This window comes from Streptomyces sp. NPDC050636, from assembly GCF_040654775.1.
Classification (GTDB): Bacteria; Actinomycetota; Actinomycetes; order Streptomycetales; family Streptomycetaceae; genus Streptomyces.
Genome location: NZ_JBFAIP010000001.1, coordinates 393298 through 507268 on the forward strand (window position 1 = coordinate 393298; position 113971 = coordinate 507268).

The 113971-nt window shown below is 70.2% G+C and carries 104 protein-coding genes and 1 pseudogene (2 of these 105 running past the window's edge); 37 read left to right on the plus strand and 68 right to left on the minus strand.

Features of this window, described 5'->3' with window-relative positions:
* The 7 genes from AB0I10_RS01935 to AB0I10_RS01965 form a co-directional block, all read right to left on the minus strand.
* Positions 1-289: the beginning of a complex I subunit 1 family protein gene (locus AB0I10_RS01935; RefSeq protein ID WP_363150286.1), read on the minus strand. 677 nt of this gene lie to the left of the window's left edge; 289 of the gene's 966 nt are visible here — the first part of the coding sequence; the start codon lies at positions 287-289; the stop codon falls past the left edge of the window.
* Positions 286-1500 (minus strand): NADH-quinone oxidoreductase subunit C, encoded by a 1215-nt coding sequence (locus AB0I10_RS01940; RefSeq protein ID WP_363150287.1) that lies wholly within the window; start codon positions 1498-1500, stop codon positions 286-288. The genes AB0I10_RS01935 and AB0I10_RS01940 overlap by 4 nt, the downstream gene beginning before the upstream one ends.
* A complete protein-coding gene (locus AB0I10_RS01945) occupies positions 1497-2150 on the minus strand; it encodes an NADH-quinone oxidoreductase subunit B family protein (protein WP_363150288.1) in 654 nt (217 codons plus the stop codon). Before AB0I10_RS01945 ends, AB0I10_RS01940 begins: the two co-directional genes overlap by 4 nt.
* Positions 2141-2542 carry an NADH-quinone oxidoreductase subunit A gene (locus tag AB0I10_RS01950; RefSeq protein WP_363150289.1) on the minus strand — a complete coding sequence of 134 codons (402 nt, stop codon included), beginning with the start codon at positions 2540-2542 and terminating at the stop codon, positions 2141-2143. Before AB0I10_RS01950 ends, AB0I10_RS01945 begins: the two co-directional genes overlap by 10 nt.
* Before the next feature lie 149 nt (positions 2543-2691).
* The gene (locus AB0I10_RS01955) at positions 2692-4437 is read right to left on the minus strand and encodes a hypothetical protein (protein ID WP_363150290.1); all 1746 of its coding nucleotides are present in this window, start codon (positions 4435-4437) and stop codon (positions 2692-2694) included.
* A gap of 200 nt (positions 4438-4637) precedes the next feature.
* On the minus strand, positions 4638-5999 hold the full coding sequence (locus tag AB0I10_RS01960; RefSeq protein WP_363150291.1) for an EsaB/YukD family protein: 1362 nt from the start codon (positions 5997-5999) through the stop codon (positions 4638-4640).
* A gap of 211 nt (positions 6000-6210) precedes the next feature.
* The gene (locus AB0I10_RS01965; RefSeq protein WP_363150292.1) at positions 6211-6660 is read right to left on the minus strand and encodes an RDD family protein; all 450 of its coding nucleotides are present in this window, start codon (positions 6658-6660) and stop codon (positions 6211-6213) included.
* Between the two features lie 184 nt (positions 6661-6844).
* Between AB0I10_RS01965 and AB0I10_RS01970 the strand changes: the two genes are divergently transcribed.
* The 7 genes from AB0I10_RS01970 to rarD all read left to right on the plus strand — a co-directional run bounded on the left by AB0I10_RS01970 (position 6845) and on the right by rarD (position 15994).
* Complete coding sequence (locus AB0I10_RS01970; protein ID WP_363150293.1) at positions 6845-8050, plus strand: sensor domain-containing protein; 1206 nt, start codon at positions 6845-6847, stop codon at positions 8048-8050.
* A gap of 244 nt (positions 8051-8294) precedes the next feature.
* Entirely contained in the window at positions 8295-9608 is a 1314-nt protein-coding gene (locus AB0I10_RS01975; protein ID WP_363150294.1) for a sensor domain-containing protein, read from the plus strand.
* Between the two features lie 249 nt (positions 9609-9857).
* Positions 9858-10517, plus strand: coding sequence for a response regulator transcription factor (locus AB0I10_RS01980; RefSeq protein WP_363150420.1), 660 nt, complete (start codon positions 9858-9860; stop codon positions 10515-10517).
* A 294-nt stretch (positions 10518-10811) separates the two neighbouring features.
* On the plus strand, positions 10812-12764 hold the full coding sequence (locus tag AB0I10_RS01985; RefSeq protein WP_363150295.1) for a 2-oxoacid:acceptor oxidoreductase subunit alpha: 1953 nt from the start codon (positions 10812-10814) through the stop codon (positions 12762-12764).
* Positions 12757-13851, plus strand: coding sequence for a 2-oxoacid:ferredoxin oxidoreductase subunit beta (locus AB0I10_RS01990; RefSeq protein ID WP_363150296.1), 1095 nt, complete (start codon positions 12757-12759; stop codon positions 13849-13851). The genes AB0I10_RS01985 and AB0I10_RS01990 overlap by 8 nt, the downstream gene beginning before the upstream one ends.
* A gap of 176 nt (positions 13852-14027) precedes the next feature.
* On the plus strand, positions 14028-14888 hold the full coding sequence (locus AB0I10_RS01995; protein WP_363150297.1) for an SDR family oxidoreductase: 861 nt from the start codon (positions 14028-14030) through the stop codon (positions 14886-14888).
* Between the two features lie 107 nt (positions 14889-14995).
* The gene (gene rarD / locus AB0I10_RS02000; RefSeq protein ID WP_363150298.1) at positions 14996-15994 is read left to right on the plus strand and encodes an EamA family transporter RarD; all 999 of its coding nucleotides are present in this window, start codon (positions 14996-14998) and stop codon (positions 15992-15994) included.
* A 52-nt stretch (positions 15995-16046) separates the two neighbouring features.
* Here the strand turns inward: rarD and AB0I10_RS02005 are convergent, their stop codons facing one another.
* From AB0I10_RS02005 to AB0I10_RS02030, 6 genes are all read right to left on the minus strand, one after another.
* Complete coding sequence (locus tag AB0I10_RS02005) at positions 16047-16916, minus strand: ABC transporter permease (RefSeq protein WP_363150299.1); 870 nt, start codon at positions 16914-16916, stop codon at positions 16047-16049.
* Entirely contained in the window at positions 16903-17925 is a 1023-nt protein-coding gene (locus AB0I10_RS02010) for an ABC transporter ATP-binding protein (protein ID WP_363150300.1), read from the minus strand. The genes AB0I10_RS02005 and AB0I10_RS02010 overlap by 14 nt, the downstream gene beginning before the upstream one ends.
* Positions 17926-18074: 149 nt before the next feature.
* Positions 18075-19358, minus strand: coding sequence for a DUF2092 domain-containing protein (locus tag AB0I10_RS02015; protein WP_363150301.1), 1284 nt, complete (start codon positions 19356-19358; stop codon positions 18075-18077).
* A gap of 348 nt (positions 19359-19706) precedes the next feature.
* Complete coding sequence (locus AB0I10_RS02020; RefSeq protein ID WP_363150302.1) at positions 19707-20720, minus strand: polyprenyl synthetase family protein; 1014 nt, start codon at positions 20718-20720, stop codon at positions 19707-19709.
* Between the two features lie 344 nt (positions 20721-21064).
* Positions 21065-22279 (minus strand): FAD-dependent oxidoreductase, encoded by a 1215-nt coding sequence (locus AB0I10_RS02025; protein WP_363150303.1) that lies wholly within the window; start codon positions 22277-22279, stop codon positions 21065-21067.
* A 72-nt stretch (positions 22280-22351) separates the two neighbouring features.
* Positions 22352-23554 carry an ATP-grasp domain-containing protein gene (locus tag AB0I10_RS02030; protein WP_363150304.1) on the minus strand — a complete coding sequence of 401 codons (1203 nt, stop codon included), beginning with the start codon at positions 23552-23554 and terminating at the stop codon, positions 22352-22354.
* 407 nt (positions 23555-23961) lie between these two features.
* Here AB0I10_RS02030 and fahA point away from each other — a divergent pair, with 407 nt between their 5' ends.
* The 3 genes from fahA to AB0I10_RS02045 all read left to right on the plus strand — a co-directional run bounded on the left by fahA (position 23962) and on the right by AB0I10_RS02045 (position 26609).
* Positions 23962-25245: a fumarylacetoacetase gene (fahA, locus tag AB0I10_RS02035; protein WP_363150305.1), complete on the plus strand. Its 1284-nt coding sequence runs from the start codon at positions 23962-23964 to the stop codon at positions 25243-25245.
* A gap of 308 nt (positions 25246-25553) precedes the next feature.
* Positions 25554-26051, plus strand: coding sequence for a hypothetical protein (locus tag AB0I10_RS02040; RefSeq protein WP_363150306.1), 498 nt, complete (start codon positions 25554-25556; stop codon positions 26049-26051).
* Between the two features lie 54 nt (positions 26052-26105).
* On the plus strand, positions 26106-26609 hold the full coding sequence (locus AB0I10_RS02045) for a hypothetical protein (protein WP_363150307.1): 504 nt from the start codon (positions 26106-26108) through the stop codon (positions 26607-26609).
* Between the two features lie 99 nt (positions 26610-26708).
* On the opposite strand, the gene nuoN is transcribed toward AB0I10_RS02045, so the two are convergent.
* From nuoN to AB0I10_RS02115, 14 genes are read right to left on the minus strand one after another with little or no spacing between them, the layout of a single operon-like run.
* Complete coding sequence (gene nuoN, locus AB0I10_RS02050; protein WP_363150308.1) at positions 26709-28361, minus strand: NADH-quinone oxidoreductase subunit NuoN; 1653 nt, start codon at positions 28359-28361, stop codon at positions 26709-26711.
* Entirely contained in the window at positions 28358-30073 is a 1716-nt protein-coding gene (locus AB0I10_RS02055) for an NADH-quinone oxidoreductase subunit M (RefSeq protein WP_363150309.1), read from the minus strand. The genes nuoN and AB0I10_RS02055 overlap by 4 nt, the downstream gene beginning before the upstream one ends.
* Before the next feature lie 3 nt (positions 30074-30076).
* Complete coding sequence (gene nuoL, locus AB0I10_RS02060) at positions 30077-31987, minus strand: NADH-quinone oxidoreductase subunit L (protein ID WP_363150310.1); 1911 nt, start codon at positions 31985-31987, stop codon at positions 30077-30079.
* Between the two features lie 13 nt (positions 31988-32000).
* The gene (gene nuoK, locus AB0I10_RS02065) at positions 32001-32300 is read right to left on the minus strand and encodes an NADH-quinone oxidoreductase subunit NuoK (protein WP_363150311.1); all 300 of its coding nucleotides are present in this window, start codon (positions 32298-32300) and stop codon (positions 32001-32003) included.
* The gene (locus AB0I10_RS02070; protein WP_363150312.1) at positions 32297-33163 is read right to left on the minus strand and encodes an NADH-quinone oxidoreductase subunit J; all 867 of its coding nucleotides are present in this window, start codon (positions 33161-33163) and stop codon (positions 32297-32299) included. Before AB0I10_RS02070 ends, nuoK begins: the two co-directional genes overlap by 4 nt.
* The gene (gene nuoI / locus AB0I10_RS02075; RefSeq protein WP_363150313.1) at positions 33160-33762 is read right to left on the minus strand and encodes an NADH-quinone oxidoreductase subunit NuoI; all 603 of its coding nucleotides are present in this window, start codon (positions 33760-33762) and stop codon (positions 33160-33162) included. The genes AB0I10_RS02070 and nuoI overlap by 4 nt, the downstream gene beginning before the upstream one ends.
* Complete coding sequence (gene nuoH, locus AB0I10_RS02080) at positions 33755-35143, minus strand: NADH-quinone oxidoreductase subunit NuoH (protein WP_363150421.1); 1389 nt, start codon at positions 35141-35143, stop codon at positions 33755-33757. The genes nuoI and nuoH overlap by 8 nt, the downstream gene beginning before the upstream one ends.
* The gene (locus AB0I10_RS02085; RefSeq protein ID WP_363150314.1) at positions 35143-37653 is read right to left on the minus strand and encodes an NADH-quinone oxidoreductase subunit G; all 2511 of its coding nucleotides are present in this window, start codon (positions 37651-37653) and stop codon (positions 35143-35145) included. Before AB0I10_RS02085 ends, nuoH begins: the two co-directional genes overlap by 1 nt.
* Positions 37650-39032: an NADH-quinone oxidoreductase subunit NuoF gene (gene nuoF, locus AB0I10_RS02090; protein ID WP_363150315.1), complete on the minus strand. Its 1383-nt coding sequence runs from the start codon at positions 39030-39032 to the stop codon at positions 37650-37652. Before nuoF ends, AB0I10_RS02085 begins: the two co-directional genes overlap by 4 nt.
* Complete coding sequence (gene nuoE, locus AB0I10_RS02095; RefSeq protein WP_363150316.1) at positions 39032-39811, minus strand: NADH-quinone oxidoreductase subunit NuoE; 780 nt, start codon at positions 39809-39811, stop codon at positions 39032-39034. Before nuoE ends, nuoF begins: the two co-directional genes overlap by 1 nt.
* Positions 39808-41130 (minus strand): NADH-quinone oxidoreductase subunit D, encoded by a 1323-nt coding sequence (locus AB0I10_RS02100; protein WP_363150317.1) that lies wholly within the window; start codon positions 41128-41130, stop codon positions 39808-39810. The genes nuoE and AB0I10_RS02100 overlap by 4 nt, the downstream gene beginning before the upstream one ends.
* The gene (locus AB0I10_RS02105; RefSeq protein ID WP_363150318.1) at positions 41130-41855 is read right to left on the minus strand and encodes an NADH-quinone oxidoreductase subunit C; all 726 of its coding nucleotides are present in this window, start codon (positions 41853-41855) and stop codon (positions 41130-41132) included. Before AB0I10_RS02105 ends, AB0I10_RS02100 begins: the two co-directional genes overlap by 1 nt.
* Positions 41852-42406, minus strand: a complete 555-nt coding sequence (locus AB0I10_RS02110) for an NADH-quinone oxidoreductase subunit B family protein (protein WP_363150319.1) — start codon at positions 42404-42406, stop codon at positions 41852-41854. Before AB0I10_RS02110 ends, AB0I10_RS02105 begins: the two co-directional genes overlap by 4 nt.
* A gap of 9 nt (positions 42407-42415) precedes the next feature.
* On the minus strand, positions 42416-42775 hold the full coding sequence (locus tag AB0I10_RS02115; RefSeq protein ID WP_030262580.1) for an NADH-quinone oxidoreductase subunit A: 360 nt from the start codon (positions 42773-42775) through the stop codon (positions 42416-42418).
* An 873-nt stretch (positions 42776-43648) separates the two neighbouring features.
* On the opposite strand from AB0I10_RS02115, the gene AB0I10_RS02120 reads away from it, so the two are divergent.
* Positions 43649-44446, plus strand: a complete 798-nt coding sequence (locus tag AB0I10_RS02120) for an NlpC/P60 family protein (protein WP_363150321.1) — start codon at positions 43649-43651, stop codon at positions 44444-44446.
* An 85-nt stretch (positions 44447-44531) separates the two neighbouring features.
* Here AB0I10_RS02120 and AB0I10_RS02125 read toward each other — a convergent pair whose 3' ends face one another.
* Positions 44532-44894 (minus strand): cupin domain-containing protein, encoded by a 363-nt coding sequence (locus AB0I10_RS02125; RefSeq protein WP_363150322.1) that lies wholly within the window; start codon positions 44892-44894, stop codon positions 44532-44534.
* A gap of 77 nt (positions 44895-44971) precedes the next feature.
* Between AB0I10_RS02125 and AB0I10_RS02130 the strand changes: the two genes are divergently transcribed.
* Together AB0I10_RS02130 and AB0I10_RS02135 are read left to right on the plus strand one after the other, a co-directional pair.
* A complete protein-coding gene (locus AB0I10_RS02130) occupies positions 44972-45874 on the plus strand; it encodes an AraC family transcriptional regulator (protein WP_363150323.1) in 903 nt (300 codons plus the stop codon).
* A 266-nt stretch (positions 45875-46140) separates the two neighbouring features.
* The gene (locus tag AB0I10_RS02135; protein WP_363150324.1) at positions 46141-46731 is read left to right on the plus strand and encodes a hypothetical protein; all 591 of its coding nucleotides are present in this window, start codon (positions 46141-46143) and stop codon (positions 46729-46731) included.
* A gap of 169 nt (positions 46732-46900) precedes the next feature.
* On the opposite strand, the gene AB0I10_RS02140 is transcribed toward AB0I10_RS02135, so the two are convergent.
* A complete protein-coding gene (locus AB0I10_RS02140; RefSeq protein WP_363150325.1) occupies positions 46901-48448 on the minus strand; it encodes a geranylgeranyl reductase family protein in 1548 nt (515 codons plus the stop codon).
* Between AB0I10_RS02140 and AB0I10_RS02145 the strand changes: the two genes are divergently transcribed.
* Positions 48339-48866 (plus strand): GNAT family N-acetyltransferase, encoded by a 528-nt coding sequence (locus AB0I10_RS02145; protein ID WP_363150326.1) that lies wholly within the window; start codon positions 48339-48341, stop codon positions 48864-48866. The genes AB0I10_RS02140 and AB0I10_RS02145 overlap by 110 nt on opposite strands.
* A gap of 129 nt (positions 48867-48995) precedes the next feature.
* Here the strand turns inward: AB0I10_RS02145 and AB0I10_RS02150 are convergent, their stop codons facing one another.
* The 5 genes from AB0I10_RS02150 to AB0I10_RS02170 all read right to left on the minus strand — a co-directional run bounded on the left by AB0I10_RS02150 (position 48996) and on the right by AB0I10_RS02170 (position 56536).
* The gene (locus AB0I10_RS02150; protein WP_363150327.1) at positions 48996-51314 is read right to left on the minus strand and encodes a hypothetical protein; all 2319 of its coding nucleotides are present in this window, start codon (positions 51312-51314) and stop codon (positions 48996-48998) included.
* Positions 51315-51687: 373 nt separating this feature from the next.
* On the minus strand, positions 51688-52386 hold the full coding sequence (locus tag AB0I10_RS02155) for a demethylmenaquinone methyltransferase (RefSeq protein ID WP_363150328.1): 699 nt from the start codon (positions 52384-52386) through the stop codon (positions 51688-51690).
* Positions 52387-52742: 356 nt separating this feature from the next.
* A complete protein-coding gene (locus tag AB0I10_RS02160; protein ID WP_363150329.1) occupies positions 52743-53327 on the minus strand; it encodes a hypothetical protein in 585 nt (194 codons plus the stop codon).
* 7 nt (positions 53328-53334) lie between these two features.
* Positions 53335-54534, minus strand: coding sequence for a cyclic dehypoxanthinyl futalosine synthase (gene mqnC / locus AB0I10_RS02165; RefSeq protein WP_363150330.1), 1200 nt, complete (start codon positions 54532-54534; stop codon positions 53335-53337).
* 160 nt (positions 54535-54694) lie between these two features.
* A complete protein-coding gene (locus tag AB0I10_RS02170) occupies positions 54695-56536 on the minus strand; it encodes a serine/threonine-protein kinase (protein WP_363150331.1) in 1842 nt (613 codons plus the stop codon).
* Positions 56537-56686: 150 nt separating this feature from the next.
* Between AB0I10_RS02170 and AB0I10_RS02175 the strand changes: the two genes are divergently transcribed.
* Positions 56687-57787: an alpha/beta hydrolase-fold protein gene (locus AB0I10_RS02175; protein WP_363150332.1), complete on the plus strand. Its 1101-nt coding sequence runs from the start codon at positions 56687-56689 to the stop codon at positions 57785-57787.
* A gap of 23 nt (positions 57788-57810) precedes the next feature.
* On the opposite strand, the gene AB0I10_RS02180 is transcribed toward AB0I10_RS02175, so the two are convergent.
* The gene (locus AB0I10_RS02180; protein ID WP_363150333.1) at positions 57811-58662 is read right to left on the minus strand and encodes a menaquinone biosynthesis protein; all 852 of its coding nucleotides are present in this window, start codon (positions 58660-58662) and stop codon (positions 57811-57813) included.
* 288 nt (positions 58663-58950) lie between these two features.
* Here AB0I10_RS02180 and AB0I10_RS02185 point away from each other — a divergent pair, with 288 nt between their 5' ends.
* Together AB0I10_RS02185 and AB0I10_RS02190 are read left to right on the plus strand one after the other, a co-directional pair.
* Positions 58951-59154, plus strand: coding sequence for a cold-shock protein (locus AB0I10_RS02185; protein WP_003984261.1), 204 nt, complete (start codon positions 58951-58953; stop codon positions 59152-59154).
* A 193-nt stretch (positions 59155-59347) separates the two neighbouring features.
* Entirely contained in the window at positions 59348-59485 is a 138-nt protein-coding gene (locus AB0I10_RS02190) for a hypothetical protein (RefSeq protein WP_363150334.1), read from the plus strand.
* Between the two features lie 545 nt (positions 59486-60030).
* On the opposite strand, the gene AB0I10_RS02195 is transcribed toward AB0I10_RS02190, so the two are convergent.
* The 3 genes and pseudogenes from AB0I10_RS02195 to AB0I10_RS02205 all read right to left on the minus strand — a co-directional run bounded on the left by AB0I10_RS02195 (position 60031) and on the right by AB0I10_RS02205 (position 63354).
* Positions 60031-61887 carry an AMP-dependent synthetase/ligase gene (locus AB0I10_RS02195; RefSeq protein WP_363150422.1) on the minus strand — a complete coding sequence of 619 codons (1857 nt, stop codon included), beginning with the start codon at positions 61885-61887 and terminating at the stop codon, positions 60031-60033.
* Between the two features lie 410 nt (positions 61888-62297).
* Positions 62298-62479: pseudogene (locus tag AB0I10_RS02200) on the minus strand (hypothetical protein); the annotation flags it as partial.
* Between the two features lie 206 nt (positions 62480-62685).
* Entirely contained in the window at positions 62686-63354 is a 669-nt protein-coding gene (locus AB0I10_RS02205) for a TetR/AcrR family transcriptional regulator (protein WP_363150335.1), read from the minus strand.
* Between the two features lie 183 nt (positions 63355-63537).
* Between AB0I10_RS02205 and AB0I10_RS02210 the strand changes: the two genes are divergently transcribed.
* On the plus strand, positions 63538-64428 hold the full coding sequence (locus AB0I10_RS02210; RefSeq protein ID WP_363150336.1) for an alpha/beta hydrolase: 891 nt from the start codon (positions 63538-63540) through the stop codon (positions 64426-64428).
* A gap of 77 nt (positions 64429-64505) precedes the next feature.
* On the opposite strand, the gene AB0I10_RS02215 is transcribed toward AB0I10_RS02210, so the two are convergent.
* From AB0I10_RS02215 to AB0I10_RS02235, 5 genes are all read right to left on the minus strand, one after another.
* Positions 64506-65852 (minus strand): dicarboxylate/amino acid:cation symporter, encoded by a 1347-nt coding sequence (locus tag AB0I10_RS02215; RefSeq protein WP_363150337.1) that lies wholly within the window; start codon positions 65850-65852, stop codon positions 64506-64508.
* A 372-nt stretch (positions 65853-66224) separates the two neighbouring features.
* Entirely contained in the window at positions 66225-66530 is a 306-nt protein-coding gene (locus AB0I10_RS02220) for a DUF4229 domain-containing protein (RefSeq protein ID WP_363150338.1), read from the minus strand.
* 119 nt (positions 66531-66649) lie between these two features.
* The gene (locus tag AB0I10_RS02225; protein WP_363150339.1) at positions 66650-67174 is read right to left on the minus strand and encodes a GNAT family N-acetyltransferase; all 525 of its coding nucleotides are present in this window, start codon (positions 67172-67174) and stop codon (positions 66650-66652) included.
* Positions 67175-67219: 45 nt separating this feature from the next.
* Complete coding sequence (gene mqnE, locus AB0I10_RS02230; RefSeq protein ID WP_363150423.1) at positions 67220-68383, minus strand: aminofutalosine synthase MqnE; 1164 nt, start codon at positions 68381-68383, stop codon at positions 67220-67222.
* Positions 68384-68575: 192 nt separating this feature from the next.
* Positions 68576-69034 (minus strand): Lrp/AsnC family transcriptional regulator, encoded by a 459-nt coding sequence (locus AB0I10_RS02235; protein ID WP_363150340.1) that lies wholly within the window; start codon positions 69032-69034, stop codon positions 68576-68578.
* A gap of 131 nt (positions 69035-69165) precedes the next feature.
* On the opposite strand from AB0I10_RS02235, the gene AB0I10_RS02240 reads away from it, so the two are divergent.
* Positions 69166-69312 carry a hypothetical protein gene (locus tag AB0I10_RS02240; RefSeq protein WP_363150342.1) on the plus strand — a complete coding sequence of 49 codons (147 nt, stop codon included), beginning with the start codon at positions 69166-69168 and terminating at the stop codon, positions 69310-69312.
* Here AB0I10_RS02240 and AB0I10_RS02245 read toward each other — a convergent pair.
* A complete protein-coding gene (locus tag AB0I10_RS02245; RefSeq protein ID WP_363150343.1) occupies positions 69309-70031 on the minus strand; it encodes a UbiX family flavin prenyltransferase in 723 nt (240 codons plus the stop codon). The genes AB0I10_RS02240 and AB0I10_RS02245 overlap by 4 nt on opposite strands.
* Before the next feature lie 106 nt (positions 70032-70137).
* Here AB0I10_RS02245 and AB0I10_RS02250 point away from each other — a divergent pair, with 106 nt between their 5' ends.
* Both AB0I10_RS02250 and AB0I10_RS02255 read left to right on the plus strand, forming a co-directional pair.
* Positions 70138-70728 (plus strand): rhomboid family intramembrane serine protease, encoded by a 591-nt coding sequence (locus AB0I10_RS02250; protein ID WP_363150344.1) that lies wholly within the window; start codon positions 70138-70140, stop codon positions 70726-70728.
* Between the two features lie 90 nt (positions 70729-70818).
* A complete protein-coding gene (locus tag AB0I10_RS02255) occupies positions 70819-71424 on the plus strand; it encodes a DUF4870 domain-containing protein (RefSeq protein WP_363150345.1) in 606 nt (201 codons plus the stop codon).
* A 105-nt stretch (positions 71425-71529) separates the two neighbouring features.
* On the opposite strand, the gene mqnP is transcribed toward AB0I10_RS02255, so the two are convergent.
* Both mqnP and AB0I10_RS02265 read right to left on the minus strand, forming a co-directional pair.
* On the minus strand, positions 71530-72435 hold the full coding sequence (gene mqnP, locus AB0I10_RS02260) for a menaquinone biosynthesis prenyltransferase MqnP (RefSeq protein ID WP_363150346.1): 906 nt from the start codon (positions 72433-72435) through the stop codon (positions 71530-71532).
* Complete coding sequence (locus AB0I10_RS02265) at positions 72432-73889, minus strand: menaquinone biosynthesis decarboxylase (protein WP_363150347.1); 1458 nt, start codon at positions 73887-73889, stop codon at positions 72432-72434. Before AB0I10_RS02265 ends, mqnP begins: the two co-directional genes overlap by 4 nt.
* An 88-nt stretch (positions 73890-73977) precedes the next feature.
* On the opposite strand from AB0I10_RS02265, the gene AB0I10_RS02270 reads away from it, so the two are divergent.
* The 3 genes from AB0I10_RS02270 (at position 73978) to AB0I10_RS02280 (ending at position 75644) form a co-directional block, all read left to right on the plus strand.
* Positions 73978-74397: a PLD nuclease N-terminal domain-containing protein gene (locus AB0I10_RS02270; protein ID WP_363150348.1), complete on the plus strand. Its 420-nt coding sequence runs from the start codon at positions 73978-73980 to the stop codon at positions 74395-74397.
* A gap of 24 nt (positions 74398-74421) precedes the next feature.
* Complete coding sequence (locus tag AB0I10_RS02275) at positions 74422-74898, plus strand: nucleoside deaminase (RefSeq protein ID WP_363150349.1); 477 nt, start codon at positions 74422-74424, stop codon at positions 74896-74898.
* Positions 74899-74999: 101 nt separating this feature from the next.
* Complete coding sequence (locus tag AB0I10_RS02280; protein ID WP_363150350.1) at positions 75000-75644, plus strand: DUF4291 domain-containing protein; 645 nt, start codon at positions 75000-75002, stop codon at positions 75642-75644.
* 48 nt (positions 75645-75692) lie between these two features.
* On the opposite strand, the gene AB0I10_RS02285 is transcribed toward AB0I10_RS02280, so the two are convergent.
* The 8 genes from AB0I10_RS02285 to hemL all read right to left on the minus strand — a co-directional run bounded on the left by AB0I10_RS02285 (position 75693) and on the right by hemL (position 84201).
* Positions 75693-76214: an SRPBCC domain-containing protein gene (locus AB0I10_RS02285; protein WP_363150351.1), complete on the minus strand. Its 522-nt coding sequence runs from the start codon at positions 76212-76214 to the stop codon at positions 75693-75695.
* A gap of 74 nt (positions 76215-76288) precedes the next feature.
* Positions 76289-77374, minus strand: a complete 1086-nt coding sequence (gene ccsB, locus AB0I10_RS02290; protein WP_363150352.1) for a c-type cytochrome biogenesis protein CcsB — start codon at positions 77372-77374, stop codon at positions 76289-76291.
* Positions 77371-79230: a cytochrome c biogenesis protein ResB gene (locus AB0I10_RS02295; RefSeq protein ID WP_363150353.1), complete on the minus strand. Its 1860-nt coding sequence runs from the start codon at positions 79228-79230 to the stop codon at positions 77371-77373. The genes ccsB and AB0I10_RS02295 overlap by 4 nt, the downstream gene beginning before the upstream one ends.
* Positions 79231-79233: 3 nt before the next feature.
* Positions 79234-79998 (minus strand): cytochrome c biogenesis protein CcdA, encoded by a 765-nt coding sequence (locus AB0I10_RS02300; RefSeq protein ID WP_363150354.1) that lies wholly within the window; start codon positions 79996-79998, stop codon positions 79234-79236.
* A 4-nt stretch (positions 79999-80002) separates the two neighbouring features.
* Entirely contained in the window at positions 80003-80617 is a 615-nt protein-coding gene (locus AB0I10_RS02305) for a TlpA disulfide reductase family protein (RefSeq protein ID WP_363150355.1), read from the minus strand.
* Positions 80618-80765: 148 nt separating this feature from the next.
* Positions 80766-81989, minus strand: coding sequence for a hypothetical protein (locus AB0I10_RS02310; RefSeq protein ID WP_363150357.1), 1224 nt, complete (start codon positions 81987-81989; stop codon positions 80766-80768).
* A gap of 145 nt (positions 81990-82134) precedes the next feature.
* A complete protein-coding gene (locus AB0I10_RS02315) occupies positions 82135-82815 on the minus strand; it encodes a histidine phosphatase family protein (protein WP_363150358.1) in 681 nt (226 codons plus the stop codon).
* 60 nt (positions 82816-82875) lie between these two features.
* The gene (gene hemL / locus AB0I10_RS02320) at positions 82876-84201 is read right to left on the minus strand and encodes a glutamate-1-semialdehyde 2,1-aminomutase (protein WP_363150359.1); all 1326 of its coding nucleotides are present in this window, start codon (positions 84199-84201) and stop codon (positions 82876-82878) included.
* A gap of 307 nt (positions 84202-84508) precedes the next feature.
* On the opposite strand from hemL, the gene AB0I10_RS02325 reads away from it, so the two are divergent.
* A complete protein-coding gene (locus AB0I10_RS02325; protein ID WP_363150360.1) occupies positions 84509-85069 on the plus strand; it encodes a hypothetical protein in 561 nt (186 codons plus the stop codon).
* Positions 85070-85137: 68 nt separating this feature from the next.
* On the opposite strand, the gene AB0I10_RS02330 is transcribed toward AB0I10_RS02325, so the two are convergent.
* Both AB0I10_RS02330 and AB0I10_RS02335 read right to left on the minus strand, forming a co-directional pair.
* Positions 85138-86028 (minus strand): SDR family oxidoreductase, encoded by an 891-nt coding sequence (locus AB0I10_RS02330; protein WP_363150361.1) that lies wholly within the window; start codon positions 86026-86028, stop codon positions 85138-85140.
* Positions 86025-86555 (minus strand): cupin domain-containing protein, encoded by a 531-nt coding sequence (locus tag AB0I10_RS02335; RefSeq protein ID WP_363150362.1) that lies wholly within the window; start codon positions 86553-86555, stop codon positions 86025-86027. The genes AB0I10_RS02330 and AB0I10_RS02335 overlap by 4 nt, the downstream gene beginning before the upstream one ends.
* Before the next feature lie 67 nt (positions 86556-86622).
* Here AB0I10_RS02335 and AB0I10_RS02340 point away from each other — a divergent pair, with 67 nt between their 5' ends.
* Complete coding sequence (locus AB0I10_RS02340) at positions 86623-86973, plus strand: MazG-like family protein (RefSeq protein WP_363150363.1); 351 nt, start codon at positions 86623-86625, stop codon at positions 86971-86973.
* Between the two features lie 18 nt (positions 86974-86991).
* Here AB0I10_RS02340 and AB0I10_RS02345 read toward each other — a convergent pair whose 3' ends face one another.
* Complete coding sequence (locus tag AB0I10_RS02345) at positions 86992-87645, minus strand: TetR family transcriptional regulator (RefSeq protein ID WP_363150364.1); 654 nt, start codon at positions 87643-87645, stop codon at positions 86992-86994.
* A gap of 101 nt (positions 87646-87746) precedes the next feature.
* On the opposite strand from AB0I10_RS02345, the gene AB0I10_RS02350 reads away from it, so the two are divergent.
* Positions 87747-89387, plus strand: a complete 1641-nt coding sequence (locus tag AB0I10_RS02350; protein WP_363150365.1) for an FAD-dependent monooxygenase — start codon at positions 87747-87749, stop codon at positions 89385-89387.
* On the opposite strand, the gene AB0I10_RS02355 is transcribed toward AB0I10_RS02350, so the two are convergent.
* Complete coding sequence (locus tag AB0I10_RS02355; protein ID WP_363150366.1) at positions 89344-90072, minus strand: AAA family ATPase; 729 nt, start codon at positions 90070-90072, stop codon at positions 89344-89346. The genes AB0I10_RS02350 and AB0I10_RS02355 overlap by 44 nt on opposite strands.
* A 176-nt stretch (positions 90073-90248) precedes the next feature.
* On the opposite strand from AB0I10_RS02355, the gene AB0I10_RS02360 reads away from it, so the two are divergent.
* From AB0I10_RS02360 to AB0I10_RS02370, 3 genes are all read left to right on the plus strand, one after another.
* Positions 90249-90584, plus strand: coding sequence for a YnfA family protein (locus AB0I10_RS02360; protein ID WP_363150367.1), 336 nt, complete (start codon positions 90249-90251; stop codon positions 90582-90584).
* A gap of 163 nt (positions 90585-90747) precedes the next feature.
* A complete protein-coding gene (locus tag AB0I10_RS02365) occupies positions 90748-91512 on the plus strand; it encodes an SDR family oxidoreductase (protein ID WP_363150368.1) in 765 nt (254 codons plus the stop codon).
* A gap of 120 nt (positions 91513-91632) precedes the next feature.
* The gene (locus tag AB0I10_RS02370; protein WP_363150369.1) at positions 91633-92439 is read left to right on the plus strand and encodes a DUF2306 domain-containing protein; all 807 of its coding nucleotides are present in this window, start codon (positions 91633-91635) and stop codon (positions 92437-92439) included.
* A 101-nt stretch (positions 92440-92540) separates the two neighbouring features.
* On the opposite strand, the gene AB0I10_RS02375 is transcribed toward AB0I10_RS02370, so the two are convergent.
* Entirely contained in the window at positions 92541-94166 is a 1626-nt protein-coding gene (locus tag AB0I10_RS02375; protein WP_363150370.1) for a CocE/NonD family hydrolase, read from the minus strand.
* A 190-nt stretch (positions 94167-94356) separates the two neighbouring features.
* Between AB0I10_RS02375 and AB0I10_RS02380 the strand changes: the two genes are divergently transcribed.
* Positions 94357-95058: a TetR/AcrR family transcriptional regulator gene (locus AB0I10_RS02380; protein WP_363150424.1), complete on the plus strand. Its 702-nt coding sequence runs from the start codon at positions 94357-94359 to the stop codon at positions 95056-95058.
* 170 nt (positions 95059-95228) lie between these two features.
* On the opposite strand, the gene AB0I10_RS02385 is transcribed toward AB0I10_RS02380, so the two are convergent.
* On the minus strand, positions 95229-96422 hold the full coding sequence (locus AB0I10_RS02385) for an RtcB family protein (protein WP_363150371.1): 1194 nt from the start codon (positions 96420-96422) through the stop codon (positions 95229-95231).
* Between the two features lie 161 nt (positions 96423-96583).
* On the opposite strand from AB0I10_RS02385, the gene AB0I10_RS02390 reads away from it, so the two are divergent.
* The 3 genes from AB0I10_RS02390 (at position 96584) to AB0I10_RS02400 (ending at position 99917) form a co-directional block, all read left to right on the plus strand.
* A complete protein-coding gene (locus AB0I10_RS02390) occupies positions 96584-97462 on the plus strand; it encodes a hypothetical protein (RefSeq protein ID WP_363150372.1) in 879 nt (292 codons plus the stop codon).
* A gap of 189 nt (positions 97463-97651) precedes the next feature.
* The gene (locus AB0I10_RS02395) at positions 97652-98359 is read left to right on the plus strand and encodes a DUF3558 domain-containing protein (protein WP_363150373.1); all 708 of its coding nucleotides are present in this window, start codon (positions 97652-97654) and stop codon (positions 98357-98359) included.
* 208 nt (positions 98360-98567) lie between these two features.
* The gene (locus AB0I10_RS02400; RefSeq protein ID WP_363150374.1) at positions 98568-99917 is read left to right on the plus strand and encodes a DUF2637 domain-containing protein; all 1350 of its coding nucleotides are present in this window, start codon (positions 98568-98570) and stop codon (positions 99915-99917) included.
* Between the two features lie 81 nt (positions 99918-99998).
* Here AB0I10_RS02400 and AB0I10_RS02405 read toward each other — a convergent pair whose 3' ends face one another.
* The gene (locus tag AB0I10_RS02405) at positions 99999-100214 is read right to left on the minus strand and encodes a hypothetical protein (RefSeq protein WP_363150375.1); all 216 of its coding nucleotides are present in this window, start codon (positions 100212-100214) and stop codon (positions 99999-100001) included.
* Positions 100215-100348: 134 nt separating this feature from the next.
* Complete coding sequence (lysS, locus tag AB0I10_RS02410) at positions 100349-102100, minus strand: lysine--tRNA ligase (protein WP_363150376.1); 1752 nt, start codon at positions 102098-102100, stop codon at positions 100349-100351.
* A 206-nt stretch (positions 102101-102306) separates the two neighbouring features.
* Between lysS and argS the strand changes: the two genes are divergently transcribed.
* The 3 genes from argS to AB0I10_RS02425 all read left to right on the plus strand — a co-directional run bounded on the left by argS (position 102307) and on the right by AB0I10_RS02425 (position 106560).
* Complete coding sequence (gene argS, locus AB0I10_RS02415; RefSeq protein ID WP_363150377.1) at positions 102307-104082, plus strand: arginine--tRNA ligase; 1776 nt, start codon at positions 102307-102309, stop codon at positions 104080-104082.
* A gap of 499 nt (positions 104083-104581) precedes the next feature.
* Positions 104582-105370 carry a hypothetical protein gene (locus AB0I10_RS02420; protein WP_363150378.1) on the plus strand — a complete coding sequence of 263 codons (789 nt, stop codon included), beginning with the start codon at positions 104582-104584 and terminating at the stop codon, positions 105368-105370.
* Positions 105367-106560 (plus strand): S8 family serine peptidase, encoded by a 1194-nt coding sequence (locus AB0I10_RS02425; protein ID WP_363150379.1) that lies wholly within the window; start codon positions 105367-105369, stop codon positions 106558-106560. Before AB0I10_RS02420 ends, AB0I10_RS02425 begins: the two co-directional genes overlap by 4 nt.
* Before the next feature lie 65 nt (positions 106561-106625).
* Here AB0I10_RS02425 and AB0I10_RS02430 read toward each other — a convergent pair whose 3' ends face one another.
* The 6 genes from AB0I10_RS02430 to AB0I10_RS02455 form a co-directional block, all read right to left on the minus strand.
* Entirely contained in the window at positions 106626-108245 is a 1620-nt protein-coding gene (locus AB0I10_RS02430; RefSeq protein ID WP_363150380.1) for a CocE/NonD family hydrolase, read from the minus strand.
* A gap of 154 nt (positions 108246-108399) precedes the next feature.
* Positions 108400-109395: a porphobilinogen synthase gene (gene hemB / locus AB0I10_RS02435; RefSeq protein WP_363150381.1), complete on the minus strand. Its 996-nt coding sequence runs from the start codon at positions 109393-109395 to the stop codon at positions 108400-108402.
* On the minus strand, positions 109392-111041 hold the full coding sequence (locus tag AB0I10_RS02440; RefSeq protein WP_363150382.1) for a bifunctional uroporphyrinogen-III C-methyltransferase/uroporphyrinogen-III synthase: 1650 nt from the start codon (positions 111039-111041) through the stop codon (positions 109392-109394). The genes hemB and AB0I10_RS02440 overlap by 4 nt, the downstream gene beginning before the upstream one ends.
* On the minus strand, positions 111038-112024 hold the full coding sequence (gene hemC, locus AB0I10_RS02445) for a hydroxymethylbilane synthase (protein WP_363150383.1): 987 nt from the start codon (positions 112022-112024) through the stop codon (positions 111038-111040). Before hemC ends, AB0I10_RS02440 begins: the two co-directional genes overlap by 4 nt.
* Positions 112021-113382: a glutamyl-tRNA reductase gene (locus AB0I10_RS02450; RefSeq protein ID WP_363150384.1), complete on the minus strand. Its 1362-nt coding sequence runs from the start codon at positions 113380-113382 to the stop codon at positions 112021-112023. The genes hemC and AB0I10_RS02450 overlap by 4 nt, the downstream gene beginning before the upstream one ends.
* 73 nt (positions 113383-113455) lie before the next feature.
* Positions 113456-113971, minus strand: the 3' portion of a protein-coding gene (locus AB0I10_RS02455; protein WP_363150385.1) for a redox-sensing transcriptional repressor Rex. Its footprint extends 255 nt past the window's final position; only the last 516 of its 771 coding nucleotides appear in the window; its start codon lies off the right edge, out of view; its stop codon occupies positions 113456-113458.

Here is a 113971-nt window from a genome sequence, read left to right on the forward strand (position 1 = left end):
TCGGGATGGCGACGAGGACGAGGAGGTACGGGAGGAGGGCGACGGCGGGCGCGAGTTGGAAGATCCGCCGGTCGGCGCCCGCCGGAACGATGTCTTCCTTCTGCGCGAACTTCACGCCGTCCGCGACGAGCTGCGCCCAGCCGTGGAAGCCACCCGCGTACATGGGACCGAGTCGCCCCTGCATATGGGCCATGACCTTGTGCTCGGTCTGCCCGATGACGAGAGGGAAGACCAGGAACACGACAAAGACGGCGGCGAGGCGGAGCGCGATGTCGAGAGCGTCGCTCATGAGGTGTCGCCTCCTGCCGGGTCTTGGGGGGTGGGGGGCTGGTCGGGGTTGGCCTCGGGGTCTGGCTCCGGTTTGGCCTCAGGCACCGGCTTCGGCTTCGGCTCGACCTCAGGCTTGTGCTCGACCTCAGGCTTCTGTTCCCCGTCGGCGAAGGCCGGGCGCGCGTGGTGCCAGGGCGCGTCAGACGAGCGCGGGGCCGCCGGAGCGCTCGGCGCTGCCGGAGCGCCCTCGGCCGGTGCCGCCTGCTGCTGGCTGGCCGACCCCTCGCTCGCGGAACGCGCACGGCGAGCGGGACGGTCGGGGCGTTCCGGGCGGACCGGGCGGTCAGCGCGATCAGGGCCTTCGGTACGCGCGGGGCGCTCGGCCAGAGCCGCATCTGCGCCCGGGGCCGGGGCCGGGGCCGCCGGAGTCTCCGCCGTCGCCTCCGCCGCCTGCTGGCTCGCCGAGCCCGCACCCGCGGTCCGCGTACGCCGGGCCGGACGCTCGCCCGCGGCGGCACCCGCAGCACGAGCACCACCGGCCGCACGGGCACCACGCGCCGGCCGCGCGGGCGCGGGCGGCAGCTGGCCCTTCAACGGCCCCCACTCGTTCGGGTCCGGGACCCCCGGCGGCAGCATCTGACGGCGCTTGGGCCCACCGTGCTCGGACTCCCCCGGCTCCTTCGCACCCGGCCACGCCTTGGCGACCCGCGCCGCCAGCACGAAGTCTTTGCGCAGCGGATGGCCCTCGAACGACTCCGGAAGCAGCAACGGGACGAGGTGCGGATGGCCGGTGAAGTCCACGCCGAACATCTCGTGGGTCTCGCGCTCGTGCCAGGCCGCGCCCGCATACACGGCGACGGCGGTGGGCAGCACGGCGGCATCGTGCGGCACGGTCGTACGCACAACCAGCCGGTGGACGGCGCCCGGATGCGCCACATTCGCGAGATGGGCGCAGATACGGAAGCCGGTCCCGGGCTCGTCGACGGCGCTCAGCCAGTCGAAGTAGGTGCAGCCGAGATCGTCGCGGGCGGTCGTCAGCGCCGTGAGCCAGCCGTCAGCGGGGACGTCGACCGTCAGCAGCTCGTACGCCAGCTCCGCCGTGGCCCCCGTTCCGAAGATCTCGCTCGCGGGCCGCGGCAGCCAGCCGACGACCGGCTCGGCGACCGGCTCGGCGACCGGCTCGGCCGAGGGCTCCTCGGGCTGCTCGGGCTGCTCGGGCTGCTCGCTCATCGGGGCTCCTCCCCCGCCGTCTTCGGGGCGGGCGGCGCCACCAGCCCGCTGCGCAGCGCGGCCGCCGAAGGCCGGCCGGCACCGCCGCCGCGCCCGTGCCCGTACCGCTCCCCCAGCGACTCGCGCGCGATCTTCTCCTGCAGCTTGAGGATGCCCTGCAGCAGAGCCTCCGGCCGGGGCGGGCAGCCCGGTACGTACACATCCACCGGAATGATCTGGTCGACGCCCTTGGTCACGGAGTACGAGTCCCAGTAGGGGCCGCCGCAGTTGGAGCAGGCCCCGAAGGAGATGACGTACTTCGGCTCGGGCATCTGCTCGTAGAGCCGTTTGACCGCGGGCGCCATCTTGTCGGTGACCGTGCCGGAGACGACCATCAGGTCGGCCTGGCGCGGGCCGGGCGCGAACGGGATCACACCGAGCCGGATGAAGTCGTGCCGGGCCATGGAGGCGGCGATGAACTCGATCGCGCAGCAGGCGAGGCCGAAGTTGAAGACCCACAGGCTGTAGCGGCGGCCCCAGTTGAGGACCACCTTCATGGGTTCCGGCGCGAGGCGGGCCAAGGTCCCCAGGCGCCGGGGCTCCGGCAGGAACTCGGGGGCGGTGCCCTCGGCAGCGGCTGCGGAGCCGTTCGAGGCGGGGGTCACGTCCATTGCAGGACGCCCTTCTTCCATGCGTAGAGCAGGCCGACGGTGAGGAAGCCGAGGAAGACGAACATCTCCACGAGCGTCACACCGCCGAAACCGGGGGCGGCGAAGATCGTCGCCCAGGGGAAAAGGAAGATCGAGTCGACGGCGAAGATGACGTAGAGGAAGGCGTAGACGTAGTAGCGGACCTGGGTGTGCGCCCAGCCCTCACCGACCGGGTCCACGCCGCATTCGTACGTCAGCAGCTTCTCGGGCGTCGGCACCACAGGCCGCAGCAACCGCCCGGCCCCGAAGGCCACGGCGACGAAGAGCACGCCCACCACGGCGATGATCCCGACGACCGAATAGCCCTGGAAGTAGTCCGCGGCGACGGTGGTGCGTACGGTCGCGTCCGGCACGTCCGCCCTCGCTCCCTGACTGCGCTTGTTCAACGACTTCGACGATCTGTACGCACGGGAGTCTAGGCCCTGCCGGCTCGCCCCGAGCAGCCGCGTCGTCGCCGATGGTGAGGTTGTCCGTACTTCGCCCTACCTGGGCGGGCGGCAGCCTAGGCGTCCCGCCCGGCTGTCTCAGAACCCGTCTCACGGATCGGACGATCAGGGTCGGCCAGAGGGGAAGAGGGGCGGCGAATCGGACCGCCGTCGAAGGGGCTCCGCAGGTCGGGGGTGGTGGGGGTAGTAGGGGTGGTAGAGGTGGTGGGGGCGGTAGAGGTGGTGGGTTTGGAGAGGCTGATGGGGTTGGCGGGGTTGGCTGGGGTGGCTGGGTCTGCGGAGACGGGGGTGGGGGCCGGGGCAGGGGGCTGGACCGGCATCGCCGGCATGGTCGACGCGGCGGGCATCTGCTGCGTCGCCGGGGGCTGAGCCTGGATCTGGCCCTGGCCCTGGGGATGAGCCTGGGGATGAGCCTGAGCCTGGGCCTGGTGGTACTGCGGCGCGGGCTGCGGCTGAAGGTGCCTCTGAGCCATCGGCTGAGGCTGCGGCTGCACCGCCGTGTGAGCCTGAGGCGCCATGTGAGTCTGAGGCGCCATGTAGGCCTGAGGCGTCGGCTGCGGCTGCACTTGCTGATGCGGTTGCGGCTGCTGATGCGGTTGCGGCTGCGCCTGAGGCGTCGGCTGCGCCTGCGACCGCCTCCCCGGCTCCCGCGAGACCGCGCGATCCATCACCTCGGCCGCGATCCGCGCCGCCGCCTCCCGAGTGCGCTCCCCCAGTAGTTCCGTGCGGATGGCGCCGCCGGCCGCCAGATGGCGGTCGTACGGCAGCGGGAGCACCGCCGCACCCCCGGCCCCCAGATGCTCGGCAGCCTTGCGGACATCGACCCCGCTGTCGGGCGAGGAATGGGTGAGCACCACCACGGTGGTCGGCAGCAGGCCGGGGTGCAGGCTCCCGACCCAGTCCAGTACGGAGCGGGTGGCCGCCACGCCCTCTGGGGTCGCCGGGGTGACCAGCACCCGCGCCTGCGTCGTCACCAGCGCGGTGCGCGCCACCTCGGCGGGCAGCGTTTCGCAGTCCACGACCGTGGTCGCGAAGTGCCGGCGCAACGACGTCATCACGACCCGGTACGTATCGATGTCCAGCCGCGTGCCGATGGCGCCCTGGCTGCCGGGCAGCAGCCAGCCACCGCCCGCGAACGGCAGGAGGTAGCCGGTCAGGTCCGTGATCAGCATCGACGGGTCGACGATCTGCGCCAGATCACTGCCCGACCAGCGCACCTCCCGCGCGCCGAGCCGGTGCGGCAGCGTGCCGAGCGCCGGATCGGCCTCGACGGCGAGCACCGGATCGGGCCGGTAGTGGGCGTACGTGAGCGCCAGCAGGGCGGCGACGGTGGACTTGCCCGCGCCGCCGCGGATGCTGGACACGGCGATCTGCCGGCCCGTGGTCACGGGCTGCTGGATGGCGTACGCGGCCTGCGTGACGGCGGCCGTCTCGGCAGCCGGGGACGAGGCGAACACCCGGCGCAGCGCCCGCCCGGCACGGCGGGCCAAGGGGTCGCCGCGCCGCGGCTTGGGCTGACCTGCGGCCAGTTCAGGCGGCAGCAGGGGTACGGAGACAGGCGTCCGCGCCGGCAGCCCGGACCGGCCGTAGCGCCCGGGGGCGGGCGGCTGCGGAGACGCGGTGGACACGGACGGCGCAGGCACAGCTGCCGGGCCCGGTGCGGAAGCCGGAGCCGCCTGCTCCACATTCGGCAGCGCCCCGGCGGCAGGCATCGGCTGCGCCGCGGGAAGCGGCCCCGGCGGCCCCGGCGTGCCGCCGCCCGCCGCCCCTCCACCACGTATCTCGCCCATCTCGCCCGTCATTCCAGTCCTGCCCGTCACATCCGTGAGCCCCATCGCGCCAGCCTCATCCATCCCGCCCGACGTGCCCGACTCTCCTGTCGTACCCGCCTCCCCGTACGCCTCCGTTTCCGGTTGCGACTCGGCTTCCGTTCCCGTTCTCGGTTCCGTGCTCGGTTCCGGTTCCGGTTCCGCCGGCATGGCCTCTCCCCCGCCTTCCTCGGTCAGAACGCGCCCAGCAGCAAGCTGTAGACCCCGAAGGCCCCGAGCGCCACCGGGATCAGCGCCATCACACTGACCGACTCGACCAGGTCCAGCCACCTCCGCAGCCTCGCCCGTACGGGCTCCGGCACGCGCACCGCGAGCCCGGCGACGGGAATCGCCGCCAGCGCACACAGCGCGACCAATGCGCCCGCCGGCGCCCCGCCATCCGTCGCCCACAGCAGAACGAGCCGTATACACACGGCCATTCCCGCCGCCAGCAGCGCGACGACCTCGACCGCCAGCGGGTAGGCGCGCGCCCGCGAGAACAACACGACACACAGGAGGACGGCGACGAGCACGGTCCAGGCACCGGGCGCACCCGCCGCCAGGACGCCCGCCGCACCCGCGGAGACCGCCATCGCCACCGTGGCCGGCGCCAGCCCGCGATGTGTGGCGCCCAGGGCGGCCGCCACCTGGTGCCTGCTGACCGGGGTGCCACCGGAGCGCTGGTCGTCCAGCCGGGTGAGGCCGGCTGCCATCAGGGCGAGCCGCGGCAGATATCCGAGGACGAGGGCGGAGACAAAGCCGAGCGCGACTCCCGTACGGGCGGGGGTGGTCAATGCCAGCCCCAGCTCCCAGGCGCCCACCGCGAGTGCAAGCGATGCCGCACCGATCAGGCCGCCGCGCCCCAGGGGCGTACAGAGTCCGAGGAGCGCGAGCACGGCGGCGACCGTCAGCCCGACGGACGCCAGCCGGGCGCTGCCGCCCGATGCCGCCTGCCAGGAGGCGATCACACCGAGCACGCCGCCGACCAGCAACAGGGCCGCACCCGGCGCATGTTGCCCCGTTCGTCCGGCCATCGCACCGATCACCGCTCCGGCCGCCGCGGCGAGCGCGGCCGCGATCCCGAGCCACAAGGTGGTGCTGCCGTCCGCGTACCAGACGGCCGCGCAGACACCGGCGACCGCCGCGAGCAGCACGCTCGCCGTCACCGCCGTCCAGGCCCTGCTCCGCTCGCCCCAGCCCCAACCCCGTACGTCGAGGGGGTCGGCCGCTTCGTCCGTGAGGTCCCGCTCGGGGGACTCCGGCGTGCCGTCCTGCTCCCGTATGAGCCGCAGCACGGCGCCGTCGGGCACCTTCGCGGAGGCCAGGGAGTCGTGCTGCGCGAGCACCACGCCATGGGACGTCACCAGCCGGCGCGGCGAAGGGCCGCTGCCCGCCCGTTCGCCGAGCAGCCGAAGAATGTCGGGCAGCAGTGCCCCTATGGACTCCTGCGCGGGTACGACGAGCTCGACACGCCGTCGCTCACCAACCAGCGTCACCCGGCTGAGACCGGTCCGCTGCCCTGCCCCCGCGGTCACGCCCGTACTCACACTTGCCATGTCGACGCGACCCCTGTGTTCCTCAACGAGGGACGCCGGACGGAAACCGACTCCAGCAACCGGCTGTCGTGAACCCGCGCCATCGTCCCTCGCCCCTCCCGTTCCCTAATCGCCTCACTTTACGATCCCGCCGCCGCGCGGTGTCCACCCTGTGGATAACGAGATAGGCACTACCTGCGCCAACGCGGTGACACGGGCTACGGGCGGGGCGTCAGAGCGTCGGCGCCTTGGGGTGCGCCGGGGCCGGGGCGCGCTTGACCACCACGGTGGTCGCCGCCTTGTCGTGCAGACACTGCCGGAACGGCTGGTCCCAGCAGCACCACAGCAGGTTCAGCAGCGGCAGGATCGACACAAACCCCATCGGAATGACCACGAGGAACCGGCCGAAGGCACGGCCGAGCGAGATGTTCTGCCCGTCCTCAAGCCGTGCGACCCGCAGTCCGCAGATCTGCTTTCCGAAGGTGCCGCCGAACTTCCAGTTCATGAATGGCTCGTGAAACATCAGCACAAACATGAAGAACACGTCCAGAAGCCGCGCACCGAGCCGGGCTCCCTGGTTGGCCAGCATCTGCTCACTCGGGCCGCTCGCCTGCGGCGGGTAGGGGTAATAGGGCGACGGCGCCGCACCGAACTCGCCGTGTGGCGGCGGAAATCCAGTCATGCGGCCGCTCCAATACGGCTCCCGCGCCCGGCACGAACGGCATCCCCATGCCTCACGGCAATCGATCACAAACGGTTACCCGGGCGAGGTGGGGGTGGGGTAGCTGGGGGTAGGGCAAACCCCACCCCTCAGCACCCTACGTACCCCATGGCACGCGGCCCCGCGACCGGGCAGGCTGGGGCGTATGACGGACGATTCCCAGCCCGGTGCTGCTCATGGCGCCCTTGACAGCACCTCACCACCGGCGCCCAGAGCGCCCCTCAGCGCCTGGACCTGGCGGGAAATCGCATACCTTCTGTCCAATTTCCCGTTGGGCGTGGCCGCGTTCGTCGTGGTGGTCGTCTGGCTCACGCTGGGGCTGGGGCTGTCCGTCACAGTGGTCGGGCTGCCGTTGTTGGCGGTAGGGCTGATGGTGTGCCGGCAGTACGGAAAGCTGGAGCGGGCGCGGGCACGGGCGTTGCTCGGGGTGCGGGTGGAGGAGCCGAGTAGGTTGCGGCCGCGCGACCGGGGCTTCTTCCCCTGGCTGTGGACGTGCGTGAAGGATCCGGTCGCCTGGCGGCACGCGCTCTTCGCGTTCATCCGGCTGCCGTGGGCCGTCCTCACCTTCACGCTCACCCTCGTCTCGCTCTTCGTGGCATGGCCCGTGCTGCCGTGGGTGGCCCGTTGGCTGTCGAACGTGGACCGGGCCATGGTGCGCGGACTGCTCTCGCCGTCCGACGAACTGGAGCGGCGGATCGCCGAACTGGAGTCGGACCGGGTGACGGTCACCGATACCGCGGCGGCCGATCTGCGCCGCATCGAGCGCGATCTGCACGACGGCGCGCAGGCCCGGCTGGTCGCCCTGGCCATGGGCCTCGGCCTGGCCAAGGAGAAGCTTCTGGAAGGCCAGGCCGACGAAAGCGTGGCGGCCATGGTGGACGAGGCGCACGGCGAGGTGAAGCTGGCGCTCCAGGAGCTGCGGGATCTGGCCCGGGGCATCCATCCGGCGATCCTTACGGACCGGGGGCTGGGGCCCGCCCTGACCTCACTGGCCGGGCGCTGCACAGTGCCGGTCACGACCTCCGTGGACCTGACCGAGCGGCCCGCGCCCGCCATCGAGGGCATCGCCTACTTCACCGTCTCCGAGCTGCTGCAGAACGTCTCGAAGCACAGTGCGGCGCGGCGAGCGGATGTCGAGGTGTGGCGGGCGGAGGACCGGCTGCTGATCCAGGTGCAGGACGACGGGCGGGGCGGGGCGCGGCTGGACGGCGGCAGCGGGATGGCCGGGCTCGCCGAACGGCTGGGGTCGGTGGACGGGCTGTTCGTGCTGGATTCGCCGGCCGGCGGGCCGACGCGGGTGACGGCGGAGCTGCCGTGGCGGGCGCGGACAGCGGGTACGACGGGCGGCTGACCGCGGCGGGCCACCGCGTCGCCCGGCCTGCACCCGCACCCGCATCTCCGTCACGGACCTTCGCCGATGCGCCCCACCGCAGGTCCGGGGGTGGGGAAAACCCCCGGAGAAGACTGCAAGAAGCCTCATGGTGCGGGCGGCGCCGGTCCCGGACCCTGGACGTAATGCGAACAGATCCGGCACACGGCAGACGTTGGCAGGAGTCCACGCACGGACCGCACACGGCAGAACGGACGACGAGACGATGGATACCGCATACGCACCGCAGCCCCGCGGCTCCCGGGTGCCCGTGGGGCTGCGTGCCCCGTTCTCCGGGCACACCTGGCGGGAGTATCTCTACCTCTTCCTCAGCGTCCCGATGTCCGTCCTGATGTTCTCGTACGCGATAACGGTGATCTCTCTCGGCGCCGGCCTGCTGATCACGTTCCTGGGCATCCCGGTGCTGGCGGGCGGGCTGGCCGGCAGCCGTGCGCTGGGTGCTGTGGAGCGGGCACGGGCCCGCGCGCTGCTGGGCCAGGACGTGGCCGATCCCAAGCCCGTCCGCGCGGCCAAGCCGGGCCTGATGTCCTGGGTCGGGGCCGTGCTGAAGAGCGGGGTCTCCTGGCGGCACCTTCTCTACTCTTTCCTGCACTTCCCGTGGGCCCTGTTCTCCTTCATCTTCTCGACGACCTTCTGGGCCGTGGGCTGGGGACTGCTGGCCTATCCGCTGTGGCGGTGGACGTTCCCCGACTACCTCGACCAGCCGGGCATCCAGCTCTGGGGCAACGGATACGGCAACGGTGTCTACCTCGACACTCCCCTGGAGATAGGGATCACCAGCGCCGTCGGGCTGCTGCTCGTGATGGCGGGGCCGTGGGTGATCCACGGGCTGACGCAGGTGGACCGGGTCATGGTGCATGGCCTGCTGGGCCCGTCCTCCCTCGCCACCCGGGTCTCGGAGCTGGAGTCGGACCGCGGGGTCGTCGTCGACACCGCGGCGGCCGATCTGCGGCGGATAGAGCGCGACCTGCATGACGGCGCTCAGGCCCGGCTGGTCTCGCTCGCCATGGACCTGGGACTGGCCAAGGAGAAGCTGGCAGAGGATCCCGGGGCCGCCGCGAAGATGGTGGACGAGGCCCACGGCGAGGTGAAGATCGCGCTGCAGGAGCTGCGGGACCTGGCCCGCGGGATCCACCCGGCGATCCTGACCGACCGGGGGCTGGGCCCGGCGCTCTCCGCCCTGGCCGCGCGCTGCACGGTGCCGGTGACGGTGACCGTGGATCTGGGCCGGCGCCCGGCCGCGGCGATCGAGGGCATCGCGTACTTCACCGTCTCCGAGCTGCTGCAGAACGTCTCGAAGCACGCACGGGCGACAAGCGCGACGGTGGATGTCTGGCACACCGCGGACCGGATCATGCTTCTGGTGCGGGACGACGGCCGGGGCGGCGCGACCACCGAGATCGGCAGCGGCCTGGCCGGTCTGGCCGAACGGCTCGACTCCGTCGACGGCCTGCTGCTCGTGGACTCCCCGAACGGCGGCCCGACCTCCATAACCGCCGAGCTGCCGTGGCGCGGGTAGCGGCCGGGCCGGGTGGCTAGCGGCCGGCTCTGCCGACCGAGAGCCGGCCGCGGCGGCTGGGCTGGGACGGGGGTCCGGCCCAGCCGCCGCTCCCCCGCTCCCCTCCACCCCTCCCTCGCCCTTCGCCCTTCGCCCCGCCACTCCCCCAATCCCCGTCACTCGCCGCGTCACCGTCCGGATGCTGGGATGCTGGGGCTGGCAGGGTGGGGTGTGACGAGGCATGGGGGAATGTGAGTCGTGGAGGACAGGGTGCGGGTGGTCATCGCCGAGGACTCGGTGCTGCTCCGGGAGGGCCTGACGCGGTTGCTGACCGACCGGGGGCACGATGTCGTGGCGGGCGTGGGGGATGCCGAGGCGCTGATCAAGGTGATCGGGGAGCTGGCGGACGAGGACGCACTGCCGGATGTGGTGGTGGCGGACGTACGGATGCCGCCGACGCACACCGATGAGGGGGTGCGGGCCGCGATCCGGCTGCGCCGGGACCACCCGGATCTGGGGGTGCTGGTGCTCTCGCAGTACGTCGAGGAGCAGTACGCGACGGAGCTGCTGGCCGGTTCGAGCCGGGGCATCGGCTATCTGCTGAAGGACCGGGTCGCCGAGGTGCGGGAGTTCGTCGACGCGGTGGTGCGGGTCGCCCAAGGCGGCACCGCGCTGGACCCGGAGGTCGTCGCGCAGCTGCTCGGCCGCAGCCGTAAGCAGGACGTGCTGGCCAATCTGACGCCGAGGGAGCGGGAGGTGCTCGGGCTGATGGCCGAGGGCCGGACGAACTCCGCGATCGCCCGGCAGCTGGTGGTCAGCGATGGTGCGGTCGAGAAGCACGTCAGCAATATCTTCCTGAAACTGGGCCTGTCGCAGAGTGACGGGGATCACCGGCGGGTGCTCGCGGTACTCACCTATCTCAACTCCTGATCACCTGACACCCTGTCAGATATGCAGGCCGGGGCGGCACCGGCCAAGAACCAGGCCTTTGGTCGTAGAACCAATGGACGAGTCCGGAGCGTCTTGAAGAAGAGGTAACGGGGGCGATGATTTCATGACAAAACGCACCAGAGCAGCGTCTCACCTTGACGTCCAGCATGTGATCGACCCAGGGAAGGCCACCCTTACCCACGTACGATGGATATGGGACAACCGGTCGGTACGACACGTCCCGAGCCCTGCGTCAGGCGGGGACGCCGCACCCCTTGAGGGAGGTCCGAAGCAGTGACGAGCCAGGTCAGTAGCCCAGCCGAGCAGGCCGACGGAGCGCTTGTCGGGGAACAGCGCACTTCCGGTGGCGGTGACGGAGGCAAGGAAGTCCGCCGCCTGGACCGGGTGATCATCCGGTTTGCCGGCGACTCCGGCGACGGTATGCAGCTCACGGGCGACCGGTTCACATCCGAGACGGCTTCGTTCGGCAACGACCTGTCGACGCTGCCGAACTTCCCCGCCGAGATCCGGGCCCCCGCCGGGACCCTGCCGGGCGTCTCCAGCTTCCAGCTGCACTTCGCCGACCACGACATCCTCACGCCCGGTGACGCGCCGAACGTGCTGGTGGCGATGAATCCGGCCGCACTGAAGGCGAACCTCGCGGATGTGCCGCGCGGCGCGGAGATCATCGTCAACACCGATGAGTTCACCAAGCGCCCCATGGCCAAGGTCGGCTATGCGACCAGCCCGCTGGAGGACGGCTCGCTGGAGGCGTACAACGTCCATCCGGTGCCGCTCACCACGCTGACGATCGAGGCGCTCAAGGAATTCGGGCTGTCCCGGAAGGAGGCCGAGCGCAGCAAGAACATGTTCGCGCTGGGTCTGCTGTCGTGGATGTACCACCGGCCGACGGAGGGCACCGAGAAGTTCCTGCGGTCGAAGTTCGCGAAGAAGCCGGATATCGCGGAGGCGAACGTCACGGCGTTCCGGGCGGGCTGGAATTTCGGTGAGACCACCGAGGACTTCGCGGTCTCGTACGAGGTCGCGCCGGCCACAAAGGCGTTCCCGACCGGCACGTACCGCAATATCTCGGGGAATCTCGCGCTGTCGTACGGGCTGGTCGCGGCGGGCCGGCAGGCGGACCTGCCGCTGTATCTGGGCTCGTACCCGATCACCCCGGCCTCCGACATCCTGCACGAACTGTCCAAGCACAAGAACTTCGGTGTGCGGACGTTCCAGGCGGAGGACGAGATCGCCGGAATCGGCGCGGCGCTGGGCGCTGCGTTCGGCGGAGCGCTGGCGGTGACGACCACCTCGGGTCCCGGTGTGGCGCTGAAGTCGGAGACCATCGGCCTCGCGGTCAGTCTTGAACTGCCGCTGCTGATCGTGGACATCCAGCGCGGCGGCCCCTCGACGGGCCTGCCCACCAAGACCGAGCAGGCCGACCTGCTGCAGGCGATGTACGGGCGCAACGGCGAGGCACCGGTGCCGATCGTGGCGCCGCAGACGCCCGCCGACTGCTTCGACGCGGCGGTGGAAGCGGCCCGTATCGCGCTCCAGTACCGCACCCCCGTCTTCCTGCTCTCCGACGGCTATCTGGCCAACGGCTCCGAGCCGTGGCGGATCCCCGACGTCGATGAACTCCCCGACCTGCGCGTCCAGTTCGCGTCCGGGCCCAACCACGAGCTGGCGGACGGCACCGAGGTGTTCTGGCCGTACAAGCGCGATGAGCAGACCCTGGCCCGCCCCTGGGCGGTGCCGGGCACGCCGGGCCTGGAGCACCGTATCGGCGGCATCGAGAAGCAGGACGGCACCGGCAACATCTCCTACGACCCCGCCAACCATGACTTCATGGTGCGCACCCGCCAGGCGAAGGTCGACGGCATCGACGTCCCCGACATCGAGGTCGACGATCCCGCCGACGAGAAGGGCCTGAGCGCCAACACCCTTGTCCTGGGCTGGGGTTCGACGTACGGGCCGATCACCGCCGCGGTACGCCGCGTACGGGGCGCCGGGGAGCGCATCGCGCAGGCCCATCTGCGCCACCTCAACCCCTTCCCGCGGAATCTCGGCGACGTCCTCAAGCGTTACGACAAGGTGATCGTGCCGGAGATGAACCTCGGACAGCTCGCCACTCTGCTGCGCGCCAAGTACCTCGTGGACGCGCGCTCGCACACCCAGGTCAGCGGAATGCCGTTCAAGGCCGAGCAGCTCGCGGAGGTCTTTAAGGAGGCCATCAATGACTGAGACGATCTCGGAGAGCTCCTCACAGATCGAGGCGCTTTCCCTGGTACCCAAGGCCGACGCCAAGCAGTCCATGAAGGACTTCAAGTCCGATCAGGAAGTGCGCTGGTGCCCCGGCTGCGGTGACTACGCCGTCCTCGCCGCCGTCCAGGGCTTTATGCCCGAGCTCGGCCTGGCGAAGGAAAACATCGTCTTCGTTTCCGGCATCGGCTGCTCCTCCCGCTTCCCGTACTACATGAACACCTACGGGATGCACTCCATCCACGGCCGCGCCCCGGCCATCGCCACCGGCCTGGCCTCCTCGCGGCGTGACCTGTCGGTGTGGGTCGTCACCGGTGACGGCGATGCCCTGTCCATCGGCGGCAACCACCTCATCCATGCCCTGCGCCGTAACGTCAACCTCAAGATCCTGCTGTTCAACAACCGGATCTACGGTCTGACCAAGGGCCAGTACAGCCCCACCTCCGAGGTCGGCAAGATCACCAAGTCGACGCCGATGGGCTCGCTGGACGCGCCGTTCAACCCGGTTTCGCTGGCGATCGGCGCCGAGGCGTCCTTCGTGGCCCGGACGGTCGACTCCGACCGCAAGCACCTCACTTCCGTGCTGCGTGCGGCCGCCGCCCACCCCGGGACGGCACTGGTGGAGATCTACCAGAACTGCAACATCTTCAACGACGGCGCGTTCGAGGTCCTCAAGGACAAGGAGAAGGCCCAGGAGGCCGTTATCCGTCTGGAGCACGGCCAGCCGATCCGCTTCGGCCTGCCGGCCGCCGACGGCCTGGGGTCCAAGGGCGTCGTGCGTGACCCGGTCACCGGCGACCTCAAGGTCATCGACGTAGCGGAGGAGGGCGCGGACGGTGTGCTGGTACATGACGCGCACAACCCGTCGCCCACCACGGCCTTCGCCCTCTCCCGGCTCGCCGACCCCGACACGCTGCACCACACCCCGATCGGCGTGCTGCGCAATGTCGACCGGCCGGTTTACGACGCCGAGATGAGCGACCAGCTCGACGCCGCCATCGAGGAGAAGGGCAAGGGCGACCTCGCCTCGCTGCTGGCCGGGAACGACACCTGGACGGTTGTCGGCTGACCGGCACCGGCTGAATTCCCTGCGGGTGTCCGTACGGGAGCGTCTTATGGCGTTCCCCTACGGGCACCCGTTTGGCGTTTCGTGCCGTTCGTGGCGCGTGTGATCGCGGCGCGTCTCTTCTGCGGGTGACCTGCTAGTGCCATGCTTGCGGCCTTCCACTCGCCAGGGGGCAGGACATGAAGTTCGTCGTCGCCGGCGCCACCGGTGCGCTCGGCCGGCTCGTCATCGAGGCGCTGCTGGAGCGCACCGCGCCGGGCGAGGTCGTCGCGGTCGCCCGTGACCGGGCCAAGGCGGCTGATCTCGCGGCGCACGGTGTCGAGGTACGGATCGCGGACTACAACAAGCCAGAGACGCTCCGGGGTGTCTTCGCAGCCGGCGACCGGGTGCTGCTCGTCTCCGGCAACGAGGCCGGGCGACGCGTCGACCAGCACCGGGCGGTCATCGACGCCGCCCGGGAGGCGCGCGTCGCGCTGCTCGCCTACACCAGCGTGCTGGGCGGGCCGACGGCCACCTTCCACATCGCCGAGGAGCACATCGACACCGAGCAGGCGCTCCTCGCGTCCGGCGTGCCGTACTGCCTGCTGCGCAACGGCTGGCCCCACGAGAACTACACCGGGGCGCTCGACACCGCCCTGAAGGCCGGCTCGGTGGTCGGCAGCGCGGGCGCCGGCCGGGTGGCCACCGCCGCGCGCCGCGACTACGCCGAGGCGGCCGCCATCGTCCTCACCGGCACCGGCCACGAGAACTCCGTGTACGAACTGAGCGGCGACACCGCATGGACGATGGCCGAGTACGCGGCCGAGGTGTCCCGGCAGACCGGCCGGAAAATCTCGTACACGGATCTACCGCAGGAGCGGTATGTGGCGCTGATGGTGGACGCGGGTGTGCCGGCGCTGGGCGCGCAGTTGACGGCCGACGCGGACGCCGGGATCGCCCGCGGCGAGCTGGGTACGACGCCCGGTGATCTGTCCCGGCTGCTCGGCCGCCCGACCACATCGATCGCGGAGGCGATCACCGACGCGCTGAGAGAGCTGTAGGGCGGGACCGGCCCTCCCGTCATGACCGTATTCCGATACGGGCATGACAGCGGGGCCGTGCGGCGCTACCTTTCACAGGGTCGACGCAGCACCACGGGGAGGGCCTCTTGCAGTCTCAAAGCGATCAGCGCGCAGGAGTCGCTTTCGGCCTTGCCGCATACGGCATGTGGGGGCTGCTACCGCTCTACTGGCATCTGCTGGGCGCCGCCTCGGCGTCCGAGATCATGGCCCACCGCATGGTGTGGTCGCTGCCCGTCGCCGTCACCATCCTGGCCGTGCTGCGCCGCTGGGCCTGGATACGCCCGCTGCTGCGACAGCCCAAGCGGCTCGGGCTGATCCTGGTCTGTGCCGTCGTCATTTCGGTGAACTGGTTCCTCTACATCTGGGCGGTCAACGCCGGGCATGTACTGGAGGCTTCACTCGGCTACTTCATCAACCCGCTGGTCAGCATCGCCTTCGGCGTCCTGGTGCTGCGGGAGCGGCTGCGTCCGCTCCAGTGGACGGCGGTGGGTGTCGGCACTCTCGCCGTCGTGGTGATGACCGTCGCCTACGGCAAGGTGCCGTGGATCGCTCTCGCGTTGGCCTTCTCGTTCGCGACGTACGGGCTGGTCAAGAAGGGCGTCAAGCTCGACGGCATCGAGGGCTTCAGCGCCGAGACGGCCATGCAGGCGCTGCCCGCACTCGGTTTCCTGATCTTCCTCGGTGTGCACGGTGAGTCCAGTTTCATCACCGGCGGAGTGGGCCAGGCGCTGCTGCTCGCGGGATGCGGAATCGCGACCGCGGTGCCGCTGATCTGCTTCGGTGTGGCGGCGATGCGGCTGCCGCTGTCGACGATCGGGATGATGCAGTACCTGGCGCCGACTTTCCAGTTCGTGCTGGGACTCACGGTCTTCCACGAGGAGATGCCACCTGAGCGCTGGGCCGGTTTCGCGTTGGTGTGGCTGGCTCTTACAGTGCTGACCTGGGATGCGCTGCGGACCGGCCGGCAGGGCCGCGCGGCACTGGCCGACGCCGGGGCACGGGTGGGCGAGGCGGCGGTGACCGCCCTGTCGGAGTCGCCGGAAACGGGCCCGGAGGCGACGCACGGGCCGGTGGCCAAGCCTTGACGCAGGCATGCGTCATGCCGTGACGGCAGGCGTCATTGTCTGACGGCCGCCATCACGCCGTGATGTCCCGTGTCGTGAACCGCGCCCAGGCCGCCGAGCCGAACACGACGGCGTACAACGCCTGCAGGCCGAAGTTTTTCTGAAGCTGGTCCCAGTAGACGGGGTCGCGGAGCAGGTCGGCGAAGGACAGCCAGTAGTGCGGGAAGAGATACGGCTGGATGGCGTCCAGCTGCGGGATCGTGTCCAGGATCTGCACCGTGATCAGCAGGCCGACCGTCGTCGCCATCGCCGCGATACCGCTGTTGGTGAGCGTCGAGATGAACAGGCCGATGGCGGCCACCCCTATGAGGGAGAGCGCCACGACGCAGGCGATGGCCAGCGCGCGCAGCAGCCCCTCGGTGAAGGGCACCGATGTGCCGGAGAGCAGGGTGACATCGCCCAGCGGGAAGAGCAGGGCGCCGGTCACCAGTGCCGATAGCGCCACGACCAGGGTGCCCACCAGGCAGAACGTCATGGTCGTGGCGTATTTGACCAGCAGCAGGCGGGTGCGGCCCGCGGGGGCGACGAGGAGGTAGCGCAGCGTCCCGGCGTTGGCCTCGCCCGCTATGGAGTCGCCCGCGATCACACCGATGGACATCGGGAGGAAGAACGGCAGCGTCATGGCAAGCGAGGTGAAGACCAGGAAGAGCCCGTTGTTGGTGATCTGCGAGATGAACGCCGGGCCGCCGCCACCGCCGCCCGACGACCCGCCGTCGCCGGTCTCGATCTTCACGGCGATGCCGACCAGGATCGGTACGCCGGCGAGCACCGCCAGCAGCGCGAGGGTGCGCCAGCGCCGGAAGGTCGTACCGATCTCGTTGCGCAGCAAGCCCAGCGACCACAGCGGCCGCGGTCGGCGCAGCACCGCCTCAGCCTGCGACATCGAAGCCCTCCCCGGTCAGATGCACAAAGATGTCCTCCAGCGAGGCGCGCTCGGTGCCGAAGGCGCGGACGCGTACGCCGGCATGGACGAGCGCGGCGTTCAGGTCCGCGAGTTCCGGAAGTCCGGCAGCCGGATCGGCGGGCGGCTCGGACGGCAGCTCGCCCGTCACCCGGTCGTCGGTGACTTTGAGGTCGGTCACGCCGTGCTCTTTCAGGACGCGCACCGCGTCCGCCGGGTCGGGGGTCGTCACTGTCAGCCTGCCGAGGCCGGGTGAGTCGAGCACGGTGGCGGAGAGGTCGGCGACCGTGCCCTGGGTGATCAGCCGCCCTCGCGCCATCACCGCGGCGTGGGTGCAGACCTGCTCGATCTCGTCGAGGAGGTGCGAGGAGAGAAAGACGGTGGTGCCGTCCGCCGCCAGCTCCCGGACCAGGGCCCTGATCTCCCGCATGCCCTGCGGGTCGAGGCCGTTGGTCGGCTCATCGAGAACCAGCAGCTCACGGGGCTGAAGCAGGGCCGCGGCCAGCCCCAGGCGCTGCTTCATGCCGAGGGAGTAGGCGCGCGCCTTCTTGCCGGCCGCGGCGGCCAGGCCCACCCGCTCCAGTGCACGGCCGACCCGCTCCACGCGGGTGCGGGGATCGGCGGCCGGGTCGGCGGCGTCGAAGCGCAGCAGATTGTCGCGGCCACTGAGGAAGCCGTAGAGGGCCGGGCCTTCGATGAGCGCTCCGACCCTGGGGAGCACCCGGCGGCCCGCGCCGGGCATCGGCTGCCCGAGCACCCGCGCGCTGCCGGCGGTCGGTTCGATCAAGCCCATCAGCATCCGGATGGTGGTGGTCTTGCCGGAGCCGTTGGGGCCGAGGAAGCCGAAGACGCTGCCGCGCGGTACGGCCAGATCCAGGCCGTCCACAGCGAGCTGACCGCCGCGGTACGCCTTGGTCAGCCCGCGCGTCTCGATCACCCGGTCCCCGGCGGGCGGGTGTTCGCGTTCGTGCCCCGTGTGCGGCTGCGTCATCGGCTCCCCAGCTGTCGTGGCGTATGGCATGTGGCGCATGGCGTATGAAGCCCTGGCTGCGCCGCGCCACCCGCGGACGGATGGCGCGGCGGTCCCCTCGGCTACTGCCGTCAGCTGCGCCGTCGCCTACTGCCCCGTTACACCATCCGTTACTTCGCGGCGTTGGCCGCGGCTATCAGGGACTGCTTGTCGACGGCGCCGACATAGATCGTGCCGTCGTCCGTCAGCAGGGCATTGACCAGGCGAGTGCTGAAGACCCGGCCGGAACCGAAGGAGCCGGTCACCTTGTCGCCGATGCTGTCGAGGAATGTGCCCGCGTCGCCGGCGGCGCCCTGCTCCTTGCCGGAAGGCAGACCGGAGCCGGAGCCCTTGATCGTGGCGATGGACGTCCAGCCCTTGCCGATGATGTCGAAGCCGTCCGGGCCGCCCGCGAAGTCCTTCAGATCCTTGCGGTTCTTGACGTCCTTGCCGGCCTCGAAGTCCTTCCGCGTCTTCGCGCCTTCCTTGTCACCGTCGACGACCTCGGCGCCCTTGGGCGGCGTGAAGGAGAACGTGCTCGCATCGGGCTTGGCGAAGTCGACGTTGGTGAAGCCCGCGTCGATCGCGGCCGCGCCGCCGCTCTTGGGAGTGAGGGTGAACTTCAGCGGGACGCCGTTCTCGGCGTCCACCGAGATCCGTATCGAGCCGATCGTCGAGCCGGACTGCTTGGGCTTGATTGCCAGCTGGTAGGCGTCCCGCCCGGCGACCTTGGCTGTGCCGTCGACCGTGACCGAGGTGGTGTCGCCCGCCGCCTTGAGGGCCTCCTTCGCGAGGTCCTGCGGGGTGGCGTTCTTCAGGCCCTTGGGAAGGCCCTCGGGCCGGCCCTTGTGCCCCTCGTGGTGCTTGCCGCGCTTGGCGCCGTCGGCCGTGCTGTGTACGGCGGTGTTGCTGCCGCTGTCGTACGCCCAGACATCGGAGCCGTTGTGGACGATGCTGTATTCGGCGGCCTTGTCGACGATCGAGACCCGATGCTTGTCGGGGCCGTCGGCGGCGACGCGCAGCGTGTGCGCACCGGATGCCAGCTCCATCAGCTTGTTCTGCGGCGACGCGGACGCGCCGTCCTCGCCCTTCTCGCCGCCGCCCTCGCCCTCGCCGCCGAACGCGCCGGCGCTGCCGCCGCCCGGCAGGGAGGGCAGGCCCAGGTCCGTATTGATCCGGACCGTGCCGGACAGCTGCTGGACGTCCGATTTGGCTATCTTGGCGATCAGGTCCTGCGCCGAGATCTTCGGCAGATCGGGAGATCCGACACCGGCGAACGCCGGGACCAGCCCGATCGTCGCCGCCGCAACCCCCGCCACCGCGACCGGCACTGCGTACCGCACCGCCTTACGGCGCTTCGGTGAGCGCCCCCCGTCCCATCCGTCGGTGACCTCTGTCGGTTCGTTCAGTGGCATGTGCCGTACCTCCGTCGTATGCGGCGGTTGCTGCGCGATGCACTCGCCCACCCCTCGGGCTCATTGTGAACCGTCCGCCGTGCTCTGGTGCTTCCCATCCCACCAAATCGCACGGCACAAAGCGTCAACCCGCGGAAGCAACTCGTCGTACTGCTGAGGGATGACGCCCGGCCACCTCACAGTGGACTCCGTACAACCGGAGTCTGATCACTCCCTAGGGGACGGCCACAATGTGACGGCGCGTCATGCCGGAGGTTGACCGGGGGTTGACCGGAGGTTGAGACGACGGGTGAGCTGAAAGTTGAGGGCGCCCCCGTTCCGAGGTGAGCCCCTCACCCACCCCGCGACTCACCCCGCGCGGTACACCACCGAGTCACACAGCCCCTCAAGCGCCGTCTTGGCCATGCAGGACGGCAGCGGCGCCAGCGTCGCGCGGGCCTCTTCCGCGTAGCGCACGGTGTCGCGGCGGGCCTGCTCCAGCGCCGGGTGGGCGCGCAGCCCGGCCAGCGCCTCGGCGTGCCGGGCGTCGTCGGTGAGGTCGCCGGCCAGCAGATCGCACAGCGCGCGGTCCTCAGCCGTACCGGATTCGCCCTCGGCCAGCGCGCGCAGGTGCAGCACCGGCAGCGTCGGAATGCCCTCGCGCAGGTCCGTGCCGGGCGTCTTGCCAGACTCGTGGGAGTCGCTGGAGATGTCCAGGACATCGTCCGCCAGCTGGAACGCGGTGCCCAGCCGCTCGCCGTACTGGGTGAGGATGTTGACCACCGACTCCTCGGCGCCGGACATCATCGCGCCGAGGCGGCCCGAGACGGCGACCAGCGAGCCGGTCTTGCCCGCGAGGACGTCCAGATAGTGGTCGATGGGGTCGCGGCCGTCGCGCGGGCCCGCGGTCTCCAGGATCTGGCCGGTCACCAGGCGCTCGAACGCCTCGGCCTGGATCCGGACCGCCTCGGGCCCGAGGTCGGCGAGGATGTGCGAGGCGCGGGCGAAGAGGAAGTCGCCGGTCAGGACCGCGACGGAGTTGCCCCAGCGGGCGTTGGCGCTGGCCACGCCGCGGCGCACATCGGCCTCGTCCATCACGTCGTCGTGGTAGAGCGTCGCCAGATGCGTCAGCTCCACGACGACGGCCGAGGGCACCAGCCCGGGGCTGTACGGATCACCGAATTGCGCGGCCAACATCACCAGCAGCGGCCGGAACCGCTTGCCTCCCGCGCGCACGAGATGCTGCGCGGCTTCGGTGATGAACGGCACGTCGCTCTTGGTGGCCTCCAGCAGGCCCTCCTCGACAGCCGCCAATCCGGCCTGGACATCGGCCTCAAGAGCCTGGTCCCGCACGCTCAGCCCGAAGGGCCCGCCGACGGTCACGAGGGGTACTCCTGTCTGCTGACGATCAAACCTAATGTCGATCTGTCGCTGTCTCCACCATTGGCCAGCGTATCCGGTCGCACTTCGATCACCGTGAGCGCCCGCCCCCCGAACCACCGGGAACCACACCGACCCACCGGGCGGTATGTTCTTGATCCCCTCATTGAGGAGGGTTTGCCGTGGCATGCATGAGCCGCGATGAGGGACTGCCGTGGCACGGATGTGCCGTGGAAGCGGTGCACGGTGACAGGCGTGTGCCGTACGAGACGTGTGTGGTGACAGGCGCATGCCGTGCGGGAACGCGTGCGGTGACAGGCGTACGCCGTACCAGAGAGGCCGTCGGCTCACCCGTACGTGCGCGCCACCGCCCGCGCCAGCCGCGGTGAGGCGAACTCCGTGCCACAGACGAAGCGCATGACCGGGCCGAACGACGCGGCCGCCGGCAGCCCCGTGAAGTACAGCCCCGGTACCGACGAGCCGAATCCGGCGTCCAGCAGCGGCCCGCCGGCCCGCACCGCGATCTCCGTACGCAGGCTCTCGCCCAGGAAGTCCAGTGCCGCCAGGTCCATGCGGTAGCCGGTCGCGGCCAGCACATGGTCGGCGGTGACTTCACCGCCGAGGCCGTTCGCCGTGCCCTCGCCGCCCCGGAGTGCCAGCACCGGACGGCCGTCCCGGATGCGGGCCCGTACGATCCGCGTCCCCTCGGTCACCTGCACCCGCCCGACGAAGCGGTCCCGCAGCCACCACGCGCCCAGCGGGCCGAGCACCCGCTGCACGAGGAAGCGGCGTGCGGGCACCGGCAGATGGCGGAACGCCCCCGCGTAGTACGTCAGCGCGTACAGCGACCAGGCGTTGCCGAACGGCGTACGCGGCCGGAGGCGGGGCTGGCGGTCCGGCGGCGCCCCGAAGCCCACCGCCGCCCGTCCGCGCGCCACCACCCGCACGGACGCCGCGCCCGCCTCCGCCAGCAGCGCCGCGCTCTCCAGGGCCGACTGCCCGGCGCCCACCACGATCACGTCCCGGCCGGCCAGCTCCGACAGATCGCGATGCTGCGAGCTGTGCGAGACCGGCCCCGTGGCGGACGGCCCCTCCGGGACGGCGGCGGCAAGTTCGGGTGGCAGATACGCGATCCCGGTCAGGCCGGTGGCGACGACCACCGCCCGGGCGGCGGCCTGCTCACCGCTGTCCAGCTTCAGCTCGAAGCCATCGGGCCCCCGGTCCACCGAGACGACCCGGACCCGCTCCAGCTCCGGGAGCAGCCGCTCCTGCACCCATTGCCCGTACCGGACGAACGTCTCGACGGGGATGACGTCCCAGTCGGACTCGTAGCGGCCCTCCCCCGTCGCCGCGCAGAATTCGCCGAGGGTGTGCCCGGCCTCCGGGGTGTCGATGGTGGACGCGGCGGGCGTCGACTTGAGCAGCATGCCCGCGGGCATCCGCGCCTGCCAGCTCACCATCGGCTGCCCGAAGACCCGCACCGTCAGGCCGCGCGCCCGAAGGTGCGCGGCCGTCGACAGGCCGTACGGGCCGGCCCCGATGACCGCTACCGGAGTGCTCACTTCGGTCCTCCCTGAGGTGCGCCGGTACCGCGCCGACGCTGTGCCGATATGCGCTGTTTGCTCGCGCTTGCCCTATCCCTGCTGCTGCGCGGCCGCTCTCTTCGTCCGCCGCAACTGCGCCAAGTGCCGGGCGCCCGGCCCGACGCACCGGGCGAGCATCGTGAAGAACGGCAGCGGATCGTCGGCCGCGAACCACGCCAGCTCCGTTCCGGCCGCCCGATCCGGCGCGTACGGTGCGGTGTGGCCGCGGCGGCGGTACACAAGGCGCGCGGGCAGATCGATGTTCTCGACCACGAAGCGGTGCCCGGCGCGCTGTTCGCCCTGCGGGACGGTGCGCCCGGTGAGATCCAGATGCTGGGCGCGTACGACATCCACCCCGGCCGCGTTCTCGAAGAGCCGGAACTGCGCGCCCATCCGCGGGTTGAAGTCCAGCAGCTTGTACCGCCCGTCGCGGCGGTCGAAGCGCCAGTCCAGGTCGGCGGTCCCGCTGAAGCCGATGCGTTTGACGAACCGGGCCGTCATCTCGGCCAGTTCGGGGTTGTCGACGACATACGCGCAGGCCGTCATGCCGGCGTAGGGCGGCCAGGAGCGCACCTTGACCCCGGTGAACAGGGCGAGCGCCGCGCCGGCCGCGTCGAAATACGCGTGCACGATCCAGTCCTCGGCGTCCTCCCGCGGCAGATACTCCTGGAGGATCACGCCTGGTTGCGGGCCCCAGTTGCGTGCCAGGTCCAGCAGTTGGGCCGGCCCGCCGATCCGCGTCGTCCCGGAGACCGCGGGCCACCGGCGCCGCAGGAACGCCTCGCGGTTCTTGGCCACCACCGGGAAGCGCGCCTGGCCGGCGTACGCCTCGATGTCCGCGTACGACCGGGGGAAGGCGGACGCCGGTGAGGACACTCCGTGTTCGGTGCAGAGGTCGTGCAGCCCCTCTTTGCTGGCCAGGCGGCGGGGCAGCGCCGCCGGCACCCGGGGGACGCGAAACGAGCCGGCGAGCGCGGTGGCATGTTCGGCGATCAGCACGGCCGCCTCCTCGTCGGTCGGGACCAGCACCGCGGGCCGACCGATCCGGCGGCCGATCCGCAGCAGCCCCTCCACCAACCGGCCCGGTTCCTCGCGCCCGGTGGTCGGCCACACAAAGCGGCCCTTCAGGTAGCGGGAGGCAGCGGCGGGCGTGCAGCGGTCCTCGGTGATGGCGTACATGGGCACGCCGAGCCGCCCCAGGCTGCGGATCGCGCCCACACCGCCGTGGTGCAGGGGGTATGCACCGATCTTCACGATCAGCGCCGGAACGCTCCGGTCGACTGCGAGCGGCTGCCGTGCAAGCCGTGCGCGACTGAGAGCCACCTGTACCCCCCAACGGCGGAGGCCCCGCCCCGGCCCGTGCCCGCAAAGGACGCTAGGCCCGAATTGTGCGGTGCGGCAAGGGTTTTCCTGACATTGCGCGGGGTGGGGCGAGAGAGTGTTGTGAGGTGTCCGATCGAAGCCGGTCGCGGTCCACCACCCCCGGCCAACCTCTCCGCGAGTTATCCACAGGTCATCCCACCGCCCCCCGCCCCGCCGTACCCTGATCGTCGGACCGACCGGGCTCACCGGCCCGGCGGACCGCCGACCGACCGGCCCGGCCACCCGACGCCAGGCCGGCCCGGCCGCCCACCGGCGACGACGAACGCGAGGAGCTGTCCATGCCCGATCAGCGCCCGGAGCAGAGCGCGGAGCAGAGCCCGTTCGACCTGGCCGAAGGCGATCCCTTCGGCCCGTACACCCTCCCCTACGGCGTGTTCAGTACAGCCGACGCGCCCGGCCTGCACCGGATCGGTGTCCGCTACGGCCACCATGTCCTCGACCTCAGCGCGCTGCCGAGCGCACTGCCCGCCGTCGTCCCGCCGCCGCACGCCGAGCTGCTCGCCGCGCCGACCCTCAACCCGCTGCTGGCCGCCGGCCGTACCGTCTGGCAGGAAGTCCGCGCGGCCGTCCGCACCGCCGTGACGGACCCCGCGCACCGCACCGCCGTGACCCCGCTCCTCCACCCGCTGGCCGGCGTCACCCTGCACCTCCCCTTCGAGGTCGCCGACTACGTCGACTTCTACGCCAGCGAGCACCACGCCACCAACGTCGGCCGGATCTTCCGCCCCAACGGCGCGGCGCTGCCCCCCAACTGGAAGCATCTGCCGATCGGTTACCACGGCCGGTCCGGCACCATCTTCGCCACCGGCACCCCGGTCGTACGCCCCAACGGCCAGCGCAAGGCCCCGGACGACGCCGTGCCGACCTTCGGCCCGTCGACCCGCCTGGACATCGAGGCCGAGGTCGGCTTCGTCGTCGGCACGCCCTCCACCCTCCATGAACCGGTCGGCCTCAACGGCTTCCGCGACCATGTCTTCGGCGTCTGCCTCGTCAACGACTGGTCCGCGCGCGACATCCAGGCCTGGGAGTACGTGCCGCTCGGCCCCTTCCTGGGCAAGTCCTTCGCGACCTCCGTCTCCGCCTGGATCACCCCGCTCGACGCCTTCGACGAGGCCCGTACGCCGCCGCCCGCCCGGGACTTCCCGCTCCTTCCCTACCTCGACGACTCGGCCACGGAAGCGGGCGGCATCGACCTGCGCATCGAGGTGCGCATCAACGGCGAGACGGTCTCCCGGCCGCCGTTCTCAGCGATGTACTGGACGGCCGCCCAGCAGCTCGCCCATATGACGGTCAACGGCGCCTCGCTGCGCACCGGTGATCTCTTCGCCTCCGGTACGGTCTCCGGGCCCGAGCCCGACCAGCTGGGCTGCCTGCTCGAACTCACCCAGGGCAAGGGCCCCTACCTCCAGGACGGCGACGAGGTCACCCTCACCGCGTGGGCACCGGGGCCGGACGGCGCCCGGATCGGCCTGGGCGAGGTCGTGGGGCGTGTACTGCCGGCACCGGAGCTGGGTACCGAAGCCGCCGCCGGCGCAGCCGCCCCGGGCCGCGAGGCGCCATGACGGGTGGCGTCCGGCCCGATCTGCCCGGCCGACCTGGAGACGGCCGGGCGGATCGCCGTCGAGCAGGACAAGAGCCCAGCGTCGAATGCGGGAGGGGATGGAGAAGGGAGGGTGCTGAGGCGTAGGGGCCTCCTAACCCCCGCCCCCTTCACCCCAATTCGCCCTTCCTGCCCCGCTTCCACGTCACGGCCGCACACCAACTCCGTACCGGCGTTGCCGCAATCCCGGCCTCGTTCTTCACGGCCGCCCTGGCCCGCCGACCGGCTGCTAGCCTCACGTTTCCCTGTCCCACAACTGAGGAGACGTACGTGCGCAAGGCCACGCAGATCGCCGGGGCGGCCGCCATAGCCGCGATGCTGCTCAGCGGCTGCGGTAGCAGCGGCGGCGGCGACAAGGAGACGTCGGAGAGCAAGGCGCCGGAGAGCGCCCCGTCGACTCCGGGCGGTGCCGACAAGCCGGCGAACAGCACGGCGGTCGAGGGTGCTTGGGAAACGAAGTCCGCCGACGGCAAGCTGATCCTCGCCATCACCAAGGGCACCGTGGCATTCAGCAACGGCACCAAGGCGGCCTGTCTCGGCAAGGTCCAGGAGCTGGCCGGCCGGACGATGGTCGCCCTCAAGTGCACCAACGGGGACGACACCCGCACGATGGGCACGCTCAAGCCGGGAGCCGACGGCAAGAGCCTGACGGTCGACTGGAAGAGCGGTCCGACCGAGAAGTACACCAAGTCCACCGACGGCAGCGTGAAGATCCCCGATATGCCGGACATGCCGACCGATATGCCCACCGGCATGCCCAACGGCTGACCCGCCGCCCGCCTCGTCTCCCTCGCCTCACCCGCCCCGATCAAGGAGAAGCACGTGCGTAAGGCCATTTCGTTCGCCTCAGCCGCGGCAGCCGCCGCGCTGCTGCTCGCCGGTTGCGGTGGAAGCAACGGCGGCGAAGGGAAGGACGGGCAGCAGAGCGCTCAGCCCACCTCGTCCGCCGGGCAGAACACCGACGCCCCCGGTGGCGGCAACGTCGACTCCGCGGCCCTGCAAGGCGGTTGGACGACGGACGCCCTGCATGCCGACAAGGGGCTGCTGATCCTCGCCATCGCCAAGGACACAGTGCTGCTCACGGGCAAGAACTCCTGTAGCGGCAAGCTGAAGGCGGACGCACAGCCCGTCACCCTCGACCTCACCTGCACCAAGGGCAACAACGATCACGCCAAGGGCACGGTGAAGAGCCTCAACGGCAAGGAGCTCACCATCGCCTGGGCCTCCGGCAAGGAGGACACCTTCACCAAGTCCGAGATGCCCTCCGGCATGCCGACCGATATGCCGGAGGGCATGCCGACCGATCTCGGCGGCGTGGACGGCTGACCCGCCCGGCAACCCCGGCGCACGCGCACAGGCCGCCGCCCGGCATCCCCAAGAGGGTGCCGGGCGGCGGCCGTTGATGCGTACGGCGGTGTGTCGTCCTCAGCGCACAAAGACTCCCGCCTGGCCCGCCAGGTCGAGGAAGTACTGCGGCGCCAGGCCGAGGACCAGCGTGACCGCGACTCCGATCGCGATGGCCATGGTCGTCAGCGGGCTGGGCACCGCGACCGTCGGGCCGTCCGCCTTCGGCTCGCTGAAGAACATCAGCACAATCACCCGGATGTAGAAGAACGCGGCGATCGCCGAGGAGATCACACCGACGACGACCAGCCAGCCCGCGCCGCTCTGCGCCGCCGCCTTGAACACCGCGAACTTTCCGGCGAACCCGGAGGTCAGCGGAATGCCGGCGAAGGCCAGCAGGAAGACGGCGAAGACGGCCGCCACCAAGGGTGAACGCCGGCCCAGGCCAGCCCACTTGGACAGATGCGTCGCTTCGCCGCCCGCGTCCCGTACCAGCGTGACGATGGCGAAGGCACCGAGCGTCACAAAGGAGTAGGCGGCGAGGTAGAAGAGCACCGAGGAGATGCCGTCCTCGCTGGTGGCGATGACACCGGCGAGGATGAAGCCGGCATGCGCGATGGAGGAGTAGGCCAGCAGCCGCTTGATGTCGGTCTGGGTGATGGCGACGATCGCCCCGCCCAGCATCGTGATGATCGCGACGCCCCACATCACCGGTCGCCAGTCCCAGCTCATGCCCGGGAGTACGACGTACAGGACGCGTAGCAGCGCACCGAAGGCCGCGACCTTGGTGGCGGCCGCCATGAAGCCGGTGACCGGGGTCGGGGCGCCTTGGTAGACATCCGGCGTCCACATGTGGAACGGGACTGCGCCGACCTTGAACAGCAGGCCCATCAGCACCAGTGCCGCACCGATCAGCAGCAGCGCGTCATTGCCCATCGTGCCGGCCAGCGCCGGATCGATCTGCTTGGCGCCGTCCGCGATGACCTCGGCGATCCCGGCGTAGCTGACCTTGCCCGCGTAGCCGTACAGGAGGGCGATGCCGAACAGGAGGAAGGCCGAGGAGAAGGCACCGAGCAGGAAGTACTTCATCGCCGACTCCTGCGACAGCAGGCGCTGGCGGCGGGCCACCGCACACAGGACGTACAGCGGGAGGGAGAAGACCTCCAGGGCGATGAAGAGGGTCAGCAGGTCATTGGCCGCCGGGAACACCAGCATGCCGCCGATCGCGAAGAGGACGAGCGGGAAGACCTCGGTGGTGGTGAACCCGGCCTTGACCGCGGCCTGTTCGGCGCTGCCGCCGGGGACGGCCGCGGCCTGGGCGGCGAAGGAGTCCACCCGGTTACCGTGCGCCGCCGGGTCGAGCCGGCGCTCGGCGAAGGTGAAGACGGCGACCAGGGACACCAGCAGGATCGTGCCCTGCAGGAACAGCGCCGGGCCGTCGACGGCGATCGCGCCCATCGCGGCGATCCCCGCCTTGGACGAGCCGAAGCCACCGGCCGCCAGGCCGACCACCGCGGCGAACGCGGCGGCCAGCGCCACCACGGACAGCAGCAGCTGGGCGTAGTAGCGGCTGCGGCGCGGCAGAAGCGCCTCGATCAGGACACCGACCACCGCGGCACCGAGGACGATCAACGTCGGCGCCAGCTGGCCGTACTCGATACGCGGCGCCGGGATCTTGTCCGGCAGCTCGGCCGCCACTGTCCACAGGCTGTGGACACTTGCCACGGAACTCACTTCGCGGCCTCCACGTCTTGATCACGCACGGCGTGTCCGTGCCGGCCCCCACCGGGCACGGCGTCCACCTGCACTGCGGGCTTGGGGTCCTTCTTGTCCACGACGGACAGGGTGTGGTCGACCGCCGGATTGACGATGTCGGTGAGCGGCTTGGGATACACCCCGAGGAAGAGCAGCAGCGCGATCAGCGGCGCGACCACCGCCAGTTCCCGGACCCTGAGGTCGGGCATGCCGCTCACCTCGGACTTCACCGGCCCGGTCATCGTCCGCTGGTAGAGGACGAGGACGTAGAGCGCGGCGAGGACGATGCCTGCGCTGGCGATGATCCCGATCACCGGATAGCGGCTGAACGTGCCGACCAGGACCAGGAATTCGCTGACGAACGGGGCGAGGCCGGGCAGCGACAGGGTCGCCAGGCCTCCGACGAGGAACGTGCCGGCGAGGATCGGGGCGACCTTCTGGACTCCGCCGTAGTCCGCGATCAGCCGCGAGCCGCGGCGGGTGATCAGGAAGCCGGCGACCAGCATCAACGCGGCGGTGGAGATGCCGTGGTTGACCATGTAGAGCGTCGCACCGCTCTGGGCCTGGGACGTCATCGCGAAGATGCCCAGGATGATGAAACCGAAGTGGGAGATCGAGGCGTACGCGATCAGACGCTTGATGTCCCGCTGGCCGACCGCGAGCAGCGCGCCGTAGATCACGCTGATCAGGGCGAGCACCAGGATGGCCGGGGTGGCCCAGTTGCTGGCCTCCGGGAAGAGCTGGAGGCAGAAGCGGAGCATCGCGAAGGTGCCGACCTTGTCGACCACTGCGGTGATCAGCACCGCCACCGGCGAGGTCGCCTCACCCATGGCGTTGGGCAGCCAGGTGTGCAGCGGCCAGAGCGGCGCCTTCACCGCGAAGGCGAAGAAGAAGCCGAGGAACAGCAGCCGCTCCGTGCCGGTGCCGAAGTCCAGCTTGCCGGACGCCCGCGCCTCGACGATCTGCTGCAGCGAGAAGGTGCCGCTGCCGAGCTGGTCGGCGGTGACGGCGTACAGCCCGATCACCGCGGCCAGCATGATCAGTCCGCCGGCGAGGTTGTAGAGCAGGAACTTCACCGCGGCGTACGACCGTTGGGTGGCGGCCTGCTCGTCGCCGTGCGCCCCGGCACGGTCCCCGAAGCCGCCGATGAGGAAGTACATCGGGATCAGCATGGCTTCGAAGAAGATGTAGAAGAGGAAGACGTCGGTGGCCTCGAAGGAGAGGATCACCATCGCTTCGACGGCCAGGATCAGCGCGAAGAAGCCCTGGGTGGGCCGCCAGCGGCTGTTGGCCGTGTCCGTGGCGGAGCCGTTGTCAGATGCACCCGTGGCGGAGCCACTGTCAGATGCGGTCAGAGGGTCGGCGTCATGCCAGCCCGCCAGGATGACGAACGGGATCAGCAGGGCGGTCAGCGCGATCAGGGCGACCGCGATGCCGTCCACGCCGAGGTCGTAGCGGACGCCGAAGTCCCGGATCCAGGCGTGCGATTCGGTCAGTTGGTACGGTCCCTCGGCGCCGGGCCGGAATCGGACCGCGATCAGCACGGCCAGGGCGAGGGTGGCCAGTGAGAACAGCAGCGCCAGCCATTTGGCGGCGGTGCGCTTGGCGGCGGGCACCGCGGCGGTGGCGATCGCGCCGATCGCCGGTACCGCGGCGGTCGCCGTCAGCAGGGGGAAGGAAAAATCCGCCATGGCTCAGACACCCCTCATCAGCAGGGTCGCGGCGACGAGAACGGCGGCCCCGCCCAGCATCTGGACCGCGTACGAGCGGACGAAGCCGCTCTGCAACTTGCGCAGCCGGCCGGAGAGTCCGCCCATCGAGGCCGCCGTGCCGTTGACCGCGCCGTCCACCACGGAGTGGTCGAGGTAGACCAACGTGCGGGTGAGGTGCTCGCCGCCGCGCACCAGGACGACATGGTTGAAGTCGTCCTGGAGCAGATCGCGGCGGGCCGCCCGGGTCAGTAGCGAGCCGCGCGGGGCGACGACCGGGACGGGCTTGCGGCCGTACATCTGCCAGGCCAGGCCGACACCGATGAGCATCACCACGATCGTCGAGGCGGTGATCGCAGTGGCGCTGAGCGGGGGGTGGCCGTGCGCGAAGGACGTGACCGGCTCCAGCCACGTCACAAATGCATCGTTGACGCTGAACAGCGCGCCCGCGAAGACCGATCCGATGGCCAGCACGATCATGGGGATCGTCATGATCTTCGGTGACTCATGTGGGTGTTGGACTTGCTGCCCCGGCACGGCAGCGCCTGGTGTCTCAGCCCAGCGCTTCTCGCCGAAGAACGTCATCAGCATCACCCGTGTCATGTAGAACGCGGTGATCGCGGCGCCCAGCAGGGCCGCGCCGCCGAGGATCCAGCCCTCGGTGCCGCCCTTGGCGAACGCCGCTTCGATGATCTTGTCCTTGGAGAAGAAGCCGGACAGCCCCGGGAAGCCGATGATCGCCAGATAGCCGAGCCCGAACGTGATGAAGGTGACCGGCATATACCTGCGCAGGCCGCCGTAACGGCGCATGTCCACCTCGTCGTTCATACCGTGCATCACGGAACCGGCGCCGAGGAAGAGCCCCGCCTTGAAGAAGCCATGGGTGACCAGGTGCATGATCGCGAAGGCGTACCCGATCGGGCCGAGGCCGGCGGCCAGGATCATGTAGCCGATCTGCGACATCGTCGAGCCGGCCAGCGCCTTCTTGATGTCGTCCTTGGCGCAACCGACGATCGCACCGAAGAGGAGCGTGACCGCACCGACCGCGACGACGGCGGTCTGGGCGTCCGGCGCGGCGTTGAAGATCGCGCCGGAGCGGGTGATCAGATACACGCCGGCGGTGACCATCGTGGCGGCGTGGATCAGGGCCGAGACGGGGGTCGGGCCCTCCATCGCATCCCCGAGCCAGGACTGCAGCGGCACCTGTGCCGACTTGCCGCAGGCGGCCAGCAGCAGCATCAGCCCGATGGCCGTCAGCTTGCCCTCGCCGGTGTCTCCCGTCGCGGCGAGCACCGGCCCGAAGGCAAAGGTCCCGAACGTGGTGAACATCAGCATGATCGCGATGGACAGGCCGACGTCACCGACGCGGTTGACGAGGAACGCCTTCTTGGCGGCGGTGGCCGCGCTGGGCTTGTGCTGCCAGAACCCGATGAGGAGGTACGAGGCGAGACCGACGCCCTCCCAGCCGACGTACAGCAGAAGGTAGTTGTCGGCGAGGACGAGCAGCAGCATCGCCGCAAGGAACAGATTGAGGTATCCGAAGAAGCGGCGGCGCCGCTCGTCGTGCTCCATATAGCCGACGGAGTAGATGTGGATCAGCGATCCGACACCGGTGATCAGCAGGACGAAGGTCATCGACAGCTGGTCGAGCTGGAAGGCCACATCGGCTTGGAAGCCGCCGACCGGGATCCAGCTGAACAGGTACTGATGCAGGGCACGGTCCTCGGCGCCCTTGCCGAGCATGTCGGCGAAGAGCACCACCGCGACGACGAACGACGCCACCGCGAAGAGCGAGCCGATCCAGTGGCCGGTGCGGTCCAGCCGTTTGCCGCCGCACAACAGCAGGGCCGCACCGACCAGCGGTGCCGCGACAAGCAGCGCGATCAAGTTCTCCACTTTGTGCGACCCCTTACAGCTTCATCAGGCTGGCGTCGTCGACCGAGGCCGTATGACGGGTGCGGAAGATCGACACGATGATTGCCAGGCCGACCACGACCTCGGCCGCGGCGACGACCATCGTGAAGAAGGCGATGATCTGGCCGTCCAGATTCCCGTGCATCCGCGAGAAGACCACGAGGGCGAGATTGCAGGCGTTGAGCATCAGCTCGATGCACATGAACACCACGATGGCGTTCCGCCTGATCAGGACCCCGGCCGCGCCGATGGTGAACAGCAGGGCGGCGAGATAGAGGTAGTAGACCGGGTTCATTTCTTGGCCCCCTCCTTGTGCTCCTTCGGCGTCGCGCCACCGGATGACGAGGAGCCGGGCTCGTCCTCGGAGCCCCGCCCCAGCCATTCCTTGGAGCGCTGCTCCAGCGCCTTCAGTTCGGCGAGCGACTCACTGGAGACATCGCGGATCTGGCCGCGGTCGCGCAGCGTGGGATTGACGGTCAGCTCGGACGGGGTGCCGTCCGGCAGCAGTCCGGGAATGTCGACGGCGTTGTGCCGGGCGTAGACACCGGGGGCGGGCAGCGGCGGTACCTGCTTGCCCTCGCGGACCCGCGCCTCGGACTGCTCGCGCTGGCTCTTGGCGCGCTCCGTACGCTCCCGGTGGGTGAGCACCATCGCGCCGACGACCGCCGTGATCAGCAGCGCGCCGGTGACTTCGAAGGCGAAGACGTACTTGGTGAAGATGAGCGCCGCCAGGCCCTGCACATTGCCGCCGGCGTTGGCCTCGCCCAGGCCGTTGAACTGCTTGAGCGAGGCATTGCCGATGCCGGCGATGAGCAGGATGCCGAAGCCGATGCCCAGGCCCGCGGCGAGCCAACGCTGGCCCTTGAGCGTCTCCTTGAGGGAGTCGGCCGCGGTGACACCGACCAGCATGACGACGAACAGGAACAGCATCATGATCGCGCCGGTGTAGACGACGACCTGGACGACGCCGAGGAAGTACGCGCCGTTGGCGAGATAGAAGACCGCCAGGACGATCATGGTCCCGGCGAGCGAAAGCGCGCTGTGCACCGCTCGCTTCATCATGATCGTGCCCAGTGCGCCGCAGACGGCGACGATGCCCAGGATCCAGAACTGCACAGCCTCCCCCGAGGAGGTCGTGGAGGCGGCGAGGCCCATCATGCCTGCACCCCCTCGTCGGCGGCCCGAGCCGGGGCCTCCGATGGGGGCTGTTCGCCCTTGGAGACGGCGACCTGGCGGGCGGTGCCGGGCGCGGCCTCCGTCACCAGACCGTTGTAGTAGTCCTTCTCCGTCATGCCGGGGTAGATCGCATGCGGCGAGTCGACCATGGTGTCCTCCAGGCCCGCGAGCAGCTCCTCCTTGGTGTAGATGAGCGATTCGCGGGACCGGTCGGCGAGTTCGTACTCATTGGTCATGGTCAGCGCGCGGGTCGGGCAGGCCTCCACGCAGAGGCCGCACAGAATGCAGCGCAGATAGTTGATCTGGTAGACCCGGCCATAGCGCTCGCCCGGGGAGTAACGCTCCTCCTCGGTGTTGTCCGCGCCCTCGACATAGATCGCGTCCGCCGGACAGGCCCAGGCGCACAACTCGCAGCCGATGCACTTCTCCAGGCCGTCCGGATGGCGGTTGAGCTGATGCCGGCCGTGGAAGCGCGGCGCCGTCGGCTTCTTCTCCTCCGGGTACTGCTCGGTCAGCCGCTTCTTGAACATGGCCCGGAAGGTCACGCCGAAGCCGGCCACGGGGTTCTGGAACTCAGGCACCGTCGCCCCCCTTTCCATCGATTCCGTTTTCGTCACTGACAGTGTCCATCCCGCCACTGACAATCAACTCGCGATCTTGGCGCGGGCGTCGGCGTGGCACGGGCGGCAGGCTCTGTCCGGGCAGCGGCGGTACGGGGAACCCGCCGGCCATCGGGTCGAAGGCCCCGTCACCGTCCGTTTCCTCCTCCACCTCGCCGCCCCGGAAGAAGTCCGCAACAAGGGAGATCAGCAGCAGGGCGATGGCGGCCCCGGCGACGTACAGCACGATCTGCTGGAAGGCGTAGCCCTCGTTCTTCAGCGCCCGGACGGTGGCGACGAGCATCAGCCACACCAGCGAGACCGGGATGAGGACCTTCCAGCCCAGCTTCATCAGCTGGTCGTAGCGCACCCGGGGGAGCGTGCCGCGCAGCCAGATGAAGAAGAACAGCAGCAGCTGCACCTTGATGACGAACCAGAGCATCGGCCACCAGCCGTGGTTCGCGCCTTCCCAGAAGGTGGAGATGGGGTACGGGGCCCGCCAGCCGCCCAGGAAGAGGGTGGTCGCGACCGCCGCCACCGTCACCATGTTGATGTACTCGGCGAGCATGAACATCGCGAACTTGATGGACGAGTACTCGGTGTTGAAGCCGCCGACGAGGTCGCCCTCGGACTCCGGCATGTCGAACGGCGCGCGGTTGGTCTCGCCCACCATCGTCACGATGTAGATGAGGAACGACACCGGCAGCAGCAGGACGTACCACTTGTCCTGCTGCGACTCCACGATCGTCGAGGTCGACATCGACCCGGAGTAGAGGAAGACCGATGCGAAGGCGGCGCCCATCGCGATCTCGTAGGAGATCATCTGCGCGCAGGAGCGGAGCCCGCCGAGCAGCGGGTACGTCGAGCCGGAGGACCAGCCCGCCAGCACGATGCCGTAGATGCCGACGGAGGCGGTGGCCAGGATGTAGAGGACGCCGATCGGCAGGTCGGTCAGCTGCATCGGCGTGCGCACGCCGAAGATCGAGACCTCGTTGTCCGCCGGGCCGAAGGGGATCACCGCGATGGCCATGAAGGCCGGCACGGCCGCCACGATCGGCGCCAGGACATAGACGGCCTTGTCGGCCCGCTTGACGACCAGGTCCTCCTTCAGCATCAGCTTGATGCCGTCGGCGAGGGACTGGAGCATGCCCCAGGGGCCGTGCCGGTTGGGGCCGATACGCAGCTGCATCCAGGCGACGACCTTGCGCTCCCAGACGATCGAGAAGAGCACGGTCAGCATCAGGAACGCGAAGCAGAAGACCGCCTTGACGACGACCAGCCACCATGGGTCGCGGCCGAACATCGACAGGTCTTCCTGGGCCAGCACGGTGCCCGCGGCGGCCAGTTGATCGAGCTGCTGCATCATGCGTCCCCCTCCTTGGCCGGCTCCGGGGTACCGGGCGCGGCGGAGACCTTCACCAGGTCACCGGGGCGCGCCCCGGTGTCGGCGGCGACGCCACCGCCGGTGGAATTCAGCGGCAGCCACACCACCCGGTCGGGCATCGGCGTGACCTGAAGGGGCAGCCGCACCGATCCGGCCGGCCCGGTGACCGCCAGCAGGTCCCCGTCCTTGACGCCGGTCTCCTGTGCGGTGGCCTGCGACAGCCGGGCGACCGCGGCGTGCCGGGTGCCGGCGAGTGCCTCGTCGCCCTCCTGGAGCCGCCCCTGGTCCAACAGCAGCCGGTGCCCGGCCAGTACGGCCTCGCCGGTGTCGGGGCGGGGCAGCGGACGCCCGCTTTCCCGGGGATCCCCGGCATACGGGCCGCTCCAGCCGCCGAGCCGGTCCAGCTCGCGGCGTACGGCGTGGACGTCCGGCAGCGCCAGATGGACGTCCAGGGCGTCGGCGAGCATGTGCAGCACCCGGGCATCCGGCAGCAGATGCCGGCGGGTCAGCTGGTCCGGTTTGAGCGCGGCCTCGAACAGCCGGGCCCGGCCCTCCCAGTTGAGGAAGGTGCCGGCCTTCTCGACCACGGCCGCCACCGGGAGGACCACATCCGCCCGTTCGGTGACCTCCGAGGGCCGCAGCTCCAGGCTGACCAGGAAGCCGACCTCGTCCAGGGCCGTCACGGCGCGGGCCGGGTCCGGCAGGTCCGCGGTCTCGACGCCGGCCACCAGGAGCGCGCTGAGCTCGCCGGTCGCCGCGGCCTCGATGATCTGGCCGGTGTCCCGGCCGTGCCGGTGCGGGAGCTCGGCCACGCCCCAGGCGGCGGCGACCTCGTCGCGGGCCCGGGGGTCGGTGGCGGGCCGGCCGCCGGGCAGCAGACCCGGCAGCGCACCCGCCTCGATGGCGCCCCGGTCACCCGCCCGGCGCGGGATCCACACCAGTTGGGCGCCGGTGGCGGACGCGGCGCGGACCGCCGCGGTCAGCGCGCCGGGCACCGCGGCCAGCCGCTCGCCGACGATGATCACCGCGCCGTCGGCCCGCAGCGCCTCGGCCGCGGCATTCGCCTCGCCGTCCAGGCCGACGCCGCCCGCGAGCGCGTCCAGCCACTCGGTCTCGGTCCCGGGGGCGGCCGGCAGCAGCGTGCCACCGGCCTTGATCAGCCCGCGTGAGGCGTGGGTGGCCAGCCCGTAGGTGCGCTGTCCGCTCGTACGGTGGGCCTTGCGCAGCCGCAGAAAGACGCCCGGCGCCTCCTCCTCCGCCTCGATACCGGCCAGCAGCACGGCCGGTGCCTTCTCCAGCGCGGTGTAGGTGACCCCGCCGCCGTCCAGGTCGCGGCCACGGCCGGCGACCCTGGCCGCCAGGAAGTCGGCCTCCTCGGCGCTGTGCACCCGGGCCCGGAAGTCGATGTCGTTGGTGTGCAGCGCGATCCGCGCGAACTTGGCGTACGCGTAGGCGTCTTCGACGGTCAGCCGGCCGCCGGTCAGCACTCCGGTGCGCCCCTTGGCGGCGGCCAGGCCACGGGCCGCGGCCGCCAGCGCCTCGGGCCAGCTCGCCGACTCCAGTTCGCCGGACTCCGCGTTGCGTACGAGGGGGGTCTCCAGCCGCTCGCGCTGCTGCGCGTAGCGGAAGGCGAACCGCCCCTTGTCGCAGATCCACTCCTCATTGACCTCGGGGTCGTCCGCCGCCAGCCGCCGCATGACCTTGCCGCGCCGGTGGTCCGTACGGGTCGCGCAGCCGCCCGCGCAGTGTTCGCACACCGACGGCGAGGAGACCAGGTCGAAGGGGCGGGAGCGGAAGCGGTACGCGGCTGAGGTGAGCGCGCCGACCGGGCAGATCTGGATGGTGTTCCCGGAGAAGTACGACGTGAACGGGTCGCCCTCTCCGGTGCCGACCTGCTCAAGGGCGCCGCGCTCCAGCAGCTCGATCATCGGGTCGCCGGCGATCTGGTTGCTGAAGCGGGTGCAGCGCGCGCACAGCACGCAGCGCTCGCGGTCCAGCAGCACCTGCGTGGAGATCGGTACCGGCTTCGCGTAGGTCCGCTTCCTGCCTTCGAAGCGGGTGTCCGGGGCGCCGACCTGCATCGCCTGGTTCTGCAGCGGGCACTCACCGCCCTTGTCGCAGACCGGGCAGTCCAGCGGGTGGTTGATCAGCAGCAGTTCCATCACCCCGCGCTGGGCCTTCTCGGCCACCGGGGAGGTGAGCTGCGACTTGACGACCATCCCGTCGGTGCAGGTGATGGTGCAGGAAGCCATCGGTTTGCGCTGGCCCTCGACCTCGACGATGCACTGGCGGCAGGCCCCGACCGGGTCCAGCAGCGGATGGTCGCAGAAGCGCGGGATCTCGATACCCAGGAGTTCGGCGGCGCGGATGACCAGCGTCCCCTTGGGGACCGAGATCTCGATACCGTCGATCGTCAGGGAGACGAGGTCCTCGGGCGGGACGGCCGCCTCGCCGCCCCCTGAGGGAGCACTGCTTGTCGTGACGGTCATGCATTCACCCCCAGGTGAGCGTCGTTGTCGGCCCAGACGGTCGACTTGGCGGGGTCGAAGGGGCAGCCCTTGCCGGTGATGTGCTGCTCGTACTCCTCGCGGAAGTACTTGAGCGAGGAGAAGATCGGCGAGGCGGCGCCGTCGCCGAGGGCGCAGAAGGACTTGCCGTTGATGTTGTCGGCGATGTCGTTGAGCTTGTCGAGGTCGTCCATCCGGCCCTTGCCTGCTTCGATGTCGCGCAGCAACTGCACCAGCCAGTACGTCCCCTCGCGGCAGGGTGTGCACTTGCCGCAGGACTCATGCGCGTAGAACTCGGTCCAGCGGGTGACGGCCCGCACGACACAGGTGGTCTCGTCGAAGCACTGCAGCGCCTTGGTGCCGAGCATCGAGCCGGCCGCGCCGACGCCCTCGTAGTCGAGGGGGACGTCCAGATGCTCGTCGGTGAACATCGGTGTCGAGGAGCCGCCCGGCGTCCAGAACTTGAGCCGGTGGCCGGGCCGGATGCCGCCGCTCATGTCCAGCAGCTGGCGCAGCGTGATACCCAACGGGGCTTCGTACTGGCCTGGGTTGGTGACATGGCCGCTGAGCGAGTAGAGCGTGAAGCCCGGGGACTTCTCGCTGCCCATCGACCTGAACCAGTCCTTGCCCTTGTTCATGATGGCGGGAACCGACGCGATGGATTCGACGTTGTTCACGACAGTGGGGCAGGCGTAGAGGCCCGCCACCGCGGGGAAGGGGGGACGAAGCCGGGGCTGTCCGCGACGGCCCTCCAGGGAGTCCAGCAGCGCGGTCTCCTCACCACAGATGTACGCGCCCGCGCCCGCGTGCACGATGACATCCAGGTCGAGTCCCGAGCCGAGAATGTTCTTGCCGAGGTATCCCGCCGCGTACGCCTCGCGTACGGCCTCGTGCAGCCGCCGCAGCACGGGCACGACCTCACCGCGCAGGTAGATGAAGGCGTGGTTCGACCGGATCGCATGACAGGCGATCACGATCCCCTCGATGAGGGAATGCGGGTTCGCGAAGAGGAGCGGGATGTCCTTGCAGGTCCCGGGCTCCGATTCGTCGGCGTTGACAACTAGATAGTGCGGTTTGCCGTCGCCCTGCGGGATGAACTGCCACTTCATCCCAGTGGGGAAGCCCGCGCCGCCGCGGCCGCGCAGCCCGGCGTCCTTGACGTACGCGATGACATCGTCCGGCGCCATCGCGAGCGCCTTGCGCATGCCCGCGTAGCCCTCGTGCCTGAGATAGGTCTCCAGGGTCCAGGACTCGGGCTGGTCCCAGAAGGCGGACAGGACGGGCACGAGGATCTTCTCGGGATTCACCGCTCCCCCGGCGTCCGGCCGGGAGGTGCCCCCGTACTTGGGTGCCACCGTCATCACTCCCCCTCCTCGTCTGCTGGCTCAGCCTGCGGCTGGTCCTGCGGCTGGTCGGCCGTGCGCGGCGCGATGACGTGGTCGGCACCGCGGCCCGGGGCGGCCTCCCCCTTGGCGAGCCGGAGTCCGACGAGAGAGGCGGGCCCCGCGCCGCCGGTCGCCTCGACCGCGCCCGGCCGCTCGTCGGGGAAGCCGGCCAGCATCCGGGCCGTCTCCTTGTACGTGCACAGCGGGGCGCCCCGGGTGGGCTCGACGGTCCGGCCGGCCCGCAGGTCGTCCACCAGCCGCTTGGCGGAGTCCGGCGTCTGGTTGTCGAAGAACTCCCAGTTGACCATCACGACGGGCGCGAAGTCGCAGGCCGCGTTGCACTCGATGTGTTCGAGGGTGACGGCGCCGTCCTCGGTGGTCTCGCCGTTGCCGACGCCGAGGTGCTCCTTGAGCTCCTCGAAGATGGCGTCGCCGCCCATCACCGCGCACAGCGTGTTGGTGCAGACCCCGACCTGGTAGTCGCCGCTCGGCTTGCGGCGGTACATGGTGTAGAAGGTCGAGACCGCGGTGACCTCGGCGGTGGTCAGGTCGAGCTGCTCGGCGCAGAAGCGGATGCCGGTGCGGGTGACATGGCCCTCTTCGGACTGCACGAGGTGCAGCAGCGGCAGCAGCGCCGAGCGGGAGTCCGGGTAGCGGGCGATGACCTCCTTGGCGTCGGCTTCGAGCCGGGCCCGTACGTCGGCCGGGTAGTCGGGGGCGGGGAGCTGCGGCATCCCCAAACTGACGTCTGTCACCGGTCAACGCCTCCCATCACGGGGTCGATGGATGCGACGGCCACGATGACGTCGGCGACCTGGCCGCCTTCGCACATCGCCGCCATGGCCTGCAGATTGGTGAAGGACGGATCACGGAAGTGCACCCGGTAGGGGCGGGTGCCGCCGTCGCTGACCGCGTGCACGCCCAGCTCGCCCTTGGGCGACTCCACGGCGGCGTAGGCCTGTCCCGGTGGGACCCGGAAGCCCTCCGTCACCAGCTTGAAGTGGTGGATCAGGGCCTCCATCGAGGTGCCCATGATCTTCTTGATGTGGTCGAGGGAGTTGCCGAGGCCATCCGGGCCGAGGGCCAGCTGGGCGGGCCAGGCGATCTTCTTGTCCGCGACCATCACGGGGCCGGGCGCCAGCCGGTCCAGGCACTGTTCGACGATCCGCAGCGACTGGCGCATCTCCTCCAGCCTGATCAGGAACCGGCCGTAGGAGTCGCAGGTGTCGGCGGTCGGCACCTCGAATTCGTAGTTCTCGTATCCACAGTACGGCTGCGTCTTGCGCAGGTCATGGGGCAGTCCGGCGGCTCGGAGGATGGGCCCGGTGGCGCCGGTGGCCATGCAGCCGGCCAGGTCGAGATAGCCGACGCCCTCCATCCGGCCCTTGAAGACGGGGTTGCCGGTGGCGAGCTTGTCGTACTCGACGATGTTCTTGCGCATCTTCTTGATGAAGCCGCGTACCTGGTCGACGGTGCCCGGGGGCAGGTCCTGGGCGAGGCCGCCGGGCCGGATAAAGGCGTGGTTCATCCGCAGACCGGTGATCAACTCGTAGATGTCGAGGATGAGTTCCCGGTCGCGGAAGCCGTAGATCATCATCGTGGTGGCGCCCAGCTCCATACCGCCGGTGGCGATGGCCACCAGGTGGGAGGAGAGCCGGTTGAGCTCCATCAGCATCACGCGGATGACGGTGGCCCGGTCGGGGATGTCGTCGGTGATCCCGAGCAGCTTCTCCACGGCCAGGCAGTACGCCGTCTCGTTGTAGAAGGACGTCAGGTAGTCCATCCGCGTCACGAACGTGGTGCCCTGCGTCCAGGTCCGGTATTCGAGGTTCTTCTCGATGCCGGTGTGCAGATAACCGATACCGCAGCGGGCCTCGGTGACGGTCTCGCCGTCGATCTCCAGGATGAGCCGGAGCACGCCGTGCGTGGAGGGGTGCTGGGGCCCCATGTTGACGATGATCCGCTCGTCGTCGGACTTGCGTGCGGCCGCCACGACCTCGTCCCAGTCGCCGCCGGTGACGGTGTAGACCGCGCCCTCGGTGGTCTCGCGGGGGGTTGAAGGGGATGCAGTCATCAGCTGTACGACCTCCGCTGGTCGGGAGCCGGGATCTGGGCGCCCTTGTACTCGACGGGAATGCCGCCGAGCGGGTAGTCCTTGCGCTGCGGGAAGCCCTGCCAGTCGTCGGGCATCATGATCCGGGTGAGCGCCGGATGGCCGTCGAAGATCAGGCCGAAGAAGTCGTAGGTCTCGCGCTCGTGCCAGTCGTTGGTCGGATAGACGCTCACCAGCGAGGGCACATGCGGGTCGGCGTCGGGGGCGGAGACCTCCAGCCGGATCAGCCGGTTATGGGTGATCGAGCGCAGGTGGTAGACCGCATGCAGCTCGCGCCCCTTGTCGCCGGGGAAGTGCACCCCGCTCACGCCCGTACAGAGCTCGAAGCGCAGCGCCGGGTCGTCGCGCAGTGTGCGGGCCACGGTCGGCAGATACTCGCGCGCGATGTGGAAGGTCAGCTCGGCACGGTCCACGACCGTCTTCTCGATGACGTTGCCGGGAACCAGACCCTGCTCGTCGAGGGCGCCCTCCAGTTCATCGGCGACCTCGTCGAACCATCCTCCGTACGGCCGAGGGGTCGCGCCGGGCAGCCGGACGGACCGGACGAGCCCGCCGTAGCCGGAGGTGTCACCGCCGTTGGCGGCGCCGAACATGCCGCGGCGGGTCGCGATCAGCTCGTCGGCGTGGTCGCGCTGCTGCGCCGGGACGTTCTGGCCCGGTGCGTTCGGGTCGTCCTGCTCACTCACCGCAGCAGCCCCTTCATTTCGATCAACGGCAGCGCCTTGAGCGCCGCTTCCTCCGCCTCGTGGGCCGCCTGCACCTGGTTGACCCCGAGCTTGGTGCTCTGGATCTTCTGGTGCAGCTTGAGAATGGCGTCCAAGAGCATCTCGGGACGCGGCGGACAACCCGGCAAATAAATGTCAACCGGGACGATGTGGTCGACGCCCTGCACAATTGCGTAGTTGTTGAACATTCCGCCCGACGAGGCGCAAACCCCCATGGAGATCACCCACTTCGGGTTCGGCATCTGGTCGTAGACCTGCCGCAGGACGGGCGCCATCTTCTGGCTCACCCGGCCGGCCACGATCATCAGATCCGCCTGCCGGGGTGAGCCGCGGAAGACTTCCATCCCGAAGCGGGCCAGGTCGTAGCGTCCGGCGCCGGTCGTCATCATCTCGATGGCACAGCAGGCCAGCCCGAAGGTCGCGGGGAAGACCGACGACTTGCGCACCCAGCCCGCGGCCTGCTCGACAGTGGTCAGCAAAAAGCCGCTGGGCAGCTTCTCTTCAAGTCCCATTGGTGGCCCCTAGTCCCATTCCAGGCCGCCACGACGCCAGACATAGGCGTAGGCGACGAAGACGGTGAGCGCGAAGAGGAGCATCTCGACGAGCCCGAACAGCCCCAGGGCGTCAAAGGTGACGGCCCAGGGATAGAGGAAGACGATCTCGATGTCGAAGACGATGAAGAGCATCGCCGTCAGGTAGTACTTGATCGGGAAACGACCGCCGCCGGACGGCTGCGGGGTCGGCTCGATTCCGCACTCGTACGCCTCGAGCTTGGCCCGGTTGTAGCGCCTGGGTCCGACGAGCGTGGCCATGACGACGGAGAAGATCGCAAAGCCTGCCCCGAGGGCTCCCAGTACGAGGATGGGCGCATAAGCGTTCACCGTCCTCGCTCCCTTCAGTCGACGATGACTGGATGGCGGTCCGCTCGGGCTCAGTGGGTGGCCCCATGGAGATCGTGCATATGTGAGGCAGTTCACAAGCCCGAACCGACTGCATCTTATGCCCGCTGGTCTGTGATCTGCGACACGGGGTCGGACAACGCCTTTGTGATCTCCACCACCCGATGAACGATCATGAAGTCGGATGAGCGGTGATCTTCATACGCGAAGCACGCGAGTGATCACGAGAGGTGACATTCACAAGGGTTACCGCTGGTCAGGGCCGGTTGGCCAATATCAAGTGGTTGTCGTCGCAGGCAAATTGGCGCTGGACCGACTCAACTGCTATGTGCGACGCGGTCGCAGGCGTGATCCGCTCGTGATCCGACCGTGATCGTCGGTACGTGCCTTCCTTCACGAGCGACACGTACCTTCATTCACGAGCGGCGCGCGGCTCCGGTCGCGATCGACCCACGAGTGATCCACCCCTCCGATCGCGAGCGACACGCGCCTTCCTTCGCGAACGGCACGCACCCCTCGTCCGCGAGTCCTGCACACGTCCTCCGCAAGCGATCGACCCTCGCGGATCACGGGAACATAACGGACACTCACGAGTGACCTATCCCACGCGACTTCGGGCGCTAAGTCCTTGACGGCTGGGAAGCCTTGGCGTGGCGCATGGGGAGGTGGTAGGCACCCCCAGGGCCTGTATCGGGCAGCAAATGCCATGCGCAGGAACATGATCGCGAAATTCGGACATCACGCTTCCGGATCGACGGGTAGTCAAATGCCCGATTTGTTCAGCGCGTACGCGTCAAGTGTGGCGCACTCCACCTTTGTTGGCAGCAACCTTCGGCTCCTGATAGCCGTGGTGCCATGTCCCCGAACGCACTCATACCCAGCCACCGGAAGCCCCGCCGTTCCGCGTCCTCGCGGGCACTGCGTGCGGGCGTGACCGGTGGCATCCTCACGCTCGCAGTAACCGGCGCCTCCATGCCGGCCAACGCCACCGAGAGGCCGGCCTCCGAGACCCAGGAGCTGCCGACCATCACGGAGGCGCTCGCGACCACCGCCGCCAAGAGCGCCGACTCCACTCAGCAGGTCGCCGTCTCCTACGAGCGGCAGGCGCTCCAGGAAAGCGCCGTCGCCAAGGCCGCCAAGGTCGCGGAGAAGAAGCAGGCCGCCGCCGAGAAGAAGGCCAAGGCCGAGGCCAAGAAGAGGGCGGAAGAGGCACGCAAGGCCGAGGAGGCCGCCGAGGCCCGCGCCTCGCGCTCCGACGAGCGCACGACTCTGTCCGCGCCGTCGAGCTCCACCGCCTCCGGCAGCGTCGCCACCCTCGTCTCCTTCCTGAAGGCGCAGCTCGGCAAGCCCTACGTGCTGGGCGCCACCGGCTCGTCCTCGTACGACTGCTCCGGCCTGACCCAGGCCGCGTTCAGCCAGATCGGCATCGACCTGCCCCGCGTCTCGCAGGACCAGTCGACCACCGGCACCCAGGTCGGCCTGGACAACCTCCAGGTCGGCGACATCCTGTACTGGGGCAGCGCCGGCAGCGCCTACCACGTCGGCGTCTACGTCGGCGACGGCAACTTCATCGGCGCGCAGAACTCCAGCACCGGCATCGTCGAGCGCCCGCTCAGCTACGACCAGCCGACCGGCGCGGTGCGGGTTCTCTAGAACCGTCTTTTCTCTCCCACCGTGGTGGGATTCCCGCAGGTCGCCTGCGGCGGAGCGGTTGCCGCTCCGCCGCAGGCGACCCGCGTCAGTCCAGCGTCGTGACTGGCCGGGTCCGCGCGCCGCCCGCGTCGCCTGTGTTCAGCGTTCCAGTCGGCTCCAGCAGCAGGATCGCCGTCTCCTCGTCCGCCTTAGGGCAGTGCTCCACCCCCCGCGGCACGACGAACAGCTCGCCCGGTGCGAGGACGACGTCCCCGTCCCGCAGCTGAATGGTCAGCCGGCCGCTGATGACGAGGAACAGCTCATCGGTGTCCTCGTGTGTGTGCCAGACGAACTCACCGTGCAGTTTGGCGAGCTTGACCTCGTAATCGTTGAGATCCGCGATCTTCCTCTGCGACCAGAGTTCACTGAACAGCGAGAGTTTCTCGGCGAGGTTCACGGGTTGCGCCATGGGCAGGCCTGCCTTTCCGGATGGGTACGCCGCCAGCGTGCCGCCCCCGCCCCGACCCGGTCTTGTACGTTTCTGGCATGACGGATGGAGCCGCGCGCGACAGCGGCGCGCACCAGCTACGGCCCTGCCCGCCGCAGGCGACCCGCATCACCGCCTGGCGCCCCGCCGTCCCCGGGATCACCGAGGTCTTTCACGCCCGGTTCGCCGAGCACGCCTATCCGACGCACACCCACGACGCGTGGACCGTGATGATCGTCGATGACGGAGCCGTGGACTTCGGGCTCGACCGGCACCGGCACGGCGTCACCGGCACCGCCACCGTCGCCCTGCTGCCGCCCGGTGTCGCCCACGACGGCCGTACGGTGACCAGCGCCGGCTTCCGCAAGCGCGTGCTCTACCTCGCCCCGGAGCTGCTCCCGTCCGGGCTGATAGGCCCCGCCGTGGACGTCCCTCTGATCGACGACCGGCTGCTGCGGCACCGCATACACCAGCTGCACCGCGCGCTCGGCGACCCGGGCGAGACGCTCCAGGCCGAATCCCGGCTGGCCTTCCTGCGCGAACGCCTGCGTTTCCACCTCGCCGCATTCCGCAGCCCCACCGTGAAGCCCAGCCGCGGCACCGCCCAACTGGCTTCCGCATTGCGCGACTTGCTGGAATCCCGCCTCCAGGCCGGCATCACCCTCCAAGAAGCCGCCGCCCTGCTGCACACGCACCCCACCCACGCGATCCGCGCCTTCCGCCGGACGTACGGCCTGCCGCCGCATGCCTATCTGACCGGCCGCCGCATCGACGAGGCCCGCCGTCTGCTGCTCGCCGGCCGGCGCCCCGCCGAGGTCGCCCCCACCGTCGGCTTCTACGACCAGGCACATCTGCACCGGCATTTCACCCGCCACCTCGGCATCACCCCCGCCCGCTTCGCCGCCTCGCCGCGCCGCGATCTGCCGCCCGGCCGCGTCCTCCCGGGCACGCGCGGGCTCTGACGGGCCCCGCGCCAAGCCGGCGGCGGACCGCGCCGGCCCGGCATCCGGGGGCTGCGCCGAACGGGCGGACCGCACCACCCCCGACACGCCGTCCGACGTGCGCGAACGCCCCTCCCCCGGCCCCGCCCGGGATCCCTTTCGGACCAACCCGGCGCACGGCTCAACATGCGGGCCGCGGAGTGCTGCTTTGACATGGCATCAGGAACAGACCCGCCTTACCGCTCGCGGACCACCACTCCGCAGCCGCATCGATGGAGGAATCCCGCATGCGTCTAGTCAGCCGTACCCTGGCCGGCTCAGCCCTCACGGCCATGGCCCTCGGCGTCGCCACCCCCTCCGCCTTCGCCGAACCGTCCGCGTCGGTCAGCCCCGACGTCATCGGCCCGGGCGGGGCCGTCACCGTCACCGTGATGTGCGAGAGCGCACAGGGCGGACCGCTGCCCGGCACGATCGCCGCCAACGGCCAGGTCCTCGCCCAGGGCAGCCTCATGCTCAAGCGCCAGGGCCAGACCAGCACCTACCGCGGCTCGGGCCGGTTCGCCGGGCAGCTCTCCGGCGGCCCGAACAAGGTCGGCCGGCAGGCGGGGTGGGCGATCGCCGGCCGGTGCCCGGGCGGCCGGCACTGGAGCGCCACCGTCGGGACCGCTGCCAAGGGGCAGCAGGCCAAGGAGCCACAGGCGGCACCGCAGGCCAAGGAGCCGCAGGTCAAGGGGCCGCACGGCAAGATGCACACCGGCGTCGGCGGCTCCACCGAGCGGAGCAACACCGCGATGATCACCGCGGGCGGCGCCGCCCTCGCGGTCGCGGCCTGCGGCGGGTACCTCCTGATGCGCCGCCGCCCCCAGGAGGAGGACTGACCCGGACTGCCTCAGGACTCCATGTCCCGCATGGCGTGAACCTCCCCCGTAGCCACCGCAGGGCTCACGCCTGCGGAGGCCGTCGGGGTGCGTGTGCCGTAGGACGGGCGCCTAGCCCCCTGTCACGCCTTCGGCACAACGTTGCGTCACGCCTTCGGCACTGCTTCTGTCACGCCTTCGGCGCGACCTTGCTCAGACCGTTGATGATGCGGTCCATCGCATCACCGCCCGTGGGGTCGGTGAGGTTGGCGAGCATCTTGAGGGTGAAGCGCATCAGGAGGGGGTGGGTCAGACCGCGCTGGGTGGCGATCTTCATGACCTTGGGGTTGCCGATGAGCTTCACGAAGGCACGGCCGAGGGAGTAGTAGCCGCCGTAGGTGTCCTTGAGGATCTTCGGGTAGCGCTGCAGGGCCAGCTCGCGCTGGGCGTACGTCGCGCGCGCGTGGGCCTGGACGATGACCTCGGCGGCGATGCTGCCGGACTCCATGGCGTACGCGATGCCCTCGCCGTTGAACGGGTTGACCAGGCCGCCCGCGTCACCGACCAGCAGCAGGCCCTTGGTGTAGTGGGGCTGGCGGTTGAACGCCATGGGGAGGGCGGCGCCGCGGATCGGGCCGGACATGTTCTCCGGGGTGTAGCCCCAGTCGGCCGGCATGGAGGCGCACCAGGCCTTGAGGACCTCCCGCCAGTCCAGTTCCTTGAACGCGGCGGAGGTGTTCAGGACGCCGAGGCCGACGTTGGAGGTCCCGTCGCCCATGCCGAAGATCCAGCCGTAGCCGGGGAGGAGGCGGTCCTGGGGGCCGCGGCGGTCCCACAGCTCCAGCCAGGACTCCAGGTAGTCGTCGTCGTGGCGCGGAGAGGTGAAGTACGTGCGCACGGCGACGCCCATGGGGCGGTCCTCGCGGCGGTGCAGGCCCATGGCCAGCGACAGGCGGGTGGAGTTGCCGTCGGCGGCGACGACGAGCGGGGCGCGGAAGGTGACCGGGGTCGTGTCTCGTGAATCAGACCCGGCCTCGCCGAGCTTGGCGTGCACGCCCTCGATGTGGCCGGTGAGTTCGTTGATGATGGGCGCGCCGACGTTGCAGCGCTCGTAGAGCCGGGCGCCGGCCTTCTCGGCCTGCCGGGCCAACTGCTCGTCGAAGTCATCGCGCTTGCGGACGAGTCCGTAGTCGGGGAAGGAGGCGAGTTCCGGCCAGTCGAGCTGCAGCCGGGAGCCGCCGCCGATGATGCGCAGGCCCTTGTTGCGCAGCCAGCCCGCTTCCTCCGAGACGTCGATGCCCATCGCGATGAGCTGCTTGGTCGCGCGCGGGGTGAGGCCGTCACCGCAGACCTTCTCGCGGGGGAAGGCGGTCTTCTCCAGGAGGAGGACATCGAGACCGGACTTGGCGAGGTGGTAGGCGGTCGTCGAGCCGGCCGGCCCGGCACCGACGACGATCACGTCCGCGCTGCGCTCTGAGCGAGGCGTGCTCACGGACTCGGTCACGGACGCGGACTCGGTCACGGCGGGGTCTCCCGGAAGTCGATATCTGGATATCTGGGTGCCGACCGGCACTGGGCATGTGCAGTCTATGGGGGCCTTGGTGATCAAAGACCTGAAGGGTTGCCCCATGAAGCCTGAGAAGCCTGTGCACGCCTCACTGCCCGCTGTTGAGCTGCGTGTACCCACCGAGGAGGACGCGCTGCACTGGCACCGGGTCTTCAATGACCCGGAGGTCATGGAGTTCCACGGCGGCTCCGCGGCCGAGCTGTCGGTGTACGAGGAACTCACCGCGCGCCAGCGCAAACACGATGCACAGCTGGGATTCTGCTTCTACACCCTGCTGGATCCGGCGGACGGGGCGGTCATCGGGTTCACCGGCGCGCAGCCGTGGCCCTGGGAGTGGGGTCCGGCGGGCGAGATCGAGATCGGCTGGCGGCTCGGCCGGGCGTACTGGGGCAAGGGGTACGCCACGGTGGCGGCGCAGGCCGCGCTGGAGTCCGTACGGGCGGCCGGGGTCCGGCACGTGGTCGCGATGGTGGACGCGCGCAATGAGCGGTCCATAGCGGTGACCCGGCGGTTGGGGATGCGGCAGGCGGAGACGGTGATCACGCCGGTGGGGAAGCGGACGGCCTACTGCCATCGGCTTGATGTGTGAGGGGAAGAGAGGCATAGAGGCATGAGCCTGGGGCCACCGCGTTCGTTCGCGGTGGCCCCGTGTGCCTTGCGGTCGCGGCCAGCCCGTGTCGTTGCCCAGTCCACATCGCTGCCTAGCCCACGTCGTCGGCTAGTCCACGTCGTTGGCGCTGACGGACCAGGTCTTCAGTGCCGTGCTGAAGACCTGGTCGCTCTCCGCGTCCCAGTCCATCTCCAGGCACTCGTAATAGATGCTGTACTCGGTGCCGTCGGCGGCGACATACGCCTGGTCGATGGCGTGGATGGTGTTGCCGTTGTCATTGACGTAGGTGAACTCCCAGCGCGCGCCGTCGCTGTCCTGGAAGGTGTTCCGCTTCAGGTCCGCCCGCTGGTAGTTGGTCCGCTTCTTGGCACCCTTCTCCAGGGTGAGGAAGTTGTCGTACGAGGACTGCGGGGCGTTGGGGATGACGCCGATACGCAGGTACGCGACGCCGGTCGGCGCCTTGTAGTCGGTCTGGCTGCCCTTCTGCGAGCGCTGCCAGCTCTCCGTCACACCGACCGAGAACCCCATGGGGTCGTCCTTCTGGACGAAGCCGTCGGGCAGGCCCGCACCGGGTGCGGAGGAACCGTCGGTGGGGCCGTCAGTCGGGCCGTCGGTGGGGCCGGCGGTGGGCGTGCCGGTCGGCGACGGGGACGGGGACGCGGACGAGCCGGCGTCGCCTGCCGGTTCCTTGCTCTTCGTCGCGGCGGGCTTGTCGGCCTTGTCGTCGGTGCCGCCCCTGTGGTTCTTGAAGTACAGGGCACCGGCCGTGGCACCGCCGCCGACCAGGAACGCGGCGAGGGCGAGGGACACCCACTTCACGGCTCGCCGGCGCGGTTTCCGCGGCTCCTCCGGGAAGGCCGGCGGCGGTGTCTCGCCCGGGGGCGGCGCCGGGTGGCCGAGCTGCACGGCAGGCAGATCGGGCGCGGTGGGAGTGGAGGCAGGAGGGGAAGCGGGAGCGGGCGTTGAGGCCGGTGCGGTGGGCGGTGCGGCCGGGGCGGCCGTCGGAGGGGTGGCCGTCGGAGGAGCGGCCGTCGGAGGAGCGGCCGTCGGAGGAGCGGGGTGCGCGTTCGGCGCCGGGTAGCCGTAGCCGCCGGGAGCCGCGGCGGGATCGCCGTACGGAGCGGCCGGAGCCGCGGGGGCGGACGGGCCGCCGCGCCCCACGATCATCAGCAGATACGGCGCGAGCAGCACCGCCCCGAAGGTCCACAGCAGCGCGAACAGCAGCGTTTCGGCGCCGCCCGCGGCCAGTTCGGCGTGGGCACCGAAGCTCGGGCCACCTCCGGGGCCGCCGGGACCGTAAGTGCTGCCGTAGCCGGAGCCGTCCCCGTAACCGCCGCTCCCCCCGTCGTAGAACGTCGCGGTGATGCTCGCCCCCGCGGCCAGCACCAGCAGCTCCAGCGCGACGACGAAGAAGCCCGCCGCCAGCAGCTGTTCGCGCCGGTCGGCGCTGCGTCGTACGACCACGAAGCCGACGAGGAGCGCACCGACCAGACCGCCCACGACGATGCCGAACAGCCCCCAGCCGCCGCCGAGATCGCTCAGCTCGGAGTAGCCGATCGACTGCCGGCCGGACTCCAGGAAGGGCATGTCCGGGAGGTTCCACTCGGCGTTCAGCGGCGCGCCCCAGGCCATCGCGAGCGCCATCGCACCGAGGTTGGGGAGCAGCACCAGCATGGCGACGACCTGGCCGCCATCGACGTCGTTCGCCGTGGCGAGCACGGTCACGAAGGCGACCACACCGGCCACCATGACGACGGTCAACAGCGCGAACAGCGCGGTGCGCAGCGCCCTGACGGCGGCGTGCCACGCGGGCCGGGCGGCGAGCCAGGCATTGGTCTCGGCGCGCGCGAGCACCGCGCCGGTCACCACGGCCGCCAGCAGAAGGGAGCACAGCAGCGCGAGCCACGGCGAGGAGGACAACTCGGCGCCGGCGTAGGACGGTTGGGCCAGCAGGCCCAAGAAGAAGGTGCCGACGCCGCACAGCGCCGCGACCCGCAGGACCGTCTCCAATACAGCGGTACCCGGCGCGAACACCCCCGGTACGGCGGCCCTCGTGGCGCCCTCCCCCGCTACGGCGCCCGCCCGCCCGGCCCGGCGGACGGCAAACACCAGCATCGCCACCCACAGCGCGGTGACCACCAGCGGCACCAACGACAGCGACGCCTCACCCGCGAGATCGCCGCCGAGCGGTAGCAGCGACGCGGAGGTGTTGCCGGCGACGGTGACTCCTCCGCCGATGCTCTGGAGCAGCAGGGCGAGCGCGATCCGCATCCGTACGCCCCAGCCGAGGGCGGCCATATCCGGGTCGTCGGTGGAGAAGATCCCCAGCAGGCCGGCGAGGACGAGCAGGGTCAACGTCGGCCAGGCCGCGATCTTCAGGGCCGAGAGCCAGTCGCCCTTCGCCGTGCGGGCGAGAAAGGCGGCCACGGGCGCTGGGGGTCCCCCCTGCGCCTTGAGAGCTTGGGGCACGGCGGGAGCGGCGTACGGCGCATACCCGGGCGGCGCAGCCGCAGGAGCCGGCGGCGGCCCGGCGGGCGGCGGGGGCGGCCCGTCCGGTGCAGGCGGCGCGGCGGCCTGCCGCTCCCGCCCGCACCCCATGCAAAAGCGCGCCTCAGGCGGCGAAGCAGAACCACAGTCCGGGCAGAACGAGGACAAGACGGGCTCCGGGAAGATCAAAGGGCAGCGCGGACAGCTGCCACTGGCGAACGTACAGACATGGCTGTCGTACGCATGGTTCCCGGCAATGCACTCCCGGTGAAGGGAGGTTCGAAGGGACGTTATGCAAGCGAGTCCGAAGCGGTCAGCTCGCCGGCTTGGTCCCCCGGTGCAGCGCCACGACGCCGCCCGTCAGATTGCGCCAGGCGACCTTGGTCCAGCCCGCGCCCTGCAGCCGTGCGGCGAGTTCGGGCTGGTTGGGCCAGGTGCGGATGGACTCGGCGAGATAGACGTAAGCGTCCGGGTTGCTGCAGACCGTACGGGCGACCGGCGGCAGCGCGCGCATCAGGTACTCGGTGTAGACGGTCCGGAACGGCGCCCAGGTCGGTTCGCTGAACTCGCAGATCACGACCCGGCCGCCGGGCTTGGTGACGCGGTAGAGCTCGGCCAGTGCGGCGTCCGTGTCCTGGATGTTGCGCAGCCCGAAGGAGATGCTGACGGCGTCGAACACCTCGTCCGCGAAGGGGAGCCGGGTGCCGTCGCCCGCGGTGAAGGGCAGCCACGGGTGCCGCTTCTTGCCCTCGCCCAGCATGCCGACGGAGAAGTCGCACGGCACGACATACGCCCCGGTCCTGGCGAACGGGAGCGAGGAGGTGCCGGTGCCGGCCGCGAGGTCGAGCACCCGCTCGGCGGGCCGGGCGGCCACCGCGCGGTCCACCGCCTTGCGCCACCGGCGGGCCTGCCCCAGGGAGATCACTTCGTTGGTGAGGTCGTACCGTGCCGCCACGTCGTCGAACATCGCGGCGACTTCGTGCGGCTGCTTGTCCAGGGATGCTCGGGTCACCCGCCCATTGTCCACCGTGCGGGTGTCGGGCCCGCACCGGGCACACTCTGCGGCGGGACGTTGGTCGGGGACGGCCGCGTGCCCCCCTCAGAACATCCGGGCGGTGCAGCGGTGCAGTGCATCGTGAGCGGCCGGTCCGGCCGTCCCCGCAGCAACGATCATGCCGGGCGGAATTGCCCGGTCCGCTTCCGTTGACACCGCTTTGACGTGCAAGGAGACCGCGTTGACGACTTCTTGACGAAGATCACCGGGAAGTCGGCAACGCTCGCCGGGCCGACGACCAACGGACCGCGGGCAACTGCCGGTAAGCGCTGGTAATTGCCGGTAGATGCCGGTAGGCCCGCTGACGACCGCCTTCAGCGCCGCCGGAAGACGAGCCGCCCGGCGAGAACGGTGGCCAGACACGTACCGTCCTCGCCGAAGACGGCGAAGTCGGCCGCCCCGCCTGCGGTCAACGCGCGCGGACGCCGTTCAGGCAGTTCCACGAGCCCGGACCGCTGGACGGCCGTACGGACCGCGGGCCGGGTGAACGGCCCGGTCAGCGCCGTCGTCCCGCACCCGAGGAGGCGTTGCAGCCCACGCCGGGCGCTGGCGCCCCAGCGGGCCTCCGTCATGTCGAGGGCCGCCAGGGCCGCCCCCGTGACCGGCTCGGTGCCGAGCTCGTCCGCCTCGCGCGGGTCGGGGTGGTAGGCGGCCTCCAGCAGCGCGGCACCGTCCGGCTCATGGCGTCCGGGCGTCAGTACGCCGTCCCACTCACGGACCCGTGCCCTCCCCCGAGCTCTCGGCTGAGCAGGGGGGACCTCCGTCCCGTACGCCGCGAACAGCTCCTCGTAGGGGCCGACGGCCGCGATGCGGTCACCCGAGACGACCACCGCGTACCCGGCCGCCAACTCGCCGTCGTCGACGAGCCGGACACCACGCACACGGTGAAGAGTGAGCACCGGTCGCTCAGTTCGCCTCGACGAGCTTCAGCTCCGGATGAGCCGTCCCGCCCTCGATCGCCGTCGAGGAGATGTGCGAGACGACGCGGTCGTCAACGGGGTCGTTGGCCGGGTCGTCGTGCACGACGAGGTGCTCGTACGTCGTCGCGCGCTGCGCCGGGACCCGGTCCGCCTTGCGGATCAGGTCGATCAGCTCCATGCGGTTGGAGCGGTGCTTGGCGCCCGCCGAGGAGACCACGTTCTCCTCCAGCATGACGGAGCCCAGGTCGTCGGCCCCGTAGTGCAGCGAGAGCTGGCCCGCCTCCTTGCCGACCGTCAGCCAGGAGCCCTGGATGTGCGCGATGTTGTCGAGGAAGAGCCGGGCGATGGAGATCATGCGCAGGTACTCGAAGATGGTGGCCTGCGTCTGGCCCTTCAGGTGGTTGTTCTCCGGCTGGTAGGTGTACGGGATGAAGGCGCGGAAGCCGCCCGTACGGTCCTGGACGTCGCGGATCATCCGCAGGTGCTCGATGCGCTCGGCGTTGGTCTCGCCGGTGCCCATCAGCATCGTGGAGGTCGACTCCACGCCCAGCCGGTGCGCCGTCTCCATGATTTCCAGCCAGCGCTCGCCGGACTCCTTCAGCGGCGCGATGGCCTTGCGTGGACGGGCCGGCAGCAGCTCGGCGCCGGCGCCGGCGAACGAGTCGAGGCCCGCGGCGTGGATCCGGCGGATCGCCTCCTCGGGCGACACCTTGGAGATCCGGGCCATGTGCTCGACCTCGGAGGCGCCCAGGGAGTGGATGACCAGCTGAGGGAAGGCCTTCTTGATGGCCGAGAAGTGCTCTTCGTAGTACTCGACGCCGTAGTCCGGGTGGTGGCCGCCCTGGAACATGACCTGGGTGCCACCCAGTTCGACGGTCTCCGCGCAGCGGCGCAGGATGTCGTCGAGGTCGCGGGTCCAGCCCTTGGCGGTGTCCTTGGGCGGGGCGTAGAACGCGCAGAACTTGCAGGCCGTCACACACACATTGGTGTAGTTGATGTTGCGCTCGATGATGTACGTCGCGATGTGCTCGGTGCCGGCGTAGCGGCGGCGGCGCACGGCGTCGGCGGCCGAGCCGAGCGCGTGCAGCGGCGCGGAGCGGTACAGGTCGAGCGCTTCCTCCGGCGTGATGCGGCCGCCCTGCGCGGCGCGGTCGAGTACGGACTGGAGGTCGGCGTTCTCGGTCACCGGGGCGTCCCTTCGGAGGCGGGCATGAGACGGACATAACGACGCGCATGACGTGCATGGCAACGCGCATTGACGACCGATCCAGCGTACGCCAGAGGTCCGACGGCGTTGGTGGCGGCCGGGCGGCCGGGGGCGGCCGGGCCGTGGAGTGTCCCCGCCGTCAGCCGCCGTTCTTCGCCAGCGTCGCCGTCGGCGTACCGCCCGCGTCGTCGTCCGAGGTGTAGCCGATCTTGCCGTCCTTGCGGAGGGTGTACGTCACGGTGGACTTGTTACCGGTGCAGCCCGGTCCCTGCTTGCCGTCGGCGCGTTCCGTGAGCACCAGCCTGGTCTCGGTGGACGACACCAGCTTCGCCTTGGCCTCACAGACCACCAGCACCGCGTCATACGTGGTGTGGATGACGTAGTCGCCCTTGCCGCCGGGCTTTATGACGCTGGTCATGGTGCCGTTGGGAATCCCGTTCGACATCCGGACGCTGCCCTTCCAGGTGCCGAGGAAGCCCTTGGCGACCGCGGCCTCGGCGCGCGGGTCACCGTCCTCGGTGGCCGCGGGCGTCGGCCTGCTCCCGGCCGGCGGCCGGTCCGCGGCGTTGTCGCCGCCACCGCCCCGGCCCGGCAGCAGATTGAAGACGAACGCGGCGGTCGTCGCGGCGGCCAGCGCACCGGCCACCGACAACACCAGCGAGCAGCTGACCCGGCGCGGCCGGTCCTTGCCGCCCACCGCCCCGGTGAGCGCGATCCGCCGCTCCCTGGGGGCGGCGCCCGGGGACCCGGTCGGCAGATCGGCGAGGGCGGGACCGGTAGCCGCGGAAGCGGGGCCGGCCGGTGCGGCAACCGGGCCCCCGGAGGACGCCCCCGCGCCCCCCGCGACCGGCCAGGACGCGTGCTGCGGAGGGGCGGACGGCGGACCGGGCGACTGCACCGGCGCGTCGAACGGCACCAGCCCGGACGCGCCCTCATCCGACGGGGCCTGGCGCAGGGCATCCGCCCCGTACGCAGCACCCGCCCCGTAGGACGGCTCCGTCGCTTCGTACGAGGGGTCCGGCGGCCCGAACGCCCCACCGAGCGGCGCGCGCGCCGCCCCGCCCGTCCCCTCCCCCGTATCAAGGTTCAGCAGTTCCACCACCTGCCTGCTGACCCGCTCCACCAGGGCCCCCGGCAGCCAGCCGGCGCGTACCAGCTCGGCGGCGCCGCCGCTGCGCTCGCCCGCCAGGCGCGCCGCGAGCACATCCGGGGTGGGGCGGTCCGCGGGCGTCTTGGAAAGGCAGGCCGCCACCAGCTCGCGCAGCTCGCCGTTCAGCTCGGGCCCCAGCTCCGGCTCCGCGTGGACGATCTTGTACAGCAACGCCACCGAGCTGTCCCCGGCGAACGGGCCGGCACCGGTGGCCGCGTACGCCAGCACCGCGCCGAGCGAGAACACATCGGCGGCGCCCGCCGTGCCCTTGCCGAGGATCTGCTCGGGCGACATATAGCCGGGCGAGCCGATGGAGACACCGGTCGAGGTCAGCGACGCGGTGCCCTCCGTGGCCCGCGCGATCCCGAAGTCGATCAGCAGCGGGCCGTCGAGGGTCAGCAGCACATTGGACGGCTTGACGTCCCGGTGCACCAGCCCGAGCGCATGCACCGCGGCCAGCGCCTCGGCCAGCCCGGCGCCCAAAGCCCGTACGGAGTGCTCGGCGAGCGGCCCGACCTCGCCGACGGCCTGCGAGAGCGACGGGCCCGCGACATAGCCGGTGGCGATCCAGGGGGCGGCCGCGTCCGGATCGGCGTCCAGCACCGGCGCGGTCCAGGTGCCGCCCACCCGGCGCGCCGACTCGATCTCGCGCCGGAAGCGGGCCCGGAACTGGTCGTCGGCGGCGAAATGCGCGTGGACGACCTTCACCGCGACGGTCCGCCCGCCCACGCTGCGCCCCAGATAGACCCGGCCCATGCCGCCCGCTCCGAGCCGGCCCAGCAGCCGGTACCCGCCCAGGACCCGTGGGTCCTCCCCAGCCAGCGGCTCCATGGCTTGCCTCCCCCGTCGTCACGGCGCACAACAGCTTATGACCCATGTCATGCCCGGTCCGTGGAAACCTCCATCCCGCTTTCCGCATCAAACAGGGAGCAAGTCGACCAACCTGCCCTTCACGGCAGTGTGACCGTCCGGAGTACGTCCGTGTACCAGTCTCCCGGGGCAGCGCCCCCCTACGGCCCGCGGCAGGAGTACCGCGCCAGACGCCGCATACCCAGGAAACGGCGGTGGCTGGCCGGTGCCCTGATCGGGGCCCTGGGCCTGGCCGCCGTCGCCGTGCTCGGCCCTCTCGACGTGTTCTCCGACAACGGCGAACCGATGTCGTTCAACCGGCCGGGCCCGGACGGCGACGCCGAGGACCGGGCACCGGCGGGCTCCGCCGACGCCTCGGTGCGGATGCCGACCGGCCCGCAGGCGGAGTTCCGTACCGCCAACACCCTCGACGACGGCACCAAGATCGGCGTCACCACGCTGCACGGCAAGAAGTCCGGGTTCACCGGCAAGGTCTGGGTGTGGGCGCCCAAGGAGTACTACGAGGAGCGGTACCGCAAGAGCGCGTTCCCGGTCCTGATCGCACTGCCCGGCGGCCCCGGCTACCCCATGAACTACTGGATGGGCACCGACCTCAAGCTGCAGAGCACGATCAGCGAGATGGCGGCGCAGGGCAGGAGCAAGCCGTTCACCGTGGTCATGCCGGTACTGAACCCGGACGCGGACCACTACTACGACGGCAGCGACATCCCCGGGCAGCCGAAGATGGGGACCTGGATGTCCGACGACGTCCCGGACCTGGTCAGGGCCAACTTCCGGACTTTCGCCTCCCGCGACGGCTGGGCCTTCATGGGCTCCTCGTCCGGCGGCTTCGTCGGCCTCAAGCAGGTGCTCCAGCACCCGGACCGCTTCAAGGCCGTGATCGCCAGCGGCCCCGAGACCCGGCCGGATTCACCGCTCTGGCGCGGCCACGAGCGGGAGATGCGGGAGAACGACCCGGAGCGGCTGGCCAAGGCGCTCGCGGCCAGGCCCGGCGCCCCGGACGTCCACATCCAGTTCCAGATCGGCACCGAGGAAAGCGGCCGGCAGAACCTCGAACGCTTCGTCCGGGAGTACGGAAAAGGCCCGGTCAAGGCCCGTCTGCACATCATCGAGGACGGCGACCACAACGCCCATGGCTACGTTCGCGGCATGCGGGAAGCCAGCCTGGAGGCGATCAGCAAGGTCCTCCGCGCCCCCACACCGTCGGCTTAGGGGCCCCCGGGGCGGGCCGGCCCCTACCTGCCCAGGAGCTCCACCCGCACATCGGCCGGGAATCCGGTCGTCGGCCCGACCCGGCGGGCGAATTCCGTGACGCCCCGCAGCTGATCGGCCCCGAAGCGGAAGTCCAGCGTGGTGAAGTAACGCTCCAGCACCGACTCGTCGAAGTTCTCCCAGCGGGCCGCCTGCTCGGCGACCTTGGCGACCTCCTCCAGCGACACGTCACGGGACGCGAGGAACGCCTCGTGCACGCTCTGCACCATGCCGGGCTCGCGCTCCAGGTAGTCGCGCCGGGCCGCCCACACGGCGAAGACGAACGGCAGGCCCGTCCACTCCTTCCACATCTGCCCGAGGTCGTGGACCTCCAGCCCGAGCAGCGGGCCGTCGTGCAGGTTCGCGCGCAGCGCCGCGTCCCCGATGAGCACCGCCGCGTCCGCCTCCTGCATCATCAGGCCGAGGTCGGGCGGGCACGTGTAGTACTCGGGCCGCACGCCGACCTTCTCGGCCAGCAGCAGCTGCGCCAGCCGCACGGAGGTGCGCGAGGTCGACCCAAGCGCTATCCGGGCACCGTCCAGCTGATCCAGCGGCTTCTGCGACACGATCACGCAGGACATCACCGGCCCGTCGCAGCCCACGGCGAGGTCCGGGAAAGCGACAAGATCGTCTGCGGCGCGCAGGAATTCGACGAGCGTGACCGGCGCGATGTCGAGTTCCCCGCGGATCAGCTGCTCGCTGAGCTTTTCCGGGGTGTCCTTGGTGAGGTCCAGATCGAGCAGGGTGCCCGTACGGGCAAGGCCCCAGTAGAGGGGCAGGCAGTTCAGGAACTGGATGTGGCCCACCCGCGGCCGGCTGCGACGGTGGTCGGCCACGGCTCCTGCGGGTGCGTCTCCGAAGGTTGAATTGTCCACATGCGGAGGCTAGACCTGCTGGCCATGGGGCGATGCGGCGGGTCCGCGTATGGCCACTGCGGCGATCGAATAAACGTGATCTTTGGCTCTTCCACCTCACGAGCGGCACATGCTACGCTCAGCGCAAGTTGCAGTTTGGTTTCCCTTGCAGTACAGAGCCTGCGGAGCATGTGACCCGCAGGCTTTTGTAGTTTTCAGACTTGTTTGCAGGTTCTGGAGCAGGGCAACCCTTTGGCCCAAGGAGGGCTTATGGCTACCGGAACCGTCAAGTGGTTCAACGCTGAAAAGGGCTTCGGCTTCATCGCCCAGGACGGCGGCGGCCCGGATGTCTTCGTCCACTACTCGGCGATCAACGCCTCTGGTTTCCGCTCCCTTGAGGAGAACCAGCAGGTGAACTTCGACGTCACCCAGGGTCCGAAGGGCCCGCAGGCGGAGAACGTTACGCCGGTCTAAGTTGCCCAGACCGACCTCAGGTCGATCTAGCTAGCAGTACCCAAGGAGCCCCGCTCCTCCACTTCGGTGGGGAGAGGGGCTCCTGCCTTTGTATACGGGCCGTTCTCTCCACTGCGGTGCCTGCCGGCGCCCGCCTTGAAGTGATCACGGAAAGTGGTCACATCGGAACATGACGTGGCCTACCTTGGGCAAGATGAGCGAGGACATGCCCCCACAGAAGCCGTGCCCCGACTGCGGTGGCACAGGCTCCGTGGAGTGGGAGACGCCGAGCGGCGACACGGTCACCACGAAGTGCTCCGGATGCGGCGACACCGGAACCGTCCTGGCATAGAGGAGGCAGTCATGGCGGCCTTTAGTAGGAACGGAAGGCCGGTCGGCCTGGATGTGCAGTACGTCGGCATACTGCCGTGCGCCACCTGCGGGGTGCGGTCGATGAAGCTGCCGGGCCGGCAGGGAGGGGTGTGCATCCCCTGCTACGCGGAGGAGTGCACGGCCATCGGACGGCGGGCGGCATCGGCCGGCGGCTGGGTCGCGGCAAGCTTCGTCGGGGACCCGTGCCTTGCGTGCGGGTCGCGGTCCGTCGACGCGAACGGCTGGGCATTTTGGTGCAACACGTGCAACTTACAGACGGCGGTGGCCCTGCCCCCCAGGTGAGGCGTCACAAGTGCTTTCGACGGTCGCCTGGAGAGTGCGGACCGCCGCCTCCCGCTTCCACCGCGATTCGGCACCGTGGACAGCTGGGACGCTCACCGATCCATCGATGTCCTTGCGGGGTAGCGCGGGCACGCCAAAGCAAGGCCCCGTGCCACCTCCCCCACAGAGGTGACACGGGGTTCCAGTCTGACGCGCCGAGGGCCGTCACTCCAGAGGGGGTGGTCAGTTCCTTGGGTTCCTTTCGTAGAGCTTCTCGATCTCCTTGGCGAAGTCGCGGGCGACGGCGGCCCGCCGGAGCTTCAGGGATGGGGTGAGATGCCCTGTTTGCTCGGTGAAGTCCACCGGGAGCACGGAGAAGCGGCGGATGGACTCGGGGCGCGAGACGAGCTTGTTGGCGTCGTCGACGGCGTGCTGGAGGTCGGCGAGGAGACTCTCGTCATGGACCAGTTCCGTGATCGGGACGTCCCTTTTCTTGTTCATTTGGCACCAATGGGCCAGGCCGTCCCGTTCCAGGGTGATCAGTGCGGTGATGTACGAGCGGTTGTCGCCGATGACCATGCACTGGCCGACGAGCGGATGCGCGCGGAGGCGGTCTTCCAGAGGCGCGGGGGCGACGTTCTTGCCGCCGGTCGTCACGATGATTTCCTTCTTGCGGCCGGTGATCGTGAGGTAGCCGTCGGCGTCCAGGGCGCCGAGGTCGCCGGTGGGCAGCCAGCCCTGGTCGGTCACCGGGCGGGCCGCGCCCAGGGCCGCGTCCCAGTAGCCGGAGAAGATCTGGCCGCCGTGGAGCAGGATCTCGCCGTCGTCGGCGATGCGTACGGCGGTGCCGGGGAGGGGCCAGCCGACGGTGCCGATGCGGGGGCGCAGGGGTGGGGTGACCGTCGCTGCCGCACTGGTCTCCGTCAGGCCGTAGCCCTCGAAGATCTCTATGCCGGCGCCGGAGTAGAAGGCGGCGAGGCGGTGGCCGAGCGGGGAGCCGCCGCAGATCGCGTAGCGGACCTTGCCGCCGAGCGCTGCCCGGATGCGGCGGTAGACGAGGGGGTCGTAGAGCTTGCGGGCGGCTTTGAGGCGGAGGCCGGGGCCGGAGCCGGTGCCGTGCTCCTGGGCCTCGATCGCCTCGCCGTAGGCGCGGGCGATGCGCACCGCCCGGTCGAAGGACGCGGCCCGGCCGATCTTCTCGGCGGTGGCCCGGCCTGTGTTGTAGACCTTCTCCAGGACGTAGGGGATGGCGAGAAGGAACGTGGGCCGGAAGTCGGCCAGGTCGGCCAGCAGGTCGTCGGTCTCGATGCTGGGGGCGTGGCCGAGGCGAACCCGGGCGCGCAGGCAGCCGATGGCGACCATGCGGCCGAAGACATGTGAGAGGGGGAGGAAGAGGAGGGTGGCGGCGGGCTCCTCGCTGACCGACTTGAAGACGGGGTGGAGGAGCTCGATCGCGTTGTCGACCTCGGCGAAGAAGTTGGCGTGGGTGAGGACGCAGCCCTTGGGGCGGCCGGTGGTGCCGGAGGTGTAGATGAGGGTGGCGGGGGCTTCCGGGACGACGGCGGCCCGGCGTTGGTCGACGGCGTCGTCCGGCAGGTCCCGGCCGGCCGAGGTCAGCTGCGCGATGGCGCCGGTGTCGAACTGCCAGAGGTGGTCGAGGGCGGCGAGTTCGGTGCGGATGCCGCTGATCAGGCGGGTCTCCTCGACGTTCTCCACGACACAGGCGCGAGCGCCGGAGTCGTGCAGGATCCACTGCGCCTGGTGGGCAGAGGAGGTGGGGTAGAGCGGGACGGTGACCAGGCCGACGGCCCAGGCCGCGAAGTCGACGAGGGTCCACTCGTAGGTCGTTCGGGCCATGATCGCCAGCCGGTCGCCGGGCAGCAGGCCGAAGGCGATCAGGCCCTTGGCGACGGCGCGTACCTCGGCGGCGAATTCCGTGGTGGTGATGTCGCGCCAGGTGCCGCTGGGTTGTTTGCGGGCGAGGACGATCTCGGTGGGGGCCTCGGCGGCGTTGGTGAACGGGAGGTCGCCGAGCGAACCGGTTCGGACGGGGGGTGCCAGGGCGGGGACCGAGACCTCCCGTACCGTGCCGTCGATCACGGTCTTGTGGGGCTCTACGAGTACGGGGGTGGCGGCGGGGGCGGTTGCGGTCACGGGGGTGGCGGCCGGTCCGGGGGCGGGGCCGGCGCCTGGGCTGGTGGATGCGCTTTCCTGGCTGAACACGAGCGGCTCCTCATCTTCTTCTTCGAAGCGGAGTGGCGTGGCGTGGCGTGAACGGAGAGGGAACGGGAGGAGAGCGAACGGGAGGTGCGGGAACGGGAGGTGCGGGAAGGGGAGGAGAGCGAACGGGAGGTGCGGGGTAGGGATTTGAGTGGGGATGGGGAGCCCCTTAGGGGAACCTGCCTAGGGGTTTCGGCAAGGGGCTCCGCCGAGGGGCAGCGGCCTTAGGGTTGCGGCCCAGGGATCTCCATGCGGCCGTCTCCCTATACCCGTGCGCCGGACAGGCCGTTTCGCTCGACGAGGCCACCCAGCGGGGCCCCGGCACCTCCTGATTCGAGGCCGTCGCGTAGGGGCCGTTCGATCGCGCGAAGAGGATCCGGCTGCCGTCGATGGCGGCAACGCGCCGTATCACGGCGCCAGTTGTGCCGGACGTCGCGCCGCCGGATGTGCGGGACGTTGCACCAGAAGCCATGCCGGAAGTTGTGTCGACCGTGCCGCCGACAGCGATTGCCGGGTTCGCTGTCGAGTCTTTCGCCGGTCCCTGACAGCTCAGCCCCGACCACCTCCTGACGCAGCAGTAACCTTACTGTGAAGTAAATTTACTGCGAGCGCCAGGAGTTGGCCAATGCCTCAACGCCGCCTTCTTCACGACCAAGGCGGCGTGGCGGCCGACGAGCCTCAGCCCCCCGGGGCCCACCGCTCCCCGTCGACCAACCGGCCGAGGCCCGCCCACGCGAAGTTCATCAGCATGGCCGCGGTGTCCTTCGCCGCCGGGCACTCCCGTTCGCCCGAAGTGCCGTCGTTCGTACGGGCGTTGGCCCACTCGGCGAGCGATTCGGCCGCGCCGACCAACGCATGCGCGATCCCGGCGACGTCGCGTTCGGCCAGCTCACCGTCGCAGCCCGCCTCCTTGGCGGCCGCGCCGATCAGCGCCGTCACGAAGGCCATGATCTCCGCCCGCATCGCCGCCACCTCGCGCACGAACGACTCCCCCTGCGTCCGCGCCTGTTGATGCAGCACCAGCCACCCGTCGGGATTCTCGGCGGTGTGCGCGAAGAAGCCCTTCAGTCCGCTCCACAGCTGCCGGTCGGCCGGGGCCCCCGGCTCGACGGCCGCCGTCACGGCCGCCACCAGCGCCTCCGACTCCCGTCGGATGACCGCGTTGAACAGTTCGTCCTTCGAGTTCAGGTAGAGATAGACCAGCGGCTTGGAGACACCGGCCACCTCGGCGATCTCGTCCATCGAGGCAGCCCGATAGCCGCGCCGCGCGAACGTCTGCACCGCGGCGTCCAGCATCTGCTGTTCCCGCACCGCCCGCGGCACCCGCTTGCTCTTCACAGCACCCACGCCGAAAGCCCTTCCATCCCGCCCCTTTACTGCAAAGTAAGTTTACGATCTTCACCCTCCGCCCCCTCGACGTTGACAGGATTCCGCCATCGCGAGACGATACGTCTCGTCGCGCTCTCTTGCGGAGCCCGTCACATCGAGGCACGTCGTTTCCACACGCCCGCGGACCCTGGAGGACACCCCATGCACCAGTTCGTCGAAGCCGCCCCCGGTGTCCGCCTCTGGACCGAACAGCGCGGCCCCGCCGACGCGCCCCCACTGCTCCTGATCATGGGCGCCCAGGCGTCCGGCCTCGGCTGGCCCGATCCGCTGGTCGATATGCTCGCCGCCCGTCACCGGGTCATCCGTTACGACCACCGGGACACCGGCCGGTCCGCCTGGTCCTTCGATGAGCGGCCCTACCGGATCGCGGATCTCGCCCATGACGTGATCGCCGTCCTGGACGGACTGGGTATCCACCGGGCGCATATCGTCGGCATGTCATTGGGCGGCATGCTGGCCCAGATGACGCTCGCCGACCACCCCGACCGGCTGATCAGCGCCAGCCTCATCGGCACCAGCGCCCTCAGCACCACCCCCTACACCCTCCCTGACGGCGTGGAACTCCCGGCGGACGAACTCCCCGGGATCTCTCCCGAGGTCCTGGAGCTGTGGTCGCGCCCCGTCGAGGACCATGGCCTGGAGGCCGAGCTGGACCGCCGTATCGCACACTGGCGCGTACTCGCCGGTGACCAACTCCCCTTCGACGCCGACTACTTCCGCGCCCTCGAACGCCGCATCATCGAGCACACCGGCCACTACCGCACCTCCGACGCCCCCGCCCGCGCCGACCACTCCGGCATGCTCCGCACCGACCGGCTCGCGAAGAACGAGGTGCCCACGCTCGTTGTCTCCGCCCCCGCCGAGCCGGTTTTCCCGCCGCCGCACCCCCACCACGTCGCGCAGGCCATCAACGGCGCACGCCTCGTCGAGATCCCGGGCATGGGCCACGCCCTGCCGCCGGCCGTACTCGCGCCGCTGGCCGACGCGATTCTGACCCACACGGGGATGTGTCAGACGACGCCAGCGGCATGACGGCCGACGACTGAGCGCCCCGGAAATCCATCACCATGGATTTCCGGGGCGCTCAAGTCATTGATGGGCTACGTGCCCTACGCGGCGGCCGGGACCGTCACCTGCTGCTCGTCCGCACGCACATCCGCCTCGTCGATCGGCGAGGACTTCGCCGCGTTGTACGCGTCGCGGTCCAGGATCTTCTCCCGGGCGGAGACCAGGATCGGGATGACGGCCTGGCCGGCGACGTTCGTGGCCGTACGCATCATGTCCAGGATCGGGTCGATGGCCATCAGCAGGCCGACGCCCTCCAGGGGGAGGCCCAGGGTGGAGAGGGTCAGGGTCAGCATGACCGTGGCGCCGGTCAGACCGGCGGTGGCGGCCGAGCCGATGACCGAGACGAAGGCGATCAGGAGGTAGTCGCCGATGCCCAGGGGGATGTCGAAGATCTGCGCGATGAAGATCGCGGCGATCGCCGGGTAGATCGAGGCGCAGCCGTCCATCTTGGTCGTCGAGCCGAAGGGCACCGCGAAGGACGCGTATTCGCGCGGCACACCGAGGCGTTCGGTGACCTTCTGGGTGACCGGCATGGTGCCCACCGAGGAGCGGGAGACGAACGCCAGCTGGATCGCGGGCCAGGCGCCCTTGAAGAACTGCAGCGGGTTGACCTTGGCGACCGTGGCGAGGAGCAGCGGGTAGACGCCGAAGAGCACCAGGGCGCAGCCGACGTAGATGTCGACGGTGAAGGTCGCGTACTTGCCGATCAGGTTCCAGCCGTACGTCGCGATGGCGTGGCCGATGAGGCCGACGGTGCCGAGCGGGGCGAGGCGGATGACCCACCACAGGGCCTTCTGCAGCAGTTCGAGGATCGAGCGGCTGACCTTGAGGACCGGCTCGGCCTTCTCGCCGAGCTGGAGGGCCGCGATTCCGGCGACGGCCGCCAGGAAGACGATCTGCAGGACGTTGAGCTCGGTGAACGGCGTGATGATGTCGGTGGGGACGATGCCGGTCAGGAAGTCGATCCAGGAGCCGGCGTGCTCGGGGAGCTTGCCGTCCTTGGGGGTCAGGCCGGTGCCCGAGCCGGGGTTGGTGAGCAGGCCGATCGCCAGGCCGATCGCGACGGCGATCAGCGAGGTGACCATGAACCACAGCAGGGTGCGGGTGGCGAGCCGGGCGGCGTTGTTGACCTGCCGCAGGTTGGTGATCGACACCAGGATCGCGAAGAAGACCAGCGGGGCGACGGCCAGCTTCAGCAGCTGGACGAAGATGTCGCCGATGTGCTGCAGCGTGGTCGTGAGCCAGCCGATGTCACCGCTCTTGGCGACCCAGCCGAGCGCCACGCCGAGGACGAGGCCGGCCAGGATCTGGACCCAGAACGGGATCTTGGGTATTCGGGAGGGCTTGGGGGCCTGGGAAGACTCGGCGGTCTTGGCAGACGTGGACAACGGACACACTCCGGGGACAGATAAGACGGCGTCGGGAAACGGCGAAGAAAAAGCGCCAGGAGGTCCGTACGTACGGGCAGGATCTCCGGCCGCTGCGAAGAGGTTCAGCGGCGGCAACAGGCCGCGGACATACAGCGGCAAAGATCGACATGCAGGCGCACCACGAGCGGAACGCTCATGGGGAACGAGGGCGCGGCTGCTGTCTTCATGACAAGCACGTTAACACTCGAACTTTGAGGAACCCAAAGAAAATCTTTGGGTTCTCAGGGAGGCGGGCGGGGGCGGGCAGCTCATGCAAAGGCAAACGCCCGGCCGTGGAAGGGGATTCCACGACCGGACGCCTGTTGTGCCGGTGGCCTCGTGTGAGGCGTCTTACAGCAGCCCGTCCTCTTGGCTCTGGTTGGCCGCGAGCCGGTCGCGCTGGCGGTCGACCTTGGCGACGATCTGCTCGGACATCGCCTCCCGCTGCTTGCGCAGCAGCACAAAGCTGAGCGGCGCGGAGATGACGATGGCGAGCAGCAGCATCCAGATCGTGTTGGCGCTGCCGATGCCGAGCGGGATGATCCGGAAGTAGGCCAGCACCCACACCAGGGCGAACGAGGCGACGAAGAGGCCGATGCGGAGGGCGGTGTAGCGGAGCGTGGCGAACTTGTGGCTGCTCTCGGACTGGCTACTCACGAACGGACCTTCTTCTTAACGGCAACCGAAAGGGTCAGCTCCAGTGAAGCACAGCGCTTCGGGCGATCTTCCTGACCCCTGTCGGTGCCCCGGCCCGCCAGCTCCCTTCACCGCGTGTGTCAGCCCAGATCGAGCCACATCGTGACGTCGTCGCGGAAGTCGTCGTCGGCGACCCTGATCGCGCCGGGGACCCGGCCGACCTCCTTGTAGCCGCAGGTTGTGTAGAAGCGCGAGAGGCCGGTGCCGCCGCGGCAGGTGAGACGGATGCCGCGGATGCCGTCGAGGGCTCGGGCTGCGTCGGCGACCGCGGTCATCAGGGCGCGGCCGATGCCCTGGCCCTGAAGGGTGGGGTGCACCATCACGGTGAAGACCCAGAGCCAGTGCTTCATCAGGCGCTGGGTGTTGAGGGTGAGGAACGCCGTCGCCACCACCCGGCCGTCCTCGTCACGGCCCACCAGGAGGCGCGCGCGCCCCTCGGCCATCGCCGTCAGCTGCTGGAGCAGATCGGGGCGGACGTCCTCGGGGGTGACCGGCGGCACGCATCCTACGGCGCGGTCGGCGTTGGAGACATCTGCCCACAACGCGCAGACCCCGTCGCGCAGTTCAGGGGTGACGGAAGGGTCCGGGTCGAAGCGCACGCGCATGCCCCGGCCCCTCACGCTCACCCCTGACAACCGTCTCTGACCAGGTCAGACGCGCATCGGCTGGGGCGACTCGCGGCGGTCCTGGTCCGGGCCCGGGTACTCGCGGATGACCTCGTAGCGGGTGTTGCGCTCGACGGGCCGGAAGCCGGCGTCGCGGATCAGGTCGAGCAGATCATCGCGGGTCAGCTTGTTCGGCGTGCCGTAGTTGTCCGCGTCATGCGTGATCTTGTACTCGACGACCGAGCCGTCCATGTCGTCCGCGCCGTGCTGCAGCGCCAGCTGGGCGGTCTGCACGCCGTGCATCACCCAGAAGACCTTGACGTGCTGGACGTTGTCGAAGAGGAGGCGCGAGACGGCGAAGGTCTTCAGGGCCTCGGCGCCGGTCGCCATGGTCGTCCGCGCCTGGAGGCGGTTGCGGACCTTGCCGTCCTGCATGTCGACGAAGTCGTGCTGGTAGCGCAGCGGGATGAAGACCTGGAAGCCGCCCGTCTCATCCTGGAGTTCGCGGAGCCGCAGGACGTGATCGACGCGGTGGCGCGGCTCCTCGATGTGGCCGTACAGCATCGTGCACGGGGTCTTCAGACCCTTCTCGTGCGCGAGCCGGTGGATACGCGACCAGTCCTCCCAGTGGGTGGCGTGGTCGACGATGTGCTGCCGGACCTCCCAGTCGAAGATCTCGGCGCCGCCGCCGGTCAGCGACTCCAGGCCGGCGTCGATCAGCTCGTCGAGGATCTCGGACGCGGTGAGCCCGGAGATGGTCTCGAAGTGGTGGATCTCGGTGGCGGTGAACGCCTTGAGGGAGACCTGCGGGAGGGCTTCCTTGAGGGCCTTGAGCGACCGCGGGTAGTAGCGCCACGGCAGGGTCGGGTGCAGGCCGTTGACGATGTGCAGCTCGGTGAGGTTCTCGCCCTCCATCGCCTTGGCGAGGCGGACGGCCTCCTCGATGCGCATCGTGTACGCGTCCTTCTCGCCCGGCTTGCGCTGGAAGGAGCAGTAGGCGCACGAGGCGGTGCACACGTTGGTCATGTTGAGGTGACGGTTGACGTTGAAGTGGACGACGTCGCCGTTCTTGCGGGTGCGGACCTCATTGGCGAGGCCGCCCAGCCAGGCCAGGTCGTCGCACTCGTAGAGGGCGAGACCGTCCTCGCGGGTCAGCCGCTCGCCGGACCGGACCTTCGCCTCCAGCTCGCGCTTGAGGCCCACATCCATCGACGCAGCCATCCCGTCGCCTCCCAGTGTCTCTGCCGTATCGCAGCCGTATCGCAGCCCTATCCCTGCTGCATCTCTGGCTTTTCGGTGCCAGAAAACGGGCTTCGACGAGACTACTCCCCCCATAGAGGAGCGGACGGAGCCCCCTTGACGCGCCCCGTCCGCTCCGTCCGCCCGCTCGCGTCCGGTGGCCTACTCGACCTCTTCGGGCAGCTCGCCGACGCGGTTCTCCCACTTGGTGGAGAGCACGATCGTGGTGCGCGTACGGGAGACGCCCTTGGTCCCGGAGAGCCGCCGGATGGTGCGCTCCAGGCCGTCGACGTCGCCCACCCGCACCTTGAGCATGTACGAGTCGTCGCCGGCGATGAACCAGCAGTCCTCGATCTCGGCGAGGTCCTTCAGCCGGCGCGCGACGTCCTCGTGGTCGGCGGCGTCCGACAGCGAGATACCGACCAGCGCGGTGACGCCGAGTCCGAGGGAGGTGGCGTCGACCGTCGCGCGGTAGCCGGTGATCACGCCGGCCGCTTCGAGCCGGTTGATCCGGTCCGTGACGCTGGGCCCGGAGAGGCCGACGAGCCGGCCGAGCTCCGCATACGAGGCCCTGCCGTTCTCGCGAAGTGCCTGGATGAGCTGCCTATCCACCGCGTCCATGCCCTCAAGCCTTCCAATCTTTACGCATTTTCGGGTTCTGCATGTAGAATCTAAGGCATACAGGGCCTCAGACCCTGTAAATCTTCGAATAACACCGACGATCAACGACGATCTTCACAGGAGTTGTCACCGTGTACTCGATCGAGATGGCCTACGCCCGCATGCGCGAGCTGCAGGACCAGGCCAATCGTTCACGTGCCCACCAGACCGCGGCCCCTCGGTCCCGGCGCCGCCTTCGCCGCGCCGCCGCGGAAGCCGCCGCAGCCAAGAAGGCCTAGGACGCCTCGGGGGCCTCCCCCTTGGAGCCACCCCTGAGCTCCCCTTCCCACCGCCGGTACAGCCCGTGCGGCACCTCTGCCGCATCGAGCACCCGGCCCGCGACGAAGTCCACCAGATCCTGGATGTGCGTCGCTCCCGCGTAGAACGCAGGCGAGGCGGGCAGCACCACTGCGCCCGCCTCGTCCAGCGCGACCAGATGCTTCAGCGTCGGTCCGTTCAGCGGGGTCTCCCGCACCGTGACCACCAGCCGGCGGCGCTCCTTGAGCGTCACGCTCGCCACCCGCTGGAGCAGATCCTTCGAGAGCCCGAGCGCCACCCCGGCGACACATGCCGTGCTCGCCGGGACGATCAGCATGCCCTTCACGGGATACGAACCGGACGACGGGCCGGCCGCCAGATCCCCGGCCGGCCAGTACCGCACATCCGCCAGCCGGTCCTCCGTCACCGGAAACGTCCCCGGCTTGCCATCGGCCCCGAGCGCCAGCCATTCCCGCAGGTCGGACCGCCAATGCGCATCCCGGAAGGCGATACCGGTCTCATCCATCAGCGTCAGCCGCGACGCCCGGCTGACGATGAGATCCACCGCCTCGCCGGCCGCGAGCAATCCCCGTAGCACGGACGCGGCATACGGCGTCCCGGACGCACCGGAGATTCCCACGACCCACGGACGGCGTCGGCCGGGGTCCTGATTGCTGGTGTTGCTGTGCGGCGGCTCCACAGCATCGAGCCTATCCGGCGGAACCACGGACCCCGTCACGGCCGTTCTTACGTGTGAACCGTTGTGGGGGATGCCGCACGATGGGGGACACGGGGAGGACCGGGACATGACACGAGTGAAGGCCGCGATCTGCCTGATGCTGGGCTGGGTCGGGCTGCTGTGGCTGCTGGAGGGCGTCGACTACGCCGGCGGGAACGCACTGGACACCTTCGGCATCCAGCCGCGCGACTTCGGCGAGCTGGCCGACGTGGTGCCCGCCGCCTTCCTGCACTTCGGCTTCGGCCACCTGGCAGCCAACTCCCTGCCCCTGCTGCTGCTCGGCTTCATCGCCGTGCTGCGCAGCGGGGTGCGCCGCTTCCTGGCGGTCGTCCTGCTGATCATCGTCGCCAGCGGGCTGGGCGTCTGGCTGACCGCGGCGCCCAACAGCAACACCGCCGGCGCCTCCGGTGTCGTCTTCGGACTCTTCGGCTATCTCCTGGTGCGCGGCTTCATCGAGCGCAAGGCCCTCGACATCGGCATCGGCCTGGCCGTCGGCGTGGCGTACGGCTCGATCGTGTGGGGCGCGCTGCCGAGCGACAGCGGCATCAGCTGGCAGGGCCATCTGTTCGGGCTGATCGGCGGCGTGCTGGCGGCCTTCGCCTTCCGGCAACGCCCGCGGGCCGTCACGGCCGGTGCCACTGTCCGACCCGTCCCGTAATCTCAGACGCACGGGAGCCGCCGGACAAGGCGCGGGACGCCACAGGCACGGCGGGGGAACACAGCGCAGGAACCACGGGGTGAGCACAGCATGTCCGACTACCACCAGCCCGGATACGGGAACTATCCCGGCGGACCGCAGCAGCCGTACGGCGCTCAGCCGGGGTGGAACCCGGGCGTCCAGCCCGGCGGCTACGGCTATCCCACGGGGACCGGCTATCCGGCCGGTTCCGGATACGGCCCCCAGCCGCCGGTCTCGCCCTCGACCGGCCCGGCACTGTGGGCCCATGTCGGCGCGGTGCTGACCGTCACCATGGGCTCGCTGCTCTGTTGCGGCCTCGGCGCCTTCCTCGGCTGGATCGCCCCGCTGTCCGTCCGCGGCAACGAACGCCACAAGCAGGACCCGTACGTCCGCCACCACGCCACCCAGGCCCTGAACTTCGGCTTCACCCAGGCCATCGTGGCGTTCATCGGCATCCTGCTGTACGTCGGCAGCGCCCTCGTCTTCGAGGTGGCCGCCAATGACATCCAGCGCGCCGGGTCCGGTGTGGCGGTCCCGCTGCTGACCGTGATCGGCATCATGGTCGCGTACGCGATATCCGGCATCGTCTGCGCGATCATCGGCGCCACGAAGGCGAAGAACGGCGAGCTGTGGACGTACCCGCGGCTGATCGCGTGGCCGATGAGCAAGGGGTGACGGGCGCACGGGGGACGACGGGCGACGCGGCCTGACGGACCTTCCGCGGCCCGTCGGACCGTCAGGCCATCGCCCATCAGGCCAACACCCGTCAGGCCATCGCCCTCAGACCGTCAGCCCACGCACCAGCAGATCCAGCAGCGCGCAGACGAACAGCGCGATACCGATGAAGCCGTTGACCGTGAAGAAGGCCCGGTTGAGCCGGGACAGGTCGTGCGGGCGGACGATGGTGTGCTCGTAGAGGAACGCCACGGCGACGATCACCAGGCCGGCCCAGAAGAAGGCTCCGGCGCCGGTGGCCAGCGCGTACCAGACCAGCAGGACCGTGGTGACGGCATGGCTGGCGCGGGCGCCGTGCAGCGCCGCCGGGATGCCGAAGCGGGCGGGGACGGACTTCACGCCGTGCGCCCGGTCGGCCTCGACGTCCTGGCAGCCGAAGATCAGGTCGAAGCCGCCGATCCAGACGCCGACGGCGAGACCGAGGATGACCGCGTCCCAGGACCAGCTGCCGCTGATCGCGATCCAGGCGCCGACCGGCCCCATGGCCTGGGCCAGCCCCAGGATCGCGTGCGGGAAGTTCGTGAAGCGCTTGCCGTACGGATAGACCACCATCGGCACGACCGCGACGGGCGCCAGCGCCAGGCACAGCGGGTTGAGCAGCGCCGCGGCGCCCAGGAAGATCACCACGGCGATGAGCGCCCCGGTCCAGGCGGACTTCACGGTGACCGCGCCGGTGACCAGCTCGCGCCCCGCCGTCCGCGGATTCCGGGCGTCGATCTCCCGGTCGATGATGCGGTTGCAGGCCATCGCGAACGTCCGCAGCCCGACCATGGCGACGGTGACGAGCAGCAGCCGGCCCCAGTGGATGTGCTTGTCCCACTGGAACATCGCGGTGAGCGAGGCGATGTACGCGAAGGGCAGCGCGAAGACGGAGTGTTCGATCATCACCAGGCGGAGGAACGCCTTGGTCCGGCCCGGCTGGGGTACCGCTGCGGCGGCGGAGGCGGTCACAGCCCGTACTCCTTCCAGCGGCGGTCGACCTTCGCGGCCGTCTGCGGGTCCGACTCGACCATGTCCGGCCAGCCCCCGTCCCGCGTGTAGCCCTCCTCGGGCCACTTCTTCGTCGCGTCGATGCCCGCCTTGCCGCCCCAGAACTGCTGGTAGGAGGCGTGGTCGAGATGGTCGACGGGGCCCTCGACGACGGTCAGGTCGCGGGCGTAGTCGGTGTTGCCCAGCGCCCGCCAGGACACCTCGTGCAGATCGTGCACATCGCAGTCCGCGTCCACGACCACGATCAGCTTGGTCAGCGACATCATGTGCGCGCCCCAGATGGCGTGCATGACCTTCTGCGCGTGCTTGGGGTACTTCTTGTCGATCGAGACGATCGCGCAGTTGTGGAAGCCGCCGGACTCCGGCAGGTGGTAGTCCACGATGTCCGGCACGATGATCTTGAGGAGCGGGAGGAAGAAACGCTCCGTCGCGCGGCCCAGCGGCCCGTCCTCCGTCGGCGGCCGGCCCACCACGATCGACTGGAGCAGCGGCCGCTTGCGCATGGTGACGCAGTCGATGGTCAGCGCGGGGAACGGCTCCTGCGGCGTGTAGAAGCCGGTGTGGTCGCCGAACGGGCCCTCGGGCAGCATCTCCCCGGGCTCCAGCCAGCCCTCGATGACGACCTCGGCGTTGGCCGGCACCTGGAGCGGAACGGTCTTGCAGTCGACCATCTCGATCCGCTTGCCCTGGAGGAAGCCCGCGAAGAGGTACTCGTCGATATCGCCGGGCAGCGGGGCGGTGGAGGCGTAGGTCACGGCCGGCGGGCAGCCGAAGGCGATGGCGACCGGCAGCTTCTCGCCGCGCTTGGCCGCGACCTGGTAGTGGTTGCGGCTGTCCTTGTGGATCTGCCAGTGCATGCCGATGGTGCGCTTGTCGTGGCGCTGGAGCCGGTACAGACCGAGGTTGCGCACGCCCGTCTCCGGGTGCTTGGTGTGCGTCAGCCCCAGGTTGAAGAACGAGCCGCCGTCGTCGGGCCAGGTGAACAGCGCCGGAAGCGCGTCGAGGTCGACGTCGTCGCCCGTGAGCACGACCTCTTGTACGGGCGCGCTCTCGCCCTTCACCTTTTTCGGCGGTACGTGCGTCATGTTGGCGAGCTTGCCGAACGCCTCCCGCACACCGACGAAGCCCTGCGGCAGCTCCGGCTTGAGCAGCCCGCCGATCTTGCCGCTGATCTCGTCGTACGCCTTCAGGCCGAGCGCCTTCAGCAGCCGGCGGTCGGTGCCGTAGACGTTCATGGCCAGCGGCATCGCCGAGCCCTTGACGTTCTCGAAGAGCAGCGCCGGACCCCCGGCCTTCTGCACCCGGTCCACGATCTCGCCGACTTCCAGATACGGGTCGACCTCGGCCTTGATGCGCTTGAGGTCGCCCTCCCTGTCGAGCGCGCGCAGGAACGAGCGAAGATCGTCATAAGCCATGCGTTCCAGTATCGGGTACGCACTACCCTGTACGGGTCACCGGGCCCCGCCGCGGGCCCGCCATCGCTCGCAGGGGGCCCGTTCCGCAATGGTCAGGTATCTGCCGTTCCTTTTGGTGCTGGCGCTGTGGATCTATGCGTTCATCGACTGCCTCAACACCCCTGAATCGCAGGTGCGGGGCCTGCCCAAGGTGATCTGGGTCATCATCATCCTGCTGTTCGGCGAGGTGCTGATCGGGCCGGTCGCATGGCTGGTCGCGGGCAAGAACCGGCGTCCCGTGTCGTCCGACGGCAGCACGCCCTCGCAGTGGCACCGCAATCGCGGTGCCAAATGGGTCGCCCCGGACGACAATCCCGAGTTCCTCAAGTCCCTCAAGGAAGAGAACAAGAAGGACGAGGGGCTGCTGAAGGACTGGGAGGCCGATCTGCAACGCCGCGAGGAGGAGCTGCGCCGTAAGAACGGCGACGCGGCGGACGGCCCCGAGGACACACCGCCCGCCAAGGGCTGAGCCCCAGCGAGGAGAGTGACCGTCATGGACCGGGCACGGGGCCGGACGGAGGGTCGGGAGCAGGACCGCGCCATGCTGGCGACGGCGGTCGCCGAGGCGCGGGCCGGGCTGGCCGAGGGCGGCATCCCGATCGGTGCGGCGCTCTACGGGCCGGACGGCGAGCTGCTCGGCCGGGGCCGCAACCGCCGCGTCCAGGACGGCGACCCGTCGATGCACGCGGAGACCGCCGCCTTCCGGGCTGCCGGCCGGCAGCGTGGCTACCGCGGTACGACGATGGTCACCACCCTCTCCCCCTGCTGGTACTGCAGCGGCCTGGTGCGCCAGTTCGGGATCTCCCGGGTGGTGATCGGCGAGGCGCGGACGTTCCACGGCGGGCACGACTGGCTGGCCCGGCACGGCGTACGGATCGTGCTGCTGGACGACGCCGAGTGCGCGGCGATGATGCGCGACTTCATCGCCGCGCGTCCGGCGCTGTGGAACGAGGACATCGGCGACGAGTGAGCCCGCCGGCCGCCCGGCCTAGGGCCTGTCCGATGGGTCATGGCCGGGCCCTAGCGAATTCAGTGGTCGGCCGGCCTCGGCATCCGTCAGGATGAGCCCTCATGAGCACCGGCCCGAACGCCCCCGCAGACACGACGGCGACCGGCGAACCCGCCGCCCCCGCCGAGCCACCGCGCCGGATCCGGGCACTGCACACCGAGCGGACGGTCACCGTCTACCAGGCGTACGCGCCCGCTCTGGGTGTCCCCGCAGCGCGCGACGGCCGGTTTCCCGCGGCCTGGAAACGGGAGCGGATGACGTGGATCAAGCCGTCGTTCCTGTGGATGATGTACCGCTGCGGCTGGGGCACCAAGGCCGACCAGGAGACCGTGCTCGCGATCGAAATCGACCGGACCGGCTTCGACTGGGCGCTGCGCAACGCCTGTCTGTCGCACTACGACTCGGCCGAGCACCCTGACCGCCGCGCCTGGCAGCGGCAGTTGAAGCGCTCGTCGGCACGGGTGCAGTGGGACCCTGAGCGCGATCTGCGGCTCCAGCAGCTGCCGTACCGGTCGTTGCAGCTCGGCTTGGCGGGTGAGGCGTCCCGGTGCTACGCCGATGAGTGGACGGTCGCCATCACAGACGTCACTCCGCTGGCCCACGAGATTCATGCGCTGGTGCGCTCCGGGGACACGGCGGCGGCCGCCGCACTGCTGCCCGAGGAGCGCCCGTACCCGGCGCCCGAGGGAACCCCCGCCCTCAGCTGATTCTCCTGACGCCCCCGCAGAAACGCGTACCGCAGACGCACCGCGCCACTACCCGGCGCCCCGGTCGTACTCCTCGTACAGCGCGCGCCAGCGGGCGAGATTCCACGTGGACCAGTCGATGGGCCGGCCGGCCAGCGCCGCGGCCAGGTACTCGAAGTGCTGGTGCCAGCCGGCCAGGTTGGCGATGACCGCACTGTCCGGGGTGACCAGCTCGTTGGTGAAGCGCAGCCGGGTGCCGCTGGGGCGGTCCGGGTCCGGGGCGGTCTCGAAACGGATCCGGCCGTGGACGTCGACCGTGTACTCGGCCAGCCGGGTCGGGCCCCAGCCGGTGACCCGGCCGGGGGCGACGGTGGACCGCCCGTTCTCGTCCGCGTTCAGCCAGCGCAGGGTGATCGCGCCGCCCTCGTGCCGCTCGAAGGGATCGGCGGCGGCGAGCCAGCCGGGCAGGCCTTCCGGGGTGGCGACGGCGGCCCAGACTTCCTCCACAGGCTGGGGAAAGCGCAGCGGGAAGGAAATGGTGCGGGTGTCGGCGTCGGAAACGACGGTGCCGTACGGGATCGGGCTCTCCATGAGGACACGATCGCGTACGGCACCGGTGTTCGCAGTTCCGCGCGGCGTTCAGCGCAGGGGTTCGGAGCGGCCGTTCAGACTCCGGCGTAGGAGTGCAGGCCGGTGACGAAGATGTTCACGCCGAAGTAGTTGAAGAGGTAGCAGGCGAACGCGATCACGCCCAGCCAGGCGGCCTTGCGGCCCTTCCAGCCGGCCGTGGCGCGGGCGTGCAGGTAGCAGGCGTAGGCGACCCAGGTGATGAAGGTCCAGACCTCCTTGGGGTCCCAGCCCCAGTAGCGGCCCCAGGCGGCCTCGGCCCAGATGGCGCCCGCGATGATCGTGAACGTCCACAGCGGGAAGACGGTCGCGTTGATGCGGTAGGCGAACTTGTCGAGCGAGGCGGCCGAGGGCAGCCGTTCCAGGACGGAGGTGGCGAAGGCGCCGGGCTGCGGGCCGGCCGGGTCGGCGAGCTTTGCCTCGTGGCGGTCGCGGAAGAGGAACAGCAGGGTGGCGACGGCGCCGAGGTAGAGCGCCGCGCCGGACAGGATCGCGCAGCTGACGTGGATCCACAGCCAGTACGAGTGCAGCGCGGGCACCAGCTGGTCGCTGGCGGTGTAGAGCACCGAGATGGCCAGGCCCAGGTCGAGCAGCACGGTGGTGACCAGGGGCAGACCGATCCAGCGGACGTTCTTCTTGAGTGCGAGCAGCAGCAGGTAGAGGCCGACCGCGACCGCGGCGAAGGTCGTGGAGAACTCGTACATGTTGCCCCAGGGGGCACGCTGCACGGACAGGGCGCGGGTGACGACCCCGCCGACGTGGAGCGCCCAGGCCAGGACGGTCAGCGAGACGGCGATCCGCCCGTAGAGGTCGCCCTTCTCGGTGCCGCCCGCGGCGCCCGGCCCGTCCGGGACATCGCGGCTGCCGACGGCGGCCTTGGTGATGATCTTGGGGCGCTCCAGTACGGCGGTGCCCCCCTGCTTCGCCACCTGGACGGCGGCCGCGGCCGGCGCCTTGGCCTGCGCGGTCAGCGCGGCGGCGGTGCGGCCGACCTTGCTGCGGCTGCCGAACACCCACTCCGCCATGTGCGCGATGAAGGCGAGGGTGTAGACAGCCATCGCCGAATAGACCAGCAGGTTGCTGTTGTGCGCCAGTGTCTCGTTGGCTGCGGCAGCGATGTTCACGCGCGCGCTCCTTCAGAGGGGTCAGCAGATTCGGCAGGATCGGCAGGATCGGCAGAGTCGGCAGGACCGGTCGGGTCGGTCGGCTCCGCGGAGTCTTCTGCGGCTTCGGAGTCTTCGGTGTGTGCGGAGTCGTCGGCGGGTTCGGCGGATGCCCCGGGGTCGGCGGGTTCGACGAGCGGGGCGTCGGTGCCCAGTGCCACCGCGAGATCGGCGAGTTCCTCCGGCAGCCGGGGCGACTCGCTGCGGCCGAGGCCGGCCATTTCGACGACGGTGACGCCGACGCCGTTCTCCTCGACCCGCTCCGCCCGTACCCACACCCGGCGGCGCTGGATGAACAGCGAGGCGGCCAGGCCCAGCAGCGCGGCGACCGCGCCGGTCAGCGCGAGGCCGTTGCCGGGCTGGTGGCTGATCGTGAAGCTGGCCCAGTCCTTGATGCCGTCGAACCTGATGCTGCCGTCGCCACCGGGCAGCTTCATCGATTCGCCCGGCAGCATCATCTTGGCGACCGGGGCGCCCTTGCTGTCCTTGTACTGCTTGAGGTTCTTCTTCTCCAGCTGGTAGACGTTCTGCGGCAGTCCGGAGTCGACGCCCAGGTCACCGTGGTAGGCGGTCAGCGTCAGCACCGGATAGTCCAGCGCGGGGAACTGCGAGAACATCGAGCCGGAGCCCTTGCCGCCGAACGTCGGCACGAAGAAGCCCTGGAAGCCGAGCTGGTTGCGCTTGCCGTCCTTGGTCTGCGCACCCGGCACCTTCACCACACCGGTCGAGGTGAAGTTCTTGCTTTCCTGCGGGAGGAAGGGCACCGCGCCCTTGTAGACGACCTTGCCGCGGCCGTCCTTGACGGTGACCACCGGCGCGTAGCCGTGCGAGAGCAGGAAGACCTTCGAGCCCGCGATGTCCAGCGGCTTGTTCACCTCGATCGCGGTCTTGTGCTCCTTGCCGTCCGCGCCGGTGAAGTAGCTGACGTTGGCGCGGAAGGTCCGCGGGGTGCCCTTCTGCGGTCCGGTCCGCTCGTACGTCGCGTCGAACCCGTCGAGCGTGAAACCGAACGGCTCCATGGTCTCGGTGTCGAAGAAGGGCCCGGACTTGAAGTCGTCGTACTGGGTGAGGTTGTTGGAGAAACCGTCACCCTCGGCGATCAGCTTGCCGCCCTCGGACTTCCACAGGCTGCCGACGGCGAACGCCACCAGCATCACGATCAGCGCGACATGGAAGACCAGGTTGCCGGTCTCGCGCAGATAGCCCTTCTCGGCGGCGACCGCGGAGCCGGACCGGTGGGTCCGGAACCGCCGCTTCTTCAGCAGCCGCTGCGCCGCCCCGAGGACCTCCTCGGGTGCCGCGTCCGTACGCCAGGTCGTGTACGCGGGCAGCCGGGTCAGCCGGCGCGGGGCGGCCGGCGGACGGCCCCGCAGCTGCCCGACGAACTGCCAGGTGCGCGGCACGATGCAGCCGATGAGCGAGATGAACAGCAGCAGGTAGATCGCCGAGAACCACACCGAGCTGTAGACGTGGAACATCCCCAGCTTGTCGTAGACCTCACCGAGGGTGGGGTGGTCGGACTTGAAGGCTTCGACCTTGACCGGGTCGATGCCGGTCTGCGGGATCAGCGAGCCGGGGATGGCACCTATCGACAGCAGGAAGAGCAGCAGCAGCGCCACCCGCATGGAGGTGAGCTGCCGCCAGAACCAGCGCGCCCAGCCGAGGGGGCCGAGCGAGGGGAAGCTGATGTCCTCGGCGGGCGCCGTGGAGAGCTGGGATCCGGCCGCGCCGAGATCCGTGGCCGTGCTGGACTCCCGGGCGTCCGGAACGCCGGGGTCCGGGCCCGGGTCGCGGGGGGTGTCGGTCTTCGTGGACATCGATCAGATCCCAACGGTGAAGCGTTGCGTCCAGCTCTGCAGCTCGAACATCAGACTGTCCCAGACGCCGGTGACGAGCAGGATGCCGAGCGCGACCATCATGCCGCCGCCGATCCGCATCACCCACACGTAGTGCCGCTTGATCCAGCCGAACGCGCCCAGCATGCGGCGGAAGGCCAGTGCGACGGCGATGAACGGCAGGCCCAGGCCCAGGCAGTAGACGACGGTCAGCAGGGCACCGCGGGCCGCGCTCGCCTGATAGAGGGAGAGGGTGTTGACGGCGGTGAGGGTGGGGCCCAGACACGGCGTCCAGCCGACGCCGAAGAGCACCCCGAGCACCGGCGCGCCGAGCAGCCCCATGGCGGGCTTCTTGTGGAAGCGCAGTTCGCGCTGGCCGAAGCGCTGGAGGACGCCCGCGAACGCCAGCCCGAGCAGGATCATCAGGCCGCCGAGGATCCGCGAGATGACGTCCTTGTAGCTCTGCAGCGTCTCCCCGAAAAACCCGAAGAGGGCGCCGCCGGAGACGAACACGGCGGTGAAGCCGAGGACGAACAGGGCGGCACCGGCCAGCATCCGGCCGCGCTTGGCCTCGGCGAGGTCGGTGCCGGCGACGCCGGTGACGTACGACATATAGCCGGGGACCAGCGGCAGGACGCAGGGGGAGAAGAAGGAGACCAGGCCGCCCAGCAGGGCGATGGGTACGGCGGCGAGCAGTGCGCCGGTCAGGATGGTCTGGTTCTGCGCGGTCTCGGCGGCGAGCTCGATCACGTGATCACTTCTCGGCGATCAGGGGGTCGACCATCTTGCGCAGACCGTCCTCGGAGAGCGGGCCGACCGCGCGCGCGGCGATCTTGCCGTCCCGGTCGAAGGCGATCGTGGTGGGGATGAGCTGCGGGTTGAGGCTGCCCTTGGGGAAGCGCAGCAGCAGCTTGCCCGGCGGGTCGAACAGGCTCGGGTACGGCACCTTGTGCTGTTCCTCATAGCTGTTGGCCTGCGACTTCGCGGCGTCGCGGGTGTTGATCCCGATGAACTGGACGCCCTTGCCCTTGGTCTCGTTCGCGACCTTGGTGAAGTTCGCCGCCTCGGCGATGCACCCCCCGCACCAGGAGCCCCAGACATTGAGGACGACGACCTTGCCCTTGTAGTCGGCGACGTCCAACTGCTTGCCGGTGGTGGTCTCGCCGGAGAGGTCGGGCGCCGGCTGCCGCTGCCCCTTCTTCACGGTGGCGAAGCCGTTCTTGCCCTGGACGTACCCGGTCTGTGACGAGCCGCCGGAGGCGCCTTCCCCGCAGGCGCTCAGCGTCAGCGACGCGACCGCGGCCCCTGCGGCGAGCAGGGCGATGCGGCTGCGGCTCGTGAGGCGGCGTGGGGCGCGGCAGGCACTCATGTGAAAAGTTTCGCATGGGCCGATTCCGGATCTTCCGCGCCCCCCTCGGGCTGCCCTATCCCCCACAAACGGGCATGTCAGGGGCGGTACGTCCGGGGCCCCCCGGACGTGTTCCGGGAGTGGTTTCCGATGTGTCAGGGGGCCGGTCTCAGGCGGCGGCCAGGTACGACTTCCAGCCACCGGCCGGCTTCTGTCCGACACCTACGCCCTGGAGCTTGCTCAGCACGTTCGGGTCCTGTGCGTCGAGCCAGTCGGTGAACTGCCGGAATGACACCAGCCGCACATCCTTGTTCCGCTCGTCGGCGATGTGCTTGATCGCGTCCTCGACGGCGTCCATGTAGATACCGCCGTTCCACTGCTCGAAGTGGTTTCCGATGAAGAACGGCGCGCGATTGCTCTCGTACGCGCGCTGGAATCCGGAGATATACGCCTCGGTGGCTTGCTTGCGCCAGCCCGGGTAGTTGGCCGGCGGGGCCTTTGTCGAGTTCTTCGACTGGTTGGCGAGGATGTTGTAGTCCATTGAGAGGACCTCGAACGAGTGACCCGGGAACGGAATCTGCTGAAGCGGGAAGTCCCAGATTCCCATCTTCTTCTTGGGCCACATCTGGAGACCGCCGGGTGAACTGGCGTCATAGCGCCAGCCGAGGTCCTTTACCGTCGGCAGCAGATTTCCCTGACCGAGAAGACACGGGGTGCGGCCGCCCACCAATTCCTTGCGGTAATCGAAGGGCAGCGGGTCTATCTCGGTGAAGCCGGTGTGCGTACGCCACTTGGTGACAAAATCCATCGCCTGGTCTATCTCGGACTGCCACTGCTGCGGCGTCCAGAGCTTGACGCTGCCCGAGCCGGAACAGAAGTGACCGTTGAAGTGGGTGCCGACCTCATGGCCGTCCAGCCATGCCGCGCGTACGTTCTTCAGCGTCTCCTTGATGTGGTCGTCGGTGAGATAGCCGATGGCGGAGGCGCCGGCCTGGTTGTTCGGCGGGCGGTAGATCTGCTTCTTCGATTCGGGCAGGAGGTACAGCCCGGAGAGGAAGAAGGTCATGGCGGCGCCATGGTCCTTGGCGACCTTGAGGAATCGGGGGAAGAGGCCGTTGCCGACCTCTCCCGCACCGTCCCAGGAGAAGATCACGAACTGCGGCGGGGTCTGGCCGGGTTCCAGCCGTTCCGGCTTCTCCGGCTGATGGGGCTGCGCTCCCGAATTGGCGGTCGAGCCGTCACCGATGGGCTTCGAACGGGCCTGCACGGAGTTCTTCGCCCGCTGCTTGTTCGCCTCATTGTCCGAGCCGGACAGGGAACAGCCCGCGACACCGAGCGCCGCGGCTGCCCCAACTCCCATACCCAACAGGTTCCGCCGACTGATCGCGCGCATACCGTCGTCCCCATCCGTGCTCGACGAACTCAATATCCATATAAACGGACATCCGAGTAGAGGGCATGTCGGACGGAGAGGTTCCGGTTACTCGCTCAAATCTCTTGCTTTGCCTGCCATTGACTTACCGCCAATTGATGGATCATCAGGCGCCAAAGGCCTTGCTCTTCCCCTTGACGGGTTTGGCGCCGGCCAACAGGTGGGAGGGAACCAGGTCGCGCGCCGGCTCGCTGTAACCCACCGAAATGATCTTGTCGCCGTGAAAGGTGAAAGACGTCAGCGAGGCAAGAGTGCACTGCCGCCGCCGCGGGTCGTGCCACAGCCGCCGCCGCTCCGCGAAGCTGCGTACGATCCAGATCGGCAGCTGATGGCTGACCGCCACCGCCTCGTGGCCGCGCGCCGCGTCCCGGGCCGCGCCCAGCGCCGCCATCATCCGTACGACCTGCTCGATATACGGCTCGCCCCACGACGGGCGGAACGGATTCGTCAGGTACTTCCAGTTGCCGGGCTTCTTCAGCGCGCCGTCGCCCACCCCGAAGGTCTTCCCCTCGAAGACGTTGGCCGCCTCGATCAGCCGTTCATCGGTGGCCAGATCCAGACCATGCGCACCGGCGATCGGCGCCGCCGTCTCCTGCGCACGCTCCAGCGGCGAGGCCACGACATGCGTGATGTCCCGGTCCGCGAGGTGCTCCGTGACCTGGTCGGCCATCTTCCGCCCCAGATCGGAGAGGTGGTAGCCGGGCCGGCGGCCGTAGAGAACGCCCTCGGGGTTGTGCACCTCGCCGTGCCGCATCAGGTGCACGACGGTGATGTCTTCGCTGCTCATGTCACCCATTCATTCAGTCGTCTGCAAGCAGTCGGCGGCCCGTCGGCCGATCCGCGTTCCTCAGGCCGTCGCCTCGGCCGCGGCCCGCGCGGCGGCCGGCAGTGCGGCGGCGATCCGCTCGACGGCCGCGGCGTCGTGCGCGGTCGAGACGAACCACGACTCGAAGGCGGACGGCGGCAGGTAGACGCCCTGCGACAGCATCGAGTGGAAGAAGGCGGTGAAGCGGAACGACTCCTGCGCCTTCGCCGCGTCATAGTCCGTCACCTCGGTGTCCGTGAAGAAGACCGAGAACATGTTGCCCGCGACCTGCAACCGGTGCGCGACACCCTCCTTCGCCAGCGCCGCGGTGACCAGACCCCGCACCTCGGCCGAGACCGCGTCGACCTTCTCGTACGCGGCGTCGTCCAGCAGCCGCAGCTGCGCGACACCGGCGGCGGTGGCGATCGGGTTCCCGGACAGGGTGCCCGCCTGGTAGACCGGGCCGGCCGGGGCGAGGTGAGCCATGACGTCGGCGCGCCCACCGAAGGCCGCGGCGGGGAAGCCGCCACCCATGACCTTGCCGAAGGTCATCAGATCGGGCTGCACCCCATCAATTCCGTACCAACCGGCCTTGCTGACCCGGAAGCCGGTCATGACCTCGTCGGAGATGTAGAGCGCGCCGTTCTCCGCGCACACCTCCTTCAGCCCCTGGTTGAAGCCCGGCAGCGGAGGCACCACGCCCATGTTGCCCGGCGACGCCTCGGTGATCACACACGCGATCTCGCCCGGGTGCGCGGCGAACGCGGCCCGTACCGCCTCGATGTCGTTGTACGGCAGCACGATCGTGTCGCCGGCCTGCGCACCGGTGACGCCCGGGGTGTCCGGCAGACCGAAGGTCGCCACGCCCGAACCGGCCGCGGCCAGCAGCGCGTCCACATGGCCGTGGTAGCAGCCGGCGAACTTGACCACCTTCGCGCGGCCGGTGAAACCGCGCGCCAGGCGGATCGCGGACATCGTCGCCTCGGTGCCGGAGGACACCAGCCGCACCTGCTCAACCGGCGCGATCCGCGCCACGATCTCCTCGGCCAGCTCGACCTCGCCCGCGCCGGGCGTGCCGAAGGACGTACCGTGGGCGACCGCCTCCTGGACCGCGGCGATCACCGCGGGATGCGAGTGACCGAGGATCATCGGCCCCCAGGAGCACACGAGGTCGACATACTCACGGCCGTCGGCGTCAGTGAGGTACGGACCCGCACCGGACACCATGAACCGGGGCGTACCACCCACGGCACGGAACGCCCGCACCGGAGAGTTGACGCCGCCGGGCGTCACCACGGAGGCGCGATCGAACAGCGACTGCGAAACAGGGGCTTCATACGGAAAAGACACTGTGATCCTGACCTGCATAAACGGAGGGAGGGCGGCGGCACACGGACACGGCCCGGCTGACAACGGTGTGGGATTCGCCTCGCGGACACCTCTTGGGCGCCGCTCGGTTCCATCTCGGTCCCTTTTTGATTCCTCTCGCTCTCGACCGGGCGTCAGGCCCCTCGCGTCTGCGAAACTGGGGCGACGTACGAGTAAGTCACGCAAGCAATGGTCTCAGAGGCGCACGGGGGCGCGCGGCCGGGCGTTTCGCACGCCGGTGACGGGGGAGGTCTCTGAGACGATGATCGGGTTGCGCGGCTAAGGCTGCGAGTGGTCGGGTGGAGATATGCATCGCGGTGGCGAACTGGGTGAGGGGACCGATGACCGGGGTCCCGAGCGCGCCCAGCGCGGCCGTCACCGGCGCGAGGGCACCGAGGGCATCACGGGTGGGGACAACAGAGGCGGCCGCATGGGGGTGACGTACAAGTACTTCGGCGCACCGAACGGTGCGACGGCGGCCCGGGTCCCGATCTCGATGCGCCCCGAGGAGCTCGGCGGTGACGAGCTCGGTATGGGTGGCATGTTCACCAAGATCAAGCCGGAGACGATGGCTGCGATGGTCCTCACCGGTATCGAGGGCATACCGCTTCATAAGGTCCCGCCGCTGGAGCTGGTCGTCCTGCACCCCGATTACGCCGTCGTCAAACTCCCCATGACCGTGGTCGACCCGTTGCGGGGTGTCGGCGAGGAGTCAGTCGGCGCGGCCGCGTTCATCTGGTCCACCGTCCCGGACCGGGGCGGTCCGCGCGATGCCTTCAGCGTCTACCAGCTCCTGCACGAGTGGCAGGACTTCAGCCACCGGCTGCACGAAGCGGGGCACCAGGCGTACTGCCTGGTGTGGCCCTGAGGTGCCGACCGGCCGCTGCTGAATCGTTGCGGCCGCGCTGGGCGGGTCTGGTCACCGCGTCGGACTGATCACCACGTAGGGCGGGCCGAGACGCCGCCGTCGACGACGAGATCGTGGCCGGTGATCCAGGACGCCATCGGCGAGGCGAGGAAGACACAGGCATCGCCCACGTCCTCGGGCCGCCCCAACCGTCCGGCGGGCGCCGCCGCTTCCCAGCGGCGGACCCCCTCCGGCCAGTCCTCCTCGATGCCGGGGCGCCCGATCAGGCCCGGCGAGACGCTGTTGACGCGGATCCCGTACGCCGCGTACTCCAGGGCCGCCGAGCGTGCGTGCATCACCACCGCCGCCTTGGACGCGCTGTAGTGGGCGTGCCGGGGCGCCGGACGGTCCGCCTCGATGGACGCGATATGCGTCACCGACCCTCCGCCGCCTTCCCGCATGACGACCGCCGCGGCCTGGGTACAGGCGAAGACGCTGTGCACGTTGGTGTCCGCCACGGCCCGCCAGTCGGCGAGCGACATCGTCGCCAGCTCCTGGGTGGGCTGCACGCCCGCGTTGTTCACCAGCGCGGTCAGCCGGCCCCGCCAGCCGCCGGCCTCCGCCACCAGCCGATGGCACTCCGCCTCGACGGCCAGATCGGCGTGGAGCGCCAGCGCACTGCCGCCCCGCTCCGCGATGTCCTCTACCAGCGCCCGCGCGGCCTCGGCCCGCGTACGGAAATGCGCCACTACGGCGGCGCCCGCGGCGGCAAACCGCAGCGCGATACCGCGGCCGACAGTGCCGCCCGCACCGGTGACGAGGGCGACTTGGCCGGTGAGGTCGGGGAGGCCCGGGAGTTCGCGGAGGCTCGGGCGCCCAGGCGTTTCGGGGGTACTGCGCCCCTCCGGGGCAGCGTGGTCGCCGGGAGCGGCCGCCCCGTCACCGGCGTTGGGGGAACAAGGGGTCGGCTGCTCTGTCATGGCCGGCTCAGCGCGGCGATCCGCGCTGCCTCCTGAGGGAAGCGCACGGCCAGTTCGGCGGCGTCCCCGTGCTCGTAGTCGTCGAAGGTGAAGCCGGGCGCCATGGTGCAGCCGAAGAGCGTCCAGCCGCCGCCCTCGGCGACCACGGCGCCCATCCATGTGCCGGCCGGCACGGTGAACTGGACGTGCTGGCCGCCGAGGATGTCGGGGCCGAGGACGACCGTACGGGCGGCGCCCTCCTCGGGGAGCAGGAACAGGGTGAGCGGATCACCGAGGTAGAAGTGCCAGATCTCGTCGGCCGGCAGCCGGTGCAGGGCGGAGTAGTCGCCCGGCTCGGCGGTCAGCAGCATGACGATCGCCGAGCCCTCGGGCCGCCCGTCGGCGCGCTCGGGTCCGGCCCAGGTACGCCGGAACCGCCCGCCCTCACGGGGCAGCGGTACGAGCCCGTAGAAGTCGATCAGCGCCTCGGGCAGCCGGCCGGGCCGTCCGGACGCGGGCATCGGCTGGTGCGTATGCGGCTCGTGCATGGGCAGCCTCCCGTCTCGGTCCACACCCTAGGCAGGGGGCGGCCCGCGACGCGGGCAGAATCGAGCCATGTCCGATACCCCGTCCGACGGGACGGTGCTCTGGAACACCGTCGAAGAGCTGGCGCGCCGGCTCGACCGGGAGAGCACGCTGCCGCCCGAACAGGAGCGGCTGCTGCGCATCCTGAAGGTCTCGGAGGAGGCGGGCGAAGTGGCCCAGGCCGTCATCGGGGCCACCGGCCAGAACCCGCGCAAGGGCCACAGTCACACCTGGGACGACGTCCACAGCGAGCTGTGCGATGTCATCATCACGGCGATGGTGGCCCTGACGACGCTGACGCCGGACGCGCAGCGGATCTTCGCCGGGCATCTGGAACGGGTCGCGGAGCGTGTGCCGGCGCCGCGGACCAGCCCTTCGTAAGCCGCTCGCCGGTCCTCCTCAGGGCTGTTCGGCCGTCAGATAGCGCTGGATGGTGGGCGCCAGCCAGGCGACGACCTCGTCCTGGCTGAGCCCGACGGCCGGCGGGATGTGCAGGACGTAGCGGCACAGCGCCATGCCGAGGATCTGCGAGGCGATCAGCGCGGCGCGCGTCGGCGCCTGGTCGGGCACCGGGCAGACGGCGGCGAGGACCGGCCCTATCTGGTCGGCGAACACCCCGCGCATCCGCTCCGCGCCCGCCTCATTGGTGACGCCGACGCGCATCATGCCGGTCAGCGTCTCGTCGCACTCCCAGCGCTCCAGGAAGTGCCGTACGAGCCGGGCGCCGAGCTCGTCGTGCGGCACCCCGGTGAGGTCGGGGACGTGCACTTCGATCTCGGAGGCGGCCGCGAACAGCCCCTCCTTGTTGCCGTAGTAGCGCATCACCATCGACGGGTCGATGCCCGCCTCCCTGGCGATGGCGCGGATGGTCGCGCGCTCGTAGCCGTCGGCGGCGAAGCGGTCCTTGGCGGCGGCCAGGATCGCGGCACGGGTGGCCTCGGAGCGGCGGGGGCGTCCGTGGTCCCCGGCGTTGGGGGCGACGGGGACCACGGGGGGCACGTCGACGGCCACGTCGGGGGGGACTGCGGGGGTGGAGGGGGCGCGTTCGGCCATGTCAACAACTGTAGGCCAACAGGTGTTGACATGCCAGGTCCGACCGCTCTACGATTTTGCCAACAAGCGTTGACCAACACGTGTTGGCATAGGAGGCAGCCATGGAGGCCGCGAACCGCAAGCCCAGCACCACCGCTCCGACCACAGCCCCTTCGCCCGATCCGGTGCCCGATCCGGCGCCCGGCCCGGCGACCGACCCCGAGGCCCGCCGCACCGATGTCATCGTCGTCGGCGCCGGCCCGACCGGGCTGCTGCTCGCCGGCGACCTCGCCGAGGCCGGCCTCGGCGTCACGCTCCTGGAGCGCCGCCCCGACACGACCAGCAACCTCACCCGCGCCCTCGTCGTACACGCCCGAACCCTGGAGCAGCTGGACGCCCGCGGACTCGCCGACGAGCTCGTCTCGGGCGGCTATCCCCTCACCCGCGGCCGCCTCTTCGGGGGCGTCGCCGTCGACCCGACCCAGCTCCCGTCCCGCTTCCCGTTCATGCTGGCCACCCCACAGTTCGAGGTCGAGCGAGTGCTGGAGCGGCGGGCCCGGCAGGCCGGCGTCATCTTCCGGTACGACTCCGAGGTGCTCGGCCTGGAGCAGGACGACGACGGCGTGACGGTGCGCGTCCGCGATGCCGACGGCATCCGCAGCGCCCGCGCCGCCTACCTCGTCGGCACCGACGGCGTCCGCAGCACCATCCGCGAGGCCCTCGGCCTGCCCTTCCCCGGCAAATCCGTGCTCCGCTCCCTGGTCCTCGCCGATGTCCGGCTGGCCCAGGAGCCCGAAACCCCGCTCACCGTCACCGCCACCACGGACGCGTTCGCCCTGATCAGCTCGTTCGGCGACGGCTGGTACCGCGTGACCGGCTGGAATCGCCACCGCCAGGCCGACGACGATGTGCCCGCCGACCTGGACGAGGTCCGCGAGCTGGCCCGTATCGCCTTCGGCAGCGACTACGGCATGCATGACGCCCGCTGGATCTCCCGCTTCCACAGCGACGAACGGCAGGTCCCGAGCTACCGCGTCGGCCGCGCCTTCCTCGCCGGAGACGCCGCGCATGTCCACTCCCCGGCCGGCGGCATGGGCATGAACACCGGACTCCAGGACGCCGCCAACCTCAGCTGGAAGCTCGCCGCGGTGCTCCAGGGCCATGCCCCCGACAGCCTGTTGGACAGCTACCACGACGAGCGGCACCCTGTCGGCAAGCTCGTGCTGCGCACCAGCGGCGCCATGCTCCGGGCCGGCCTGCTGCACGGGCCGGTGGGGCGCGCCGCCCGCGCGGTGGCCGCCCAGCTCGTCAACCGGCTGCGGCCGCTGTCCCGCCGTGCCATCCGCACTCTCTCCGGCATCGGCATCAGCTACCCCGCCGGGCGCGGCGCCCACCCTCTCGCCGGCCGCCGCGCCCCCGACGTCCGTCTCGCCGACGGCAGCCGCCTCTACGAGCTCCTGCGCCACGGCAAGTTCGTCCTCATCACCCCCGCCGCCGACGCCACCGGACCACAGCCCGCCGCCGACCGTGTCGTACGCGCCTCCTGGGCGGGCGGACGGCGCACCGCGCTGCTCGTACGGCCCGACGGCTATATCGCCTGGGCCACGGACGTCACCGCCCCGGCCGAGCGCGCCGCGGGACTACGCGCCGCCCTCACCCACTGGACCGGCGCCACGGCAGAGGCCAGGGACTCCATAGGCACCGCCCCGCCGGCCTCCCTCACCCCGCGAGCACATGCCGCAGATACGCCCGCGGGTCGCTGAGATAGCGACGCCAGTGGTCGACGAGACCCAGGTCCGCCCACTCCGCGGACCGCATGCCGTGCTCGCCGACCTCGACGATCTCGGCGCCGGGCAGCGCCGTCAGCAGCGGGGAGTGCGTGGCGCAGATGATCTGCGCGCCGCGTTTCCCCAACTCGTCCATCAACCCGACCAGTTCAAGGCAGGAGGAGAAGGACAGTGCCGCCTCCGGCTCGTCCATCACATACAGGCCCGGCTGCGAGAACTTCTCCCGGAAGGCCATCAGGAAGCTCTCCCCATGGCTCATATCGTCCGGGACCTGTGACAGCCGCTCCCGGCTCAGCGCGTCCAGCGCCGTCTCGGCCCGCAGAAAGAAGCCGCGCCGGCGGGTTCGCGGCCCGCGGACCATCCGGCGTCCGGCCTGCGTCGGATCGAACCGCAGCACCGCGCCGAGCTCCGACGCCTCCCGCGAGCTTGCGTACTTATAGCCCGCCGAGCCGCCGTACGAATCCAGCCCGAAACCCTCCGCCAGCGCCTCGACCAGCGTCGACTTCCCCGAGCCGTTCTCCCCCACGAGAAAGGTGACCGGCGCGCGGAAGGTCAGCCCCTCGTCGGCCAGCTGGCGCACACACGGCACCGTCCAGGGCCAGCCGTCCCCGGCCGTCCCTTCCCCTTCCGGAAGGTCCACGTAAGCGCGTTCGATGAGCATGCCTCGAAGCTCTCACACGCCACCGGCACCCGCCCTTCCCATGACGGGCGGGGCACCACCTCGGGCAACCGCCTGTCGGGCAACCGCCTGTCCGACCACTGCCTGTCCGACCACTGCCCAACGGGCCACTGCCCAACGGGCGGCTGTCCACCGGACGGCCTCCTACGCTGGTCGGCATGCTGACCGTCCGCTCCGTCGCCCTCTTCGTCCTCGCCGCCCTCTTCGAGATCGGCGGCGCCTGGCTCGTCTGGCAGGGAGTCCGCGAGCACAAGGGCTGGGTCTGGATCGGCGCCGGGGTGATCGCCCTGGGCGTCTACGGCTTTGTCGCAACTCTCCAGCCGGATGCCGACTTCGGCCGCATCCTCGCCGCGTACGGCGGAGTCTTCGTCGCCGGTTCGCTGGCCTGGGGCATGGTCGCGGACGGGTACCGCCCGGACCGGTGGGACATCATCGGCGCGCTGATCTGCCTGGCCGGTGTGGCGGTGATCATGTACGTCCCGAGAGCCCGTTGATCACTCCGGCTGCATATCCTGGCCACGCACTACGCACGTCAGATACCACGCACCACGCACCTCGCGCGCCGCGTACAACGCACCACGCGCGCCACGCACCACGGACGCCGTACCCGCCCTACACGCTGCCCACCCCGCACGCCACAGGCACGAGGAGAGTCCCATGACCGCCGACGCCCCCACCGCCGACGCCCCCACCGCCGTCGTTACCGGAGCGAGCAGCGGCATCGGCGCCGCGACCGCGCGGCAACTGGCCGCAGCCGGCTACCGCGTCGTCCTCACCGCCCGCCGCAAGGACCGCATCGAGGCCCTCGCCGCCGAGCTGCCGCACGCCGAGGCGTACGCACTCGACGTCACCGACCGCGCCGCCGTCGACGCCTTCGCGGCCACCCTCGACCGCTGCGACGTCCTCATCAACAACGCCGGCGGCGCCTTCGGCGCGGAGCCGGTCGCCACCGGTGACCCCGCCGACTGGCGCGCGATGTACGAGGTCAATGTGCTCGGCGTGCTGCACGTCACCCAGGCGCTGCTGCCCGCGCTGACCGCCTCCGGCGACGGCACCGTCGTCGTACTCTCCTCCACCGCCGGCCATGGCACCTACGAGGGCGGCGGCGGATATGTCGCCGCCAAGCACGGCGCCCACGTCATCGCCGAAACGCTCCGCCTGGAGCTGTGCGGAGAGCCCGTGCGGATCATCGAGGTCGCCCCCGGCATGGTGAAGACCGACGAGTTCGCCACCACCCGCTTCCGCGGCGACGAGGCCAAGGCCGCCAAGGTCTACGAGGGCGTCGCCGCGCCGCTCAGCGCGGACGATGTCGCCGACACCATCGCCTGGGCGGTCACCCGCCCCTCGCACGTCAACATCGACCTCCTGGTGGTCCGTCCGCGCGCCCAGGCCTCCAACACCAAGGTCCACCGCACCACTTGAGACCGGTGAGGCGCACCACGCCCTCCGGCCGGTCACCCCTCGGATACGGGGGCCAGGTACACCCCTGACCGGGTGTGCGGGCCCCGTGTCCCGGGCCGCGGTCCTCGCGACAGTGGATCCATGGCATCCACGACGCATCCGGAACCACCCGCGGCCCACGGCGAAGGCCCGGCCCCCAAGGGCCGGGGCCGCGGCAGTCACCAGGCCGGCAGCCTCGAAGCCGGCACCCCCAAGTCCGGCACGACCGCCGCCCGCCGCCCCGGACGGCGCCGCGCCGCCTGGTGGCTGATCCCGTCCGCCGTGGTGATCCTCCTCGTCACGGCCCACGCACTCAGCGCCTACGTCCCGCCCGACCTGCACACCAGCCGAATCCCCCCGCGCAGCGAACTGCACTACGCACTCCTGGTCGCGCACATCTTCACCGCCGCCGTCGCGGTGATCACCGGCATCGCTCAGTTCTGGCCCTGGCTGCGCCGCCGCCACCCGGTCGTCCACCGCTGGACCGGCCGCACCTACTTCTTCGCGGGCGTCTTCCCCTCGGCGCTCGTCGGCATCCCCGTCGTCTGGTTCATCGACCTGGGACTGAGCAACCAGATGGCACTGGGGGTCCTCGACGTCCTGTGGATCACCACCGGCATCGCCGGCTACCGCAGCGCCCTCCAGCGCCGCTACGCCGACCACCGGGTGTGGATGATCCGCAACTTCGCCCTCACCCTCGTCGCGATCACCTCACGACTGCTCCAGCCCCTGATCGAGCAACTGGTAGCGGCCCAGCAGTCCGACCCGATCAGGTACGCAGGCAACCCCGTCACCGCCGCCCACGACCTCGCCAGCACCACAGCCTGGCTGGCCCTCGTCCTGAACATGGTCGCCGCCGAGTGGTGGATCCAGCGACAGGGCTATCGGCTGGGGCGGCGCCGGAGGTAGCGGCAGCGGCAGCCGGCGGGGCCGACCGGATCCTCAGCGGCCCGCATCGACCAGCCAGGACTTCCGTGACTGGTGGCCCGTAGCCCGTAACCCGTAGCCCGTCAGTCCGCAGGGCCCGCGCTCGCCAACTCCTCTTCTGTGGTGGGCAGAACGAGCGCGGACGGGTGGTGGAGCGAGACTTCGGCCGGTATGAGTCGGGTGGCCGTCGGCAGGGGTTCACCGGTGCCGGTGTTGCGGGCGAAGCGTGGGTGGGCGCCGCCGCTGACCTGCAGTCGGATCCGGTGTCCGGCGGGGAAGCAGTAGGCGGTGGAACTCATGGCCACCGTGACGGCGGCCGGGGCGGGTCCGGTGGGTTGCAGCCGTCGCAGCCCGTCGCAGACGTTGGTCGAGCGGCCCCGGTCGTCGACGTCGCAGAGCCGGGCGAAGACATCGGCGTGCCCGGTGTCCGTGCTGACCTGTAGCTCCGCGCTGACCGGCCCGAGAATGGAGAGTGGCTCGGTGAGCGGTGCGGTGGTGAAGGTCAGCACATCGTCCCTGGCCTCCAAGGCGGTGTTGTCCTGGTTCCCGGCCTGCCCCGACAGCAGGGGCCCGCCGATCGAGGGGGTCGGATCGGCCGGGTCGTAGCGGAAGGACGACGGCGCCGACGTGTCTTCGGGGGCCTGGGTGCCCAGTGTGCCGTCGCCGTCGAGGTACCAGCGGTGGGCCGTCGCGGCCGGAGGCCAGTCGGGAAGGTCGTGCCAGGTCCGCCGGCCGCCCAGGTGGACCCGCGCCCTCGTCTTCCGCAGGCCGGACGGGTCGTCGCACAGGTGGGCCCGCAGCCAGGCGAGGCTTTCGGCGAAGACCTCGGGCCAGCCCTGCTGCATCGCGGAGTTGTGCGTCCAGGGGCCGACGAGCAGGGCGGTGTCGCAGCCGGCGCGCCGCAGCCTGTCGTACTGCTGCAGGGTCTGGTCGAGGAACGCGTCGTGCCAGCCGGTGATCAGGCTGGTCGGCACGGTCAGGCGCTCGGCCACGGCCCCCATGTCCGCCCCCTGCCAGTGCGCGTCGTCCGCGTCGGGGTGGGCCATCGCCTCCTCCAGGAACGGCACCCGGCCGCCCAGACCGGGCACATACGCCTCGCCGAGGGGAAGGGTCCGGGTGATCTTCCGGAGGTGGCGTCGCAGCCGCAGTGCGGCCCGCGCAAAGCTCAGGACGCCTCGGGGGTAGTACACCCGGCCCAGGGAGGAGACCAGGGCGTTCTCCAGGGCGAACACCCCTGACGGGTAGGAGAAGCCGTGCATGTCGTGAACGCCGACCTGGACGACCATGGCGCGCAGTTCCGGCGGCGGGTCCACGGCAAGCGCCCACTGCACATAGCCGAGGGCGCTGGGACCGATCGTCCCCAGCACACCGGTGAACCAGGACTGCCGGCGCAGCCACTCGACGGTGGCCTGGCCGTCCGCGGCCTCGTGTTGCCACACGGCGAACTCGCCGCCGGATCCGCCGGTGCCGCGGCAGCTCTGCAGGACGACGTGGAAGCCCTGTTCGGCCAGCAGCACGCCGTACATCGGCGCCCAGGGCAAACCCCGGCCGTACGGCGAGCGGACCAGGAGCGTGGGGAAGTCGCCGTCGGCCAGGGGGAAGTAGTGGTCGGTCAGCAGCGCGCTGCCGTCGGCGGCGGGCACCACCAGGCCGGGCTCGTACGCGATGTCGTGGAGCTTGGGAGGCATGCCCCGCGTGGCGCGCCTCATGGCCCGGACGTGCAGGGGCGGCTTCTTTGCGGACGAGTGGTGCGTCGCCGTCGTCACGGTGCCTCGATTCCTGGCTCAGGATCCGTCATGCTTCTCGTACGACGTACGAGAATAGCGGATGATTGGATGGCGACAGGAGTGAGGAGAGGTTGCCGTGCCCCGTACAGGCTCATCCGGCCGCAATGCCGGTGTGGATCCCGAGTTGCTCTGGTCGCCGGCCGAACGCCCGCGGCGGGGGCGGCCACCGGCGCACAGCCGCGCCGCGATCACCGCCGAGGCCGTTGCCATCGCCGACGCCGAAGGACTCACCGCCGTCACGATGCGCGCGGTCGCGGCCCGGATCGGGGCCGGCACGATGTCCCTCTACAGCTACGTCCCCAACAAGGAGACGCTGCTGGAGCTCATGATCGACCAGGTCGGCGGCGACCACCGGCTGCCACCGGAGCCTTCCGGCAACTGGCGCGACGACCTTCGGCAGCTCGCCCACGAGCAACGCGCGATCATGCTGCGCCACCCCTGGCTGCCCGGTGCGCTGCCCGCACGGCAGACGCTCGGCCCGAACACCCTCGCCGTCATGGAGTACGCACTCGCCGTACTCGCACCCGTCGGCCTGGACGCCCAAGGAGGTCTGGAGACCTTCAGCCTGCTCACCGGCTTCGTGGCCAGCTACGTTTCGTACGAACTCGCCCAGGAACAGGCGACGGAGGCCGCCGGCCGCACCTCCGACGAAATCCTCGACGCACAGGCCCGCTACCTTCGGTCCGTCGCCGCCGGAGGCGCGTATCCCAAACTCGCTCAGGCACTGGCAGTGCCGAGCAAGGACCCAGCCCCCCAAGCCGCTTTCGACCGCCTCCTCGACCGCATGGTCAACGGGCTCACGGCAGCGGCGTGATCACCTCGTCGGGCAGGGCCGGCCGCTCGACGCACCCGGCCGACCGGGCCCGAGCGGCGAGGGGCCGAAGCCGGCCCGCGCACCGGCCGGCCCGCCCCCTCGCCTGACTGACTCAAAACCGGAAGCGGGGCAGCCCGCACAGAGCTGCCCCGCCCCCCGTTCTCCGCTGCTCAGCCCTTCACACAGACAACCTGCTTGAGCTTGGCGACGACCGCCACCAGGTCCCGCTGCTGATCGATGACCTTCTCGATCGGCTTGTAGGCACCCGGGATCTCGTCCACCACGCCGGAGTCCTTACGGCATTCCACGCCCCGCGTCTGGTCTTCCAGGTCCCGCGTGGAGAAACGCTTCTTCGCGGCATTCCTGCTCATCTTCCGGCCCGCGCCGTGCGACGCGGAGTTGAAGCTCGCGGCATTCCCCAGACCCCGGACGATGTACGAGCCGGTGCCCATCGAGCCCGGAATGATGCCGTACTCGCCGGTGCCCGCGCGGATCGCGCCCTTACGGGTCACCAGCAGATCCATCCCGTCGTACCGCTCCTCCGCCACATAGTTGTGGTGGCAGGAGATCACCGGCTCGAACGTCGGACGGGCCTTCTTGAACTCCTTGCGGACGACGTCCTGGAAGAGCGCCATCATGATCGCGCGGTTGTGCTTCGCGTACTCCTGCGCCCAGAACAGGTCGTTGCGGTACGCCGCCATCGGCGGGGTGTCCGCGATGAAGACCGCGAGATCCCGGTCGACGAGCCCCTGGTTGTGCGGCAGCTTCTGCGCCTGCCCCATGTGGAACTCGGCCAGCTCCTTGCCGATGTTCCGGGAGCCGGAGTGCAGCATCAGCCACACCGCACCCGTCTCATCGAGGCAGAACTCGATGAAGTGATTCCCGGACCCGAGCGATCCCATCTGCTTCGTAGCCCGCTCCTGACGGAACTTGACCGCTTCCGCAACTCCATCGAACCGCGCCCAGAAGTCGTCCCAGCCGGCGGTCGGGAAGCCGTGCATCCGCCCCGGGTCGACCGGATCGTCGTGCATCCCCCGCCCCACCGGAATCGCCTGCTCGATCTTCGAGCGCAGCCGGGACAGATCACCCGGGAGATCATTCGCGGTCAGCGACGTCTTCACCGCACTCATCCCGCAGCCGATGTCGACACCGACCGCCGCCGGGCAGACCGCGCCGTGCATCGCGATCACCGAACCGACGGTGGCCCCCTTGCCGTAGTGCACATCCGGCATCACGGCCAGGCCCTTGATCCACGGCAGCGTGGCGACATTGCGCAGCTGCTGCATCGCGACGTCCTCGACCGTGGACGGGTCCGTCCACATCCGGATCGGTACCTGGGCACCGGGCACTTCGGTGTACGACATAACTTCCTCATTCCCCCGAAAAGACATAAAACGCAAAAGCTGGACAACTCATCCGATCTTGGACGGTGGACCGGCGGTTGCGGCAAGACGTGCGGTAGACATTGTGTCCATCGGCCGCTGTCCGGCGGCAACCACATTTCCTGGGGAAGGAGCCGCGAACGATGCAGCGAAAGCCGTTCGTACCCGGTGCCGCACTGGTGGCCGCCGCGGCGCTGGCCGTCGGCCTCACCGGCTGCACCGGCGGCTCCGCCACCGACGGTGGCGCCACCGATGCCAAGGGTGGCGACGCCACCTCGTCGAGCTCGGCCGCCCAGCCGGGCCGGTACCAGACACTCCCGGAGGCCTGCGGGCTGCCCGCGCCGAGCACCGTGCGCGGCATGCTGCCCGGCGACGGCGAACGCCTACCGGCCACCGAGGCCGAGAAGATCTACGCCGGCCAGGCCGATGTCACCTATGACACGGACCGCCGCGTCGGCTGCCGCTGGAAGCGCGAGACCACGGCCGGCACCCGCCATCTGTCGCTCGACATCCAGCGGGTGGTCTCGTACGACTCCGCCGTCAGCGACGACGACAAGGCGCAGGAGATCTACGGGAACAGGGAGCTGGCCGCGGGAATCCCGTCCGACGGCTCGTCCTCGTCCGCTTCACCGTCGCCGTCCACCCCCAAGGGCAAGGAGACCGGCAAGGGCGGGGACAAGGGCAAGGGCGGCGAGGAGACGCCGGAGGGCGACGGCACGGAGTCGGGAGACCCCTCGGGCTCGCCTGACCCGTCCGACGACGCGAGCATGGACCCCGGCGGCTCCACCGCTCCGCGCGTCCTGAACGGTCTCGGTGACGCGGCCTTCCTGAACGACAAACTGGTCACCGCGGACTCCGGTGTGCACCGTGACATCACTGTGGTCTTCCGCACGTCGAATGTGATCGTGACGATCACCTACGACCAGTGGTCGACGGACAAGACGATGTTGCCGGAGAGCCAGGAACTGCAGGACAAGGCCCGTTCGCTGGCCGGCGAGCTGGCGGAGAGCTTCAGCGAATAGTCCGCATTAGCCGAATTGCGGCAATCGCCAGACCTGAACGCTTCCATCCGATTCACCCGACTGCCAAACAGCACGAATCGGCCACCGGCCTCGCTCCGCCGCGTACCGTGCCCTCTAGCCATGCCCCGTACGTCCCCACGTCCCCGTGCACGGGGCACGGTCACCCCGTCGACGAACAGCGAAGGAACCATGCACCGTTCAGCCAAGCGACTCGCCAGCCTTCTCGCCTGCGCCGCAGTCCCGGTGATGCTCGTCGCCGGCTGCTCCGGCTCGGACTCCGAGAGCTCCGGTGACGCCTCCGCCGACGCACCCAGCAAGACGGGCAGCGCGTCGCCGACCGTGGCGCCCGCGAAGTACAAGAAGCTGCCGGTCCCGTGTGACGCGTTCTCCAAGGACACCATCAAGAAGCTGGCGCCCAAGGTGAAGGACGCGTCCGGGGAGCAGGGCACGTCCAACGACAACGCCGCCCACGGCAGCTGCTCCTGGAGCAGCCTGGACGACGAGGGCGTCGACGGCTCCCAGTTCCGCTGGCTGGACGTCGGCTACCAGCGCTACGACTCCGAGCTCGGCATCGGCTCCGGTGACGCGCGCGCCACGGAGTTCTACGGCAAGCAGGTCACCGGCGCGAAGGGCACCAAGGACGCCAAGAAGGTCAAGGCGGTCAAGACCTCCGGGATCGGCGATGAGGCGACCGCGATCACGTATGACATCAAGAAGGACGGCAACGCCTTCAAGAACACGACGGTCGTGGTCCGTACGGCCAATGTCGTCGTGACGGTCAACTACAACGGCGCGGGTCTGGCCGGCGGGGACACCCCGAAGGCGGACAAGCTGCTGAAGGACGCCCAGACCGCCGCCAAGGAGGCCGCTGTCGCCGCCGCCAAGGCGAACGGCTGATCGCTTCTCCTCGGGCGCCTCGGGTGCCCCAGACGGCTTAGCCGCCCTGGGCGCCCCGAGGGCCCTGGTGCCCTGAGTGCCTGCCTTGCCCGGGCTCGTCCCGGCCCTGTCCCAGGCGTACGCCCTCTTATCCCGGCCCTCTCCGGACCCGGCTTGACCCGTGTGCCACGCTAGGCGCGCCATTTCGCCGACCGGGGAGGGACCGCGGGTGTCCGAGACGACGCACACAGCGCAGCTGACTCGTACGCACCGCATCCTGATCGGGGTGGTGATCGCCGGGGCGGTGCTGATCGCGGCCATCGGGTTCACCGGCTCCTACGCGGCGGTGCGTGAGCTGGCGGAGAAGAAGGGCTTCGGCGCCTTCTCGGCCGTCTTCCCGATCGGTATCGACGCCGGGATCGTGGTGCTGCTGGCGCTGGACCTGCTGCTCACATGGATCCGCATCCCGTTCCCGCTGCTGCGCCAGACGGCGTGGCTGCTGACGGCCGCGACGATCGCGTTCAACGGTGCGGCCGCCTGGCCCGACGCGCTCGGCGTGGGGATGCACGCGGTGATCCCGGTGCTGTTCGTGGTGGCCGTCGAGGCCGCGCGGCACGCGGTCGGCCGGATCGCCGACATCACCGCCGACAAGCACATGGAGGGCGTCCGGCTCACCCGCTGGCTGCTCGCGTTCCCGTCCACGTTCCGGCTGTGGCGCCGGATGAAGCTGTGGGAGCTGCGCTCGTACGACCAGGTCATCCGGCTGGAGCAGGACCGCCTCGTCTATCAGGCGCGGCTGCGGGCCCGCTACGGCCGCTCCTGGCGCCGCCGGGCACCCGTCGAGTCGCTGATGCCGCTGCGGCTGGCGCGGTACGGCGTGCCGCTGGCGAAGACGGCACCGGCCGGACTGGCCGCGGCCGGGATAGAACCGCCGGTTCTCATGCCCGCGGGTACGGGAGCGGACACGGGCACGGCTACGGAAGCGGCCACCCCCGCAGGTACGGCCCCGGGCCCGATCCCCGTCACGGCCGCGGGCGCGGATGCCCGGCCTGCACTGGAGTCCCACCCGGCGGCCGAGGTGGGCGGCACCCCCGAGGCCGGATCCCCGATCCCGGCCCCCACCACCCCCGAGCCGGAGATCAACCACACCCTGTCCCCCGAGCCCGCGGCTACCGCCTCCACCCCCGAACAGGCCGCCACCGCAACCCAGTTGACCGTCCCGGTAGGCCCCGGCCGCAGCCGCCCGCTGGGCAGCGCGGGCGACCCGCTCCCGATCCCCGAACCGGCCCAGCCCTCTCCCCCGGCCGCCGAACTCCCCCCGGACCCCGAGCAGTTGCCCCCCGTCGGCACCTTCCCCGACGACATCCCGCGCGACGAGGCGTACTTCGCGGCGTACCGGTCGTATGTGGCGGAGCAGAACAGTTTCCCCAACTCCCGGCAGTTCAGCCGCTACCTGCTGGACTTCCACGGGGTCACAGGACAGGACGGCGGCCCGCTGAGCGAGAGCTATCTGCGCGGATTCGTACGCGACTTCCGGCTGCGTCTCCGCATGGAGCTGGAAACCGAGCACATCCCGTAGCCACCAGGCCCAGCCCGGAGCCACCGAGCCCATCCGGAGCCACCGGGCCCATCCCGTAGGCGGGCCACCGGACCCGGCCCGCTACACCGCCTCCCGGCCTATCCCGCTCCGCTGCCGCTTCTTGTCCACGTCGCCCCAGACGGCGAGCGCCGCGCCCGCCGCGAAGACGCCGAGATAGGCGACCGACGGCAGGTCGAACCAATGGGGCAGCAGCCCCCAGCCGCCGTCGAAGAAAACCTGGCCGATGAAGCCCACAGCCCCCTGGAGCATGGCGATGAAGCCAATGATTCCTCTCATGACTCCAGAGTGACGGGTTCGACCCCGGCGGTCGTCATACCGCGGGTCGAACCCGTCGTCAGCCCTGGGTGGGACGCGCCCGCCGAGCCCTACGACTCAGCGGCAAGGCCCCTCGGCGCCACGCGCCAGGCGGATCAGCCGCCCAGCAGCCTGCGCACCCGCTCCGCGCCCACCGCCAGCAGCAACGTGGGCAGCCGCGGCCCGGTCTCCCGGCTCACCAGCAGCCGGTACAGCAGCGCGAAGAACGCACGCTGCGCGACCTTCAGCTCCGGCGTCGGCTTGGCGTCAGGTTCGAGCCCCGCCTGGATCTTCGGCACGCCGTAGACCAGCGTGGTCAGACCGTCCAGCGACCAGTGCTCGTCCAGCCCGTCGAGCAGCAGCCGCAGCGAGGCGCGCCCCTGCTCGTCCAGCGAGCCGAGCAGTTCCTTGTCCGGCTCGTCGCGCACGATCGTGCGCTGCTCGGCCGGCACCTGGGTGGTGATCCAGTACTCGGCCTTGTCGAGCCGCGGCCGGGTCTCGTCGAGCGTGGTGACCGGGTTGTCGGGGTCGAGCTCGCTGAGGATGCGCAGCGTCTGCTCGTCGTGGCCGGCGGTGATGTCCATGACGGAGGCCAGCGTCCGGTACGGCAGCGGGCGCGGCGTCTTGGGCAGCCAGCCGGCGGCGGTGCCCACGGCGCGGGTGTAGGCCGCGTCGTCGGCGGGCTGCGCCGTGCCATCCGTGATCTTGCGCTCCAGGGCATCCCACTCGTCGTAGAGCCGCTGGATCTCCTGGTCGAAGGCGATCTTGAAGGCCTGGTTGGGCTTGCGGCGGGCGTACAGCCAGCGCAGCAGCGGCGCCTCCATGATCTTCAGCGCGTCGCCCGGCGTGGGCACCCCGCCCTTGGAGGACGACATCTTGGCCATGCCGCTGATGCCGACGAAGGCGTACATGGGCCCGATGGGCTGCGCACCGTCGAAGACCTCGCGCACGATCTGGCCGCCGACGACGTACGACGAGCCGGGCGAGGAGTGGTCGACGCCGGAGGGCTCGAAGATGACGCCCTCGTAGGCCCAGCGCATGGGCCAGTCGACCTTCCAGACCAGCTTGCCGTGGTCGAACTCGCGCAGCGCGACGGTCTCGGAGTGGCCGCAGGCGGTGCAGGTGTAGGCCATCTCCGTCGACTCGTCGTCGTACGAGGTGACGGTGGTCAGGTCCTTCTCGCAGACCGTGCAGTACGGCTTGTACGGGAAGTAGCCCGCGCCGCCCGCGCTGCCGTCGTCCTCGCTGGCCGCGCCGGAGCCCTCGGCGGCTTCCAGTTCCGCCTCGTCGACCGGCTTCTGCTGCTGCTTCTTCGGCTTGCCGGTGGCCTTGTCCTTGGTGCGGTAGCGGTCCAGGACGGCGTCGATGTCCGCGCGGTGCTTCATCGCGTGCAGCACCTGCTCGCGGTAGACGCCGGAGGTGTACTGCTCGGTCTGGCTGATGCCGCGGTACTCGATGCCCAGCTCGGCCAGCGACTCCTCCATGGCCGCCTTGTAGTGCTCGGCCCAGCTGCCGTACGGGCTGCCGGGCGGGGCCGGCACGGACGTCAGCGGCTTGCCGATGTGCTCCGCCCAGGACGGGTCGATACCGGCCGGGACCTTGCGGTACCGGTCGTAGTCGTCCCAGCTCACGATGTGTTCGCAGGCGTGTCCGCGACGGCGGATCTCGTCGGCGACCAGGTGCGGGGTCATCACCTCGCGGAGGTTGCCGAGGTGGATCGGGCCGGAGGGGCTCAGGCCCGAGGCGCAGACGATCACCGGTGCGGAAGCACCTGATGTCACTTTGCCGGGGGCGCGGCGCTCCGCCTCGGCAATGACCTCGTCCGCGAACCTGGAGACCCAGTCGGTCTCGGTGCTCTGCTGAGCCACGATCGGCCCTTCCTCTTCCTGAAGCTGTTTCCCGAAGCTTTCAATTGCGCCCTGCGCCCAGTGGCGCCGTCCGGCGTTCAAAAGCCTGACGGTGCCATTCTCCCAGACGACTCCCGGACGGAAATTCAGTGGTATCCGCGTGGGATACTCGTTGGCAAACCCTTTCCACTCCAACGACCCCTCCCTCTAGAAGAGAGCTTCTCTCCATGGCCTCGGTCACCTCCCTCGCAGCTTCGGTCAACCAGCGCGTCGCGGACGCCCTCTCGGCAGCCCTGCCGGAGGCCGGCGCCGTCGACCCGCTGCTGCGACGTAGCGACCGGGCCGACTTCCAGGCGAACGGCATGCTCGCGCTGGCGAAGAAGCTCAAGGGCAACCCGCGTGAGCTGGCGGCCAAGGTCGTCGAGGGCATCGAGGCCCCCGAGCTGATCAAGGAGATCGAGGTCTCCGGGCCCGGCTTCCTCAACATCACCGTCGCCGACGAGGCGATCATCAGGACCCTCGCCGGGCGCGCCGCCGACGACCGTCTGGGCGTGCCGTACACCGCGGACTCCGGCACGACGGTGATCGACTACGCGCAGCCGAACGTCGCCAAGGAGATGCACGTAGGCCATCTCCGCTCGGCGGTGATCGGCGCGGCGATGACCGAGATCCTGGAGTTCACCGGCGAGAAGGTCGTCCGGCGCCACCACATCGGCGACTGGGGCACCCAGTTCGGCATGCTCATCCAGTACCTGATCGAGCACCCGCACGAGCTGGACCACAAGGGCGGCGAGGAGGGCGAGGTCTCCGGCGAGGAGGCCATGTCCAACCTCAACCGGCTCTACAAGGCGTCGCGTGCCCTCTTCGACTCCGACGCGGAGTTCAAGGAGCGGGCCCGGCGGCGGGTCGTCGACCTCCAGGCGGGCGACGAGGAGACCCGGGCTCTCTGGCAGCGCTTCGTCGACGAGTCGAAGATCTACTTCTACTCGGTCTTCAACAAGCTCGACATGGAGATCCACGACCCGGATGTCGTCGGCGAGTCCGGCTACAACGACATGCTCGAAGAGACCTGCCGCATCCTGGAGGAGACCGGCGTCGCGGTCCGTTCCGAGGGTGCCCTCTGTGTCTTCTTCGACGACGTCAAGGGCCCGGACGGCAACCCGGTCCCGCTGATCGTCAAGAAGTCCAACGGCGGCTACGGCTACGCCGCCACCGACCTCTCCGCGATCCGCGACCGCGTCCAGAACCTCGGCGCCGACACCCTCCTGTACGTCGTCGACGCCCGCCAGTCCCTGCACTTCAAGATGGTCTTCGAGACCGCCCGCCGGGCCGGCTGGCTGAACGACAAGACGCACGCCGTGCAGCTCGCGTTCGGCACCGTCCTCGGCAAGGACGGCAAGCCGTTCAAGACCCGTGAGGGCGAGACGGTCCGGCTGGTCGACCTGCTGGACGAGGCGGTCGAGCGGGCCACCGGCGTCGTACGGGAGAAGGCGGAGAAGGTCGGCCTGACCGAGCAGGAGATCGTCGAGAACGGCGCCTACGTCGGGATCGGCGCGGTCAAGTACGCGGACCTGTCGACGTCGGCGTCCCGCGACTACAAGTTCGACCTGGACCAGATGGTGTCGCTCAACGGCGACACGTCGGTGTACCTGCAGTACGCGTACGCCCGTATCCAGTCGATCCTGCGCAGGGCGGGCGACGCCCGCCCCGCCGCGCACCCGGAGCTCGAACTGGCCCCGGCGGAGCGGGCGTTGGGCCTGCACCTGGATCAGTTCGCGGAGGTCCTGTCCGAGGTCGCGTCGACGTATGAGCCGCACAAGCTGGCCGCGTACCTGTACCAGCTGGCGTCGCACCTGACCACGTTCTACGACCAGTGCCAGGTCGTCAGCGACGACAACCCGGCGGAGCTCGTCGAGAACCGCCTGTTCCTCGTCGACCTCACGGCCCGCACGCTGCAGCGGGGCATGGCGCTGCTGGGCATCCGTACGCCCGAGCGGCTCTGAGCGTCGCCCTGTGGCAACCGTCCTGTAGCGACCGCCCGTAGCGACCGAAGCGGCGGCCCGGATTCCGTCCGGGCCGCCGCTTCGTCGTTGCGCCGCCGACCCCGGCCGTACCCGTGGGGGAACCGGCGTCTCGCACTGAACAGACGATCGATAGTGTCTTGCTGTGCACGCGCGGGGGCGTGCGCCGTTGACGTGTCGTTTCCCCCGCTGTTCGGCGTCCGCACGCCGACGCCGACGCGAAGTAGGGGGAGCCATGTCGTACCCAGGGCCGCCCGGGAGTCCCGGCAGCGCCGGGCCGTACGGGCAACAGCCCCCGGAGGGGCCCTGGCCGCAGGGCCAGGGAATGGCTCCGCCACCGCCGATGCCGCCCCCACCGCCGAACGCCCCGCAGGGTTCGCCGGGTTCGCAGAACCCGTGGGCGACCCCGCAGGGTTCGCCGGGCCCGTGGGCTCCGCAGGGCCAGTGGGCCCCACAGGGCGGGCCGGGGATGCCGCCGGGCATGCCGCCCGTCGGCATGCCCGCACCGGCCCCGCGCAAGAACACGGGGCGTACCTGCCTCACCGCCGCCCTCGCCGTCTTCGGCGCACTCGGGCTGCTGGCAGGCGGCGGGCTGATCGCCCACACGTACTCCAACCACAGCCAGAACATCGCCAACGCAAGCGACTACGGCCCGTCGATGTGGCGCAACCAGCCCGCGACCAAGCTCTTTCCGGAGACCCTCGCGGCCAAGCTGGACTACCAGTCCGATGCGACCGACCGCAAGCGCGCCCAGTGGCACCGCATCGGCATATCCGACAACACGGGGTGCGATGACGGGCTGAGCGGCGCCACGGCGAAGGAAGCGAAGAGGCTTGGCTGCAAGGCCGCGCTGCGGGCCACCTACGTCGATCCGACGGGCAACACCTTGGTGACGGTTGCGCTGATCGTCCTGCCGAAGGGCACTGACCCGGAGTCCATGCACGCCTTTTTCAGCGGCCAGCAGGACAGGCACCCGCTGGCGGATGCGGTGAAGGCATACCGCGTCCCGGGCACCGTCGCGGCCAACTGGAGCGACGGGCAGCGTAACGGCACGGCAGGTAATTCGGTCAACAATTCGGACCTCCCCTACGCCCTCGCGGCCTCCGCCGGAGCGACCGACGGCCGCAAGGCGGGCAGGCTGCCCGGCGAGTGGGGCGGCTCCACCACCGACGCGAGAGAGGACCGCGGTTCGTGGGAGGGCGCTGCCACCAGCCTCACCGAGAACCTGGAATCACACCTCACCGATCTGCTGCTGGAGGAGACCACATGAGAATCCGGCGCATCGGATCGGCCGTGGTGGCGGCCGGGCTCAGCTCACTGCTGTGCGTGCCGCCCGCGGCCGCCGCCACCCCCAAGAGCTGGGAGTACCAGGCGCTCGGCCTAGCCTCGGCACAGCGGACCGCACAGGGCGAGGGCATCACGGTCGCGGTCCTGGACACCGGTGTCGAGAAGGACCACCCGGGGCTCCAGGGCAAGGTGACCGCGGGCCCGGACTTCTTGAAGGACGGCCTCCAGCCCGGCGACCCGCGCTGGGGCGAGCACGGCACCGCGATGGCCTCGGACGTCCTCAAGGTCGCCCCGAAGGCCCACGTTCTGTCGGTCCGGGTGATCGACGACAACGACGACAACGACGGCCAGATCGACCAGCGAAGCGGGCCCAGCCCGATGGTCCAGGGCATCAATTACGCCGTGGACCACGGCGCCGACGTGATCTCCATGTCGCTCGGCGGTGACATGTTCGGCGAATATGACAAGGAAGACGCCAACGCCCTGGCCCGCGCGGCGCAGAAGGGCATCCCGGTCCTCGTCTCGGCGGGCAACGAGGGCGACATGTTCAACGACGCCCAGTACCCGGCCGGTTATGCCGGAGTGATCGCCGTCGCCGCGACCCAGAAGGGCGGCAGCCGCGCCGAGTTCTCCACCGTACGGACCTACAACTCCGTGGCCGCACCGGGCGTGGGCATCGTGAGCGCGAAGAACACCGGCGGCTACGCGCCGGTCAACGGCACCTCGCCCGCGACGGCTCTCGCCTCCGGCGTCGTGGCGCTGATGCTCTCCCACAACGGCAAGCTCAAGCCGGCGCAGGTGCGCGCGCTGCTGACCAAGACGGCCAGCCACCCGGCCGGCGGGCGCAACGCCCTGGTCGGGCACGGGCCGATCAATGCCGCCGCCGCGGTCCGGGCCTCCTCGAACCCGCCCGCCGACGGGACGGCCCCGGTGAAGCACAAGGGCAAGAAGTTCCTGGCCGAGCCGGACGGCACGTCCGCGGTGAAGCACCCGCCCCTGGAAACGACCTCGGTGACGGTCGGATACAGCGCGGCCGGCGTCGGACTGCTGATGGTCGTCGGCGCGGTGCTGATCGGCTTCCTGGGCCGTCGGCGCGCAGCAGCGGCCGGGGCGCCGGGGGCGGGCCAGGCAGGTCCCGCAGGCCCCGCGCCCTACCCGGGTCCGCAGTACTAGGGCCTGTCCGACCGTTGCGCGGCGGTCAGCCCAGCACTGACCGCCGCGTACGCGCCGGCCGGCAATCAGCCGGTCGGTACCTCCAGGTAAGACGGCCTCGCCTTGGGCGAGCTCACGGCAATCGTGCCGCCGGCCCCGTTCGCATCGCCGTAGAGCGTGTCCTTCGTATCCACGGCCAGCATCAACCGGTGCCCCTTCGGCACGTCGTACGCGGCGGCCTGGAGCGAGATGTCGGCGGTGACGGAACGCCCCGGGCGGCCGTCCAGCGACGTGAACGGCGCATGCGTGATGATGTGCGCCTTGCCGTTCGCGTCGACGTCGAAGAGGTGGGCGAAGATCGTCGATTGGGCCGTGGTCGGCGTGTAGGTCAGCCGCAGCTTGGGGGCTCCGCGCAGACGCGTGGTCGCCTCCACGGGCGTGCTGGTCCAAACGGCCGCGTTCTCACGGGAGATCGTGTTCGTCCGGTACGTCTTCGGGAGGCCCACCATCTCCTTGTAGCCGGCGAGGAAGACGACGCTTCCCGCGGCGCTCGCGGTGGTGTCCTTGCCCGATGTGAAGCCCATCCGCCAGCCGGTCGACGGGGCGGGGCTCAGACCACCATCCGCGCCCTTGCCCTCCGGCGCCGCCAGATTCAGCCGCTGCGTCCGCTCCGTGAACGCGCCCCAGTTGGGCCTGGTCTCGCGCAGCCAGGGCCAGTACTTCCACATCACCTGGCTGTTGACCTGGCCCTCGGTGTCGATGCCGTTCCGCTCGCCTTTGAGGAAGCGGTCGAACCAGCGCTTGGCGTCGTTGGTGACGTGGTTGGGCAGGCCGCCCATTCCGGTCATCTCCGGACCGGCATGGTCCCCGATGGACAGGTCGATCCGCTTCGGTCCGGTGAGACTGTTGAACGTCTTCAGCGACTGGTTCGAGGGGAACAGCGTCTCGTGCCACGCCTGGCCGTAAAGGACGGGTACCCGGCGCTTGTTGAGCTGCTTGATGTACGTCTGCGGAGAACGCTGCTTCGCCCAGGCCAGCGCGCGGGGGATGTTGCGGTTGGTGAGGATGTCGTCGAAGGCCTGGCGGGTGCCGGCGCTCAGCCGCGCATTGCCCGCGACCGTCTGGAGGGCCCGCACGGAACCGAGATGGCGGGTGTGGTTCTCGTAGAACGACTCGCCCAGGTCACCCCAGGTGCTCAGCGCGGCGACCGCGTCCACCCGGGAGTCGTGAGCGGCGATGAGCTGGCTCAGGCCCGAGCCGTACGACAAGCCCGCGAAACCGACCTTGGTCGTACGGCCGGGCGCGTGCGCGATCAGATAGTCCAGCGCCTTGGAGCCGTCCTTGACGTCCAGCGGGCCGCCCGCGTCGACCTCGCCCTCCGAAGAGCCGAAGCCGCGCGCCGAGTACGCGATGACGTTGTAGCCGGCCAGCGCGTACTTGGTCGCCATGACCGCGTACGTGTGCCAGCCCACCTGCGTCCAGGGGGACGGCAGGACGATGGCGGGGCGGGGCCTGCCGTCCTGGTGGATCCAGGTGGCACCGTCCAGCTTGTCGCCGTTGGCACCGGGGATCTTCACCAGCCGGAAGGGTGCCGCGAGCGACGCCGGGGCCGACGGCCGGGCCTCGGCGACGGCGGGGGTGGCTATGGATATGGCAAGCGCGGTGGCCGGAACCACCGCGCATCGCGCGAAGCGGGAACGTAACACGTCCGAGACGCTCTTCTCTTCAGGTGAGTTGGGGCGCAGCTCCACTGCGTACGAGATGGCTGCTCACGAGCAAGCCCACGCACGATCATGGCCGCGTACGATCAAGAATGCGCGCCCCTCGCCCAGCCCAAACAGCGTCAGCGAGCCAGATGGATCACAGTCCCCGCGCGACCTCCGTCGCCCAGTACGTCAGGATCATGTTCGCGCCGGCCCGCTTGATACCGGTCAGCGTCTCCAGGATCGCCTTGTCGCGGTCGATCCAGCCCTTCTCCGCGGCCGCCTCGACCATCGCGTACTCACCCGAGATCTGATACGCCGCCACCGGCACATCCGCCTCGTCCGCGATCCGCGCCAGCACATCCAGATACGGCAGCGCCGGCTTGACCATGACCATGTCGGCGCCCTCCTCCAGGTCGAGCGCCAACTCGCGCAACGACTCACGGAGGTTCGCCGGATCCTGCTGGTACGTCTTGCGGTCACCCTTCAGCGACGACCCGACGGCCTCGCGGAAGGGGCCGTAGAACGCCGACGAATACTTCGCCGTGTAGGCGAGAATCGACACGTCCTCGTGGCCGGTCTGGTCCAGCGCGTCACGGATGACGCCGACCTGGCCGTCCATCATGCCGCTGGGGCCCACGACATGGACGCCCGCGTCGGCCTGCACCTGCGCCATCTCGGCGTAGCGCTCCAGCGTCGCGTCGTTGTCGACCCGGCCCTCGGCGTCCAGGACACCGCAGTGGCCGTGGTCGGTGTACTCGTCCAGGCACAGGTCGGACATGATCACGAGATCGTCCCCGACCTCGGCCCGCACGTCCCGGATGGCGACCTGGAGGATGCCGTCGGGGTCCGTGCCCGCCGTACCGGCCGCGTCCTTCTTCTCGTCCAGCGGCACACCGAACAGCATGATCCCGGAGACGCCCGCCTCCACCGCCTCGACGGCCGCCTTCCGCAGCGTGTCGCGGGTGTGCTGGACGACGCCCGGCATCGCGGAGATCGGCACCGGCGCGGAGACGCCCTCCCGGACGAACGCCGGGAGGATCAAGTCGGCCGGGTGCAGCCGGTGTTCGGCGACCATCCGCCGCATGGCGGGGGTGGTGCGCAGCCGTCGCGGCCGCGCCCCCGGGAAGCTTCCGTACGTACTGCTGCTCAACTGCGAGCCCTCCTACGCGATCCGGGCCGCCGCTCGCTGGGACGGGTGACCGGGTCCCCGGCCTCGATCGCGGCATCGCGCCGCGCCGCCCCGAAGTCCGCGAGCGCTTCGGCCAGCTTGTGGACCGAGGGCTCGGGCGACATGACGTCCACGCGCAGCCCGTGCTCCTCGGCGGTCTTGGCGGTGGCCGGACCGATACAGGCGATCACGGTCACGTTGTGCGGCTTGCCGGCGATGCCGACGAGATTCCGGACGGTCGACGAGGACGTGAACAGCACGGCGTCGAAGCCGCCGCCCTTGATGGCCTCCCGCGTCTCGGCCGGCGGCGGCGAGGCGCGCACGGTCCGGTAGGCCGTGACGTCGTCGACCTCCCAGCCGAGCTCGATCAGGCCCGCGACAAGGGTCTCCGTCGCGATGTCGGCGCGCGGCAGGAAGACGCGGTCGATCGGGTCGAAGACCGGGTCGTAGGGCGGCCAGTCCTCCAGGAGGCCGGCGGCGGACTGCTCCCCGCTCGGCACCAGGTCGGGCTTCACGCCGAAGGCGATCAGTGCCTTGGCGGTCTGCTCGCCGACCGCGGCGACCTTGATCCCGGCGAAGGCACGGGCGTCGAGACCGTACTCCTCGAACTTCTCCCGGACCGCCTTGACGGCGTTGACCGAGGTGAAGGCGATCCATTCATAGCGGCCGGTGACCAGGCCCTTGACCGCACGCTCCATCTGCTGCGGGGTACGCGGCGGTTCGACGGCGATCGTCGGGACCTCGTGCGGCACCGCGCCGTACGAGACGAGCTGGTCGGAGAGCGACGCGGCCTGCTCCTTCGTACGTGGAACGAGTACCCGCCAGCCGAACAGCGGCTTGGACTCGAACCACGACAGCTGGTCGCGCTGCGCTGCGGCGCACCGCTCACCGACCACGGCTATGACCGGCTGGCCGCCATCGGGCGACGGCAGCACCTTGGCGGCCTTGAGGACCTGCGCGACGGACCCGAGGGTCGCTGCCCAGGTGCGCTGCCGGGTGGTGGTGCCGGCGACCGTGACGGTCATCGGGGTGTCCGGCTTGCGGCCCGCGGACACCAGCTCCCCGGCGGCCGCGGCCACCGAGTCGAGGGTGGCGGACACGACGGCGGTGGCATCGCTGGCGCCGACCTCGGTCCAACAGCGGCCATCGGCGCTGCGCGCGTCGATGAAGCGGACGTCCGTGCCCTGGGCGTCGCGCAGCGGCACACCGGCGTACGCGGGCACGCCGACCGCGGCGGCGATGCCGGGCACGACCTCGAAGACGATGCCTTCGGCGGCGCAGGCCAGCATCTCCTCGGCGACATACCCGTCCAGGCCGGGGTCACCGGTCACCGCACGGACGACCCGCTTGCCCGCACGGGCGGCCGCCATGACAAGATTGGCGGTGTCCCGAAGAGCAGGGATGTCGGCGGGGATTGACGCCTCGTCAGCTGACGCCTGCAGTGGTGTGTCCACCTGTGCACGCGCATGCACGCGGACGACGTCCAGCACATGCGGGTCGGCGATCAACACGTCCGCCTGAGCCAGCGCCTCCACGGCACGCAGCGTCAGCAGACCCGGGTCTCCCGGGCCGGCACCGAGGAAGGTGACCTGGCCGGAGGCGGAGTGGTTTGGGGCGGTGGGGTTCAAAGTGCTCGCTCCCCCATAAGACCGGCCGCACCCTTTGCGAGCATCTCGGCGGCGAGTTCACGACCCATGTTCAGCGGGGTCGACACGTCGTCGGGAGAGGCGGGTACGTGCGCGGTGGTGGACATCTGCACCAGCGTGCTGCCGTCGGTCGAGCCGACGACGCCACGCAGATGCAGTTCGGTGACAGCCTGCTCATCAACCTGCAGGTCGGCCAGTGCTCCAACGGGTGCGGAGCAGCCGGCCTCCAGGGCGGCGAGCAGGGAACGCTCGGCGGTCACGGCGACCCGGGTGAACGGGTCGTCGAGCTCGGCGAGCTGAGCGGCGAGGTCCGCGTTGACCGCAGCGCACTCGATCGCCAGTGCCCCCTGGCCGGGGGCGGGCAAAACCACGTCGGGCGACAGCAGCTGCGTCGCCTCGTCGATCCGGCCGATACGGGTGAGTCCGGCGGCGGCCAGTACGACCGCATCCAGCTCACCCTTCTCGACGTAGCCGATCCGGGTGTCGATGTTGCCGCGGATCGGTACGGTCGTCACGCGCCGGCCCAGGGACCTGGCCCAGGCGTTGAGCTGGCACATCCGCCTGGGGGACCCGGTACCGACCCGGGCGCCGTCGGGCAGCTCCTCGAAGGTCAGTCCGTCCCGGGCGATCAGCGCGTCCCGGGCGTCCGCACGCTTCGGCACAGCGGCCAGCGTCAGGTTCCCGGGCTGCGCGGTGGGCAGGTCCTTGAGCGAGTGGACGGCGAAGTCGATCTCCCCGGCGAGCAGCGCGTCGCGCAGCGCCGACACGAAGACGCCGGTGCCGCCGATCTGCGCAAGGTGCTCGCGGGAGGTGTCGCCGTAGGTGGTGATCTCCACCAGCTCGACGGGGCGGCCCGTCAGCTCGCGCACCGCCTCAGCGATCTGTCCGGACTGGGCCATGGCGAGCTTGCTCCGCCGTGTGCCCAGCCGCAGGGCCGTCGGGGCCCTCATAGTGCTGTCATTCATTGCCCGCTCCCGTGCTGTGTGGACCGTACGTCCGCCCGGCTGACGGCAGCCACCGTCTGGGGGTCGAGGTCGAAGAGTTCCCGCAGTGCGTCCGCGTACCCGGCGCCGCCGGGCTCGCTCGCGAGCTGCTTGACCCGCACGGTGGGCGCGTGCAGGAGCTTGTCGACGACCCGGCGCACGGTCTGGGTGATCTCGGCGCGCTGCTTGTCGTCCAGGTCGGGGAGGCGGCCGTCGAGCCGGGCGATCTCGCTGCTGACGACGTCCGCGGCCATGGTGCGCAGGGCGACCACGGTGGGGGTGATGTGCGCGGCCCGCTGGGCGGCACCGAAGGCGGCGACCTCTTCGGAGACGAGGGTGCGCACGGCGTCCACGTCGGCGGCCATCGGCGCGTCGGCGGACGCGTCGGCCAGCGTCTCGATGTCGACGAGGTGCGTGCCCTCGATGCGGTGCACGGCGGCGTCGATGTCGCGCGGCATCGCGAGGTCGAGCAGCGCCAGGGGCTCGTCGCGCCCGGAGAGCGCGGCCGCGACCATGTCGCCGCCGAGGACCAGGCCGGTCGCGCCGGTACAGGAGATCACGATGTCGGCGACCGCCAGCTCGTGCTCGACGCAGGTCATCGCCGCCGCGCGGGCACGCAGCCCGTTGGCGGCGCCGGGCCCGCCCGGCTCGGTGAGGATCCGGGTGAGCCGCTCGGCACGCTCCACGGTCCGGTTGGCGACCGCGAGCTCGCCGATTCCGGCCCGTACGAGGGTGGTGGCGGCCAGCGAGGACATCGAGCCGGCGCCGATCACCAGGGCCCGCTTGCCCCGGGCCCAGGCCGCGATGTCCTGGCCGCCGGCCAGCTGCTCCAGGCCGAAGGTGACCAGCGACTGGCCGGCCTTGTCGATGCCGGTCTCGCTGTGAGCGCGCTTGCCGACCCGCAGGGCCTGCTGGAACAGGTCGTTCAGCAGCCGCCCGGCGGTGTGCTGCTCCTGGGCGACGGCCAGCGCGTCCTTGATCTGGCCGAGGATCTGGCCCTCGCCGACGACCATCGAGTCCAGGCCGCAGGCCACCGAGAAGAGGTGGTGGACGGCGCGGTCCTCGTAGTGGACGTAGAGATAAGGGGTGAGCTCCTCCAGCCCCGCACCGCTGTGACGGGCCAGGAGGGTGGACAGCTCGGCCACACCGGCGTGGAACTTGTCCACGTCGGCGTAGACCTCGATGCGGTTGCAGGTGGAGAGCACCGCGGACTCGGCGGCCGGCTCGGCCGACACCGCGTCCTGCAGCAGCTTGCCGCGCGCCTCGGGCGCCAGGGCAGCCCGCTCCAGCACGCTCACCGGCGCGCTGCGATGACTCAGTCCAACGACCAAGAGGCTCATGCTTGCACCTCGCTTCGCGAGGCACAGCCTGCGCCTGTGACGCACCCTTCGATGATTCGCTCGCTGCGCTCGCTCATGCCGGCATCACGGCGGGCACATCCCCGTCAGGTCCCTTGCGGTCGGCCGCGGCGGCGGTGGCACGGGCCACCGGGGCCGGCGGGCCGGTGTCGGGCGCCGTCTCCTCGCCCGCCTTGCGCTGCTCGTGGAAGGCGAGGATCTGCAGCTCTATCGACAGGTCGACCTTCCGTACGTCCACCCCGTCCGGGACGGTCAGCACGGTCGGCGCGAAGTTGAGGATCGAGGTGACACCGGCGGCGACCAGGCGGTCACAGACCTGCTGGGCCGCGCCCGCCGGCGTCGCGATGACGCCGATCGAGACGCCGTTGTCCTCGATGATGTGCTCCAGCTCGTCGGTGTGCTGCACCGCGATGCCGGCGACGGGCTTGCCCGCCATGGCCGGGTCGGCGTCGATCAGCGCGGCGACGCGGAAGCCACGGGAGGCGAAGCCGCCGTAGTTGGCGAGCGCCGCGCCGAGATTACCGATACCGACGATGACGACGGGCCAGTCCTGGGTCAGGCCGAGCTCACG

Coding starts and splice junctions, on each gene's coding strand:
- AB0I10_RS02425 (WP_363150379.1), top strand. CDS start 105,367: ATGAGAATCCGGCGCATCGGATCGGCCGTGGTGGCGGCCGGGCTCAGC.
- hemL (WP_363150359.1), bottom strand. CDS start 84,201: ATGCAGGTCAGGATCACAGTGTCTTTTCCGTATGAAGCCCCTGTTTCG.
- AB0I10_RS02270 (WP_363150348.1), top strand. CDS start 73,978: ATGGTCAGGTATCTGCCGTTCCTTTTGGTGCTGGCGCTGTGGATCTAT.
- AB0I10_RS02010 (WP_363150300.1), bottom strand. CDS start 17,925: ATGACGCAGCCGCACACGGGGCACGAACGCGAACACCCGCCCGCCGGG.
- AB0I10_RS02345 (WP_363150364.1), bottom strand. CDS start 87,645: ATGGCCGAACGCGCCCCCTCCACCCCCGCAGTCCCCCCCGACGTGGCC.
- AB0I10_RS02190 (WP_363150334.1), top strand. CDS start 59,348: ATGAGCGAGGACATGCCCCCACAGAAGCCGTGCCCCGACTGCGGTGGC.
- AB0I10_RS01990 (WP_363150296.1), top strand. CDS start 12,757: ATGACTGAGACGATCTCGGAGAGCTCCTCACAGATCGAGGCGCTTTCC.
- AB0I10_RS02350 (WP_363150365.1), top strand. CDS start 87,747: ATGGAGGCCGCGAACCGCAAGCCCAGCACCACCGCTCCGACCACAGCC.
- AB0I10_RS02235 (WP_363150340.1), bottom strand. CDS start 69,034: ATGGACGCGGTGGATAGGCAGCTCATCCAGGCACTTCGCGAGAACGGC.
- AB0I10_RS01995 (WP_363150297.1), top strand. CDS start 14,028: ATGAAGTTCGTCGTCGCCGGCGCCACCGGTGCGCTCGGCCGGCTCGTC.
- AB0I10_RS02325 (WP_363150360.1), top strand. CDS start 84,509: ATGCATCGCGGTGGCGAACTGGGTGAGGGGACCGATGACCGGGGTCCC.
- AB0I10_RS02170 (WP_363150331.1), bottom strand. CDS start 56,536: ATGGAGCCGCTGGCTGGGGAGGACCCACGGGTCCTGGGCGGGTACCGG.
- AB0I10_RS02450 (WP_363150384.1), bottom strand. CDS start 113,382: ATGAGCCTCTTGGTCGTTGGACTGAGTCATCGCAGCGCGCCGGTGAGC.
- AB0I10_RS02110 (WP_363150319.1), bottom strand. CDS start 42,406: ATGGGACTTGAAGAGAAGCTGCCCAGCGGCTTTTTGCTGACCACTGTC.
- AB0I10_RS02275 (WP_363150349.1), top strand. CDS start 74,422: ATGGACCGGGCACGGGGCCGGACGGAGGGTCGGGAGCAGGACCGCGCC.
- AB0I10_RS01940 (WP_363150287.1), bottom strand. CDS start 1,500: ATGAGCGAGCAGCCCGAGCAGCCCGAGCAGCCCGAGGAGCCCTCGGCC.
- AB0I10_RS02055 (WP_363150309.1), bottom strand. CDS start 30,073: ATGGCGGATTTTTCCTTCCCCCTGCTGACGGCGACCGCCGCGGTACCG.
- AB0I10_RS02005 (WP_363150299.1), bottom strand. CDS start 16,916: ATGTCGCAGGCTGAGGCGGTGCTGCGCCGACCGCGGCCGCTGTGGTCG.
- nuoF (WP_363150315.1), bottom strand. CDS start 39,032: ATGACGGTGGCACCCAAGTACGGGGGCACCTCCCGGCCGGACGCCGGG.
- AB0I10_RS02295 (WP_363150353.1), bottom strand. CDS start 79,230: ATGTCCACGAAGACCGACACCCCCCGCGACCCGGGCCCGGACCCCGGC.
- nuoH (WP_363150421.1), bottom strand. CDS start 35,143: ATGCAGCAGCTCGATCAACTGGCCGCCGCGGGCACCGTGCTGGCCCAG.
- AB0I10_RS02365 (WP_363150368.1), top strand. CDS start 90,748: ATGACCGCCGACGCCCCCACCGCCGACGCCCCCACCGCCGTCGTTACC.
- AB0I10_RS02125 (WP_363150322.1), bottom strand. CDS start 44,894: ATGGCGCAACCCGTGAACCTCGCCGAGAAACTCTCGCTGTTCAGTGAA.
- AB0I10_RS02070 (WP_363150312.1), bottom strand. CDS start 33,163: ATGATGGGCCTCGCCGCCTCCACGACCTCCTCGGGGGAGGCTGTGCAG.
- AB0I10_RS01955 (WP_363150290.1), bottom strand. CDS start 4,437: ATGACGGGCGAGATGGGCGAGATACGTGGTGGAGGGGCGGCGGGCGGC.
- AB0I10_RS02265 (WP_363150347.1), bottom strand. CDS start 73,889: ATGGCTTATGACGATCTTCGCTCGTTCCTGCGCGCGCTCGACAGGGAG.
- AB0I10_RS02285 (WP_363150351.1), bottom strand. CDS start 76,214: ATGGAGAGCCCGATCCCGTACGGCACCGTCGTTTCCGACGCCGACACC.
- argS (WP_363150377.1), top strand. CDS start 102,307: ATGGCCTCGGTCACCTCCCTCGCAGCTTCGGTCAACCAGCGCGTCGCG.
- AB0I10_RS02130 (WP_363150323.1), top strand. CDS start 44,972: ATGACGGATGGAGCCGCGCGCGACAGCGGCGCGCACCAGCTACGGCCC.
- AB0I10_RS02360 (WP_363150367.1), top strand. CDS start 90,249: ATGCTGACCGTCCGCTCCGTCGCCCTCTTCGTCCTCGCCGCCCTCTTC.
- AB0I10_RS02420 (WP_363150378.1), top strand. CDS start 104,582: ATGCCGCCCGTCGGCATGCCCGCACCGGCCCCGCGCAAGAACACGGGG.
- hemC (WP_363150383.1), bottom strand. CDS start 112,024: ATGAATGACAGCACTATGAGGGCCCCGACGGCCCTGCGGCTGGGCACA.
- AB0I10_RS01960 (WP_363150291.1), bottom strand. CDS start 5,999: ATGGCAAGTGTGAGTACGGGCGTGACCGCGGGGGCAGGGCAGCGGACC.
- AB0I10_RS02335 (WP_363150362.1), bottom strand. CDS start 86,555: ATGCACGAGCCGCATACGCACCAGCCGATGCCCGCGTCCGGACGGCCC.
- AB0I10_RS01965 (WP_363150292.1), bottom strand. CDS start 6,660: ATGACTGGATTTCCGCCGCCACACGGCGAGTTCGGTGCGGCGCCGTCG.
- AB0I10_RS02305 (WP_363150355.1), bottom strand. CDS start 80,617: ATGAGTGCCTGCCGCGCCCCACGCCGCCTCACGAGCCGCAGCCGCATC.
- AB0I10_RS02395 (WP_363150373.1), top strand. CDS start 97,652: ATGCACCGTTCAGCCAAGCGACTCGCCAGCCTTCTCGCCTGCGCCGCA.
- AB0I10_RS02145 (WP_363150326.1), top strand. CDS start 48,339: ATGAAGCCTGAGAAGCCTGTGCACGCCTCACTGCCCGCTGTTGAGCTG.
- AB0I10_RS02370 (WP_363150369.1), top strand. CDS start 91,633: ATGGCATCCACGACGCATCCGGAACCACCCGCGGCCCACGGCGAAGGC.
- AB0I10_RS02355 (WP_363150366.1), bottom strand. CDS start 90,072: ATGCTCATCGAACGCGCTTACGTGGACCTTCCGGAAGGGGAAGGGACG.
- AB0I10_RS02315 (WP_363150358.1), bottom strand. CDS start 82,815: ATGAGCAGCGAAGACATCACCGTCGTGCACCTGATGCGGCACGGCGAG.
- AB0I10_RS02120 (WP_363150321.1), top strand. CDS start 43,649: ATGTCCCCGAACGCACTCATACCCAGCCACCGGAAGCCCCGCCGTTCC.
- AB0I10_RS02225 (WP_363150339.1), bottom strand. CDS start 67,174: ATGCGCGTGCGCTTCGACCCGGACCCTTCCGTCACCCCTGAACTGCGC.
- AB0I10_RS01970 (WP_363150293.1), top strand. CDS start 6,845: ATGACGGACGATTCCCAGCCCGGTGCTGCTCATGGCGCCCTTGACAGC.
- AB0I10_RS02310 (WP_363150357.1), bottom strand. CDS start 81,989: ATGCGCGCGATCAGTCGGCGGAACCTGTTGGGTATGGGAGTTGGGGCA.
- AB0I10_RS02135 (WP_363150324.1), top strand. CDS start 46,141: ATGCGTCTAGTCAGCCGTACCCTGGCCGGCTCAGCCCTCACGGCCATG.
- AB0I10_RS02375 (WP_363150370.1), bottom strand. CDS start 94,166: ATGAGGCGCGCCACGCGGGGCATGCCTCCCAAGCTCCACGACATCGCG.
- AB0I10_RS02140 (WP_363150325.1), bottom strand. CDS start 48,448: ATGACCTCCGGGTCATTGAAGACCCGGTGCCAGTGCAGCGCGTCCTCC.
- AB0I10_RS02085 (WP_363150314.1), bottom strand. CDS start 37,653: ATGACCGTCACGACAAGCAGTGCTCCCTCAGGGGGCGGCGAGGCGGCC.
- AB0I10_RS01945 (WP_363150288.1), bottom strand. CDS start 2,150: ATGGACGTGACCCCCGCCTCGAACGGCTCCGCAGCCGCTGCCGAGGGC.
- AB0I10_RS02210 (WP_363150336.1), top strand. CDS start 63,538: ATGCACCAGTTCGTCGAAGCCGCCCCCGGTGTCCGCCTCTGGACCGAA.
- AB0I10_RS02185 (WP_003984261.1), top strand. CDS start 58,951: ATGGCTACCGGAACCGTCAAGTGGTTCAACGCTGAAAAGGGCTTCGGC.
- AB0I10_RS02100 (WP_363150317.1), bottom strand. CDS start 41,130: ATGACTGCATCCCCTTCAACCCCCCGCGAGACCACCGAGGGCGCGGTC.
- AB0I10_RS02255 (WP_363150345.1), top strand. CDS start 70,819: ATGTCCGACTACCACCAGCCCGGATACGGGAACTATCCCGGCGGACCG.
- AB0I10_RS02340 (WP_363150363.1), top strand. CDS start 86,623: ATGTCCGATACCCCGTCCGACGGGACGGTGCTCTGGAACACCGTCGAA.
- AB0I10_RS02330 (WP_363150361.1), bottom strand. CDS start 86,028: ATGACAGAGCAGCCGACCCCTTGTTCCCCCAACGCCGGTGACGGGGCG.
- AB0I10_RS02015 (WP_363150301.1), bottom strand. CDS start 19,358: ATGCCACTGAACGAACCGACAGAGGTCACCGACGGATGGGACGGGGGG.
- AB0I10_RS02250 (WP_363150344.1), top strand. CDS start 70,138: ATGACACGAGTGAAGGCCGCGATCTGCCTGATGCTGGGCTGGGTCGGG.
- fahA (WP_363150305.1), top strand. CDS start 23,962: ATGCCCGATCAGCGCCCGGAGCAGAGCGCGGAGCAGAGCCCGTTCGAC.
- AB0I10_RS01975 (WP_363150294.1), top strand. CDS start 8,295: ATGGATACCGCATACGCACCGCAGCCCCGCGGCTCCCGGGTGCCCGTG.
- nuoK (WP_363150311.1), bottom strand. CDS start 32,300: ATGAACCCGGTCTACTACCTCTATCTCGCCGCCCTGCTGTTCACCATC.
- mqnE (WP_363150423.1), bottom strand. CDS start 68,383: ATGGATGTGGGCCTCAAGCGCGAGCTGGAGGCGAAGGTCCGGTCCGGC.
- AB0I10_RS02390 (WP_363150372.1), top strand. CDS start 96,584: ATGCAGCGAAAGCCGTTCGTACCCGGTGCCGCACTGGTGGCCGCCGCG.
- AB0I10_RS02405 (WP_363150375.1), bottom strand. CDS start 100,214: ATGAGAGGAATCATTGGCTTCATCGCCATGCTCCAGGGGGCTGTGGGC.
- AB0I10_RS02385 (WP_363150371.1), bottom strand. CDS start 96,422: ATGTCGTACACCGAAGTGCCCGGTGCCCAGGTACCGATCCGGATGTGG.
- AB0I10_RS02280 (WP_363150350.1), top strand. CDS start 75,000: ATGAGCACCGGCCCGAACGCCCCCGCAGACACGACGGCGACCGGCGAA.